Annotated in this window: 85 protein-coding genes, 3 tRNA genes, 26 pseudogenes and 2 riboswitches (1 of these 116 cut by a window edge); of the genes and pseudogenes, 77 read left to right on the top strand and 37 right to left on the bottom strand. The window is 67.3% G+C overall.

The features are described from left to right. The 3 genes and pseudogenes from gatA to ACPEE0_RS13145 form a co-directional block, all read left to right on the top strand. Positions 1-1,179: pseudogene (gatA, locus tag ACPEE0_RS13155) on the top strand (Asp-tRNA(Asn)/Glu-tRNA(Gln) amidotransferase subunit GatA) (it extends 397 nt beyond the left edge of the window). After that, a pseudogene (gatB, locus tag ACPEE0_RS13150) lies at positions 1,179-2,686 on the top strand (Asp-tRNA(Asn)/Glu-tRNA(Gln) amidotransferase subunit GatB). The pseudogenes gatA and gatB overlap by 1 nt, the downstream one beginning before the upstream one ends. A 196-nt stretch (positions 2,687-2,882) precedes the next feature. Then, positions 2,883-3,503 (top strand): hypothetical protein, encoded by a 621-nt coding sequence (locus ACPEE0_RS13145; RefSeq protein WP_424574613.1) that lies wholly within the window; start codon positions 2,883-2,885, stop codon positions 3,501-3,503. Between the two features lie 13 nt (positions 3,504-3,516). Here the strand turns inward: ACPEE0_RS13145 and ACPEE0_RS13140 are convergent, their stop codons facing one another. After that, positions 3,517-4,428 (bottom strand): LysR family transcriptional regulator, encoded by a 912-nt coding sequence (locus ACPEE0_RS13140; RefSeq protein ID WP_424574612.1) that lies wholly within the window; start codon positions 4,426-4,428, stop codon positions 3,517-3,519. 132 nt (positions 4,429-4,560) lie between these two features. On the opposite strand from ACPEE0_RS13140, the gene tdh reads away from it, so the two are divergent. The 6 genes and pseudogenes from tdh (at position 4,561) to ACPEE0_RS13110 (ending at position 10,950) form a co-directional block, all read left to right on the top strand. Continuing rightward, complete coding sequence (gene tdh / locus ACPEE0_RS13135) at positions 4,561-5,607, top strand: L-threonine 3-dehydrogenase (protein ID WP_424574611.1); 1,047 nt, start codon at positions 4,561-4,563, stop codon at positions 5,605-5,607. Positions 5,608-5,618: 11 nt separating this feature from the next. Continuing rightward, on the top strand, positions 5,619-6,815 hold the full coding sequence (locus ACPEE0_RS13130; RefSeq protein WP_424574610.1) for a glycine C-acetyltransferase: 1,197 nt from the start codon (positions 5,619-5,621) through the stop codon (positions 6,813-6,815). A gap of 55 nt (positions 6,816-6,870) precedes the next feature. Next, positions 6,871-7,976 (top strand): annotated as a pseudogene (locus ACPEE0_RS13125) (NAD(P)/FAD-dependent oxidoreductase). 11 nt (positions 7,977-7,987) lie between these two features. Further along, positions 7,988-9,200 (top strand): annotated as a pseudogene (gene hutI / locus ACPEE0_RS13120) (imidazolonepropionase). 97 nt (positions 9,201-9,297) lie between these two features. After that, positions 9,298-10,086: a DeoR/GlpR family DNA-binding transcription regulator gene (locus ACPEE0_RS13115; RefSeq protein WP_424574609.1), complete on the top strand. Its 789-nt coding sequence runs from the start codon at positions 9,298-9,300 to the stop codon at positions 10,084-10,086. 84 nt (positions 10,087-10,170) lie between these two features. Then, positions 10,171-10,950: a CPBP family intramembrane glutamic endopeptidase gene (locus ACPEE0_RS13110; RefSeq protein WP_009359557.1), complete on the top strand. Its 780-nt coding sequence runs from the start codon at positions 10,171-10,173 to the stop codon at positions 10,948-10,950. A gap of 95 nt (positions 10,951-11,045) precedes the next feature. On the opposite strand, the gene ACPEE0_RS13105 is transcribed toward ACPEE0_RS13110, so the two are convergent. Together ACPEE0_RS13105 and ACPEE0_RS13100 are read right to left on the bottom strand one after the other, a co-directional pair. Continuing rightward, positions 11,046-13,097 (bottom strand): DUF222 domain-containing protein, encoded by a 2,052-nt coding sequence (locus ACPEE0_RS13105; protein WP_424574608.1) that lies wholly within the window; start codon positions 13,095-13,097, stop codon positions 11,046-11,048. A gap of 312 nt (positions 13,098-13,409) precedes the next feature. After that, entirely contained in the window at positions 13,410-14,048 is a 639-nt protein-coding gene (locus tag ACPEE0_RS13100) for a VOC family protein (protein ID WP_009359382.1), read from the bottom strand. Positions 14,049-14,213: 165 nt separating this feature from the next. Then, positions 14,214-14,329, top strand: a riboswitch (SAM riboswitch). A 42-nt stretch (positions 14,330-14,371) separates the two neighbouring features. Between ACPEE0_RS13100 and ACPEE0_RS13095 the strand changes: the two are divergent. The 4 genes and pseudogenes from ACPEE0_RS13095 (at position 14,372) to ACPEE0_RS13080 (ending at position 19,887) form a co-directional block, all read left to right on the top strand. Then, a pseudogene (locus tag ACPEE0_RS13095) lies at positions 14,372-15,696 on the top strand (bifunctional o-acetylhomoserine/o-acetylserine sulfhydrylase). Positions 15,697-15,828: 132 nt separating this feature from the next. Continuing rightward, a riboswitch (SAM riboswitch) is annotated at positions 15,829-15,945 on the top strand. A gap of 12 nt (positions 15,946-15,957) precedes the next feature. After that, a pseudogene (gene metX, locus ACPEE0_RS13090) lies at positions 15,958-17,072 on the top strand (homoserine O-acetyltransferase MetX). Positions 17,073-17,285: 213 nt separating this feature from the next. Then, complete coding sequence (locus ACPEE0_RS13085) at positions 17,286-18,668, top strand: MFS transporter (RefSeq protein ID WP_424574607.1); 1,383 nt, start codon at positions 17,286-17,288, stop codon at positions 18,666-18,668. 100 nt (positions 18,669-18,768) lie between these two features. Beyond that, positions 18,769-19,887: an alcohol dehydrogenase catalytic domain-containing protein gene (locus tag ACPEE0_RS13080; protein ID WP_424574606.1), complete on the top strand. Its 1,119-nt coding sequence runs from the start codon at positions 18,769-18,771 to the stop codon at positions 19,885-19,887. Between the two features lie 23 nt (positions 19,888-19,910). On the opposite strand, the gene ACPEE0_RS13075 is transcribed toward ACPEE0_RS13080, so the two are convergent. Both ACPEE0_RS13075 and ACPEE0_RS13070 read right to left on the bottom strand, forming a co-directional pair. Continuing rightward, a complete protein-coding gene (locus ACPEE0_RS13075; RefSeq protein ID WP_424574605.1) occupies positions 19,911-20,234 on the bottom strand; it encodes a LysR substrate-binding domain-containing protein in 324 nt (107 codons plus the stop codon). 83 nt (positions 20,235-20,317) lie between these two features. Then, positions 20,318-20,845 (bottom strand): annotated as a pseudogene (locus ACPEE0_RS13070) (LysR family transcriptional regulator); the annotation flags it as partial. A 104-nt stretch (positions 20,846-20,949) separates the two neighbouring features. Here ACPEE0_RS13070 and mmsB point away from each other — a divergent pair. Together mmsB and ACPEE0_RS13060 are read left to right on the top strand one after the other, a co-directional pair. Continuing rightward, the gene (mmsB, locus tag ACPEE0_RS13065; protein ID WP_424574604.1) at positions 20,950-21,852 is read left to right on the top strand and encodes a 3-hydroxyisobutyrate dehydrogenase; all 903 of its coding nucleotides are present in this window, start codon (positions 20,950-20,952) and stop codon (positions 21,850-21,852) included. 34 nt (positions 21,853-21,886) lie between these two features. Beyond that, a complete protein-coding gene (locus ACPEE0_RS13060) occupies positions 21,887-23,371 on the top strand; it encodes a CoA-acylating methylmalonate-semialdehyde dehydrogenase (RefSeq protein ID WP_424574603.1) in 1,485 nt (494 codons plus the stop codon). Positions 23,372-23,374: 3 nt separating this feature from the next. Here the strand turns inward: ACPEE0_RS13060 and ACPEE0_RS13055 are convergent, their stop codons facing one another. The 3 genes and pseudogenes from ACPEE0_RS13055 to ACPEE0_RS13045 form a co-directional block, all read right to left on the bottom strand. After that, complete coding sequence (locus tag ACPEE0_RS13055; protein WP_424574602.1) at positions 23,375-23,608, bottom strand: hypothetical protein; 234 nt, start codon at positions 23,606-23,608, stop codon at positions 23,375-23,377. Positions 23,609-23,902: 294 nt separating this feature from the next. Next, a complete protein-coding gene (locus ACPEE0_RS13050; protein WP_424574601.1) occupies positions 23,903-25,081 on the bottom strand; it encodes a winged helix DNA-binding domain-containing protein in 1,179 nt (392 codons plus the stop codon). 46 nt (positions 25,082-25,127) lie between these two features. Beyond that, positions 25,128-26,001 (bottom strand): annotated as a pseudogene (locus tag ACPEE0_RS13045) (SGNH/GDSL hydrolase family protein). A gap of 78 nt (positions 26,002-26,079) precedes the next feature. Here ACPEE0_RS13045 and ACPEE0_RS13040 point away from each other — a divergent pair. Further along, a complete protein-coding gene (locus ACPEE0_RS13040) occupies positions 26,080-26,730 on the top strand; it encodes an alpha/beta hydrolase (RefSeq protein ID WP_424574600.1) in 651 nt (216 codons plus the stop codon). Between the two features lie 58 nt (positions 26,731-26,788). Here ACPEE0_RS13040 and ACPEE0_RS13035 read toward each other — a convergent pair whose 3' ends face one another. Further along, entirely contained in the window at positions 26,789-27,019 is a 231-nt protein-coding gene (locus ACPEE0_RS13035) for an RNA-binding S4 domain-containing protein (protein ID WP_424574599.1), read from the bottom strand. Between the two features lie 32 nt (positions 27,020-27,051). On the opposite strand from ACPEE0_RS13035, the gene ACPEE0_RS13030 reads away from it, so the two are divergent. The 3 genes and pseudogenes from ACPEE0_RS13030 to ACPEE0_RS13020 all read left to right on the top strand — a co-directional run bounded on the left by ACPEE0_RS13030 (position 27,052) and on the right by ACPEE0_RS13020 (position 30,598). After that, positions 27,052-28,047: a DMT family transporter gene (locus ACPEE0_RS13030; RefSeq protein ID WP_424574598.1), complete on the top strand. Its 996-nt coding sequence runs from the start codon at positions 27,052-27,054 to the stop codon at positions 28,045-28,047. A gap of 130 nt (positions 28,048-28,177) precedes the next feature. Beyond that, a pseudogene (locus tag ACPEE0_RS13025) lies at positions 28,178-29,561 on the top strand (glycine--tRNA ligase). A 2-nt stretch (positions 29,562-29,563) separates the two neighbouring features. Beyond that, positions 29,564-30,598, top strand: coding sequence for a GNAT family N-acetyltransferase (locus tag ACPEE0_RS13020; RefSeq protein ID WP_424574597.1), 1,035 nt, complete (start codon positions 29,564-29,566; stop codon positions 30,596-30,598). A gap of 66 nt (positions 30,599-30,664) precedes the next feature. Here the strand turns inward: ACPEE0_RS13020 and ACPEE0_RS13015 are convergent, their stop codons facing one another. Then, positions 30,665-31,492: a lysophospholipid acyltransferase family protein gene (locus tag ACPEE0_RS13015; protein WP_407709317.1), complete on the bottom strand. Its 828-nt coding sequence runs from the start codon at positions 31,490-31,492 to the stop codon at positions 30,665-30,667. 57 nt (positions 31,493-31,549) lie between these two features. After that, entirely contained in the window at positions 31,550-32,329 is a 780-nt protein-coding gene (locus tag ACPEE0_RS13010) for an alpha/beta hydrolase (RefSeq protein ID WP_407709318.1), read from the bottom strand. Positions 32,330-32,383: 54 nt separating this feature from the next. Between ACPEE0_RS13010 and ACPEE0_RS13005 the strand changes: the two genes are divergently transcribed. From ACPEE0_RS13005 to ACPEE0_RS12980, 6 genes and pseudogenes are all read left to right on the top strand, one after another. After that, a complete protein-coding gene (locus ACPEE0_RS13005) occupies positions 32,384-33,901 on the top strand; it encodes a YibE/F family protein (RefSeq protein ID WP_424574596.1) in 1,518 nt (505 codons plus the stop codon). Between the two features lie 65 nt (positions 33,902-33,966). Further along, the gene (gene dusB / locus ACPEE0_RS13000; RefSeq protein WP_407709320.1) at positions 33,967-35,148 is read left to right on the top strand and encodes a tRNA dihydrouridine synthase DusB; all 1,182 of its coding nucleotides are present in this window, start codon (positions 33,967-33,969) and stop codon (positions 35,146-35,148) included. 7 nt (positions 35,149-35,155) lie between these two features. Next, complete coding sequence (locus ACPEE0_RS12995; protein WP_407710512.1) at positions 35,156-36,454, top strand: deoxyguanosinetriphosphate triphosphohydrolase; 1,299 nt, start codon at positions 35,156-35,158, stop codon at positions 36,452-36,454. Positions 36,455-36,536: 82 nt separating this feature from the next. Next, positions 36,537-38,461: pseudogene (gene dnaG, locus ACPEE0_RS12990) on the top strand (DNA primase). Between the two features lie 77 nt (positions 38,462-38,538). Next, positions 38,539-38,611 (top strand) — tRNA-Asn (locus ACPEE0_RS12985). 146 nt (positions 38,612-38,757) lie between these two features. Beyond that, positions 38,758-38,830, top strand: a tRNA-Asn gene (locus ACPEE0_RS12980). Between the two features lie 52 nt (positions 38,831-38,882). Here the strand turns inward: ACPEE0_RS12980 and ACPEE0_RS12975 are convergent. From ACPEE0_RS12975 to ACPEE0_RS12965, 3 genes are all read right to left on the bottom strand, one after another. Next, positions 38,883-39,290 carry a hypothetical protein gene (locus ACPEE0_RS12975; RefSeq protein WP_133350014.1) on the bottom strand — a complete coding sequence of 136 codons (408 nt, stop codon included), beginning with the start codon at positions 39,288-39,290 and terminating at the stop codon, positions 38,883-38,885. Between the two features lie 70 nt (positions 39,291-39,360). Further along, positions 39,361-39,552 carry a hypothetical protein gene (locus ACPEE0_RS12970; RefSeq protein ID WP_009357894.1) on the bottom strand — a complete coding sequence of 64 codons (192 nt, stop codon included), beginning with the start codon at positions 39,550-39,552 and terminating at the stop codon, positions 39,361-39,363. A 55-nt stretch (positions 39,553-39,607) separates the two neighbouring features. Continuing rightward, positions 39,608-40,831, bottom strand: a complete 1,224-nt coding sequence (locus ACPEE0_RS12965) for a multidrug effflux MFS transporter (RefSeq protein WP_133350012.1) — start codon at positions 40,829-40,831, stop codon at positions 39,608-39,610. A 175-nt stretch (positions 40,832-41,006) separates the two neighbouring features. Here ACPEE0_RS12965 and ACPEE0_RS12960 point away from each other — a divergent pair, with 175 nt between their 5' ends. The 6 genes from ACPEE0_RS12960 to ACPEE0_RS12935 all read left to right on the top strand — a co-directional run bounded on the left by ACPEE0_RS12960 (position 41,007) and on the right by ACPEE0_RS12935 (position 46,251). Then, positions 41,007-41,861 (top strand): phage holin family protein, encoded by an 855-nt coding sequence (locus ACPEE0_RS12960; RefSeq protein WP_424574595.1) that lies wholly within the window; start codon positions 41,007-41,009, stop codon positions 41,859-41,861. 80 nt (positions 41,862-41,941) lie between these two features. Then, on the top strand, positions 41,942-42,565 hold the full coding sequence (locus ACPEE0_RS12955; protein ID WP_407709323.1) for a CDP-alcohol phosphatidyltransferase family protein: 624 nt from the start codon (positions 41,942-41,944) through the stop codon (positions 42,563-42,565). Beyond that, the gene (locus tag ACPEE0_RS12950; protein WP_009357891.1) at positions 42,565-43,473 is read left to right on the top strand and encodes a DMT family transporter; all 909 of its coding nucleotides are present in this window, start codon (positions 42,565-42,567) and stop codon (positions 43,471-43,473) included. The genes ACPEE0_RS12955 and ACPEE0_RS12950 overlap by 1 nt, the downstream gene beginning before the upstream one ends. 105 nt (positions 43,474-43,578) lie before the next feature. Beyond that, the gene (locus ACPEE0_RS12945) at positions 43,579-44,775 is read left to right on the top strand and encodes a glycosyltransferase (RefSeq protein WP_407709324.1); all 1,197 of its coding nucleotides are present in this window, start codon (positions 43,579-43,581) and stop codon (positions 44,773-44,775) included. A gap of 73 nt (positions 44,776-44,848) precedes the next feature. After that, positions 44,849-44,922 (top strand) — tRNA-Ile (locus tag ACPEE0_RS12940). A gap of 138 nt (positions 44,923-45,060) precedes the next feature. Further along, on the top strand, positions 45,061-46,251 hold the full coding sequence (locus ACPEE0_RS12935; RefSeq protein ID WP_407709325.1) for an acyl-CoA dehydrogenase family protein: 1,191 nt from the start codon (positions 45,061-45,063) through the stop codon (positions 46,249-46,251). Positions 46,252-46,297: 46 nt separating this feature from the next. Here the strand turns inward: ACPEE0_RS12935 and ACPEE0_RS12930 are convergent, their stop codons facing one another. Then, positions 46,298-46,876 carry a M23 family metallopeptidase gene (locus ACPEE0_RS12930; protein WP_009357888.1) on the bottom strand — a complete coding sequence of 193 codons (579 nt, stop codon included), beginning with the start codon at positions 46,874-46,876 and terminating at the stop codon, positions 46,298-46,300. 449 nt (positions 46,877-47,325) lie between these two features. Between ACPEE0_RS12930 and rpsB the strand changes: the two genes are divergently transcribed. The 6 genes and pseudogenes from rpsB (at position 47,326) to ACPEE0_RS12900 (ending at position 52,280) form a co-directional block, all read left to right on the top strand. Continuing rightward, positions 47,326-48,177: a 30S ribosomal protein S2 gene (gene rpsB / locus ACPEE0_RS12925; protein ID WP_009357887.1), complete on the top strand. Its 852-nt coding sequence runs from the start codon at positions 47,326-47,328 to the stop codon at positions 48,175-48,177. A 127-nt stretch (positions 48,178-48,304) separates the two neighbouring features. Further along, complete coding sequence (gene tsf / locus ACPEE0_RS12920; protein ID WP_133349998.1) at positions 48,305-49,141, top strand: translation elongation factor Ts; 837 nt, start codon at positions 48,305-48,307, stop codon at positions 49,139-49,141. Positions 49,142-49,276: 135 nt separating this feature from the next. Next, entirely contained in the window at positions 49,277-50,014 is a 738-nt protein-coding gene (pyrH, locus tag ACPEE0_RS12915) for a UMP kinase (protein WP_009357885.1), read from the top strand. A gap of 126 nt (positions 50,015-50,140) precedes the next feature. Further along, positions 50,141-50,698: a ribosome recycling factor gene (gene frr / locus ACPEE0_RS12910; protein WP_009357884.1), complete on the top strand. Its 558-nt coding sequence runs from the start codon at positions 50,141-50,143 to the stop codon at positions 50,696-50,698. Continuing rightward, positions 50,698-51,620: pseudogene (locus tag ACPEE0_RS12905) on the top strand (phosphatidate cytidylyltransferase). The gene frr and the pseudogene ACPEE0_RS12905 overlap by 1 nt, the downstream one beginning before the upstream one ends. A gap of 75 nt (positions 51,621-51,695) precedes the next feature. Beyond that, on the top strand, positions 51,696-52,280 hold the full coding sequence (locus tag ACPEE0_RS12900; RefSeq protein WP_035752651.1) for a DivIVA domain-containing protein: 585 nt from the start codon (positions 51,696-51,698) through the stop codon (positions 52,278-52,280). Positions 52,281-52,299: 19 nt separating this feature from the next. On the opposite strand, the gene ACPEE0_RS12895 is transcribed toward ACPEE0_RS12900, so the two are convergent. From ACPEE0_RS12895 to ACPEE0_RS12875, 5 genes and pseudogenes are all read right to left on the bottom strand, one after another. Continuing rightward, positions 52,300-52,989: a hypothetical protein gene (locus tag ACPEE0_RS12895; protein WP_035752671.1), complete on the bottom strand. Its 690-nt coding sequence runs from the start codon at positions 52,987-52,989 to the stop codon at positions 52,300-52,302. Between the two features lie 18 nt (positions 52,990-53,007). Continuing rightward, positions 53,008-54,474 (bottom strand): cation acetate symporter, encoded by a 1,467-nt coding sequence (locus ACPEE0_RS12890; RefSeq protein WP_424574594.1) that lies wholly within the window; start codon positions 54,472-54,474, stop codon positions 53,008-53,010. A 42-nt stretch (positions 54,475-54,516) separates the two neighbouring features. Then, positions 54,517-54,867, bottom strand: coding sequence for a hypothetical protein (locus ACPEE0_RS12885; protein WP_009357879.1), 351 nt, complete (start codon positions 54,865-54,867; stop codon positions 54,517-54,519). Continuing rightward, positions 54,864-55,580 (bottom strand): LytR/AlgR family response regulator transcription factor, encoded by a 717-nt coding sequence (locus ACPEE0_RS12880; RefSeq protein WP_009357878.1) that lies wholly within the window; start codon positions 55,578-55,580, stop codon positions 54,864-54,866. Before ACPEE0_RS12880 ends, ACPEE0_RS12885 begins: the two co-directional genes overlap by 4 nt. A 35-nt stretch (positions 55,581-55,615) precedes the next feature. Then, a pseudogene (locus ACPEE0_RS12875) lies at positions 55,616-56,797 on the bottom strand (sensor histidine kinase). Between the two features lie 182 nt (positions 56,798-56,979). Between ACPEE0_RS12875 and ACPEE0_RS12870 the strand changes: the two are divergent. Together ACPEE0_RS12870 and ACPEE0_RS12865 are read left to right on the top strand one after the other, a co-directional pair. Further along, on the top strand, positions 56,980-57,360 hold the full coding sequence (locus ACPEE0_RS12870; RefSeq protein WP_009357877.1) for a DUF485 domain-containing protein: 381 nt from the start codon (positions 56,980-56,982) through the stop codon (positions 57,358-57,360). Next, positions 57,357-58,972 (top strand): annotated as a pseudogene (locus ACPEE0_RS12865) (solute symporter family protein). Before ACPEE0_RS12870 ends, ACPEE0_RS12865 begins: the two are co-directional and overlap by 4 nt. A gap of 83 nt (positions 58,973-59,055) precedes the next feature. Here ACPEE0_RS12865 and ACPEE0_RS12860 read toward each other — a convergent pair. The 4 genes from ACPEE0_RS12860 to ACPEE0_RS12845 all read right to left on the bottom strand — a co-directional run bounded on the left by ACPEE0_RS12860 (position 59,056) and on the right by ACPEE0_RS12845 (position 61,461). Continuing rightward, positions 59,056-59,676: a hypothetical protein gene (locus ACPEE0_RS12860; protein ID WP_009357876.1), complete on the bottom strand. Its 621-nt coding sequence runs from the start codon at positions 59,674-59,676 to the stop codon at positions 59,056-59,058. Between the two features lie 5 nt (positions 59,677-59,681). Then, positions 59,682-60,086 (bottom strand): DUF4383 domain-containing protein, encoded by a 405-nt coding sequence (locus tag ACPEE0_RS12855; protein ID WP_009357875.1) that lies wholly within the window; start codon positions 60,084-60,086, stop codon positions 59,682-59,684. A 142-nt stretch (positions 60,087-60,228) separates the two neighbouring features. Then, entirely contained in the window at positions 60,229-60,783 is a 555-nt protein-coding gene (locus ACPEE0_RS12850) for a hypothetical protein (RefSeq protein WP_152419561.1), read from the bottom strand. A 204-nt stretch (positions 60,784-60,987) separates the two neighbouring features. Next, positions 60,988-61,461: an Lrp/AsnC family transcriptional regulator gene (locus ACPEE0_RS12845; protein ID WP_035752667.1), complete on the bottom strand. Its 474-nt coding sequence runs from the start codon at positions 61,459-61,461 to the stop codon at positions 60,988-60,990. A gap of 226 nt (positions 61,462-61,687) precedes the next feature. Between ACPEE0_RS12845 and pdhA the strand changes: the two genes are divergently transcribed. The 3 genes from pdhA to ACPEE0_RS12830 are packed head-to-tail and all read left to right on the top strand — an operon-like array spanning position 61,688 to position 65,276. Then, positions 61,688-62,824 (top strand): pyruvate dehydrogenase (acetyl-transferring) E1 component subunit alpha, encoded by a 1,137-nt coding sequence (gene pdhA / locus ACPEE0_RS12840; RefSeq protein WP_424575277.1) that lies wholly within the window; start codon positions 61,688-61,690, stop codon positions 62,822-62,824. After that, a complete protein-coding gene (locus ACPEE0_RS12835) occupies positions 62,824-63,834 on the top strand; it encodes an alpha-ketoacid dehydrogenase subunit beta (RefSeq protein ID WP_424574593.1) in 1,011 nt (336 codons plus the stop codon). Before pdhA ends, ACPEE0_RS12835 begins: the two co-directional genes overlap by 1 nt. Positions 63,835-63,842: 8 nt before the next feature. Continuing rightward, positions 63,843-65,276, top strand: a complete 1,434-nt coding sequence (locus tag ACPEE0_RS12830; protein WP_424574592.1) for a dihydrolipoamide acetyltransferase family protein — start codon at positions 63,843-63,845, stop codon at positions 65,274-65,276. A gap of 32 nt (positions 65,277-65,308) precedes the next feature. Here the strand turns inward: ACPEE0_RS12830 and ACPEE0_RS12825 are convergent, their stop codons facing one another. After that, positions 65,309-65,968, bottom strand: a complete 660-nt coding sequence (locus ACPEE0_RS12825; protein WP_009357869.1) for a TetR/AcrR family transcriptional regulator — start codon at positions 65,966-65,968, stop codon at positions 65,309-65,311. A gap of 145 nt (positions 65,969-66,113) precedes the next feature. On the opposite strand from ACPEE0_RS12825, the pseudogene ACPEE0_RS12820 reads away from it, so the two are divergent. The 7 genes and pseudogenes from ACPEE0_RS12820 (at position 66,114) to ACPEE0_RS12790 (ending at position 74,037) form a co-directional block, all read left to right on the top strand. Continuing rightward, positions 66,114-67,720 (top strand): annotated as a pseudogene (locus tag ACPEE0_RS12820) (carboxyl transferase domain-containing protein). Positions 67,721-67,728: 8 nt separating this feature from the next. Then, positions 67,729-69,859 (top strand): annotated as a pseudogene (locus ACPEE0_RS12815) (acetyl/propionyl/methylcrotonyl-CoA carboxylase subunit alpha). A gap of 3 nt (positions 69,860-69,862) precedes the next feature. Next, on the top strand, positions 69,863-71,026 hold the full coding sequence (locus tag ACPEE0_RS12810; RefSeq protein ID WP_009357867.1) for an acyl-CoA dehydrogenase family protein: 1,164 nt from the start codon (positions 69,863-69,865) through the stop codon (positions 71,024-71,026). A gap of 47 nt (positions 71,027-71,073) precedes the next feature. Then, positions 71,074-71,842, top strand: a pseudogene (locus tag ACPEE0_RS12805) (CoA transferase subunit A). 2 nt (positions 71,843-71,844) lie between these two features. Continuing rightward, positions 71,845-72,620, top strand: a pseudogene (locus ACPEE0_RS12800) (CoA transferase subunit B). Beyond that, the gene (locus ACPEE0_RS12795; RefSeq protein WP_009357866.1) at positions 72,617-73,168 is read left to right on the top strand and encodes a MaoC family dehydratase; all 552 of its coding nucleotides are present in this window, start codon (positions 72,617-72,619) and stop codon (positions 73,166-73,168) included. Before ACPEE0_RS12800 ends, ACPEE0_RS12795 begins: the two are co-directional and overlap by 4 nt. A gap of 15 nt (positions 73,169-73,183) precedes the next feature. Then, positions 73,184-74,037: pseudogene (locus tag ACPEE0_RS12790) on the top strand (HpcH/HpaI aldolase/citrate lyase family protein). 13 nt (positions 74,038-74,050) lie between these two features. Here the strand turns inward: ACPEE0_RS12790 and ACPEE0_RS12785 are convergent. Continuing rightward, positions 74,051-75,508 (bottom strand): annotated as a pseudogene (locus ACPEE0_RS12785) (lipase maturation factor family protein). Positions 75,509-75,566: 58 nt separating this feature from the next. Between ACPEE0_RS12785 and dxr the strand changes: the two are divergent. The 8 genes and pseudogenes from dxr to ACPEE0_RS12745 all read left to right on the top strand — a co-directional run bounded on the left by dxr (position 75,567) and on the right by ACPEE0_RS12745 (position 82,662). Continuing rightward, positions 75,567-76,750: pseudogene (gene dxr / locus ACPEE0_RS12780) on the top strand (1-deoxy-D-xylulose-5-phosphate reductoisomerase). An 18-nt stretch (positions 76,751-76,768) separates the two neighbouring features. Next, a pseudogene (locus tag ACPEE0_RS12775) lies at positions 76,769-78,099 on the top strand (M50 family metallopeptidase). An 81-nt stretch (positions 78,100-78,180) separates the two neighbouring features. After that, entirely contained in the window at positions 78,181-78,888 is a 708-nt protein-coding gene (locus ACPEE0_RS12770; protein WP_424574591.1) for a MarR family transcriptional regulator, read from the top strand. Then, positions 78,885-79,411, top strand: a pseudogene (locus ACPEE0_RS12765) (hypothetical protein). The gene ACPEE0_RS12770 and the pseudogene ACPEE0_RS12765 overlap by 4 nt, the downstream one beginning before the upstream one ends. A gap of 111 nt (positions 79,412-79,522) precedes the next feature. Beyond that, positions 79,523-79,816, top strand: coding sequence for a YciI family protein (locus tag ACPEE0_RS12760; RefSeq protein ID WP_009357860.1), 294 nt, complete (start codon positions 79,523-79,525; stop codon positions 79,814-79,816). Between the two features lie 33 nt (positions 79,817-79,849). Beyond that, positions 79,850-81,016: a flavodoxin-dependent (E)-4-hydroxy-3-methylbut-2-enyl-diphosphate synthase gene (ispG, locus tag ACPEE0_RS12755; protein WP_009357859.1), complete on the top strand. Its 1,167-nt coding sequence runs from the start codon at positions 79,850-79,852 to the stop codon at positions 81,014-81,016. After that, positions 80,979-81,869 (top strand): GNAT family N-acetyltransferase, encoded by an 891-nt coding sequence (locus ACPEE0_RS12750; RefSeq protein WP_407710513.1) that lies wholly within the window; start codon positions 80,979-80,981, stop codon positions 81,867-81,869. The genes ispG and ACPEE0_RS12750 overlap by 38 nt, the downstream gene beginning before the upstream one ends. Before the next feature lie 52 nt (positions 81,870-81,921). Continuing rightward, positions 81,922-82,662: a hypothetical protein gene (locus ACPEE0_RS12745; protein ID WP_424574590.1), complete on the top strand. Its 741-nt coding sequence runs from the start codon at positions 81,922-81,924 to the stop codon at positions 82,660-82,662. Here the strand turns inward: ACPEE0_RS12745 and ACPEE0_RS12740 are convergent. Genes ACPEE0_RS12740 through ACPEE0_RS12730 form a run of 3 tightly spaced genes read right to left on the bottom strand, consistent with a single transcriptional unit; the run spans position 82,639 to position 84,852 of the window. Continuing rightward, entirely contained in the window at positions 82,639-83,244 is a 606-nt protein-coding gene (locus ACPEE0_RS12740; protein ID WP_035752660.1) for a TetR/AcrR family transcriptional regulator, read from the bottom strand. The genes ACPEE0_RS12745 and ACPEE0_RS12740 overlap by 24 nt on opposite strands. A 23-nt stretch (positions 83,245-83,267) precedes the next feature. Beyond that, entirely contained in the window at positions 83,268-84,011 is a 744-nt protein-coding gene (locus tag ACPEE0_RS12735) for an ABC transporter permease (protein WP_035752658.1), read from the bottom strand. Then, positions 83,965-84,852, bottom strand: a complete 888-nt coding sequence (locus ACPEE0_RS12730; RefSeq protein ID WP_424574589.1) for an ABC transporter ATP-binding protein — start codon at positions 84,850-84,852, stop codon at positions 83,965-83,967. Before ACPEE0_RS12730 ends, ACPEE0_RS12735 begins: the two co-directional genes overlap by 47 nt. Positions 84,853-85,281: 429 nt before the next feature. On the opposite strand from ACPEE0_RS12730, the gene ACPEE0_RS12725 reads away from it, so the two are divergent. From ACPEE0_RS12725 to ACPEE0_RS12715, 3 genes and pseudogenes are all read left to right on the top strand, one after another. Continuing rightward, positions 85,282-87,093 carry a proline--tRNA ligase gene (locus tag ACPEE0_RS12725; RefSeq protein WP_133349948.1) on the top strand — a complete coding sequence of 604 codons (1,812 nt, stop codon included), beginning with the start codon at positions 85,282-85,284 and terminating at the stop codon, positions 87,091-87,093. Between the two features lie 9 nt (positions 87,094-87,102). After that, a pseudogene (locus tag ACPEE0_RS12720) lies at positions 87,103-87,896 on the top strand (sulfite exporter TauE/SafE family protein). 66 nt (positions 87,897-87,962) lie between these two features. Beyond that, entirely contained in the window at positions 87,963-89,354 is a 1,392-nt protein-coding gene (locus ACPEE0_RS12715) for a pyridoxal phosphate-dependent decarboxylase family protein (RefSeq protein ID WP_424574588.1), read from the top strand. Between the two features lie 2 nt (positions 89,355-89,356). Here the strand turns inward: ACPEE0_RS12715 and ACPEE0_RS12710 are convergent, their stop codons facing one another. The 3 genes from ACPEE0_RS12710 to ACPEE0_RS12700 form a co-directional block, all read right to left on the bottom strand. Beyond that, a complete protein-coding gene (locus ACPEE0_RS12710; RefSeq protein ID WP_424574587.1) occupies positions 89,357-90,397 on the bottom strand; it encodes an aminoglycoside phosphotransferase family protein in 1,041 nt (346 codons plus the stop codon). A gap of 70 nt (positions 90,398-90,467) precedes the next feature. After that, positions 90,468-91,382: a DUF4439 domain-containing protein gene (locus ACPEE0_RS12705; RefSeq protein WP_424574586.1), complete on the bottom strand. Its 915-nt coding sequence runs from the start codon at positions 91,380-91,382 to the stop codon at positions 90,468-90,470. Continuing rightward, on the bottom strand, positions 91,379-91,636 hold the full coding sequence (locus ACPEE0_RS12700) for a hypothetical protein (protein WP_424574585.1): 258 nt from the start codon (positions 91,634-91,636) through the stop codon (positions 91,379-91,381). Before ACPEE0_RS12700 ends, ACPEE0_RS12705 begins: the two co-directional genes overlap by 4 nt. Positions 91,637-91,742: 106 nt before the next feature. Here ACPEE0_RS12700 and rimP point away from each other — a divergent pair, with 106 nt between their 5' ends. From rimP to rbfA, 5 genes and pseudogenes are all read left to right on the top strand, one after another. Next, a complete protein-coding gene (rimP, locus tag ACPEE0_RS12695; RefSeq protein ID WP_009357848.1) occupies positions 91,743-92,360 on the top strand; it encodes a ribosome maturation factor RimP in 618 nt (205 codons plus the stop codon). Next, entirely contained in the window at positions 92,360-93,340 is a 981-nt protein-coding gene (gene nusA / locus ACPEE0_RS12690; RefSeq protein WP_009357847.1) for a transcription termination factor NusA, read from the top strand. Before rimP ends, nusA begins: the two co-directional genes overlap by 1 nt. A gap of 164 nt (positions 93,341-93,504) precedes the next feature. Further along, complete coding sequence (locus tag ACPEE0_RS12685; RefSeq protein ID WP_133349936.1) at positions 93,505-93,867, top strand: YlxR family protein; 363 nt, start codon at positions 93,505-93,507, stop codon at positions 93,865-93,867. Between the two features lie 152 nt (positions 93,868-94,019). Next, positions 94,020-96,912, top strand: a pseudogene (infB, locus tag ACPEE0_RS12680) (translation initiation factor IF-2). A gap of 238 nt (positions 96,913-97,150) precedes the next feature. Continuing rightward, on the top strand, positions 97,151-97,660 hold the full coding sequence (gene rbfA, locus ACPEE0_RS12675; RefSeq protein WP_424574584.1) for a 30S ribosome-binding factor RbfA: 510 nt from the start codon (positions 97,151-97,153) through the stop codon (positions 97,658-97,660). Between the two features lie 87 nt (positions 97,661-97,747). Here rbfA and ACPEE0_RS12670 read toward each other — a convergent pair whose 3' ends face one another. Next, positions 97,748-98,902, bottom strand: coding sequence for a ScyD/ScyE family protein (locus ACPEE0_RS12670; protein WP_424574583.1), 1,155 nt, complete (start codon positions 98,900-98,902; stop codon positions 97,748-97,750). A 181-nt stretch (positions 98,903-99,083) separates the two neighbouring features. Between ACPEE0_RS12670 and ACPEE0_RS12665 the strand changes: the two genes are divergently transcribed. Both ACPEE0_RS12665 and trxA read left to right on the top strand, forming a co-directional pair. Beyond that, complete coding sequence (locus tag ACPEE0_RS12665) at positions 99,084-99,569, top strand: nucleoside deaminase (protein WP_424574582.1); 486 nt, start codon at positions 99,084-99,086, stop codon at positions 99,567-99,569. Positions 99,570-99,571: 2 nt separating this feature from the next. Continuing rightward, on the top strand, positions 99,572-100,009 hold the full coding sequence (trxA, locus tag ACPEE0_RS12660) for a thioredoxin (protein WP_009372973.1): 438 nt from the start codon (positions 99,572-99,574) through the stop codon (positions 100,007-100,009). 100 nt (positions 100,010-100,109) lie between these two features. Here trxA and ACPEE0_RS12655 read toward each other — a convergent pair. Beyond that, positions 100,110-101,258: pseudogene (locus ACPEE0_RS12655) on the bottom strand (pyridoxal phosphate-dependent aminotransferase); the annotation flags it as partial. 65 nt (positions 101,259-101,323) lie between these two features. Between ACPEE0_RS12655 and truB the strand changes: the two are divergent. The 10 genes and pseudogenes from truB (at position 101,324) to ACPEE0_RS12605 (ending at position 111,578) form a co-directional block, all read left to right on the top strand. Beyond that, complete coding sequence (gene truB / locus ACPEE0_RS12650) at positions 101,324-102,262, top strand: tRNA pseudouridine(55) synthase TruB (protein ID WP_083875120.1); 939 nt, start codon at positions 101,324-101,326, stop codon at positions 102,260-102,262. 1 nt (position 102,263) lies between these two features. Next, a complete protein-coding gene (locus ACPEE0_RS12645; protein WP_133349922.1) occupies positions 102,264-102,617 on the top strand; it encodes a hypothetical protein in 354 nt (117 codons plus the stop codon). 19 nt (positions 102,618-102,636) lie between these two features. After that, entirely contained in the window at positions 102,637-103,110 is a 474-nt protein-coding gene (locus ACPEE0_RS12640; RefSeq protein ID WP_009372969.1) for a hypothetical protein, read from the top strand. Between the two features lie 78 nt (positions 103,111-103,188). Then, on the top strand, positions 103,189-104,172 hold the full coding sequence (locus tag ACPEE0_RS12635; RefSeq protein ID WP_424574581.1) for a bifunctional riboflavin kinase/FAD synthetase: 984 nt from the start codon (positions 103,189-103,191) through the stop codon (positions 104,170-104,172). A 110-nt stretch (positions 104,173-104,282) separates the two neighbouring features. Then, complete coding sequence (gene kynA / locus ACPEE0_RS12630) at positions 104,283-105,137, top strand: tryptophan 2,3-dioxygenase (RefSeq protein ID WP_424574580.1); 855 nt, start codon at positions 104,283-104,285, stop codon at positions 105,135-105,137. Further along, positions 105,134-106,392, top strand: a pseudogene (locus tag ACPEE0_RS12625) (kynureninase). Before kynA ends, ACPEE0_RS12625 begins: the two are co-directional and overlap by 4 nt. 182 nt (positions 106,393-106,574) lie before the next feature. After that, positions 106,575-106,844 carry a 30S ribosomal protein S15 gene (rpsO, locus tag ACPEE0_RS12620; RefSeq protein WP_009372966.1) on the top strand — a complete coding sequence of 90 codons (270 nt, stop codon included), beginning with the start codon at positions 106,575-106,577 and terminating at the stop codon, positions 106,842-106,844. Positions 106,845-107,083: 239 nt separating this feature from the next. After that, on the top strand, positions 107,084-109,342 hold the full coding sequence (locus ACPEE0_RS12615) for a polyribonucleotide nucleotidyltransferase (protein ID WP_133350171.1): 2,259 nt from the start codon (positions 107,084-107,086) through the stop codon (positions 109,340-109,342). A 112-nt stretch (positions 109,343-109,454) separates the two neighbouring features. Beyond that, on the top strand, positions 109,455-110,798 hold the full coding sequence (locus ACPEE0_RS12610) for a M16 family metallopeptidase (protein WP_407709346.1): 1,344 nt from the start codon (positions 109,455-109,457) through the stop codon (positions 110,796-110,798). 372 nt (positions 110,799-111,170) lie between these two features. Continuing rightward, positions 111,171-111,578 carry a DUF1579 domain-containing protein gene (locus tag ACPEE0_RS12605; RefSeq protein WP_424574579.1) on the top strand — a complete coding sequence of 136 codons (408 nt, stop codon included), beginning with the start codon at positions 111,171-111,173 and terminating at the stop codon, positions 111,576-111,578. A gap of 62 nt (positions 111,579-111,640) precedes the next feature. Here ACPEE0_RS12605 and ACPEE0_RS12600 read toward each other — a convergent pair whose 3' ends face one another. From ACPEE0_RS12600 to moaA, 3 genes are all read right to left on the bottom strand, one after another. Beyond that, positions 111,641-113,620 (bottom strand): HNH endonuclease signature motif containing protein, encoded by a 1,980-nt coding sequence (locus ACPEE0_RS12600; protein WP_407709348.1) that lies wholly within the window; start codon positions 113,618-113,620, stop codon positions 111,641-111,643. 285 nt (positions 113,621-113,905) lie between these two features. Beyond that, a complete protein-coding gene (locus ACPEE0_RS12595; RefSeq protein ID WP_009359691.1) occupies positions 113,906-114,172 on the bottom strand; it encodes a MoaD/ThiS family protein in 267 nt (88 codons plus the stop codon). Between the two features lie 7 nt (positions 114,173-114,179). Continuing rightward, a complete protein-coding gene (gene moaA, locus ACPEE0_RS12590) occupies positions 114,180-115,304 on the bottom strand; it encodes a GTP 3',8-cyclase MoaA (RefSeq protein ID WP_424574578.1) in 1,125 nt (374 codons plus the stop codon). Between the last annotated feature and the right edge of the window lie 39 nt (positions 115,305-115,343).

Here is a 115,343-nt window from a genome sequence, read left to right as displayed (position 1 = left end):
ATCCTGGGCAAGACCAACCTGGACGAATTCGCCATGGGCTCCTCCACGGAGCACTCGGCCTACGGCCCCACCCGCAACCCGTGGGACCTGGACCGCATCCCCGGTGGCTCCGGCGGCGGGTCCGCTGCCGCCGTCGCTGCCTTCGAGGCGCCCCTGGCCCTCGGCACGGACACCGGCGGATCCATCCGCCAGCCCGGCGCCGTCACCGGAACCGTTGGCGTCAAGCCCACCTACGGCAGCGTCTCCCGTTACGGTGCCATCGCCATGGCCTCCTCGCTGGACCAGATCGGCCCGGTCTCCCGGACTGTCCTGGACTCGGCACTCCTGCACCAGGTCATCGGCGGGCACGACGCCCGCGATTCAACCTCGCTGCCCGACCCGCTGGCCGACCTTGTTGCCGCCGCGAAGACCGGCAACGTCGAAGGCCTGCGGATCGGCATCATCAAGGAACTGCACGGCGAGGGCTACCAGGCCGGCGTTGAGAACCGCTTCAACGATTCCCTGGAGCTGCTGCGTGAAGCCGGAGCGGAAATCGTCGAGGTTTCCTGCCCCAACTTCCAGTACGCCCTGGGCGCCTACTACCTCATCATGCCGTCCGAGGCGTCCTCCAACCTCGCGAAGTTCGACGGCGTCCGCTACGGCCTCCGCGTCCTGCCCGAGGATGGTCCCATGACCATCGAACGCGTCATGGGTGCCACCCGTGCCGCAGGCTTCGGCGACGAGGTCAAGCGACGCATCATCCTGGGCACCTACGCCCTGAGCGCCGGCTACTACGACGCCTACTACGGCTCCGCGCAGAAGGTCCGCACCCTGGTGCAGCGGGACTTCGACGCCGCGTTCACCGTGGCGGACGTCCTGATTTCCCCCACGGCGCCCACCACGGCCTTCCGCCTCGGCGAGAAGCTGGACGATCCGCTGGCCATGTACCTGAACGACGTCGCCACCATCCCGGCCAACCTGGCCGGCGTGCCCGGCCTGTCGCTGCCCGGCGGCCTGGCGGACGAGGACGGGCTGCCCGTGGGCATCCAGCTGCTTGCACCCGCCCGGGAGGACGCCCGCCTGTACCGCGTGGGCGCTGTCCTGGAATCCCTGCTCGAGGCCAAGTGGGGCGGTCCGCTGCTTGCCCAGGCCCCCGACCTTGCCGGTACCGCGGCCCTCGAAACCCAGGAGGCAAAATAATGACCACCGACGCAATCCTCAGCTTCGAAGAGGCCATGGAGAAGTACGATCCCGTCCTGGGGTTCGAGGTCCACGTGGAGCTCAACACCAAGACCAAGATGTTCTCCTCCGCGCCCAACGTCTTCGGTGACGAGCCCAACACCAACGTCAATGAGGTGGACCTCGGCATGCCCGGCGTCCTGCCGGTGGTGAACAAGACGGCGGTGGAGTCCTCCATCAAGATCGGCCTGGCCCTCAACTGCAAGATTGCCGAGAGCTGCCGCTTTGCCCGGAAGAACTACTTCTACCCGGACACCCCCAAGAACTTCCAGACCTCGCAGTACGACGAACCCATCGCGTACGACGGCTACCTGGACGTCGAACTTGAGGACGGCACCGTGTTCCGCGTGGAAATCGAACGCGCGCACATGGAGGAGGATGCCGGCAAGCTGACCCACATGGGCGGGGCCACCGGCCGTATCCAGGGCGCCGACTTCTCCCTGGTGGACTACAACCGTGCCGGCGTCCCGCTGGTGGAGATCGTCACCAAGCCGATTCAGGGCGCCGGTTCCCGCGCCCCCGAACTCGCCAAGGCCTACGTCGCGGCGGTCCGCGAGATCGTGAAGAACCTCGGCGTTTCCGACGCAAAGATGGAACGCGGCAATGTCCGTTGCGACGCCAACGTTTCGCTCCGCCCGCACGGCCGCGAACGCTTCGGCATCCGGTCCGAGACGAAGAACGTGAACTCGCTGCGCGCCGTCGAACACGCCGTCCGCTACGAGATCCAGCGGCACGCGGCCGTCCTGGACTCCGGTGAGCCGGTCATCCAGGAAACCCGCCACTGGCATGAGGATACGCGCACCACCACGTCCGGCCGGGCCAAGTCCGACGCCGACGACTACCGCTACTTCCCGGAACCGGACCTGTTCCGGTGGTCGCCTCTCGCGAATGGGTGGAGGAGCTCCGCGCCACCCTGCCGGAGCCGCCGGCCGAGCGCCGCAAGCGGCTCAAGGCCAGCTGGGGCTACTCGGACCTCGAATTCCGCGACGTGGTGAACGCCGGCGTCCTGGACGAGATCGAGGAAACCATCGCCGCCGGCGCCAGCGCTTCCGTTGCGCGCAAGTGGTGGATGGGCGAAATCGTGGGCCGCGCCAAGGCCGCCGACGTGGACCCGGGCCAGCTGGGCGTCCAGCCCGCCACCATCGTGGAACTCGCCCGCATGGTTGAGGACGGCAAGATCAACAACAAGATGGCGTCCCAGGTGCTGGACGGCGTGCTCGCCGGTGAAGGTACTCCGGCGGAGATCGTCGAGAAGCGCGGCCTCGCCGTCGTGTCCGACGACGGGCCCCTGCTGGAAGCCATCGACGCCGCCCTCGCCGCGCAGCCCGACGTCGCCGACAAGATCCGCGGCGGCAAGGTCCAGGCTATCGGCGCCATCGTGGGCGGGGTCATGAAGGCCACCCGCGGCCAGGCCGACGCCGGACGCGTCCGCGAGCTGATCCTCGAGAAGCTGGGCGTCACCGTCTAACTGCCGCGCACCCCTACAACCGGGTAGTGCCCCTTGCCGTTGCATCACGGCAAGGGGCACTGCCCGGTTTTGCTTTTAAGTACTCAGGTAGTGGGCGGCGGAAGTACGCGTTCACACCCGGCGGGGCCGGTCCTACACTTGAGCGCACGGAGGCCGCCGGACGCAGGCCCCGGACAGCGACGCGAAAGGGGCCGCGATGCCACTGCAGGATCAGCCACGGATCCGGAAGGCCTTCATTGCGGGGGCGGTCGCAGTTGCCTTGAGCGGGACGGGGGCCGCCATCGCGTGGTCCGCCGACTCACCGCTCCCCGCGCCATCGCCGTCGCAGTCCGCGCCAGGTCAGTCCGCACCCGGTCAGGAGAAAAAGCAGGGCAAGCCGGACAAGTCCGCCAAACCCGGGAAGCCCGGCAAGCCGGATAAGTCCCAGCGGCCGCAGTTGCAGCACAGCGAAAGCGTGGTGAAGAACGCCGACGGCACGTTCCAGACCATTGTGGAGCAGCGCGGCACGGTGGAGGCCGTCAGCGAAACGTCCATCACCGTCAAGAGCGAGGACGGCTTCAGCCGGTCCTACGCCGTCAACGCCGAAACGCGCATCACCAAGGCGCCGGCAACAGGCGAGGACGGCAAGCTGGTCCGGCCCGGCGACGGAAGCATCGCGGACATCAGCCCCGGTGAAGCAGTCCGGATCTCCGGGGTGAAGAGCGGGGACCAGGCCACGGCCGGGCGGATCGCCGAAGGCGCCGGGGATGTGCCCGGGCTCGGGCTGGGCAGAGGGAGCGGCATGGGCCACGGGCACGCCAGAGGGCAATCACAATAGCCGGCGCGGAGGATCAGCCCTGCTCCACAAGCCCCGCCATGATCTCCTGCAGCGCCTCGCACACCATCATCACGGACCGGCGTTTGAGGTTCTCCGGACGTGCCAGCAGGTCGATCCGCCGCCGGGTGCTGATGCCCTCGAGCGGACGCAGGACGATGTCCGGATTCAGGACGGGCCGGGCCGTATACCTGGGCAGCAGCCCTACCACGCCGCCGGCGGCCACCAGGGCCGCCACGGTGGAGTAGTCATTGATGCGGTGGACGATGTTCGGTTCCCGGCTGGACACGGCGGCGACGGCGGACAGCACGTCCGCGGGGGAGTAGCCGGCATGGCTGGTCACCCACGCTTCACCGGCGACGTCGTCCGCGGCCACGGCCCGTTTCTGCGCGAGCGGATGCCCGGCCGGAAGCGCGACGTCCAGCGGCTCGTGCGCGAGCGGGATCACGGTGACCCGTTCGTCCGGCCAGCGGGGGCTGTGGTCCATCCGGTGGGCCAGTACCAGGTCGTAGCGGGCGGTCAGGGCAGGGAAGTCCTGCTGGGCCACGTCCTCGTCGGACAGTTCCACCCGCGGGCGTCCCGGCTCGTCCAGCATCCTGGCCAGGGGTGCGAAGACGGCCTGGCCTGCGCTGTGGAAGCCGCTCAGGGTCACCCGACCGGCGGGGGAGCCGTGGTAGGTGCCGATGGCGCTTTTTGCCTCGGCCATCGCGCTGACGACGGCGGCGCCCGCGTCCGCAAGGACCTGGCCCGCCTCGGTGAGCACCAGGTTCCGGCCCTCCTTCCGGGTCAGCGGAACCTCCACCGTGCGCTGGAGCAGGGCCAGTTGCTGGGAGACGGCGGACGGGGTGACCATCAAGGTGTCGGCCACGGCCTTGACGCTGCCCAGCGCGCCGAGCTCGCGAAGGATTTCAAGTTGGTGGATCTCCATGGACCCAGTCTAAGCATTAGCAAAAGCTACATCGTCGATTGAGGAAATGCCGATTGTGCTAAACGGTTTCCGGGGCTGTAATGGGGAGGGCAGCCCCTGCCAATGATGTGACAACCAAGAGTGAGGAAGCCGATGAAGGCTCTCTACAAGGCCGGCCCCCAGGCCGGCTTCGAGCTGGTGGACCGCCCGGAGCCCACGGTGGGTCCGGACGACGTGAAGATCCGCGTCATGACCACCGGGATCTGCGGCACGGACCTCCACATCCAGTCCTGGGACGCCTGGGCCCCGGGAATCATCGAAGCTCCCCTGATACCGGGCCACGAGTTCTACGGCGAGGTGGTGGAGACCGGAGGGGATGTCCGGGACGTCAAAGTGGGTGACCGGGTATCCGGTGAAGGCCACATTGTCTGCGGCATTTGCCGGAACTGCCGCGCCGGCCGCCGGCAGATGTGCATCCACACCGTCAGCGTGGGTGTGCAGCGTGACGGGGCGTTCGCCGAGTACGTGGTCATCCCGGAAACCAACGTTTGGGTCCACCATGATCCGTCGGTCACGCCAGAACTCGGCGCCATCTTCGATCCCTTCGGCAATGCTGTGCACACTGCCCTGAGTTTCCCGCTGGTGGGCGAAGATGTGCTCATCACCGGCGCCGGGCCCATCGGGCTGATGGCCATCGCCGTCGCCCGCCACGCCGGTGCCCGCAAGATCGCCATTACGGACGTCTCGCGGCCCCGGCTTGACCTGGCCCGCCGGCTCGGCGCCGACCTTGCCATCGACGTCTCCACCACCCGCGTCCGCGACGCCCAGCGTAAACTGGGCATGCGCGAAGGATTCGACATCGGCATGGAAATGTCCGGCCACCCCACCGCCCTGCCGGAGATGATCGACAACATGAACCACGGCGGCCGGATCGCCATGCTGGGCCTGCCCAGCCAGGACATCACCATCGACTGGGGCAAGGTGGTCACCCACATGCTCACACTCAAGGGCATCTACGGCCGGGAGATGTACGAAACCTGGTACGCCATGAGCGCCATGCTCTCCTCCAACCCGGTCCTCCACGCGGGGATCTCCACCGTGGTCACTGACACGCTCCCCGCTTCAGACTGGGAGAAGGGCTTCGACCTGGCCCGCAGCGGCAGCGGCGGCAAAGTTGTCCTCGACTGGACCCGACTCTAAGGATCATCATCATGTACACCTCCATCAAGGACCAGCTCAGCAGCGAGCTGGAGGACATCCGCACCGCAGGGCTCTACAAGACAGAGCGCAGCATCAGGTCACCCCAGTCAAGCCATATCACCGCCGGGCAGATCGGCTCACCGGGCGCGGACGTCCTGAACTTCTGCGCCAACAACTACCTGGGCCTGGCGGACCATCCGGACATCATCAGCGCAGCCAAGGCGGCCATGGATGAACGCGGCTTCGGCATGGCCAGCGTACGGTTCATCTGCGGCACGCAGGACCTGCACCTGGAACTCGAAGGCCGCGTCTCCCGGTTCCTCGGAACCGAGGACACCATCCTGTTCTCCAGCTGCTTCGACGCCAACGGCGGTGTTTTCGAGTCCTTGTTCGGTGCTGAGGACGCGGTCATTTCGGACGCGCTCAACCACGCCTCCATCATTGACGGCATCCGGCTGTGCAAGGCCCGGCGGTACCGCTACGCGAACCGGGACATGGAGGACCTTGAGGCGAAACTCGTGGAGGCGAAGGACGCCCGCCGGAAGATCATCGTCACCGACGGCGTGTTCTCCATGGACGGTTACCTCGCCCCGCTGGAGGCCATTTGCGACCTCGCCGAACAGCACGGCGCGCTGGTGATGGTGGACGATTCGCACGCCGTCGGCTTCATGGGCGCCACCGGCGCAGGTACGCCCGAACACGCCGGCGTTTCGCACCGGGTGGACATCTATACGGGCACCTTCGGCAAGGCGCTGGGCGGGGCCTCCGGCGGCTACGTCTCCGGGCGCGCCGAGATCGTGGCCATGCTGCGGCAGAAGGCCCGGCCGTACCTCTTTTCCAACTCGCTGGCTCCCGCCATCGTCGCCGCGACCATCAAGGCACTGGACCTGGTGGAGAACTCGGCGGACCTGCGGCGGCAGCTTTTCGATAATGCCGCGCTGTTCCGCCGCCGGATGACGGAGGAAGGCTTCGACCTGCTGGCCGGCGAGCACGCCATCGTCCCGGTCATGTTCGGCGACGCCGTCCTGGCCGCCAAGGTGGCTGACCGGATGCTGCAGCACGGCGTCTTCGTCACCGCGTTCAGCTTCCCGGTGGTGCCGCGCGGTGCCGCCCGCATCCGGGTGCAGCTTTCGGCCGCACACTCCGCGGACGACGTCGAGGCGTGCGTTCAGGCCTTCGTCGCCAGCCGTGCCGAGGTGGCAGCCTGATCCGGCCGTTGTTTCCGGCCCGCCCTTTCCGCAGCAACTCTGCAAGGATGGACGCATGGCAGCACATTACGATGTCCTGATTGTGGGCGGCGGCATTGCCGGCCTGTCCCTGGCGTCCGCGCTGGCGGGCCAATGCAGCGTGGCGCTGGTGGAGGCCGAGCAGGAGCTGGCGTACCACACGTCCTCCCGGTCGGCCCGGCAGCTTATTCCCAGCTACGGCCCGCCGGTGGTCCAGGAGCTCACCGCCAGGACGCTTGAGCTGATTGCCGCCCGGGATGCCGAGCTGCCCGAGCCTGTCCTCACGCCCCGGAGCTTCATGCTGATCGGCAGCGAGGCTGGAGTGGCGGCGGAGGCCAGCGGCTCCATGAAGCCCATCACCCATGCCGAAGCGCTGGAGCTCTGCCCGGCGCTGGTCCCGGAGTCATTTGCCGCAGCGGGCCTGGACACCGGATCGTTCGGTTCCAATGCCCCGCTGCTGCTGGACGACCACCGGCAGCGGGCAGTGGCCGCCGGGGCGGATATCTATACCGGTGCCCGGGTCCATTCCGCGCAGCGGCTCGGGTCCGGCTGGGAAATCGGCGCGGGCACGGAAGCCTTCCAGGCGGGCGTGCTGGTCAATGCCGCCGGAGCCTGGGCCGACGAGCTCGCCGTCATCAGCGGCGTGGAGAAGCTGGGCCTGCAGCCGTACCGGCGCACCGCGGCGATTGCCGCCGTCGAACGTCCCCTGCCTGACGGGTGCCCCATGGTGGCGGCCGCCGACAACACGTTCTACTTCCGGCGGGAGGGGAACGATGTCCTGATTTCGCCGTCGGAGGCGGTGCCCAGCGGGCCCGAGGATGCCCGCCCAGGCCGGGCGACGTCGAACGCCTGGTGGAGCTGCTGAACACCGTGACCACCCTCGGTATCACGGCGGTGCGCCGGGCCTGGACCGGGCTTCGCACCGAAGCAGCCGACGGGGTTCCGGTGGCGGGCTTCGACGCCGAAGCGCCCGGCTTCTACTGGCTCGCCGGGCAGGGCGGCTACGGGTTCCAAACGTCTTCGGCCATGGCCGAGCTGGCGGCGGAGCAAATCCTTGCCGGCCAGGCCGGGGCTGGTGCAGCAGGTCCGGTATCCCGGACAGCACAGGCGCTGGCAGCCACGCGCTGGTCCATCCGGCGCTGAAGAATGGTTGCATGAGCATCCTGATCACGAACATTGCCGAGCTGATGACCCAGGACCTGGAACACCGGGTCCTGAAAGACGCGGCGGTAGTGATCGAGGGGGAGCGCATTGCCTGCGATCGGGCGGGCTGCCGATGCGCCCGCAGCCGACGACGCCGTCGACGCCGGCGGCCGTGCCGTCCTCCCCGGCTGGGTGGATTCGCACACCCATCTGCTGTTTGCCGGCGACCGGACGGCCGAGTTCGAGGCGCGCATGGCGGGCGAACAGTATGCTGCGGGCGGCATCGCCGTCACCATGAACGCCACCCGCGCCACCTCTGATTTCGACCTCACCCGCCTGGCATTGGGCAGGGTGGCGGAAGCGGTCTCGCAAGGGACCACTTATCTTGAAACCAAGACCGGCTATGGGCTGGATGTGGAGCACGAGGCCCGGAGCGCCCGCATCGCCTCCACGGCCGCGGACCAGGTGACCTACCTCGGCGCGCACCTGGTTCCCGCGGGCCAGGATCCGGAAGCCTATACGGACCTGGTGTGCGGCCCCATGCTGGCTGCGGTCCGCCCTTTTGTGCAGTGGGCGGACGTGTTCTGCGAGGAGGGAGCCTTCACGGCTGAACAATCCCGCAGGGTTCTGCTGGCCTGCCGGGATGCCGGCCTGGGGCTGCGGGTGCACGGCAACCAGCTCGGCGAGGGCCCCGGAGTCCAGCTGGCGGTGGAACTCGGGGCGGCCAGCGTGGACCACGTGAACTACCTTTCCGCCGGGGACGTGGAGGCCCTGGCCGGAACCTGGTCCGGCTGGGATGCAGCCCGCGGAACAGGGGAACGGGGTACGGTGGCAACCTGCCTGCCCGCCTGTGACCTCTCCACCCGCCAGCCGCTGGCCCCGGCGCGTGCACTGCTGGATGCGGGCGTCCAGGTGGCGCTCGCCTCCAACTGCAACCCGGGCACGTCCTACACAAGTTCCATGGCGTTCTGCGTTTCCACGGCTGTCCTGCAAATGCATCTCAGCGTGCACGAAGCAGTACGGGCCGCGACTTACGGCGGTGCGCTGGCCCTGCACAGGGAAGCCGGCAGGGATGCCGACGGCGAACGCGCGGTGGGGTCCATCGCCGTCGGACATCGTGCGGACCTGCACATGCTCAACGCGCCCTCGGCCACCCACCTCGCCTACCGTCCCGGGATGCCGTTGACGTACGCTGTGTGGCGGGCCGGGGTGCGGGAACGATAGGCTACTCGACACTAAATGACGTTAGTTGATCGTTTCTCGTCTGTTATGATCAGAAAACGTCATCCGAAGCGGTGGCTGTTGTCTTGAGAGGCCCTGCATGACCCGCACCGACCGACTGACCGCCATTCTCGACCTCCTGGCCAGGACGGGCCAGGTGGAAGTCGACGAGATCGTCAGCACCCTCGGGGTATCGCCGGCAACGGCGCGGCGGGACCTGGACAGCCTGGCAAAGCGCCGGCTGCTCACCCGCACCCGCGGCGGAGCCACCACCGGTGCCCTGGCCTACGATCTTCCCGGCCGCTACAACCGCGACGACCACGCCGAGGCCAAGGAGCAGATTGCCCAGGCCGCCTCCGCCCTGATCAGGCCCGGCGCGGTGATCGGGCTCTGCGGCGGCACCACCAGCACGGCCCTCGCACAGATCCTCGCCACCCGCGAGGACCTGAACGCACCGTCGAACCAGCCCACCTTGACGGTGGTCACCAACGCCATCAACATCGCGGGCCAGCTGGCGGTGCGGCCCAACATCAAGGTGATGGTCACCGGCGGCATCCTCAATCCGCGGTCTTACGAACTGGTGGGCCCATATACGGACATCATCATGCAGAAGGTTGTGCTCGACATCGCTTTCATCGGCGTCAACGGCATCGACCCGGAAGTGGGGCCCACCAATACCGGCGAGGGTGAGGCGTCGGTCAACGCCCTGCTGGCCAGCCGCGCACGGGTGTCCTATGTCATTGCCGACTCCTCCAAGGTGGGCGTGCGTGCCTTTGCCACCATGGACGGCTATCACTTCACCCGGCTCATAACGGACGCAGGCATCTCGCCGAAGGACAAGGCTGCTTTCGAAGCCAGGGGCACGGAAGTTATCGTCGCGCCTGCGTAGCGGCCCTGGCTGACTGTGCGCAGCTGGGGCGGCCGGCGTTCAGGCAATCAGACAGGATCCAGAAACTGCAGGCAAGATGGGTACATGCTGGTTCCCTCCCGCCGTCGTCTGAAGGTCGAAGTCTGGATCGTCCTGGGCCTCTCGCTTGGGCAGTCCGCCGTGTACTCCGTGGTGCAGCTGCTGGACAAGATGACCCGTGCTCCGCTTGCCGAGGGGACCTCGACACTCAACCGTTCCCAGAGCACGCGTGAGTACTTTGACCTGACGTACCAGCTGCTGGACATCATGTTCGCCCTGGTGCCGGTGCTGCTGGTGATCTACTTCCTGACGGACCAGCGGCAGGCGGCAACGGATGACGGCGGCAATCCGGGCTCTGCCTTCCGGAAGCTCGGCTTCAATTTCGCCCGCCCCGGGAAGGACCTGCTGCAGGGGTTGGGGCTTGCGGCCCTGATTGGAATTCCCTCCCTGGGCCTTTATGCCGCGGGCAGGGCCCTAGGCATCACCACCGCCATCATCCCCAGTGCGCTGGATGCCTACTGGTGGACCGTGCCGGTGCTCATCCTGTCCGCCCTCCGGCATGCGGTGGTGGAGGAGGTCATCGTGGTGGGGTACCTGATGAACCGTTTCGGCAAGTTCGGCTGGAGCGTTCCGCTGTCGATCGCGGCGAGTTCGCTCCTTCGCGGCACCTACCACCTGTACCAGGGCTTCGGTCCCTTTATCGGCAATGTGGTGATGGGCATCGTGTTTGCCTGGCTGTACACCCGGACCAAGCGGGTTATGCCCCTTGTTATTGCCCACGCGCTTTTGGATATCGTGGCATTTGTCGGCTTCAGCCTCTTCGGCCGGGCCGTGGGGCTGGGGTAGCGGCTACGTACGGAGCAGGGCTGAGTCACTCCGGGCCGGACCGCTAAGTGCAGGGTCGCTGAGGGCCCAATCGCTAAAGGCCCAGCCGCTGAGGGTCAGGTCCTTTTCCGGGTCCGGTGGGAGGACGATGGGCATGGCGTAGAAGTCGTCCCATACGGGGTCGTAGGGTGCGATGTCGTCGGCGTCGATGAGGGTGTCGTCTTCTGGTTCTTCCCAGGGCGGTTCTTCCAGGGTGGTTCTTCCCATGGTGGTTTGGCACAGGGTGGTGCTGATTCCAGCCATTCCGGAGGGCACCATGCCTCGGCGGGGGAGTCATCTGCTCCAGTTTGTCCCTTTAGGTGCGGCACGGTGTTGATTTCCTGAACCAGGACGTTGTCCGGCCAGATGGTTGGTTTGCGGTCAGGTTGTTCGCTGGAGTATTGGCGGCCGGTGGGTGATTTCCAGCCGGGTGGTTCGTTTTTTGTTGCTTGGGTGGGTGTCCAGCCGCTGTTGTGTTTGAGCCGGTGGTGTTTTGGGCAGAGTTGTGCCAGGTTGCTGATCCCGGTGGTGCCGCCGTGTTTCCACGCTTGGAGGTGGTCGGCTTCGTTGTCGAGTGCGTTGTTGTTGCAGCCGGGGAAGGTGCATTTGCCGTCGCGGAGGGTCAGGGCTTGTCGCATGGCTTTGGTGAGCCGGTAGCTGGTGCGGCCGATTTCCAGGGGTGCTCCGTCGCGCGGGTCGATGAGGACGCGGGTGAAGGAATCTGCTCCGTCGGCGAGGAGTTTACGGGCCATGGACGCGGGGATTGGGCCGTAGCCGTCCAGGGTGGCCGGTTCGTCAGTTAGGCCGAGCAGGGCGAACACGGGGACGGTGACGATGACGTCGGTGCGGGGTGTGGGGACTTTCCCGGCTCCGGGGCTGGTTGCGCCGGGGGACGCGGTGGTGGTGCTGGTTCCCGCTTGGCTGCAGGTGTCGCCGGTGCTGTTGTCTTTGGTGCCGGGGTTACTGGTTGCGTCGATGTGATCGTTGGTTTCGAGGTGAGTGTTGTCGGGGATGCCGAGGTCCGCTGCTGGTTCGTCGGATCCGAAGAGGGTGGCGAGCCCGAGGAATTCATCAGGGAACTGGTCCTCCGCGGCGCCTTGAACCTGATCGCCGGTGCCGGGGTGGCTGTTGCCGTCGCCGGCTGCAGGCGTGCTGGTGCCGGGTTGGCTGCCGCGTTGTCCGCCGGTGCCTTCCGTGTCCCCTCCGCCGGCCGGGGCGGCCATGCTCGGCCCGGAGCCGGAGCCGGTGCCGGTGCTGGCGTCTGTGGTGGTTGTTGTGGCTTGGGCGGGGGTGAGGAGGCGTCGGGCGACTTCGTCGGCCCTGATTTGGGAAAGAGTGCGGGTTTCGTTGGGGCCTTGGAGGCCGCGGGCGATGGCTGTAGTTTTGTTCCAGGCCGCCAACGCGCAGTCTGCCCGCATATAGATCGCGAACCAGGCCATGCCGTCGCGTTCGGGGGTGAATTCGACCCGCCGGTCGGCTGCGGATTTGGTGTGGCGTTTTTCGATGGATTCGGGGTGGTGGCGTTCGCGCCAGGCGCGGACCTTGGCCCGCAGCCGGGACGGTACAAGGTTTGTGGCGGGGCAGCCGCGGGCCGGGTTCGGTGCGTCCGGGTCCAGGAAGTGGTCCGCGAGGGCCACGGCGGCGGGGTGGTCCAGGGCCTCTGTTTCGTCGGCGATGATCCTGGCGCCCTGCCACGACAATGCCCCTGAAGACAGGTTCCCGTAGACCGAGGGGAGGGCGCAGACCCGACGGGCCTGGGTGATGAATGCCCCTGCTGCTCCGTAGCTGATGGTCAGGACTCCGGCGATTTCTTCCACTGTTGATATTTCCGTGAACGTGCGGTCGTGGGCGGAGGCATCGGGCGGGGTCATGGCCTGCTGCAGGTCAAGGCACTGGGCAGCGTCCCTGGCCTTGAGTGCGGTGGTCTGTGCCTCAAGCTTGGATTCCAGGCCAAGCCGTTCCAACCGAAGTTCAAACAGTCGGCCGAGAACATCAACCCCGGATCCGTCCGCATCTCCATTGGCAAGCGCGGTCTTCAAGGCTTCTTCCTCAAGGAACAGCCCATTCAGCGCGGCCGCAGTGGCATAAAAGCCTTCCATCGCCGCTGCTGTCCCTGAGCCGTTTCCCATACCCACATCATCGCGGGAGGCACTGACAATTTGCGCTGGAGCTGTTCCGCATGCTTCTCCCTGCCCGGCGCCGGGAGCCGCGATGGCAGGAAACAGCGCCTTCCTCTTAGCTCCGCTGCCCATGCCGTTTCCCATACGCACATCATCGCGGGAGGGTGTGACATTTTGAGTGGCTGATGCCAAAAGACCTAAGCCAGGGGAAAACAACACCCGCGGGTTAAATGACTTCGGCCGCCATCAGGAAGTGACGCCGTTGTCACATCCTGATGGCGGCCGAAGCCCGCTCGGGCCAAATGCCCGGTCAGGGGAAGGTCAGATGGTGACCGCTCCGTTTTGGGTTTCGAAGGTCACCGAGAGGATGCCGGGCGTGCCGTGCGGGGCAACCCACTCAACGGCAACATCCTCCAGCGGCTTTTCCACCGGCTCGCCCAGCCATTCGGTAACCCGGGAGGCCGAGCCGGCGATGGTCAGGCAGCTCATCTTGATGTTGCTCTCGTAGGCGTTGGACGGGTGGAGCGACGGATCGCCCTCCCACTTCAGCATGTAGGGCACCTGGGGATCGGCGATGAGGCCCAGGATTCCAATCTGCTTCCACACCAGCTCGCGGCCGTCGGGGAACTTGCGGTTGCCGTTGACGGCAGCCCGTCCCAGGCGTGCCTCGAACGGAGCAAGGTCGTCAACTTCGACGCACCAACCCATCCAGCCGCCGCCCGCTGCGGAGCGGGCCCGCACGGCCTGTCCAAAGGGAGCCTTGTCCGACGCCGGGTGGTCCAGGACCTCCACGACCTCAAGGTATTTGTGTCCCGCGAGCGGGATGATCATATTCCGGGTACCGAACCGGGGGTGTACCCCGCCCTTCACTGCCTCAACGCCGAGGGCAGAAGAAATACGTTCGGTGGTGGCCGCGAGGCCATCGTGTTCACAGGCGTAAGAGACGTGATCCATGCGCATGCCATCATCTTGGCACTTTGTGATCGGGCTCTCAGCTAAGGGTACCCTTACTGGGATTTTCCGATTTCAGCAACCTCGAGACCTGCTCCACGGGAGGAAAACCCGCAGGACCATGTTCGTCACAATGGTGTCCGCCCGACCCGGAGCACTCCTACACTGGGCCCAGGTCATGAGTGCCAGCAACAGCCCCGGCTCGCTGGCCGGCAACCCTCCATCCGCGGTGGGGTGCCCCGGGTGAGGACCTGGCCGTCCGGCAAAAGGCCGGATGGCAAGCGCGGCCCGTGGTGCTTCCAGCATGCCGGGCCCAGTCAAAGGAGCCTTGAATGTCCAACGGATGGTCCTTCGAAACCCGCCAGATCCACGTCGGCCAGGAACCGGATGCTGCCACCGGCGCCCGCGCCCTGCCTATCTACCAGACCACCTCCTTCGTCTTTCCCAGCGCCGAGAGCGCCGCGAACCGCTTCGCCCTCGCCGAGCTTGCCCCGATCTATACGCGCATCGGCAACCCGACCCAGGACGCCGTGGAGCAGCGGATCGCCAGCCTTGAAGGGGGCCTCGCCGCGCTCCTCCTCAGCTCGGGGCAGGCGGCAGAGACGTTCGCCGTCCTGAACATCGCCGAGGCCGGTGACCACATCGTGGCCAGCCCCAGCCTTTACGGCGGCACCTACAACCTGTTTGCCCACACCCTGAAGAAGTTCGGCATCTCCGTCACCTTCGTGGCGGACCCGGACAACCTGGACCACTGGCGCGAGGCGGTCCAGCCCAACACCAAGCTGTTCTTTGCCGAGGTGGTGTCCAACCCACGGCAGGACGTGCTGGACATCGAAGGCGTCTCCCGGACCGCCCATGAGGCCGGCGTACCACTGATCGTGGACAACACGCTGTCCACGCCGTACCTGATCCGGCCGCTGGAATGGGGCGCCGACATCGTGGTCCACTCGGCCACCAAATACCTGGGCGGCCACGGCGCCGCAATTGCCGGCGTCATCGTCGATTCAGGCAAGTTCGACTTCAGCAAGGACCCGGAACGCTTCCCCGGCTTCAACACGCCGGACCCCACCTACAACGGCCTCGTCTACGGCCGCGACCTGGGGGAGGGCGGAGCGCTGGGAGCCAACCTGTCCTACATCCTCAAGGCCCGGGTCCAGCTCCTGCGTGACCTCGGTTCGGCCGTTTCGCCCTTCAACGCCTTCCTGATCTCGCAGGGACTGGAGACCCTGAGCCTGCGCGTGGAGCGCCATGTGGCCAACGCCCAGGAGGTTGCGCGGTGGCTGGAAGCACGGGACGACGTCGAATCCGTAGCCTACGCCGGGCTGCCCTCCAGTCCCTGGTATGAGCGCGGCCGCAAGTACGGCCCAGGGGCACCGGCGCGATCGTCGCCTTCAACCTGGCCGGCGGCGCCGAAGCGGGCAAGCGGTTCGTGGACGCCCTGGAACTGCACTCCCACGTTGCCAACATCGGCGACGTCCGCTCGCTGGTCATCCACCCGGCGTCGACCACGCACAGCCAGCTGTCCCCGGAGCAGCAGGCCGCGGCCGGCGTCGCCCCGGGACTGGTCCGCCTCTCCGTGGGCCTGGAGCACATCGACGACATCCTCGCCGACCTCGAGGCCGGCTTCCGCGCGGCAAAGGAGGCCTCAGGCGCCTGAGCGCACGGCCCGGGGAGCTGAGCCGGGAGCAACGCCCGACGGCGGGTGGCCACCCGGGTGCGCACGGCCGGGGAAGTCACAACCAGTCACACTCTTGGCCCGGGGCGGGTGGTGTTTCGTACACTCGAACCAGGTCATGAGTGCCAGTGACAGCCCCGGCTTGCTGGCCGGCAACCCTCCTTCCGCGGTGGGGTGCCCCGGGTGAAGACCTGGCCTGCCGGTCATTCCGCCGGTGGGCAAGCGCGTAGAAGAGGTCTTGCCATGACGGTTACCGTCACCCGTACCACCGTTCCCGAGCACGGAATTGTCCGTTACGCCTCCATCGGGGGCCTGGAACTGGAAGCCGGCGGCTACCTGCCGGACGTCACGCTCGCCTACGAAACGTGGGGCACGCTCAACGCGGACGGCAGCAACGCCATCCTGATCGAGCACGCCCTGACCGGCAGCACCCACGTCACCCGCGGCGACAGCGACGAACCCGGCTGGTGGGAACAGCTCGCCGGGCCCGGCGCCCCCGTGGACACTGACCGGTTCTTCGTGGTGTCCATCAACATCGTGGGCGGCTGCTACGGGTCCACCGGGCCGTCGTCGCCCGCCCCGGACGGGACGCCGTGGGGTTCCCGCTTCCCCTGGTGACGCTGCGGGACAGCACAGTGGCAGAGGCCCGGCTGGCAGACCAGCTCGGAATCGGCAGCTGGTACGCGGTCCTCGGCGGCTCCATGGGCGGTGCCCGCGCCCTGGAATGGGCCGTCACCTACCCGGAGCGGGTAAAGCGCTGCGCCGTGATTTCGGTCGGCGCCGCCAGCACGGCTGAGCAGATCGCGTTTGCCCAGGCCCAGACCCTCGCCATCCGCCAGGACCCCAACTTCAACGGCGGCGACTACTACGGCGGCCCGTTCCCCGAGGACGGCCTGGCCCTTGCGCGGCGCATTGCCCACATCACCTACCGCTCCGCCGCCGAACTGGAGGGCAGGTTCGGCCGGGAGCCGCAGGCCCCCGAATCGCCGCTGCAGGCTGACTGCTTGTCGGCCCGCGGCCGCTACCAGGTGGAGAGCTACCTGGACCACCAGGGCAACAAGCTGGTCCAGCGCTTCGACGCCAACAGCTACATCGCCATCACCGAGGCGCTGATGAGCCACGACGTCTGCAGGGGGCGCGGAACGCTGGCCGAGACGCTGGCCCGCTCCGAGGCCCGGTTCTTCATCGCGGCCGTCGACTCGGACCGGCTCTACTTCCCGTCCCAGTCGCAGGAACTGGCACGGGCATTGCCGGGGGACGTGGACGTACACCTGATCCAGGCGCCGATCGGCCACGACGGCTTCCTGACGGAAATCGGTCAGCTCGGGAACCAGCTCCGCCAGCACCTCCTGCCCTGAACCACTGCGCAGCCCGGACGCTTTCACGCCTTGGCACGCGGTGTGCCGCCGCGCCAAGTGTGCATTTTTGCAGATGCTTTCTGCAGTATTCGGCGTTGAGCTCCCGGCTGTACCAAGCAATACTCGTGTGAACCTGCGGTTTTGTTATGCAAATCACAAAGCCGCCATCCGGTCCCATTGTGGTGTCGACGGAGACGCCAAAGGAGTTCATTCATGAGTACGGAACACTCCGCCGCAGGGCGGCTCGAGGAAACCGACGTCAAGGCCTCAGGGCTGAAGAAAGTCGTCACGGCCTCCATGGCCGGCACGGTGGTGGAATGGTATGAGTTCTTCCTCTACGCATCTGCCGCCACACTGGTGTTCGGCAAAACATTCTTCCCCAATTCGGGCACGGAACTGGACGGCATTATTGCCGCGTTCGTCACCTACGCCGTGGGCTTCGTTGCCCGGCCTATCGGCGGAATTGTCTTTGGCCACTTTGGGGACAAGTTCGGCCGCAAGCAGCTCCTCCAGTTGAGCATCATCATGGTGGGCGTTGCCACGTTCCTCATGGGCTGCCTGCCCACCTTCGCCCAGATCGGCTACTGGGCACCGGCGCTGCTGGTGTTCCTGCGGTTCGTGCAGGGCTTCGCAGTCGGCGGTGAATGGGGCGGCGCCGTGCTGCTGGTGGCAGAGCACAGCCCCAGCCACTCGCGCGGCTTCTGGGCCAGCTGGCCGCAGTCCGCCGTTCCCATGGGCAACCTGCTGGCCACGGGCGTCCTGTTCACCCTGTCCTCGACCCTGTCCCAGGAAGCTTTCCTCGGCTGGGGCTGGCGCGTGGCGTTCTGGCTGTCCGCCGTCATCGTCATCATCGGCTACTACATCCGCACCAAGGTCCAGGACGCTCCGATCTTCATCGAAGCCCGGAAGGAAGTCACTGCGGAAAAGAAGGGCTACGGCGTTGCCGAAGTCTTCCGCCGCTACCCCCGCGGCGTCTTCACCGCCATGGGCCTCCGGTTCGCCGAAAATATCCTCTACTACCTGGTGGTCACGTTCTCCATCACGTACCTGAAGGTGGTCGTCCAGACGGACACCTCGCGGATCCTGCTCCTGCTGCTGGTGGCGCACTTCATCCACTTCTGCGCCGTCCCGCTGGTCGGCAAGCTCTCCGACGCCTTCGGGCGGCGGCCCGTCTACATGGCGGGTGCCATCCTCGGCGGAACCTGGGGCTTCTTCGCCTTCCCCATGATGGACACAGCCAACGACATGGTCATCCTGGCCGCCATCACCATCGGACTGCTCTTCCACGCGCTGATGTACGCCGGCCAGCCGTCCATCATGGCCGAGATGTTCCCCACCCGCATGCGCTACTCCGGGGTGTCCCTGGGCTACCAGGTGACTTCGATCGTTGCCGGCTCGCTGGCTCCGATCATCGCCACCGCCCTGCTGGGCAACTTCAAGTCGTCCCTTCCGGTAGCCCTCTACCTCCTTGGCGCCTGCGTCGTAACGGCGGTGTCCGTGCTCTTCCTCAAGGAGACCAGGGGCATTTCACTGCACGACGTCGATGCCGCGGACGCCAAGGGCACCGCAGACCTCCTGGCCGCCAGCAAGAAGTAGGACGCAGCCAGGCACTACAGGCAAGGCAGCTGCCCGGGCCCGGATTCCGGGTCCGGGCAGCCGCATGACCACCACCCCATAACCAGAGCAAGGAACCTTCATGCGAGCCGCTGTCCTTTACAACACCGTTCCTGCGGGAACCAGTTACTCCGAGGCACGCCCCCTGATGGTGGAGGAGCTGGAACGGCCCGAGCCCCGGGCGGGCGAGCTGGGAATCTCCATCACCTATTCGAGCCTGTGCCACTCCGACCTCTCCGTCGTGGACGGTTCACGCGTCCGGCCCCTGCCGATGGCGCTCGGGCATGAGGCGGTGGGCAGGGTGGTCTCGGTGGGCGACGGCGTCACGGACGTCTCCCCGGGCGACCACGTCGTGCTGGTCTTTGTTCCCAGCTGTGGTGACTGCCGTGCGTGCCGGGCAGGCCGGCCCGCCCTGTGCCACCGCGCCGCCGACGTCAACGGGTCCGGCGACCTGCTGCACGGTGAGGCTCTGCTGCGGACCCGGTCAGGGGAACGCATCAACCACCACCTTGGCGTTTCGGCCTTTGCAGACTATGCGGTGGTGGCGCGCGAATCGGTAGTGGTGGTCGACGACGACATTCCGGACACGGTTGCCGCGATGTTCGGCTGCGCGGTGCTGACGGGCATGGGAGCGGTCTTCAACACGGCACAGGTCGACGGCGGGGAGTCCGTTGCCGTTTTTGGGCTCGGCGCCGTCGGCCTTTCGGCCGTCATGGCCGCCCGCATTGCCGGCGCTGCCTCGATCATCGCCATCGATCCGAACCCCGGCAAGCATCAGCTGGCCCTCGACTGCGGTGCCAGCGCTGCCGGTACTCCGGAGGAAGCAGCCGGGCTGATTGCAGAGGCCGCCGGGGACGGGGTGGACGTTGCCGTGGAGGCAGTGGGCTCTGCCCGTGTCATCGCCTCCTGCCTGGAACTGGTGACCAGGGGCGGCGCCGTGGTTTCGGTGGGACTGCCGCATCCGTCGGCGGAACTGGTGGTTCCGGCCCTGCAGTTCGCCGGTGCGGGCAAGCGGCTGCTCGGCTCGTACATGGGCGATGCCGTCCCGGACCGGGACATCCCGCGCTACCTGGGCTACTGGCGGGACGGCCGGCTGCCGGTCGAACTGCTGCACTCGGACACGCGCCCGCTCGCCGAGATCAACGAAGGCCTGGACGCCCTGGCAGCAGGAAAGGTAGTCCGCAGGCTCTTCCGTCCCTGAAATGCTCCCGGCCGCGGCAGCACTCAGGCGGCCAGCAGGTCCTGCCGCGCCGCCACCTCTTCCTTGAGCGCGGCAATGACCGCCTGGACGCGCGCGGACCGCAGCGACTCTGGCCGCGCCACTGCCCAAATGGGAAGCTGGCGCTCGAAATCGTGCGGAAGGACGGGGACGAACCCGGAGTCGCGCGCCACCATGAAATTGGGGAGCAGCCCGATGCCGGCGCCCCTGCGTACCGCCTCCACCTGGGCGAAGATGCTCGTGGCCTGGAAGCTGGATTTCGGCGCGGGCAACTGCGAGGACCGGTGGCCGAGCTCTGCCACCTGCAAGGCGGATTCGACGTAGGACACGAAGCCGTGCTGCCCACGCCGTCGGGCGTTTCCGGCAGTCCGTGCCGGGCCGCATAGGCGGGGCTGGCGTAAAGCCTGAGGTAGTAGTTGGTGAGGAAGATCGTCTGCGCGTTGCTGACGTCGGTTCCGCCCACCACCACTTCCAGGTCCACCCCGGACCGGTTGCGGCTGACCTTGCGGGTTGCGCTGAGCATCTCGATATTCAGCAGGGGATGGCGCTGCTGGAGGCGTACCAGTGCCGGGGCCACAAATTCGGCACCAAAACCGTCCGACGTGCTGATCCGGACCATGCCGGACAGCGCATCCCGCTCCTGGCCGATGGTGCCGGCAAGTGAACCCAGTGTCTCCTCGATGGCCTCGGCGGCGGCCACTGCCGAGGCTCCCAGTTCGGTCAGTTCCCAGCCGTGCGGGCTCCGTTCCAGCGTCCTGCCGCCCAGTTGCCGGTCCAGGGCAAGGATGCGGCGCGAAATGGTGGTGTGCGTGGTTCCCAGGCTTTCGGCGACGGCGTTGAACCGTCCCAGCCGTGCCACGGTCAGGAGAATCAGCAGGTCGTCTGGGCTGGGAAGCCGGGCCACTGGTGAAACCTTCCGTCGATGTGCATCAATGCACATACCGTCTGTGATTTTTCCCCTTGATTGCACTCTAGCAGCATGTGACCGTAGTCACTGGACGTTCCGGCCATGGCGGTCGGCCACTGAGCAAAGGAGCCTGGGCGATGGCAGTAATCGGATGGATTGGACTCGGGAACATGGGCGGGTCCATGTCGGTGAACCTGGTAAAGGCCGGACATGAGGTGCGCGGCTTCGACCTCAACCAGGCAGCCCTTGCCGCCGCTGAAGCCGGCGGGGTCAAGCCTGCCGGCAGCATTGCCGAGGCAGTGGAGGGGGCCGACGCCGTCTTCACCATGCTCCCCAAGGGCGAGCACGCCAAGGCCGTCTACCTCGGCGCGGACGGCGTCCTTGCCCACGCAGACACCCGCACCCTGCTGGTGGATTCCTCCACCATCGACATCGCCTCGGCGCAGGAACTGCACGACGCCGCTGCTGCCGCCGGCTTCCGGTTCGTCGACGCGCCGGTCTCGGGCGGCATGAGCGGGGCGAAAGCCGGGACGCTGACATTCATGGTGGGCGGCGAGGACGGTGCGGTGGCGGACGCCACGGCCTACATCCGGCCGATGGCAGCCAACATCATCCCCACCGGAGGCGCCACGACAGGCCAGGCAGCCAAGATCTGCAACAACCTCATGCTGTTCATCAACCTGGCCTCGACGGCCGAGGGGGCGGTGCTGGCGGACCGGCTCGGCCTCGACAAGCAGGTCTTCTGGGACATTGCCTCTGTTTCATCCGGGGACAGCTGGGCCCTGCGCACCTGGTACCCGGTCCCGGGCGTGGTGGACACCGCCGCCTCGAACAACGGGTTCGCGCCCACGTTCACGACGGAACTGGCCAACAAGGACATTGGCCTGGCCATCAGTGCCGCCGAGGACACCGGCACCCCGCTGGAGATCGGCAGGCACGTGCAGCAGCTCTTCCAGCGCCTCGTCGATGCGGGGGAGGCCGGCAAGGACTGCTCCATGATCATCAAGCTGGTGGACGGCTCGCTCCGCACCGCTGACTGACACCCGCACGACGACCATTTCGAAAGAGGCATCCATGCAGACCATTCCCCACATCATCAACGGCCAGCGGATCACCGACGCAGAGCGCTTTGGCCCCGTCTTCAACCCCGCCACCGGCGAGCAGGAAAAGCAGGTGGTGCTCGCGTCCGGCGCCCGGGTGGAGGAAGCCATTGCGGCAGCAAAGGCGGCACTTCCGGGCTGGCGGGCCACCAGCCTGGCCCGGCGCAGCGGGATCTTCTTCAAGGTCCGCGAAATCCTGACCACGCGCAAGCCGGAGCTGGCCGCGATCCTTACCAGCGAACACGGCAAGGTGCTGTCCGACGCCGAAGGCGAGATTTCCCGCGGCCTGGAGAACATCGAGTTCGCCACCGGGCTGTCCCACATGCTCAAGGGCGAGCACTCCGAGCAGGTCTCGGGCGGGGTGGACGTGCACTCCGTCCGCCAGCCCGTCGGAGTGGTGGCGTGCATCACGCCGTTCAACTTCCCCGCGATGGTTCCCCTGTGGATGATCGGCAGCGCGCTCGCCTGCGGCAACACGGTCCTGCTCAAACCGAGCGAGAAGGATCCCTCATCAGCTGTGTTCATTGCGGAGGTCTTCGCGGAGGCAGGCCTGCCTCCCGGGGTGCTGAACGTGGTCCAGGGCGACAAGGAAGCGGTGGACGTCTTGCTGGAGCACCGTGACGTGAAGGCCGTCAGCTTCGTAGGTTCCACCCCCATTGCCCAGTCCATCTACAAGCGCGCTGCGGATCATGGCAAGCGTGTCCAGGCGCTCGGCGGCGCAAAGAACCACATGGTGGTCCTGCCCGACGCCGACCTGGACATGGCCGCCGACGCTGCGGTGTCCGCCGCGTATGGCTCGGCAGGCGAGCGGTGCATGGCGGTCAGCGTCCTGGTGGCGGTGGGCAACATCGCCGACGACCTCGTGGCAGCCATCAAGAGCCGGATGGCGGACCTGAAGATCGGTCCCGGCACGGACCCGTCCTCACAGATGGGGCCGCTGATCACCGCAGAACACCGCGACCGTGTGGCCTCCTATGTGGCCGGAGCGGAAAGCGAAGGCGCCAGCGTGGTGGTGGACGGCCGGGAGCAGCAGTTTGACTCGGACGGCTTCTTCCTCGGCGTCAGCCTGATAGACCACGTCAAGCCGGGCATGAAGGTCTACGACGACGAGATCTTCGGCCCCGTCCTGTCCGTGGTCCGGGCGGAGAGCTACAGCGACGCCGTGCGGCTGGTCAATGAAAACGAGTTCGGCAACGGTACCGCCATCTTCACGCGCGACGGCGGTGCGGCGCGGCAGTTCGAGTTCGACGTTGAGGCGGGGATGGTGGGTGTCAACGTGCCCATCCCCGTGCCGGTGGGCACCTTCTCGTTCGGCGGCTGGAAGAACTCCCTGTTCGGCGACACCCACATGTACGGTCCGGACAGCATCCGGTTCTACACGCGCGGAAAGGTGGTGACCACCAGGTGGCCCGACCCGTCCACCTCGGTGGTCGATCTCGGATTCCCGCAGGTGGACTGACTCTTAGCCGTTCATGATCTCGCCGCGGCGGGCCATGTACTCCTCCATGGACAGTTCGCCGTTGCTGTACTGCTGGTCCAGTTCCGCGAGCTTGCGGGCCCGGAACCCCTGCGGTGCCGACGGCGGCGGGGGAGTGGCGGGCGCAGCCGGCTGTTCAGGGGCGGGCTGCTGCACCGGCGGCTGGCCGTACTGGTTGGGCAGTGGTTGCTGGTTGGGGAACGGCTGCGGGTTGTCCAAGGGCTGCGGGTTGTCCAGCGGCTGCGGCCGGTCCAGTTGGCGGAAGCCGCCCGCGAAGTAGTCCTGCTGGGTGTAGCCGTCACGGGGCTGCTTGCTCTGCGGACCGGCGGAGCCGGGAAACTGCCCGGAACCCGGGAACGGCCCTGCGCCGGGGAACTGTTCGGGTGCCGGCCGGGGAAGCTTTGGTCGTAGTTCCGGCGGGCCACCGATTTCCGGTACATCCGCATGGCCACCGGGATCAGGAGTGACAGGATGATGATCCAGAAAAACATGTTGCTCACGGTGCTGCGCCTCTCATGTGTGTCCTTCAAGCTTAGTCCCGGACGGTACCCGGACGGCCGGGAGTCCGGTGAAGGCGGCGTACCGGTCCACGGCTTCCTGGACTGCGGCGGCCAGCGGTGATCCAGTGGTGGCAGCGGCGGGATCATGCAGGCGGATATCCAGTTCGCAGCGGTCCGGAAGCAGCCGGTGCCGCCACGAGCCTGCCGTCCGGCCATCCAGCAGCACCACGTGGATGGGCTCGCCGGCGAAGGGAAAGGCAGGGGCGCCGCCGCCCATATAGTGCCGGGTGGCGAAGTAGCCCATGATGTATTCGTCGTAGCACTGGACCAGGTCGATCCGCTGTCCCGGATCCGGAGTCCCGCCGGCCTGACTCCCCGGATCCGCGCCGCCGGCCGCGAAATAATGCTCGACGCCGTCAATCATCGTTGCGGCCAGCGCATCGGGCCGTGCCTCCCTGGCCAGTCGCACCCCCTTCCGGACGTCCGTCACCGTCAGTCCCGACCAGCCGGCGCAGTCCTTGGCCGTGGCAGGGCCGCGGCTGGTGAAATAGCGGAAGGCGAGTTCAGCCAGGGCTTCCTCCCGGTCCGGTGCCGGCTGCGGACCGGCCGGAACCCGTTCGTCGATGAGGGCGTAGGTCTGTTTGAGCGCCCCGCCCGGGCTGCGGACAGGTGTCCCGCTGGTCAGGATGCCGCTGACCTCGGCCTGCATGATGATGTAGGCAAGCCGCAGTCCACTGGCCTCAAAGCCGGCTGCCCGCAGCTCTTCCGCGAGTTGCTCGCGGGTCAGGTGGTGGCCGCCGGCGACAGCGCCGGCCAGCACTTCGGCTGTACGGCCGGCCGTAGCGGCATCGATCCCGGTGCGCCGGTACGTTAAGGCATTGAGCCCGTGGAGCCGCGGGGCTGAGAGGGCCGTTAGCCAGCGCAGGTCCTCGCGGTGGACGAAGTGCCAGGTGGGCCGGAGGATGTGGGTGCGCAGGACCGTCCCGTCGGCCACGGCCTGCTCGATGTCTGCGGCCGTTACAGCGGCACGTCCGGTGGACGAGACGCGCTGCGCCAGGCTCCAGCGGGCATAGGGAAACTCCTGTGCCTGCACCGCCAGGAGCCTGCGGAGGGCCGTCCCGGGGGACCCTGCGCGCGGCTCGCGGAGCATTTGGGCCTGCAGCCTCAGCCGCACCACCTCATCAGGTTCCATGCCCACCGCCTTGGACTGGCCGCCGTCGGGATCGGTCTTCCCGGCCCTATGACCGAAGGGCCGCCCCGGTGTTTCCCGGCGGGCCCTCGCCGGAGCCCAGGGGGACGCCGGGGCCGAAGACGGGACCCGGCGTCGGACGCTTGGCGGTGATGCCGTCACCGGAGGACTGCTGCCGCAGCCGGCGCAGCACCCACGGGACGAAGTATTCGCGCGCCCACACCAGGTCCCCGGACCGCGCCTCCCGCCACGACCGGGGCGGAAGCGGCTTGGGCTGGAGCGGTTCCAGGCCGTGCTCCACGTTCAGGGCGTCCAGCACCATCGCCGCAATGGTGTGGTGGCCGAGTGGTGAGAAGTGCAGGCGGTCCTGGTCCCGACATCTGGGGGTCGCTGAGCTGCCGGAGGGACCACATGTCCGCAATGATGGCGTCGTGCCGGGCCGCGACGGTGCGCAGGTTCTCGTTGTAGATGGCCACCTTGCTCCGGATCCGGCCGAGCACCGAGGAACCCGTATCAGGGCCATTAAAGAGGACCACGGTGGCGCCGCCCATGGCCAGGATCTGGACCACGGAATCGAGCTTCTCCGCCAGGGCGTCGGGATCGCCGCCGGGCCGGATCAGGTCGTTGCCGCCGGCGGACAGGGTGACGAGGTCCGGCTTCAGCGCCAGGCACGGGGCCAGCTGCTGGTCCACGATCTGCTGCAGCAGCCTGCCGCGGACAGCCAGGTTGGCGTAGGCAAAGTCCGGCTGGCTGCGCCCCAGCTCCTCCGCCACCCGGTCGGCCCAGCCGCGGTAGCCGCCGGGACTGGAGGGTTCGGGGTCGCCGATGCCCTCGGTAAAGGAATCACCCATGGCCACATACCGGGTCCAGGGGTGGGATCCGGCGTGTGCGGGCGGAGTCTGGATGGCACTTGCGTCGGTCACGGTCCTATCCTGCCTTCCGGCCTGCTGGCTACGCGAACGTAGGTTGTTACCTTGGAGTAGCTGGTAAGAATGGAAACCATGACTGAAGCCGAAGTATTTCCTGCCCCTGTTGTCCTGTGGTCCCACCCCGAGGACCAGCGAGACGGAAAGCCGTTGCTGGTGCTGCTGCACGGCTACGGCGCCAATGAGCAGGACCTGCTGAGCCTCGCGGACCTGCTGCCGGGGGACTTCGCCGTCGCCTCCGTGCGCGCGCCCATCGCCATGGGCCCCGGCTTCACCTGGTTCCCGCTCACCGCGTCCATCGACTACTCCCTGGAGCGGGTCAAGGCGGCCTCGGCCTACGTCCTGGAATGGATCGACGCCATCCGGGTGGGGCACCCGTCGGTGACGCTTCTTGGCTTCTCGATGGGCATGGCCATGGCCACCACCCTCGTGCGGCAGCGGCCCACGGACTTCGCAGCCGTCGTCGGCCTGTCAGGCTTCGTGGTGGACGCCGACGGCGACCCCACCTTCCGGGACGATGAACTGGACGGCACCGTGCCCATGTTCTGGGGCCGCGACCAGCAGGACCCGGTTATCACCCCGGACAAGATCGACTTCACCATGGCGTGGGTCCGCAAGCACGTCAAGCTGACCAAGGTGCTGTACACCGGCATGTGGCACGGCATCAACCAGCAGGAAATCGGGCACGTCGGCGAGTTCCTCACCCACGAGGTCCTGAAGAAGTAAGGCGTACGACGGCGGACGGCGGCTTTTACGCCGCCACCTCTGCTGCCGTTCCGGCGCCTCAGGCCTCCGGTGCGACGACCCGTACAGTCTGGTTGTTCACCGTGACGGTGTCGCCGTTGCGCAGCTGGCGGCCGCGCCGGTCATCGATCTCGCCGTTGACTTTGACCAGCCCGTTCCTGATCAGCTCGGTGGCCTCCACGCCGTCCTCCACGAGGTTGGCAAGCTTCAGCAGCTGGCCCAGGCGGATCATGCTGTCGCGGATGGGGACGTCCTCAACGGGGTTGCTCATAGAGCAATAATGCCTGACGTAAGGTGGATTCAATGACCTCCACCTCCCGCCTGCCTGTCCTCGCAGGCCTTCCGCTGGCGGTAGGCGCCGGCCTTGCCATCCCGGTCCAGGGCCGGATCAACGGTGCACTCGGGGCGCGCCTTGATGACGGCATTGCCGCCGCCGTAGTGAGTTTCAGCACAGGCCTGCTGGTCATGATCCTCATCTCGCTCCTCCTGCCGCGCGGCCGCGCCGGACTGGCCCGGATCCTTCCCGCGGTCCGGTCCAGGGCGTTTCCCCGCATCTACGTCCTGGCCGGGGGCATCGGCGCGCTCTTTGTCTTCGCCCAGTCCTTCACGGTGGGCCTCCTGGGCGTGGCCCTGTTCACGGTGGCCACCGTCACCGGGCAGACGGTGAGCGGGCTCCTCGTGGACCGGCTGGGCCTCGGCCCGGCCGGAAAGAAGCCGGTCACCGGCATCCGGATCATCGGCTGCGTGCTGACCATCGCCTCCGTCGCCTGGGCTGTATCGCCCCGCTTCGCCGGCTCCGGTGCAACCGGCGACGGCGGCCCGGCCGGACTTCTCCTGCCCCTCCTGCTCCCCGTGGCGGCAGGGTTCCTGATGAGTTTCCAGCAGGCCATGAACGGGACCGCCACCATGCACTACGGAACACCCATCGCGGCCACGCTGGTCAACTTCGTGGCGGGCAGCCTGGTGCTCTGGGCGGCGCTCGGCGTCAAGCTGCTGGTGGCGGGCCCGGGCAATCCGCTGCCGGGGGAGTGGTGGTACTACCTGGGCGGGCCCATGGGCTGCGTCTTCATCGGGCTGGGCGCGCTGCTGGTCAGGAGCCTGGGCGTGCTGGTGACCGGGCTGGGCATGATCGCCGGCCAGCTGCTCGGGTCCCTCGCCCTCGACGTGGTGTTGCCGGCCCCCGGCACCGTGGTGGCGCCGGCCACAGTCCTGGGCACCGTGCTGACCCTGGGCGCCATCATCCTCGCCACCCTGCCATGGCCGCGGGGCGCGCTCCGCGGGCGGCGGCCGGTAGGCTAGGACACGCAGCTTTTTCGCATCCCTTCATCCGCCCCGCCCGGCCGCCGGACGTGCCATACCTCTGGTGCTGCCCGGGGCCTGACTAACGCGGACCGCACCCAGCGGCCCGGTAGAAATTGGAGTTACCCCCATGGCAGCAAAATCCGTTCTCGACCAGGTCATCTCCCTCTCCAAGCGGAGGGGCTTCGTGTTCCAGGCCGGTGAGATCTACGGAGGTTCGCGTTCTGCCTGGGACTACGGGCCCCTCGGCGCCGAGCTGAAGGAAAACATCAAGCGCCAGTGGTGGCAGTCAGTGGTCCGCGGCCGCGAGGACGTGGTGGGCCTGGACTCCTCCGTCATCCTGCCCCGCCAGGTATGGGAAGCGTCCGGCCACGTGGAGGTCTTCTCCGACCCGCTGGTGGAGTGCCTGTCCTGCCACAAGCGCTACCGTGCGGACCACCTCGAGGAAGAGTACGAGGAAAAGAAGGGCCGTCCTGCCGAAAACGGCCTCAAGGACATTGCCTGCGCCAACTGCGGCACCCGCGGCGAATGGACCGAGCCGCAGGAATTCTCCGGCCTGCTCAAGACCTTCCTGGGCCCCGTGGCCAGCGAGGAAGGCCTGCACTACCTCCGCCCGGAAACCGCCCAGGGCATCTTCGTGAACTTCAACAACGTGCTCACCACGTCCCGCAAGAAGCCGCCGTTCGGCATCGGCCAGATCGGCAAGTCCTTCCGCAACGAGATCACCCCGGCAACTTCATCTTCCGCACCCGCGAGTTCGAGCAGATGGAAATGGAGTTCTTCGTGGAGCCCGGCACGGACGAGGAATGGCACCAGTACTGGATGAAGGAGCGCATGGCCTGGTACACCGGCCTGGGCATCCGCGAGGAGAACCTCCGCTTCTTCGAGCACCCGCAGGAGAAGCTCAGCCACTACTCCAAGGGCACCACGGACATCGAGTACCGCTTCGGCTTCCAGGGCTCCGAGTGGGGCGAGCTGGAAGGCATTGCCAACCGCACCGACTTCGACCTCTCCACCCACGCCAAGGCGTCCGGCACGGACCTGAGCTACTTCAACCAGGCCACCAACGAGCGGTACACCCCGTACGTGATCGAGCCCGCCGCCGGGCTCACCCGGTCCTTCATGGCCTTCCTGATTGACGCCTACACCGAGGACGAGGCCCCCAATGCCAAGGGCGGCGTGGACGTCCGCACCGTCCTAAGCTTGACCCGCGCCTGGCCCCGGTCAAGGCCGCCGTGCTGCCGCTGAGCCGCAACGAGGACCTGTCCCCGAAGGCCAAGGACCTCGGCGCCCAGCTGCGGAAGAACTGGAACATCGACTTCGACGACGCCGGCGCCATCGGCCGCCGCTACCGCCGCCAGGACGAGATCGGCACCCCGTTCTGCATCACCGTCGACTTCGACACCCTCGAGGACCAGGCAGTGACCATCCGCGAACGGGACACCATGAGCCAGGAACGCGTCTCCCTGGACAAGGTGGAGGGCTACCTGGCCGCACGCCTGATCGGGGCCTAGCCATGGCCATCGAATACCGCGAATGGCGCGAAGGCGACGACCTGGCGCTCCTGGAGATCTGGGGTGGCCCGGAAACCGCTCAGGCCCGCCAGTTCCGCGGCGCCCTCGCGGTCTCCTCCAACGGGGGAACCGGCACCCCATGGCGCCGCTGCATCGTGGCCGAGGACGTTCTCGACGGCGTCGGCATCCCCGTGGCGGCCGGCGTCGTCTACGAAGCCTCGCTGCACCCCGAGCGGCTGTGGACCTACATCGAGGTGGCCCGGGACCACCGGCGCGCCGGCATCGGTGCCAGCCTGCTGGCCATGCTGCGGCGGGAAGCCGAACACGCGCCGTCGGGCGTGACGAAGCTGCGCGCCAAGGTGGAGCCCGGCACCCCCGGTGCGGCCTTCGCGGAGGCGGCCGGGCTGTCGCCCATCCAGCGGTCCCGGCTGGTCATCGTGGAGCCGGGTGCCCTCCGGCTTCCCGTCTTTCCGGAGAAGGACTACGGCGGACGGCCGGTCAGCGGCGAGAACGCCGGATCCGACGTGGTGATGGACCTGGCCACCGGATCCGTGGAGCTGACGGACGTTGTGGGCAGGTACTACACCTCCATCCACGGCTGGGATTCGCCCGGCGTGCTGTCCGTGGGGCAGGTTCAGAAGCTGTTCCTGGACGAGCTCACCGGCGCCCACGGCGCCATCGTGCTGCGGGCGCAGCCGGAGTCGGCCTTCGGTGCAGGAGTCGCGCCGGGAAAGAAGGGCCGGATCCGGGCCTTCGCCGTGAGCTATGCGGCACCGGCCACGCCGGAACCCGGGCAGGAGCCGGAGCCGGCACCAGCGGAGGCTCCCACCGACGTGTTTGTCGGCCATGAGCCGGCCCTTGATGCCGGTGACGCTGCCGAGGCGGTGCGCGACATCCTTGCGCTGATCGCATACCAGCACCCGGTCATGCTGGAACTGGACGACTCCATGACGGCCCTGCGCGCCGCCGTCGAACCCCTCCTGGAGAGTGGCAAGGCGCGCCTCGCGGCAGCCGAAACGCTCGTCGTCTCGGACTGACCCCGCCAGCGCGGCTGACCCCGCAGCCAAAGCTCGCGGCGCAGTTCCGCGCTGCCGAGGTGCGGGTCAGCCGGCGCTGCGGCGCCCACGACGGCGGCCGCGGGCTGCGTCGCCGGCGTCCAGCGCCTGCCGCTCGGCTTCCGACGGCGCACCGCCGCCCAGGTGCGAGGGCATCCACCAGGCACCCGGCTCCGGTGCCAGCGGAAAGTCCGCGATGCACCGGTCCACGCCGGCCTGGAGCAGGCGCCGGAGCAGCAGGGTTTCGCGCTCTGCGTCCACGTCCGGCGGAAACCGCAGCGGCGCACCCACGTGGACCCGGACCGGTGCCCGCCAGCCCCGCCGGAGCGAAAACCCGCGCCCCCGCGTCAGCAGCCGATGCGTTCCCCACACCGAGACCGGTATGACCGGGACGCCTGCTTCCGCCGCCATCCGGACTGCGCCGGTCCTGCATTCACGGACCACGAAGCTCCGGCTCACCCCTGCCTCCGGGAACACGGCAAGGTATTCGCCGGCCCGCAGCCTGGCCACCGCATTGTCGTAGGCGCCGGAGCGTTCCGCGTAGCCCACCACCACATGCCCGGATGCTGCAATGGCCGGCCCCGCAAGCCAGTGGTCCGCGGCGCCCTGGTGGATCAGGAACCGCAGCTGGCCGCGTTCGCGTTTCCACAGCAGGAGCTCCGCCGCGGCAAAGTCCAGGTAGCCGAAATGGGTGATGGCGAAGACGGCCCCGCCTCCCGGGACCACCGCGCGGGAAGCGCCGTGATGCGGTCCGGGGCCCGGCAGATGCTCCGTTCCGGAAGTGATGATCCTGACCTGCAGGGCCCACCGGAGGAACAGGCCGGTGCGCACCAGGAAGCGGTAAAACCGGTCGCTGGGTGGGGGACGCCAGGGCATGCGGGGTTCCTTTGGAGGGGTCAGGCAAACGTCAGGCTGCTGGTACCGGGACCGGGGTCACAGGGTGACCTGGACCGACGATTCCGGCAACAGTTCGCTGAAGGCGCGGGACGGCCGGACCTCCGCGCCGGTGCCCTCGCTGAAGGACTTGATGACGAAACCGGTGGCAAGGGTCTGCCAAAGGCGGACCTTCCGGAGCATGAAGTGCCCTGCTCCCTGCAGCGCCACGTACTGCATGCTGGCCGCTTCCGCAGAGGCCCGCCGCGCAAACGCCAGCGACTGGGAAGGGCTGGTCCAGCGGTCGTTGGTGCCGTGCACAATCAGGACCTTCCTGCCCGCCACGTTGACCACGGGAGTCTGCGGGCTGAGCCACGGCGCCAGGGCCACCACGGCCTCCACCTGCGGATGGTCCGCCGCGCAGACAGCCGTCAGCCCGCCCATTGAATGGCCCAGCAGGTAGACGGGCACCCCAGGATGCTGCTCCTCGATCTGCCGCAGGGCCCAGCGGGCGTCCTGCAGCGGAGCCATGTCCGGCCCGTTCCAGCCGCGGACGCTGTTCCGCAGCGACCATACGGCCAGGCCGTGTTTCCGTCCCGCCCGGTGCAGGTGCCTGGCGAACGGCACCATCCGCGCAGGACTCAGGTGCCGGGCCTCCACCGGCTCCCGGCTGTGGGACTTGCCGCCATGCAGCACCAGGGCAACGCCCCGGGTGGGCCCGGATGCTTCCAGGACGCCCAGCACGGCCTGGTGGACGGGCTCAGGACCGCTTCCGGCCGCCTGCCCACTGGTGTCATCGGTGCTTCGGTTGGCCACTCCTGGTACCTCCCACTGATCCATTTATCAACCCTACGGTGCCGGACGTAGAGTTCAACGTATGAGGTTTCACTGCTGATGGGCGCCGGACACTCCCACGCTTCCCAAGGTCATTCGGAGCCGACGCCGGAGGCGATGGCTGCCCGGCGGAAAGCCAACAGGATCCTGGCGGCGGTCTTGATTCCCATCACCCTGCTGACACTTGCGGGCATGGCGATGCTCTGGCCTTCGGGAAGCAAGGAAGGCATTTCCCTGGCCAACCCGTACTCCGCGGCCCCGGGCGTGACGTTCGATACCGGCACCATCCAAAGCGTGGTGACCGAGAACTGCATGCAGGGGGCGGCCCAACAGGGCCCAACACAGCAGGGCCCAACACAGCAAGGCCCAACACAGCAAGGCCAAACACAGCAGAATCCGGGGCAGCAGGGCTCAGACTGCACCTTCGCCTACACTGAGCCGGACAAGGGCGGAAGCCCGGTCAAGGTGGTCATCAACCCGGATGTCGCCAAGTCGCACGGGGTCAAGGCGGGGGACCAGATCCGCTACCTGAACCTGTCCAACGCGCAGGGCGCGGCGTCCTCGCAGGGCGCCCCGGCCTACATCTTCGTGGACTTCGTCCGCACCCTGCCCATTGTCCTGCTGGCACTGCTCTACGCGGTGGTGGTCATCGCCGTCGCACGCTGGCGGGGCCTGAGGGCCCTGATCGGGCTGGTTGGCGCTTACTTCGTCCTGGCCAGCTTCATGCTTCCCGGCCTGGTTGAAGGCAAGCCGCCGCTGCTGCTGGCGCTGGTGGGGTCCACGGTGATCATGATCGGGGTCCTGGACTTTGCCCACGGATTCTCGGCCCGGACGTCCACGGCGCTGCTGGGGACCATCTTCGGCCTTGGCATTACGGCACTGCTGGCGGCCTGGGCCACGGATGCCGCCAACCTGGCCGGGGTGGGCAACCACGATGCCACCACCCTGGTGAACACGTCGTCCAACATTTCCATCACCGGTGTGATCCTGTGCGGGCTCATCATCTCCGGCCTGGGCGTGCTCAACGACGTGACCATTACCCAGTCGTCCGCGGTGTGGGAGCTCTATGAACTCGCGCCGGCCAGCAGTGCACGCAAGCTGTTCACCTCCGCCATGCGGATCGGCCGCGACCACATCGCCTCCACGGTGTACACCATCGCGTTTGCCTACGCGGGCGCGGCGCTGCCCATCCTCATCATCGTGATGCTCTACGACCGGCCGCTGGGGGAGACACTCACCAGCGCCGAACTTTCCGAGGAAGTGATCCGCACCCTGGTGGGCTCCATCGGCCTTGTCCTGGCCATCCCGGTCACCACCCTGATCGCTGTCCTGGTGGTCAAGGCGACCGGCGTCCGGCCCGCGGCGCCCGCCGCCGGAATAACCGAAACCCCGGTGCCGGGACCGGGGACAGCCGACGGCGGCCGGCAACTGGCGGACGACGTCGACGACACTGGTTCGCTCGCGGCCGCGGCACTTGAAGGGCGGACCAGGCGCGCCGCTGACGGGATGGACGGCGCCGAAGGGGATAACGGGGCGCCAACGACGCGCCGCGGCCGGCGGGCGGCGGACAGGGGCTGACCGCTGCTGGCGGCGGTTGAAGGCGTCGGGGGAGCCGATTTGCCCGCCTTTGCAACAATGGAAAGGTGACTGTTGCAGCAACTCCTCCCGCCCCCAAGCTGGAACTCCCGCCCCTGAAGCTGGGTCCCATCACCGTGGACACGCCGGTGATCCTGGCGCCCATGGCCGGCATCACCAACTCCGCGTTCCGCAGGCTCTGCCGTGAGTACGGCGGCGGCATGTACGTCGCGGAGATGGTCACCTCCCGCGCACTGGTCGAACGGACCCCCGAATCCCTCCGGATCATCTCCCACGACGACGACGAGAAGGTCCGGTCAGTCCAGCTGTACGGTGTGGACCCCGTCACCGTGGGCGCCGCGGTGCGGATGCTGGTGGAAGAGGACCGTGCCGACCACATCGACCTGAACTTCGGCTGCCCCGTCCCGAAAGTCACCAGGCGCGGCGGGGGTTCGGCCCTGCCCTGGAAGATCGACCTCTTCACCTCGATCGTGCAGACCGCTGTCAAGGAAGCCGCCAAGGGCAACGTCCCGCTGACCATCAAGATGCGCAAGGGCATCGACGACGACCACCTCACCTACCTCGACGCCGGCCGGATCGCGCGCGATTCCGGCGTCGCCGCCGTCGCGCTCCATGGCCGCACCGCCGCCCAGTTCTATTCCGGCCAGGCGGACTGGTCCGCCATCGCCCGGCTCCGCGAAGCCCTGCCGGACATCCCCGTGCTCGGCAACGGGGACATCTGGTCCGCGGAGGACGCCGTCCGGATGGTCCGCGAAACCGGCGTGGACGGCGTGGTGGTGGGCCGCGGCTGCCAGGGCCGGCCGTGGCTGTTCGGTGACCTGCAGGCCGCGTTCGAGGGCAGCGACGAGCGCCACCGGCCCAACCTGCGCCAGGTGGCCGACGGCGTATACCGCCACGCACAGCTCATGATCGAAACCTTCGGCGGCGACGAGTACAAGGCCCTCCGGGAGATCCGCAAGCATATGGCCTGGTACTTCAAGGGGTACCCGGTGGGCGGGGACCTGCGCGCCAAGCTCGCCACGGTGCCGACGCTTGAGGTCCTGCGCTCGCTCCTGGACGAGCTTGACCCTGAGGTGCCCTATCCCGGCGTCGATTCCGAGGGCCCGCGCGGCCGCGCAGGATCACCGAAGAAGCCGGCGCTGCCCAAGGACTGGCTGGACTCGCGGGCGCTCAACGACGCACAGTCGCAGGACATCGCCGCCGCGGAGCTGGACGTTTCCGGTGGCTGAAACTCCCGTGGCCGAGAGTCCCCTGCCCGTGCCTGCCGCCGTGCCGGGCGCCGCCTACGACGCCGACGATTCCGCCCGCTGGGTGGAGGAACCGCCCAAGAGCACGTACCGCTCCGACTTCGAGCGCGACCGTGCCCGCGTCCTGCATTCCTCCGCCCTGCGCCGGCTGGGGGCCAAGACGCAGGTGGTGGCACCGGACACCGACGACTTTGTCCGGACCCGCCTGACGCACAGCCTGGAAGTGGCCCAGGTGGGCCGTGAACTGGGCCGCGCCCTGGGCTGCGATCCCGATGTGGTTGACACCGCATGCCTGAGCCACGACCTGGGCCATCCGCCGTTCGGGCACAACGGCGAGTCGGCTCTCAACGAGGTGGCGCATGCCATCGGCGGCTTCGAGGGCAATGCCCAGACCCTCCGGCTCCTGACCCGCCTCGAGCCCAAGGTGCTGACCGCGGATGGACAGCCGGCCGGACTGAACCTCACCCGCGCCAGCCTGGACGCGGCCGCCAAGTACCCGTGGTCCGCGCTGGAAGCCCCGGTCATCCACGGCCAGCGCACCAGCAAGTTCGGTGCCTACGAGGATGACCTTCCCATCTTCAACTGGATCCGCCAGGGCGCACCCGAGCGCCGCTCCTGCCTGGAAGCGCAGGTCATGGACCTCGCGGACGACATCTCCTATTCCGTCCACGACGTGGAGGACGCCATCGTGGCCGGGCACTTCCAGCTCCGCTGGATGGACAACCCGGACCACCGCGCCCGGGTGGTGGGCTACGCCAAGCAGTGGTACCTGCCCCACAACGACCCCGCGGCAATTGATGCCGCCCTGGCCCGGCTCGAGGCCACGGACGTGTGGGTCCGGGAGGCTGACGGCAGCCGCAAGTCCATGGCCGCCCTGAAGAACATGACCAGCCAGCTGATTGGCCGGTTCTGCCAGAGCGCGCTGGAAACCACCCGCGCCGTGTACGGACCGGGCAGGCTCACCCGCTACGGCGCCCAGCTCATGGTCCCGGACGAAACGGTCATGGAGATCGCCGTCATGAAGGGCCTGGCCACCACGTTCGTGATGACCACCGAGCACCGGCAGCCCATCTACGAGCGGCAGCGGGAGGTGCTGCACGCCCTCGTCACCGCGCTCAGCGCCACGGGGGACCGGCACCTGGAACCGATGTTCGCCGCCGACTGGCGGGACGCAGCCGACGACGGCGCCCGGCTCCGCGTGGTCATCGACCAGGTGGCGTCGCTGACGGACGGTTCGGCCCTGGCCATGTACGAGCGCCTGGTGGGGAGCCTGCCGTCCCTGTGGTGATGAACGCTGTGGTGATGAACGCTGTGGTGACGTTCGTCTCGGCCTGCCGGCCGCCGTCGTACCCCGACACTAGGATTACCCTGTGGCCGGCCTGATCAAACGCGAAGATATTGACGAAGTACGCCAGCGCACGGACATCAAGGAAGTTGTTGACGGCTACGTCACGCTCAAGGGCGCCGGGCTGGGGACCTTCAAGGGCCTGTGCCCGTTCCATGACGAGCGCTCGCCGTCCTTCACCGTCCGGCCCAGGTGGGCCGCTACCACTGCTTCGGCTGCGGCGAGGACGGCGACGTCATCGCCTTCGTCCAGAAGCAGGACCACAGCTCGTTCCAGGAGGCCGTCGAGAAACTCGCGGCCCGCATCGGCTACGAGCTGCGGTACGAGGACGGCGGCACCGGCCCCAACCGGGAGGAAGTGGGCCGCCGGCAGCGGCTGCTGGACGCCCACAAGATCGCGGACGAATTCTTCCGCGCCCAGTTGCTGACTCCGGGGGCGGCTGAGGCCCGGACCTTCCTGCACGGCCGCGGCTTTGACCGCGCGGCGGCGGAGCACTTCGGCTGCGGCTACGCCCCGCAAGGCTGGGACGCGCTCCTCAAACACCTGCGCGGGCGCGGCTTCACCGACGCCGAGCTGAAGCTGACGGGCATGTTTTCCGAAGGGAACCGGGGGATTCACGACCGTTTCCGTGGCCGCCTGATCTGGCCCATCCGGGACATCGCCGGCGACACCATCGGCTTCGGTGCCCGCAGGCTCTACGAGGACGACCAGGGGCCCAAGTACCTCAACACCCCGGAAACGGCGCTGTACAAGAAGTCCCAGGTCCTCTACGGCATCGACCTCGGCAAACGCAGCATAGCCAAGGACCGGCAGCTGGTGGTGGTGGAGGGTTACACCGATGTCATGGCATGCCACCTGGCAGGAATCACGACGGCGGTGGCCACCTGCGGCACCGCCTTCGGCACCGAACACATCAAGATTGCCCGCCGGCTGCTGTCCGATGACGGCTCCGGGGGAGAGGTGATCTTCTGCTTCGACGGTGACGCCGCCGGCCAGAAGGCCGCACTGCGGGCCTTCGAGGAAGACCAGCGCTTCACCGCCCAGACCTACGTGGCCGTGGAGCCCAGCGGCGCCGACCCCTGCGACCTGCGCCAAAGCAAGGGTGATGAAGCGGTGCACGCGCTGGTGCAGTCCCGCCGGCCGCTGTTCGAATTCGCCATCCGCGCCACGCTGAAGCAGTTCAACCTGGACACCGTGGAAGGCCGCGTGCAGGGCCTGAAAGCCTCCGTGCCCGTGGTGGCGGCTATCCGGGACACTTCCACCCGGACCGGCTACTGCCAGGCGCTCACCGGCTGGCTGGGCATGCCGGACCCGAACGAGGTGCTGCGGCTCGTGAATGCAGCGGTCAAGCGTGGCGATGCCGGACGCCCGCCCGCACCCGGCCCGCAGCCCCAGGGCCAGCAGGCCGTGCCGGCTCCAGCCGGGGGACCAGGCGTGGCTGCCGGGCCGCCGTCGGGCGCCGTGCCGTCCTACCACCGGCCGGACCCCCGGGACCCCGTGGCCTCCATGGAGCGCCAGGCGCTCGAGGTGGCGCTCCAGATGCCGTCCCTGCTGGAAGGAGGCGTGTGGGACCGGTTCGCGGCTGCCAGGTTCGCCACCCCTGCGTTCCAGGCCGTCCACGACGCCATGCGGGCCACCGGGCCGGGCCTGGTGGTTGATCCCGTGCGGTGGGTGGAGCACGTGATGCATGAGGTGCCGGAACCGCTGCGGCCGCTGGTATCCGAGCTGGCTGTGGTGCCATTGCCCGCGAGCACGGAGGAAGCGGTGCAGAAGTACTGCCGGGACATCCTGTCCCGCCTGTTCGAGCTGCAGATCACCCGGGTCAAGGCGGACAAGATGGGCCAGCTGCAGCGGCTGGATCCGGCGTCGGATCCGGAAACCTACCAGCGGCTCAACCGGGAACTGCTGATGCTGGAAATGGAACGCCGGGCCCTGCGCGCCGAGGCGTAGCCCGCCCGCCTGGCAGAGGTCCGGTTCCCCGATTTCGTTTCCCGGCGGAGTGTTTGCTAGGCTAATACCCGCTTCATTCCTCCTTAGCTCAATTGGCAGAGCATTCGACTGTTAATCGAAGGGTTGCTGGTTCAAGTCCAGCAGGAGGAGCTTCCAATCCCCGTTCCGGTCTTCCGGAGCGGGGATTTTTGTTGCCCCGGCGGGTTGCCGTGCGTCCGGGAGCAGCCCGTTCTGCCGCGGAAATCCGCCGATTTCACTTTCGCCGGGCACCTTTGCTAATGTCATACCTGCTTCATTCCTCCTTAGCTCAATTGGCAGAGCATTCGACTGTTAATCGAAGGGTTGCTGGTTCAAGTCCAGCAGGAGGAGCTCACCAAAAAGTCCCCGTCCTTCCAGCTGGAAGGACGGGGACTTTTTTATGTCAGACGAAATCCATTTCCACCTGCAGGAACCTCTCGGCCTCGGCGATGGCGGCCTCGAAGGCTTCCTTTTCCGTGGGGGACCGGCGCGGCTGCCGCGGGCTCCATTCGTGCGGGGCCGAGTGGATCCGCACAACTCCTGCGTCCGGCGGCGCGTAGAAGATTCCGAACCGCTGCACGGGCCATTCCGGGGAGGTTTCCGGGGCCACCAGCAGGGCCGCCTTGAACGCGGGGTTGAACCATTGGGCGATCGGCCGGCGGCGGTCCTCGGTAAAGAGTCCGGCGGCGTACAGGGCGGCCGACTGCTGTCCCATCTGGGCGCACAGCCGCTCCCACCACAATGGCAGGATCCCGGCGTCGCACCGTTGCCATGTGGCCGGAAGCGGCGGTTGATCCTGCCAGCTGGGCACGGACACATTTTATCGCGGGAGGGGCGCAGCGGGGCAGATGCCGGGCAGGTGGCGCTCCGGTGGCTGCGGGCTAAGGCCGGTCACGGTCCCGGCGCCAGGGCCCCGGGTTGACGCGGTACAGCAGTGCCGCGCCGGCCACCGCGCCGAGCGCGATGCCCATGGCGGGGTTGCCGAGGGCACGCCCCGCGAAATAGCCCACGACGGCGCCCAGCACCACGCCGAGGAAGAGCCCGCGGCCGTTGCGGTGCGGTGTGCGGGTCATGGCTTCCTTCCCGGTACCTGGCCGGACTGGCCGGAGGTGCAGTCCATGGAGTGCTTCAGTGGATTGAGGGTACCGTGCGCGGGCGGACCACCAGCCAGAGGGCCGCGATGGCCAGCAGGATACAGGCGGCCTGCACAGCCCCCATGGGCGTGGCACTGGTGATGCCCAGCCAGCCCACCACCGGCGAAATGAGGCCGGCCATCATGAAGGTGGCTGCACCCAGCAGGGACGCCGCGGTGCCTGCCTGGGAGGCGTGGCCGGCAAGCGCCAGGACCTGGACGCAGGGGAACATGAATCCGGTGCCCATGATGTAGAACCACAGCGGCACCATGACGCCCCACAGGCCAAAGCCCAGCTGGTCGAACAGCACGATCAGCATGGCCATGAGGAACAGCCAGGCCGTGGCTCCGGCCAGGATCCATTGCGGGGGCACCCGGCGGATGAGGCGGGAGCTGGTTTGCACCCCGGCCACGATGCCCAGGGAGTTGATGCCGAACAGCAGGCCGTATTCCTGCGCGGAGAACCCGAACACGTCCTGGAACAGGAAGGGTGAAGCGGAGAGGTACGTGAAGAGCCCGCCGAAATTCAGCCCCGCCACCATGAGCAGGCCCACGAAGATCCGGTCGCTGAAGAGCACGCGGTAACGCTGCCGGACGGTCATGCCGCTCTGGCCGCGCTTTTCCGGGGGGAGGGTCTCGCGGACCAGGAACAGCGCGGCGATGATGACCAGGGTGCCGTAGGAGGCGAGGAAGACGAAGATCCCGGGCCACTCCATCACCAGCAGCAGCTGCGATCCGATGACCGGTGCCAGGATCGGTGCCAGGCCGTTGACCAGGCTCATCCGGGAGAACATCCGCACCATGGCATACCCGGAGAAGAGGTCACGCACCATGGCCATCGCAACCACGCCGCCGCCGGCAGCGCCGACGCCCATCAGCACCCGGAAGATGCCCAGTGTGGTGATGTCCGTGGACAGGGCCGCTCCCAGCGACGCGGCGATGTGCAGGGCCGTGGCCAGGATCAGCGGATACCTCCGGCCGAACTTGTCGCTGAACGGTCCCACCACCAGCTGCCCGAAGGCAAAGCCCACGGTCGTCCCGGCCAGGGTCAGCTGGACCTGCGCCTCGGTAACCCCCAGGCTCGCCTCCAAGGCGGGAAACGCCGGCAGGTAGAGGTCGATCGTGAACGGACCCAGGGCCGTCAGCGCACCGAGAAGGAGGATGTACAGAAGCTTCCGGCGTCGGCTCAGCAAATCGCCCGGATTGGAGGGAGTGGTCACGGATGTCAATCCTAGGCCCGGCGGGCAGTGATTTTCAGCGTTGTAGGCCGCGCCGCCCGGCAAGCCCCGAAAGTTCGCCCTGAACCTGAATGATAGTTTTGTGCCGGGGACTGTGCCGAGCACTTTCCTGCAGGACACGGAAGCCGGATCGAACAAAACCAGTAAGGCGGAACCGATGAGCGGACGTCACAGCGGGGGCACCAGCCCCGGATTGCGCATCACCGCGCTGCCCAGGACGCTAAAACTCCTCTTCCGGCTGGCCCCGCGCCAGCTGAACGACGAGATCGCCTTCGCCAAGTTCGAGCTCAAGCGCAAAGGCGTCCAGGTGGGCGTCGCTGCCGCCTTCTTCGCCGTTGCACTGGTTTTCCTGTCCTTCCTGGTGGTCGGGCTCATCGTCGCGGCCATCATGGGTTTGGCCACCATCATGCCCGCCTGGCTGGCAGCCTTGCTGGTCTCCGCGGCGTTCCTGCTCATAGCCCTCATCGGCGGCCTCATCGGGCTGCGCAAGTTCAAGAAGGCCATGCCCCTGCTTCCGGAAGAAACCATCCGGGGCATCAGGCACGACGTCGGTGTCGCCAAGGAAGGCTCCGCCTTCAACGCCGCGGTCCTCGACCCGGACAGCCCCGAGGCAAAGGCTGCCAAGGCCGCCAAGGAGCAGGCCGCCGCCAAGGCCAAGGCCGAGAAGGCGGCGAAGGCGGCAGAGCACGACAAGGAATTCCCGCACGCTTCCGAACCGGAGCTGGCGCGCCGCCTCAACCAGCGCCGCCACCACCTCACCGAGGTCCGCGACGAGCTCGGCAGCGAGCTGGACGTCAAGACGCAGGCGCAGTACCTGCTCGCCGCAGCCCAAGGCAAGGTCCGGCAGGGCCAGGTCCTCGCCCTCCGCGCGAAGGACGCCGCCGGTGCACGGCTGGCCGCGCTCTCCGGCTCCACCGGGAGACTGCAAAAACGCTGGAAGCCGCTGGCGGCCCTGGCTGCCGCCGGGACAGTGCTGCTGGTCCTGCTCCGGAAGCTGATCCGGACTTGCTAGCATTCGGCAGCCGGGCGCCGGCGTGCCCGCCGGCCACGAAAAGACCGCGCCAACCAGGCAGCAGGAAGGAAGGGGGACGGGTGAAGTTCATTGGTGCCGGCTCCCGTCCCGGCCGCCCGCAGGTGGACCACGACGTGGTCTTCACCATCCCCAACCTGCTCACCGTGGTGCGGTTCATGGGCGTTCCGCTCTTCATCTGGCTGGTCCTGGCGCAGAAGGAATACGGTGCCGGAGTGGTGGTCCTTGCCGTGATGGCAGGAACCGACTGGATAGACGGCTATGTGGCCCGCCGGTTTGACCAGGCGTCGAAATTGGGTCGCGTCCTGGACCCGATCGCCGACCGCCTCGCCATGATCGCCGTCGCCGTCACCCTGGTGATTGCCGGCGTCGTGCACTGGCTCTACCTGGCCGCGCTGGTGGTTCCGGACGCCGTCCTGCTGGTCCTGACCCTCTCCCTCTTCCACGGCCACCCGGACCTTCCCGTCAGCGTGGTGGGGAAGGTCCGCACGGGGCTGCTGCTGCTGGGGACGCCGATGCTGCTCCTCTCCCGGCTGGAGACCGGGTTCTCTGACGGGCTGTTTATTGCCGCCTGGATCGTGCTGGGCCTGGGCCTGCTGGGCCACTGGATTGCCGCCTACAACTACTTCTGGGCAATGCTCCGCAAGGGCAGGGCGCGCAGCAGCCACGACGACGGGACCGCCTGATGGTCTGGGTGGCCGTCGCCCTCGCGGTTCTCGGCGCCTTCTGCCTCGCCCTCGGTGCCCAGCGCCAGGGCAGCGCCGTCAAGGCGGACACCGGCGGCCTGGCATTGAGTTCCAACGGCTTCCTCCGCCTGCTGCGGAACCCCCGCTGGGTCTTCGGGCTCCTGCTGCTCGGGGCCGGCATGGCGATGAACGCCGTCGCCCTCGTCTCCGCCCCGCTGACCGTCGTGCAGCCCATCGGGGCCATTGCCCTGGTGATCACCACCATCGTCAACGCCCGCGACCAGGACCTCACCATCAACCGCGCCACGGTGGTGGCCATCACCGCCTGCGTCACCGGGTCCGCGCTCTTCGTCCTGCTGGCGGTCACCGTCACCCAGGAAAACCACCATGTCAGCGTGGAGGACGAGCTCACCATCGTGCTGCTGCTGGCGCTGGCCGTGGGACTGTTCGGCACCCTGGCGGTCATGTTCCGGCACCGGATGAACGCTTTCGTGTACATCCTGGGAGCCGGTGTGCTGTTCGGATTCGTGGCGGTGCTGACCCGGATCATCGGCAAGCACCTGCTGGATCCCAACGGGCTGTTCCTGCTGAACGTGCCCTGGTATTCGGTGGTCGCGATTATCGCCGCCGGCGGACTGGGGTCCTGGTTCGTCCAAAGCGCATACTCCACCGGGCCGCCGGACCTGGTGATCGCCGGGCTGACTGTGATCGACCCCATCGTGGGCATTGCCATCGGCATTGTTATCCTCGGCGAACTCCGGCCGGATGTGCACGCCGTTATGGCAATTGCCATGGGAACCGCCGCTTCCCTTGCTATCGTTGGGGTTATCGCCCTTTCCCGCCACCACCCCGAGGTCACCAAGCGCAAGAAGGACGCGCGGAAGACCGCGGGCAGGCCCTCACACTAGACCGTCCACCGATCCAGCAAGTCCACGAAGCCGGGTACAACCACGCCGGGCCAGCCGTGCTGCCAGTCATCGCTGTCCGCACCGTGACCATCAGGAGCTTTCCACGTGACCACGCCAGCCGACCAGCCGCCACTGACCATCCTGATCGCCGCGGACACCTATCCGCCCCATATCAATGGCGCAGCCCAGTTCGGCTACCGCCTGGCCAAGGGCATGACAGGCCGGGGCCACAACGTGCACGTGCTGGCCTGCCGGGACAGCAAGGGCAAGAGCTACACGGAATTCCGTGACGAGGCCACGGTGCACCGCCTGCGCTCCCACGCCGCCCCCACCCATGAATACTTCCGCATCTGCTTTCCCTGGGAAATCAAGAAGGAAATCAGCCTGCTGTTCGACCGCGTGAAGCCGGACGTGGTCCACATCCAGAGCCACTACATGATCGGTGAGCACGTCCTGTACGAGGCTGTGAAGCGCGGTGTGCGGATCGTGGCCACCAACCACTTCATGCCGGAAAACCTCAACCCCTTCCTGCCGTTCCCGCAGTGGTTCAAGGACATCATCGGCCGCATCTCCTGGAAGGACATGGGCAAGGTGATGGGCCAGGCGGATGTGATTACCACCCCCACGCCGCTGGCGGCCAAGGCCATGCACGAGCATGCGTTCCTCCGCAAAGTCCTGCCGCTGTCCAACGGCATCGACTCCGCAGCCTATGAGCTGCAGCCCGGCGAGGTGATCGAACCGCACCCGTACCCCACCGTCATGTTCGCCGGCAGGCTCGCGGAAGAGAAACACGTCGACGTCCTCATCCGGGCCATCGGCAAGACCCCGGCGGAACTGAACGTGCACCTGGAGATCGTGGGCAGCGGCGAGGTCCGGACCGCCCTGGAGGAACTCGTGCAGCGGCTGGGCCTGGGCAGCCGGGTGAAGTTCCTGGGCCTGGTCAGCGACGAGGACCTGCGGAAGGCCTACATCAAGGCAGACCTTTTCTGCATGCCGGGCACTGCCGAGCTGCAGTCGCTGGTGACCCTCGAGGCCATGTCCGCCTCCACCCCGGTTGTTCTGGCGGACGCCATGGCGCTGCCGCACCTGGTGCGCGACGGCGAGAACGGCTACCTCTTCACCCCCAACGACAGCGATGACCTGGCCAAGAAGATCACCCAGATCCTCCAGCTGCCCAAGGACCAGCAGCAGGCCATGGGCAAGGCCAGCCGGGCGATGGTGGAACCCCACAGCATCCAGGGCACCCTGCAGACCTTCGAGGACCTCTACCGTGGCGCCAGCTATGAGGACAAGGTGGTCTAAAACCGCGCCCGGGTTTTGCTAGAGTGTTTTTGCCCTGCCGCCGCAGTTCGTTTTCGCTGCGGCCGGGCAGCACGGGGCTATAGCTCAGCTGGTTAGAGCGCGGGACTCATAATCCTAAGGTCCTCGGTTCAAGTCCGAGTAGCCCTACTCCAGAAACCGCGGCCGACGATCCACGTCGGCCGCGGTTTTCTTTGTTAAGCGCCCAATGTGCGGTATGTTACTGACCAGTAACTTATCCCGCTCCGCTTCGGAGAGTACCGGCCGCTGAACACCTGGAGGGCAACCATGTCCACGCCTGCTGCAGACCCCTTTGACCTTCCCTACGCCGACGGCGACTTCTTCGCCTTTGAGCAGCTGCTCACCGCCAAGGAACAGGACCGGCTGGCCGAAGTCCGGGACTTCCTGGCCCGGGAAGTGCGGCCTATCGCCGTGGACTTCTGGAACCGGGGCGAGTTCCCGATGGACCTCATTCCCAAGCTCGCCGAGATTGACCTGGTCAGCCCGGTCCGGCGGCAGGGCTGCTCCAACCTGTTCGCCGGCCTGCTCCACGCCGAAGTAACCCGCGCCGACGCCTCCATCGCCACCTTCATGGGCGTCCACGACGGGCTCTTTACCGGGTCCATCGAAACCCTCGCCTCGCAGGAACAGAAGGACGCGTGGCTTCCCGATATCTACGCCATGAAGAAGATCGGAGCCTTCGGGCTCACCGAGCCGCTGGGCGGCAGCGACGTGGCAGGCGGTACGCGGACCACCGCGCGGCAGGACGGCGGCAGCTGGATCCTCAACGGTGCCAAGCGCTGGATCGGCAACGCCACCTTCTCCGACTGGGTGGTTCTCTACGCCCGCGACGTGGATGACAACCAGGTCAAGGGCTTCCTGGTGGACACCTCGCTCCCCGGGTTCAGCGCCGAAAAAATTGAGAACAAGATCTCCCTCCGCACCGTCCAAAACGCCGACATCACCCTGGACAACGTGGTGGTGCCCGACTTCTTCAAGCTGGAGCACGCCAACAGTTTCCGCGACGTCAACAAGGTCCTCAAGGTCACCCGCCTCGGGGTTGCCTGGCAGGCGGTGGGCCAGCAGCTGGCAGCCTTCGACGTCGCCCGGCGCTACGCGGTGGAGCGGCACCAGTTCGGCCGGCCGCTGGCATCCTTCCAGCTGGTACAGAGCCAGCTGGTCACGATCCTGGGCAACGCCGTCAGCTCCATGGGAATGATGGTCCGGCTCTCCCAGCTGGAAGACGCAGGCATGGCCAGGGACGAGCAGTCCGCGCTGGCCAAGGCCTTCACCACAGAGCGGATGCGTGACAGCGTGGCCATCGGCCGCAGCATCCTGGGAGGCAACGGGATCGTGACGGACTACGGAATGGCGAAGATCTTTGCCGACGCCGAGGCCATCTACTCCTACGAGGGAACCGCAGAAATCAACACGCTGGTCACCGGCCGGGCCGTCACCGGCATTTCCGCCATCGTCTGACCCGGCTGCTTTCCATGGCCGGTCGCCTTTGCGTGACCCGGAGGCGCTAGGGTGGGGCGCCCAGGGGCAGGAGGATGGAAGGCCTCATATCCGTGACAAACTGCAGGGGATTGACGTAGGCGTCGCCGCGGCGCACGCCCCAATGGATGCAGGCTGCAGTTCCGCAATGGCCGGGAAGCGCCGTGCCGACAACCTGGCCGGCACCCACTGCGGCCCCGGCAGCCAAGGTGCTCGCCACGGGTTCGAAGCTGCTGCGAAGCCCGTTCCCGTGGTCGATGGTGATCACCGGGCGGTCAACCACGACGCCCACGAAGCTGACCGTACCGGCCGCCGGGGAGGTGACCGCCGCGCCGTCGTGCGCTGCCCCGAGGTCCACGCCCCTGTGTCCGCTCAACCATGGCTTCGGGGGAGGATCGAAAGCCCGCAGCACACGCGGCCGGGGAGCCAGCGGCCACTGCCAGGAGGGTGCGGCGACATCGGGGCCAATGCCCCCGGCCGTCGTCGTCTCCGCAATCGTCCCCAGCGCAGTCGAGGGGGAACCGGGGCTGAACGGCGGGGGCTGTGCTGCGGACCCCACCGAAGCGGGGAGCATCAGCAGTGCGGCCAGGAGGAGCTGGGGTTTCATCTGGCCAGCATGCGCCCGGAAAAGCGGGGCGGGCAGGCGTGGCGGGACCTATGTGGATAAGCCGTTCCTGCGGGCCGCCCCTGTCCGGCGGAAGCGGGTCCCTGTAGTACACTTGGTGGAGCAGTTTGCTGCGCCCTCAACGCTTCCCGTACCAGTGGATCACCCCTGCGGTGCATTTGCCTGTCCGGATTGCGTCGGCACGCCCCATTCAGGAGTGTGGGGGAGCGGCAGCTGACTACGCGCATCCAGCCCTCCACAAGGTGAAAGCCCCGGCCCAGCCTTTGGCGGATCATGCCTCCTGCGGTCCGTGCCCTCCGGCGCGGATGGGAAGCGTGATGGATGCCAGGAGCACGGCCCGAACCGGGCCACGCTAAATCAACCGTCAACTATTGGCAGGGTAAGAAGCCTGAGGGCTCTCTCATGAATGACCTGCCGGAAGGAGCGTCGGCATGCCCGTCGTAACCATGCGCCAGCTGCTTGACAGCGGCGTCCACTTTGGACACCAGACCCGCCGTTGGAACCCGAAGATGAAGCGCTTCATCTTCACCGAGCGCAACGGCATCTACATCATCGACCTGCAGCAGTCGCTGTCCTACATCGACCGCGCCTACGAGTTCGTCAAGGCCACTGTTGCCCACGGCGGTACCGTGCTCTTCGTCGGCACCAAGAAGCAGGCCCAGGAAGCAATTGCCGAGCAGGCAACCCGCGTTGGCCAGCCCTACGTCAACCAGCGCTGGCTCGGCGGTATGCTGACCAACTTCCAGACCGTCGCCAAGCGCATCCAGCGCATGAAGGAACTCGAAGAGATCGACTTCGACGACGTCGCCGGTTCCGCGTACACCAAGAAGGAGCTGCTGCTCCTCAAGCGCGAGCTCACCAAGCTCGAGTCCAACCTCGGCGGTATCCGCAACCTGACCAAGGCACCGTCCCTGCTCTGGGTCGTGGACACCAAGAAGGAACACCTCGCCGTTGACGAGGCCAAGAAGCTGAACATCCCGGTTGTGGCCATCCTGGACACCAACTGCGATCCGGACGAAGTCGACTTCCCGATCCCGGGCAACGACGACGCCATCCGCTCCGTGAACCTCCTGACCCGCGTTGTTGCCGACGCTGTTGCCGAGGGCCTCATCGCCCGCAACAACCGCGGCTCGGGTGCTGCCGAAGCTCCGGAAGAGCCGCTGGCCGAGTGGGAGCGCGAGCTCCTCGAAGGCAGCAAGGCCGAAGAGGCTGCTGCCCCTGCCGCGGCCGAAGAAGCTGAAGCTCCGGCTGCTGCCGAGGCTCCCGCCGACGACGCCAAGTAAGACAACTAAATCCGGATTCTCCGCGCTGCCTGCAGCCGGAGCTGCTGACAGGATGGCCGCCCATGAAAATGGGCAGCCGTCCTGTCGGTCCGTACACCACAACAAATTTCTAGACAGAGGGGTTCACATGGCGAACTACACTGCCGCGGACATCAAGGCCCTGCGCGAGCGCACCGGCGCCGGCATGATGGACGTCAAGAAGGCTCTTGACGAAGCCAACGGCGACGCCGAGAAGGCCATCGAAATCATCCGCATCAAGGGCCTCAAGGGCGCCACCAAGCGTGAAGGCCGCTCCACCGCCGAAGGCCTCGTTGCTGCCAAGGTCAGCAACGGCGTCGGCGTCATGATCGAGGTCAACTGCGAGACCGACTTCGTTGCCAAGGCTGACAAGTTCATCCAGCTGGCTGACAAGGTCCTGGCCGTTGCCGTCGAGTCCGGCGCTGCCGACCTGGAGACCCTGCTCGCCACCGAGGTCGACGGCAAGCCGCTGTCCGAGGTCGTCGTCGAAGAAGGCGCCGTCCTGGGCGAGAAGGTTGTTGTCCGCCGCATCTCCCGCGTTGAGGGTGCCACGGTCGACGCTTACCTGCACAAGACCTCCAAGGACCTGCCCGCCCAGGTTGGCGTGCTGTTCGCAGTCGACGGTGAAGGCGAAGCCGCTGCCACCGCCGCCCACGACGTTGCCGTGCACATCGCCGCGATGGCCCCGAACTACCTGACCCGCGAGGACGTTCCGTCCGAGCTGGTGGAGTCCGAGCGCCGCATCGCCGAAGAAACCGCCAAGGCCGAAGGCAAGCCGGAAGCCGCCCTCACCAAGATCGTGGAAGGCCGCGTGACCGGCTTCTACAAGGGCGAGGTCCTGGTTGACCAGGCATTCGCGAAGGACGCCAAGAAGTCCGTGGCACAGGTCCTCGAAGAGGCCGGTGTCAAGGGAACCGCGTTCACGCGTTTCCGCGTCGGCTCCTAGTCGAAACTGCAAGGGGGTGGCCACTTCGGTGGCCGCCCCTTTTGCATGCACGCAATCTGTGCGAAACGCCGCCGGTACCGGCCTTCGGTGCCGGCAGGATAACCTTTTTTTCAGAGTCATCAACGGGAAGGCATCATGGAAGCCGTCAACACTGTAATCCAGCCAGAGAAAAGCAGGCGCCGGGTCCTCCTGAAGCTTTCCGGCGAGGTCTTCGGCGGCGGGAAACTGGGCGTCGACCCGGAAACCGTCCGCGACGTCGCCAAACAGATCGCGGCGGCCGTCCCCGAGGTTGAAGTGGCCATCGTGGTTGGCGGCGGCAACTTCTTCCGCGGGGCAGAGCTGTCCCAGAGCGGCATGGACCGCTCCCGCGCCGACTACATGGGCATGCTGGGAACCGTCATGAACTGCCTGGCGCTCCAGGATTTCCTCGAGCAGGCCGGCGTGGAGACGCGTGTCCAGAGCGCCATCACCATGGGCCAGGTAGCCGAGGCCTACATTCCCCGCCGCGCCATCCGGCACATGGAAAAGGGCCGCGTGGTGATCTTCGGCGCCGGAGCCGGCCTGCCCTACTTCTCCACCGATACCGTGGCCGCGCAGCGCGCGCTCGAAGTGCACGCCGACGTCGTCCTGATGGCCAAGAGCGGAGTGGACGCCGTCTACACGGCCGACCCCAAGAAGGACCCTTCTGCCGAGCGGCTCGAAACCCTCAGCTACGACGACGCGCTCCGCCGCGACATCCGCGTCATGGACCAGACGGCCATGACCATGTGCAAGGACAACAACCTCTCCATGGTGGTCTTCGGCATGGAAGGTGAAGGCAACGTCACCCGTGCCATCCTCGGCGAAAAGCTGGGCACGCTGGTCACTGCCTAGCTGCGGCTAGGATGTTTTCAGGACAGTTCCGCCCCCTGCCTTTCCGGGCGGGGACGGAAACAGCAACCGAGAACCACGTGCACGGAGCCGGCGCCCCGGACTGCACCACAACCGTCAGGAGAGACCGTGATAGAAGAAACCTTGCTCGAAGCCGAAGAGAAGATGGACAAGGCTGTAGAAGTGGCCAAGGAAGACTTCGCCGCTGTCCGCACCGGCCGGGCCAACCCGGGCCTCTACAACAAGGTCCTGGTGGACTACTACGGTTCCCCCACGCCGCTGCAGCAGCTGGCTTCGTTCGCCATCCCGGATGCACGGACCATCCTGATCACCCCGTTCGACAAGACCGCGATGCGCGATATCGAACGCGCGCTCAGCGATTCGGAGGTCGGCGCCAACCCGTCCAACGACGGCAACGTCATCCGGATCACCATTCCGGAACTGACCAAGGAACGCCGCAAGGAATACGTCAAGATCGTCAAGACCAAGGGCGAAGACGCAAAGATCTCCATCCGCAACATCCGCCGCAAGGCCAAGGAAACCCTGGACCGGCTGGTCAAGGACGGCGAGGCCGGCGAGGACGAAGGCACCCGCGCCGAGAAGGAACTGGACAGCATCACCAAGGCCCACGTGGATGGCATCGACGAGCTGCTGAAGCGCAAGGAAGCAGAGCTGCTCGAAGTCTGATGGGCCAGGCAGATCAGGCCCCCGCACCACGGGCACGCACACGGGGGAAGCAGCCCAGGAGCAATCCGACGCCGAAGGCCGGCCGCAACCTGCCGGCCGCCGTCGTGGTGGGCCTTGCCATGCTCTTTGCGGTGCTGGGCGGACTGCTGTTCCTCCCGCTCGCCTTCGTTGCCGTCACCACGGCCTTCGCCGTCTTCGGCGTCTGGGAAATCTACCGGGCGCTTGAAGCCAACGGAACAAGGATGCCCATCGTCCCGGTGATGACCGGCACGGTGGCCATGCCGTTCGTGGCCTACTTCGGCGGCATCGAAAGCCTGCTGTTCGGCATGCTGCTCAGTTCCGTGGCCGTGCTCCTGTGGCGGTCCATCGAAAGCGCCGCAGGCTCGGCCAACAGTATTTTCGCCGGCGTCTTCACCCTGGGCTGGGTCCCGTTCTTCATCAGCTTTGCCGCGCTGCCGCTGCACGCCACCGGCGGGGCCTCCCCGCTGGGGCTCTGGCCGGGGGGACCATTCCCGAAGGCGCCTGGCAGATTGCGGTGATGCTCCTGCTGGTCGTGTCCAACGACACCTTCGGCTACCTCGTGGGCGCATCCCTGGGAAAGCATCCCATGGCGCCCAAGATCAGCCCGAAGAAGTCCTGGGAGGGGTTCGCCGGCTCCGTGGGCGGCGCCATGCTCATCGGCATCCTGGCCTGCCTGTTCATCCTCGACAAGCCCTGGTGGGTGGGGGTGGTGCTGGCAGTCGGTACCGTGGCCGCATCCACCGCCGGCGACCTCGCCGAATCCATGGTCAAGCGCGAACTGGGCGTCAAGGACATGAGCAGCATCCTGCCCGGCCATGGTGGAGTCATGGACAGGCTCGACTCCATCGTGTTTGCATCGCCGGTGGTCTTTGTCCTCTACGGACTGGTCGCCGGAGCCTGACACACACCCCGGCCGGACCGGCACCCCTAAACTGGTGCAGCGGCGCTCCGGCCGAAGAGCATTGAAGGAATCACAGTGGCATTGGACATTCATCGGCAGATCCCCGGGTCCTTTGAGCGCGTGCAGCGCGGCGAGTACGGATACAACGCCCGGCAGGTGGACCAGTTCCTGCAGCGCGCGCGGGTATCCCTGGAAACCCCCGAAGCCGCAACCCATCCGGTCAACAGCGCCGACGTCCGCGCCGTCTCCTTTGACCCGGTCAAGGGCGGCTACTCGGCCGCCGTGGTGGATGCTGCCCTGGACCGGCTCGAGGACGCCTTCGCCCGGCGGGAACGGGACGAACTGATTGCAGCCCAGGGCGAGGAAGCCTGGCTGCGGGAGATCGGGAACCTCTCCGGAATCCTCCGCGGGCGGCTGCACCGGCCCGACGGCGAGCGTTTCCGGCGCCCCGCCAAAAAGAAGGCGCGCAGCTACAACACTGCAGACGTGGACCGCCTTTGCCGGGAACTCGTGGCGTACCTGGAGCAGGACAAGCCGCTGAGCGTGGACAGTGTCCGCCGCGCGGTATTCCGGCCCGCCGTCGGCCGCGAAGGCTACGAGGAAGCCCAGGTGGATGCGTTCCTGGACCGCGTTGTGGAACTGATGGCCGCCATCGACTGACCGGCCGGGCCACCAGGGCTCAGCTTTCGCCCGGCGGGGTGGGGGACAGCGGCGCGAACCTGCGCCAGATTCCGGCGTAGCTGCGGTAGCCGTAGACGGACCAGGCAGCCACGAACGCGACGCCACACACTGCTCCCACGATGATCGCCGCGGTCATCCCCGCCCCGAACAACGTAAGCAGCAGGCCGGACAGGATGGCGATCAGGGCCGCGTTGGCGGTGGTCATGAAGATCATGCTGCTCCCGGCCACGTGGCTGAGCGCACTGCGGTTTCCGAAGAAGAAGTACGTGCGCGCCGAGCCTGCCTCGTCGTCGTGGTGTGCCGCCAGGAGGTACGGCGCCACGCCGGGGTCGAGGTCAACGTAGGCAGCCCGCAGCCTGTTCATCGCGGTCACGTACATGAGGTCTTCGTTGCCGACGTTCATCACCCGCACCTGGGTGAGCAGGCCCATCGCCACGTCAATGAAGAGGACAACCACGGCCAGCAGGACGAACGCCTCCGAAAACCTGGTGGCCTGGCCCACGAGGGCCACACTGACGATGCTGGCCGAGGTAAAGGTGAGGAACATGCTGATCCGGGTCAGCACCTCGCTCTGGGTGGTGCTGCGGGATGCCAGCAGCCCCCAGTGCTCAGTGGCGAGCAGTTGCGCCCGCACAGCCGGAGGCACCGGCTCCTGCCGGCCTAACGGACTTCCGCCGTCGGTGGACATGGCGTCATTGTCCACCCATCAGCGTTCCGTGGCCAGCGGCCGCTCCGGGGTGTGGAGGCGGGTCATGACCCGTGCCATGGTCTGCGGCACCCGCCCGGCCGTGGCGAGTGAAACCACCACCATCACGGCGAAGGCTGCGGGAACGCTCCACGCCGCCGGCTGCGCCAGCCATCCCGGGGTATTCCCGGCCCCTGCCACCGCGCTGGTGATCATGGCCCCGCCGCACAGGAGCCCGCCGGTCACCATCCCGGCGATGGCACCGGCGTCGGTCAGGCCCCGCCACCAGATCCCCAGGAGCAGGACGGGACACACGGTGGAGGCGGTAAAGGCGAAGACCAGGCCGACGCTGCCGGCGAGGGTGAAGGAATCGGTCAGAAAGGCAAATCCCAGCGGCACGACGGCGGACACCACCGCCGCGAGCCGGAATCCGTTGACGCCGGCGCCCAGGACGTCCTGGCTGATGACGCCGGCGAGGGAGACCACCAGGCCCGATGTGGTGGACAGGAACGCGGCGAACGCGCCTGCCACCACCAGCGCCGAGAGCAGCTCGCCGGCCGTCCCGCCCACCAGTTTCCCCGGGAGCAGGAGCACCACTGCGTCGGCCTGGCCGGAACGTGCCAGGTCCGGGGCGAACATCCGCGCCACCAGGCCGCAGGCGGTGGGAAACAGGTAGAAGACGGACAGCAGCCCCAGGACGATCAGGGTGGTCCGCCGTGCGGACTGCCCGTCCGGGTTGGTGTAGAACCGGACCAGCACGTGCGGCAGCCCCAGCGTGCCGAACAGCAGCGCCACCATCAGGGACACACCCTGGTAGAGCCCGGCGGGAGGCGCACCGGTGGGATTCACAGCCGGCGGCGACAGTTCGGGGGTGCCGCTGCCGGCCAGCATGAACACGATGAACAGCACGGGCACCGCCAGGGCTGTCAGCTTCAGCCAGTACTGGAAAGCCTGGACGAAGGTGATGGACCGCATTCCGCCCGCCACCACGGTGAGGCAGACGACCACCACCACGGCCACGGAGCCAACCCACGACGGCAGGCCGGTGGTGATCCGGATGGTCAGGGCGGCGCCCTGCAGCTGCGGGACGATGTACAGCCAGCCCACAAGCACCACCACCAGGCTGGTGACCTTCCGGACGGCCCGGGAGTCCAGCCTGGCCTCGGTGAAATCGGGGATCGTATACGCGCCGGAGCGCCGCAGCGGCGCCGCGACGAACAGCAGCAGCATCAGGTACCCCGCCGTGTATCCCACCGGAAACCACAACGCGTCGGTGCCGGACAGCAGGATGAGGCCGGCCACACCAAGGAAACTCGCTGCGGACAGGTATTCGCCGCCGATGGCCGAGGCGTTCCACCAAGGGCGCACCGTCCGCGACGCCACATCGAAGTCCCCCGTGGTGCGGGAAATCCGCAGGCCGTAGAAGCCGATCACAGCTGTGGCCACGGAAACCACGGCCAGTGCGGTGATTGCCACGCCGGGGTTCACTGCCGCGTCACCTGTCCCCGCCCGCCGGCACGATGACCGCGCTCACTGGTCACCGGCCAGGTCCCGGTAGCGGGCCTCGTTGCGGGCGGCCGTCCGGATGTACAGCCACGCACTGAGCCCGATCACCGGGTAGATGCCGGCCCCCAGCAGGAGCCAGGCGAACGGGATGCCCGCGATGCGGGCTTCGGCCAGGCCCGGAACTGTTGCCAGGAGCAGCGGAAATGCGGCAAGGATCAGCAGGAAGCCGAAGGCCACCACCAGCGCCAGCCGCAGCTGCGACCTGATCAGGGACCGGACGAAGACCTGGCCAACGTCCGATTCCAGGGCGGCTTCGCGGCTCTCCTGGGTGGCCCGGGCGGCGGTGGCGGGAGCTGTCACGCGGACCCTGGTCATGCGCTGGGCCTGATCCGGGTGGCCTCCAGCTTTTCCCGCACCAGGGGCAGGTGGCGCCTGCTGATGGGAAGGCTGGCACCTGCCACCATGACGCAGGGACCGTCGGCCGCGAGCTTCATGGAGGCGACGTGCTTGAGCGATACCAGGTAGGAACGGTGCGTGCGGATGAAACCGGCTTCCGCCCACTGCTGCTCAAGATCGGCCAGCGGAACCCGGATGAGGTAGCTGGCGTCGGCTGTGTGGAGCCGGGCGTAGTCTCCCTGCGCCTGCACGTACGTGACGTCGTCGCGCCTGATCATTTTGGTGGATCCGCCCTGGTCCACGGTGATCATCTCCGGCGAGCCGCCGCCGTCGCGCAGCTCTGCGATCCGGCCCACCGAACGGGCCAGGCGCTCCGCCCGGATGGGCTTGAGGAGATAGTCGACTGCGGCGAGTTCGAAGGCCGCGAGGGCATGTTCCTCGTCAGCGGTGACAAACACCACCGCCGGCGGGTTGCTGCTCCTGGAAATGGCGCGGGCGATGTCCAGCCCGGAGACCGCCGGCATGTGGATGTCCAGGAAGACGGCGTCCACTGACCCGGTGGACAGGGCCCGGAGGGCTTCGGTCCCGGATGTCGCGCGGAGGATTTTGCCGATCCGGCCGTCCCTGCCCAGCAGGAACGCGAGTTCTTCCAAGGCGGGCAGCTCATCATCAACGACGAGGACGTTAATCATCTTCCTAGGGTAGCTTTCCGGCGGCGGGCGCCGGATCAGGCATCATGGCCGGGCTGGGACTTGGGCACCCGCATGGTGATCAGGGTGCCTTCGCCGGGGGCTGTTTCGATGACCAGGCCGTGGTCGTTGCCGTAGACCTGGCGCAGCCGGGCGTCGACGTTCCGCAGCCCCACGTGTTCGCCGTCGGTGTGCCCGGCGAGCATTGACTGGAGCTGCGCGGGGTCCATGCCCACGCCGTCGTCCTCGATGGTCACCTCGGCGAACGCTCCGGCGTCTTCCGCGGTGATGCTGATGTGCCCCGGCCCCTCCTTGGCTTCCAGGCCGTGCCGCACGGCATTCTCCACCAGGGGCTGCAGGCTCAGGAAGGGGATCACCGTGCTCAGCACCTCGGGCGCCACCCGCAGGCTGACCTGCACCCGCTCGCCGAACCGGGCCCGCTCCAGCAGCAGGTAGCGGTCGATGCAGCGCAGTTCCTCGGCGAGCGTGGTGAAGTCCCCGTGCCGGCGGAACGAATAGCGCGTGAAGTCCGCGAACTCGACCACCAGTTCCCGCGCGCGCTGGGGGTCTGTGTTGATGAAGGAGGCGATGGCGTTGAGGGAGTTGTAGATGAAGTGCGGGCTGATCTGGGCCCGCAGGGCGCGCACCTCGGCTTCCATCAGCAGCGTCCGGGACGCGTCCAGCTCCGCCAGCTCCACCTGGACAGCCACCCAGTCCGCCACCTCGCCGGTGGCCCGCACCAGTCCGGCGCCGGCCGACGGCGCGAACGCCGCGACGGCGCCCACCACGCGGGAGTCTGCCCGTACGGGCGCGATCACGGCCGCAAGGCTGCCGCCGGTACCTTCCGCACCGGCCGGAAGCACGGCGGTCCGGCCGCCCGCCAGGACGGGGGCCGCAAGGTCCATCAGCCGGGGCTTCAGGTCATCGCCGGCGCCGTCCAGGCCAGGACTCCGGACGTGTCCGTGATGGCCAGTGCTTCCGAGCCCAGCAGGGTGCGCAGCTGCCGGCTGGCTTTCGCCGCGCCGGCCGGATTCAGGCCGCGCCGCAGGTGCTGGCCCGCCTGGGACGCCGCGTGCAGCGTATGGTAGGTGGCCCGTTCGGCGTCCGTGCCCAGGTCACGGAAGGACCGGAGCACTTTCGAGTCCCACGCCGACGACGACGGCAATGGCCATGGCGATGACGGCCACGGCTGCGGCGGTCAGGAGGGGGGAGTCCGGCATGGAGCCCAGCGTAGCGGCGGGTGCCGCTTGCCGCAGCATCCCGACCGCTGAGCGACCACGGCGGCGGTTCCACTGGAAACCTGCCGCGGGCACGCCGCACAGTGATTGGAGTCACACCAATGGTGTCCCTGACCAGGGCCGGCCGGCCGGTGTGTCCCGGCAAGTCTCAACGAGGAGGAATCATGGGTAACGATGCCCATACTCCGGACGCAGCGGCGTCCGTGGACTTTGAACAGGTCCAGTCGACCGGCCAGTTCCAGGAACTGCGCAGGCGTCACCGCAGCTTTGTCTTCCCCATGGCAGTGGCCTTCCTGCTGTGGTACTTCGCCTACGTCCTGCTCGCCGACTACGCCGTGGGATTCATGTCCACGAAGGTCTGGGGCAACATCAACATCGGCCTGATCCTGGGCCTGCTGCAGTTCGTCTCCACCTTCGCCATCACCGGGTGGTACGTCAGCTACTCCAACAAGCGCCTGGACCCCATTGCCTCGGAGATCCGGGACGAGATTGAAGGGCACGAATTCGACAAGCACGGCAACCGGGTGGGAGGAGCCAGCAAATGATCACCATTGCCGCGGCGGTGGACGTCGCCGCCCTCAAGGACACCACGCTGCTCAACATGGGCATCTTCGGACTCTTCGTCGCCGTCACCATGGTGATCGTGTTCCGTGCCAGCCGCAACAACAAAACCGCTGCCGACTACTACGCGGCCGGACGTTCCTTCACCGGCTCCCAGAACGGCACGGCCATCGCCGGCGACTACCTCTCCGCGGCGTCGTTCCTGGGAATCACGGGCGCCATCGCCATCAACGGATACGACGGCTTCATGTACTCCATCGGCTTCCTGGTGGCCTGGCTGGTGGCACTGCTCCTGGTGGCTGAACTGCTCCGCAACACGGGCAAGTTCACCATGGCGGACGTGCTGTCCTTCCGGCTCAAGCAGCGGCCCGTCCGGATCGCGGCCGCCATCTCCACCCTCGCCGTCTGCTTCTTCTACCTCCTCGCCCAAATGGCCGGCGCCGGCAGCCTCATTTCCCTGCTGCTGGGCATCAGCGACTGGGGCGGACAGGCCCTGGTGATCATCGTCGTCGGCGCCCTCATGATCATGTATGTGCTGATCGGCGGCATGAAAGGCACCACCTGGGTCCAGATCATCAAAGCAATCCTGCTGATCGCCGGCGCGGCCGTCATGACGCTCTGGGTCCTGGCCATCTACGGCTTCAACCTTTCCAGCCTGCTCGGCGCCGCGGTGGAAACCGCCAACAACCCGGCAGTCCTGAACCCCGGCCTGCAGTACGGCAAGACCGAAACGTCCAAGCTGGACTTCATGTCCCTGGCCTGGCCCTGGTCCTGGGCACGGCCGCCCTGCCCCACGTCCTGATGCGCTTCTACACGGTCCCGACCGCCAAGGAAGCCCGCAAGTCCGTGGTGTGGTCCATCTGGCTGATCGGCCTCTTCTACCTCTTCACCCTGGTGCTCGGCTACGGTGCAGCAGCACTGGTTGGTGCCGAGACCATCAAGAGCGCCCCGGGCGGCGTCAATTCGGCAGCACCGCTGCTGGCGTTCTTCCTGGGCGGGCCGCTGCTGCTGGGCTTCATCTCGGCTGTGGCCTTCGCAACCATCCTGGCCGTGGTGGCGGGCCTGACCATCACCGCCGCTGCATCCTTCGCCCATGACATCTACGCCAGCGTCATTGCCAAGGGCAAGGCCGACGCCGACACGGAGGTGAAGGTTGCCCGCCGGACCGTGGTGGTCATCGGCGTCCTGGCCATCCTGGGCGGCATCCTCGCCAACGGGCAGAACGTGGCCTTCCTGGTGGCCCTCGCGTTCGCCGTCGCGGCATCCGCCAACCTGCCCACCATCATCTACTCGCTGTTCTGGCGGAAGTTCACCACGCAGGGTGCCATCTGGAGCATGTACGGCGGCCTCGGCGCGGCCATCGTGCTGATCATCTTCTCCCCGGTGGTCTCCGGCGGCGCAACGTCCATGATCAAGGACGTGAACTTTGCCTTCTTCCCGCTGAGCAACCCCGGCATCGTCTCCATCCCGCTGGCCTTCTTCCTGGGCTGGCTCGGCACGGTGCTGGACAAGAAGCGCGAGGACACCGCCAAGCAGGCGGAGATGGAAGTCCGGTCCCTCACGGGAGTAGGCGCCGAGAAAGCCGTCGACCACTGACCATCCGCCCGCGGTTGCGCTGAACCCGCGGCCGCCCCGCAACGGAAAAGCCTCCGTGCCGAATCACTGGCACGGAGGCTTTTTCACCGCTGGTGGTGTCCGCCGGGCGGGGGAGTGGGTCCGTGTTCGCCGTGCGGCACTGCGAACTGGCCTGCCGTCGAGGCGGCGAGACCCGGCGTCGCGATGCCTGCCACCAGGACCGCGCCGGCGAAGGCCGCCAGCAGCAGCCGGCCGGGATGTGCGCCGGACGTCCCGGCTGCGGACGCCTGGCTCCCGTGCCGGCGCAGCCACGCCAGCGCCGCGATGATCATCAGCGTGAGCAGCAGGGCAGCCAGATGGCTCAGGTTGAGCCCCGCCGCGGCCGGTGCGCTGAAGAGCGCGGCGGCGGCATGGACAGCGGCGGCCGCCAGGAGGGTGGCCCGGGCCGCCCGGTTGTCCGGGAAGGTCCCCCGGGCCAGGTGGATTACAGCGGCCGCCAGCAGGCCGGCGCCCCAGAGCCCGGCGAGTCCGCCCGCGGCGAGCTGCCCCGGCCCTGCGGCTCCCACTGTCCCGGCGAAGAGGCTTGAGGAAATGGCCAGGTTGACGGTGCCGGCACCGAAGCCCGCGAAACCGGCGAAGAGCCGGACGGCGGCGGGTACCGGGCCCTCAGCGGCTTCCGGCGCTGCCCCCGGCTCCAGCGTCCGGGCGGGTGCGGTCCGGTTCATGATGACTAGGCCCGGGCGGTTGCCGGGGACTTGTCCAGCGAGAGGCCCACGCCCAGCAGCAGCACGGCGCTGGCAAGGTGCAGCACGTTGTCGGCGCCGTTCAGGGCGATGATGTTCAGCGGGGAGTTCAGCAGGAACAGCCCAAGCACGCCCACCAGCAGGTAGACGGCGCCGACGGTGGCGTTGACGGAACGGGCGATCGCGGTGCCCCTCAGCCCGGCGAAAAGGAGCGCCGCGCCGATGGCGAGGTGGATGACGTTGTGCAGTGGGTTGACTTCAAAAATGATGAGGTTGGCGCCCTCGGTGGCGGCGAAGCCGACGCCGGACGTGACGGCGAAGCCGAGGAGGCCCACCAGCAGGTAGACGGCTCCGAAGACGGTGGCGACGAGGCGGTTGGGTGAAGTGCGCATGGCCCGAATCCTTCCGGTAGGGCGGGGGAGGTGTTCCCCGCCGGACTGCGGGTCCCCGGCCGGGACCCTCGGAAGCGATTCGGACCACCCGGAAGTGCGGATGGGTAAAAGATCAGCAAACTTCCTAATGCGGATTCCCTGGTCAGGCTGCCGGCCTGAGCTTGATGTTGGTCATCTTCAGCTCGTCCGTGCCCTCGAACCGGTACGCCAGGTCAACGTTCCTGCCCTCGCACGTGATCAGGCCCACGATATCGGCAGACTTCACGCCGTTCTCCGTGGCCACCTGGAGGTCGTTGTACTCCGGCTCGCAGGTGTCGTCCATGTTGAGGCTGGCGATGCCGGAAATGAAGGACTCCTTGGACAGCTGCTCCTGCAGCGCGGGGTCAAGGTAGTCATCGTAGGCCTTGGAGCTGTCCCCGGCGATGACCAGCCTGGTGAAGCCGTCCGCAAGGCCTTTGGCCTGGTTCGTGGCGCTGCCCGCCACGTTGACCAGGATGACGATGCCCAGGCCCACCAGGAGCAGGACGCCGCCAATGGCCGTCAAGACGACCCACAGCCTGGGCCGCCTCCGTGCCGGCGGTTCCTCGCCGGGAAGGCCAAACGGGCCCGCCGCCGCGTACTGGCCCGGCTGCTGGGGGAGCTGCTGCTGGCCCGGGCCGGGATGGCCCGGCTGGTACGGTTCCTGGGGACTGCTCAAGGTGGAGCCTTTCCAAAAGTGGTGCTGCGATGCAGAGGTCCGGTTCCGGTCCCCGGCGGATTTCTGGGACAAGCCTATAACCCTGGCGCGCAGGCCCCCTTGCCGGCCCGCGTTCGCCGTCGTAATGCCCGCTCACTTATGGCGTACTTTCGGCAGACGCCTGCTCACTTGTGGCGCGAAGCAACCCTCCCGGCGGCAGCTGCCTTAACCGCGCGCGGACCCCCGTTCCAGCAGCGGCTGCACCCGGAACGGGATGAGCTCACCCATCGCAAGGGCAGTGTCAGCCCGCTCCACACCGTCACAGGCCAGGATCTTGCCGTTGATCCGGAAGAGGTCCTCGGCGTCCACTGCCACGACGCGCAGCAGCAGGTCTGCTGAGCCGGTGAGTCCATAGCCTTCCAGGATCTCGGGGATTTCCGCCAGCTGCCCTGCCAGCCGGGTGAGCTTCTGCTGCTGGACGTGAACGGAGATGAAGGCCATCAGCGGGTATCCCAGCGAGGCGGGATTGATACGCCGTTCGAAGGACAGGAAGACGTGTTTCTTCTCCAGCTGCGCCAGCCTCGCCTGCACGGTGTTCCGGGAGAGGCCAAGCTGCTGGGCGAGCGCCACCACCGTTTTCCGCGGGTCCTCCGCGAGGGCCGATAACAGCCGGGTGTCCGTGCCATCCAAAGCTTGCATAATGCGCAAAGCTAGCACGGTCCCGGCGCCCCGGACAGGGCATTTTGCTCAAGGATCGGTGTGGCAGTTGTACCTCCTGAGCATTGTGAGTAGGGTCACAATTATCCGGGGCAACGGCGCCCGGGAGGCCGGCAGGCCAGGAGCCATAAGTTCCAAAGCTGCTGGTCAACGACGTGAGAAGGTTGCGGGCTATCGTGTCTACAGACGAAACGGGCCAGGGCGGCGCATCCGCCCCACCAGTGCCCAGGGCACCTCCGGGCCGGCCGCCAGGCTGGTCCAGCTGATAACTCCTGCAGGGGAGCGGGTCAGCCACCCCGAGTTCGATTTCTGGGTCCGGGACATCACCGACGAGCAGCTCTGCTCCCTGTATGAGGACATGAGTGTCGTCCGGCGCATCGACCTCGAAGCCACGGCGCTGCAGCGGCAGGGCGAGCTGGGTCTGTGGCCGCCGCTGCTGGGCCAGGAGGCCGCGCAAGTCGGGTCAGCCCGGACCCTCCGCAGCGACGACTTCGTGTTTTCCAGTTACCGGGAAAACGGGGTGGCGTACTGCCGGGGCGTCGACCTGGTGGACCTGCTCCGGATGTGGCGCGGCAATGCCCCCTCCGGCTGGGACCCCTACACCGTCAACATGGCCACGCCCCAGATCATCATCGGTGCCCAGACCCTGCACGCGACCGGCTACGCCATGGGCATCCAGAACGACGGCGCCGGTTCCGTGGCCATCACCTACTTCGGCGACGGTGCCACCAGCGAAGGCGACGTCAACGAGGCCATGGTGTTCGCGGCCAGTTTCCAGGTCCCCGTGGTGTTCTTCTGCACCAACAACCATTGGGCCATCTCGGAACCTGTCAGGCTCCAGTCGCATATCCAGTTGGCGGACCGGGCTGCGGGCTTCGGAATACCCAGCCTGCGCGTGGACGGGAACGATGTCCTGGCCGTGATGGCCGCCACCCGCGTAGCGCTGGACCGGGCACGGCGCGGAGGCGGGCCCACCTTCATCGAAGCCGTCAGCTACCGGATGGGTCCACACACCACCGCGGACGATCCCACCCGTTACCGGGACCCCAACGAGCTCGAGGACTGGGCCGCCAAGGATCCCATCAGCCGGGTGGCGGCCCTCCTGGACCGCAAGGGACTGCTGACCGAAGGCCTGCAGCAACAGGTTAAGGACAAGGCTGACGCCGTTGCCCGCGAGATGCGCGACGGCTGCACCCGCATGCCGGATCCGGAGCCGCTGGACGTTTTCAAGCACGTGTACAGCACCCCCAATTCCTGGCTGGACCGGCAGCAGGACCACTACTCCCGTTACCTGGCTTCCTTCGGCGATCCCGACGCGGCCACTCTTGAAGAAGGTGCACGCTGATGACCCAGATGACCTTTGCCCGCGCCATCAACGCGGGCCTGCGGAAATCCCTTGAGAACGATCCGAAGGTGGTCCTCCTGGGTGAGGACATCGGCACGCTCGGCGGCGTGTTCCGGGTGACGGACGGGCTGCAGAAGGACTTCGGGAAGCACCGGGTGGTGGACACTCCGCTCGCAGAATCCGCCATTGTGGGCACCGCCGTCGGCCTCGCCTACCGGGGCTACCGGCCGGTGGTGGAGATCCAGTTCGACGGGTTCGTCTACCCGGCCTTCGACCAGATCGTCAGCCAGGTGGCAAAGCTGCACTACCGGACGCGCGGAGCAGTGAAGATGCCCATCACCATCCGGATCCCGTTCGGCGGCGGCATCGGCTCGCCCGAGCACCACTCGGAATCCCCGGAGGCCTACTTCACGCACACCGCCGGCCTCCGGGTGGTCTCGGTGGCCAACCCGCAGGACGCCTACACCGTCATCCAGCAGGCCATTTCCTGCGATGACCCCGTCCTCTTCTTTGAGCCCAAGCGGCGCTACCACGACAAAGCCGACGTGGACGAGTCGGCCGGTCCCGGTACGGCCCTGCCCATGGACAGGGCGCGGGTCCTCACCGAGGGCTCGGACGTCACGCTGGTTGCCTATGGTCCGCTGGTGAAGACCGCGCTGGATGCCGCCACCGCTGCCGCCGACGAGGGCATTTCCATCGAGGTGATCGACCTTCGCTCGCTGGCACCCGTGGACTACGAAACGGTCGTGGCCTCGGTCAAACACACCGGGCGGCTCGTGGTCACGCACGAAGCCGGCCAGTCGGGCGGGCTGGGCGCCGAAGTGGCCGCCAGCATCACTGAACGCTGCTTCTACCACCTCGAGGCGGCCCCGGTGCGGGTCACCGGCTTCGACATCCCGTACCCCTCCTCAAAGCTTGAGATGCACCACCTACCCGGCCTGGACCGCATCCTGGACGGCGTGGACCGCGCGCTGGGCCGCCCCAACTCCCTCAGCGGGCTGGAAGGATGAGCAGCACCATGATCAAGGAATTCCGGCTCCCGGACCTGGGTGAGGGACTCACCGAGTCAGAAATCCTCAGCTGGAAGGTGGATGTAGGCGATACCGTGAGCCTGAACCAGGTGATTGCCGAGGTGGAAACGGCCAAGGCGGTGGTGGAGCTGCCGTCGCCGTTCGCCGGCGTTATCAAGGAACTGCATGAACAGCCGGGCACCATCGTGGAGGTTGGCAAGCCCATCGTGTCCTTCGAAGTGCCGGACGACGCCGGGACGCAGCCTTCAGTGCCTGCCGACGCTTCCCCGGGCGGTGGGGAAGCGACGGCCGAGACTCCCAAGAGGCAGCCGAACCTGGTGGGGTACGGCGCCGTCGTCGAAAGCTCCGGACGTCCGGTGCGCCGCCCCCGGAACCTTCAGGCGCCGGAGAGCGCCCTGCCCACATCCGCAACGGCAGAGCCCAATGCCCCAACCGTTGAGCCCGTCGAAGCCGGCCCGGCGGACTCCATGCCCGCGGAAACCCGGCGTGCGGAAGCCGAAACCCCTGCGCCGGAGCGCGGGCACCAGGGCGAGCGGCCCCGGTCGACGCCCCCGGTGCGGAAGCTGGCAAAAGATCTCGGGGTGGACCTGGCGCAGGTGGCCGGAACCGGGCCCAACGGTCTTATCACCCGGGAGGACGTCCAGGCTTTCCTTGACGGCACATCCGCGGAGGGACCGGACACTGCCCCGGCGGCCGCGGCCACCCGGATCCAGCAGGAAGCGCGGGAGACCCGGACTCCCATCAAGGGTGTCCGGAAGTTCATGGCAGCGGCCATGGTGGACAGTGCCTTCACGGCGCCGCATGTCAGCGAGTTCCTGACGGTGGATGTCACTCCCGCCATGGAGCTGCTGGCCAAGCTCAAAGCCGGCAGTGCGTTTTCCGGGGTAAAGCTCACGCCGCTGACCCTGGCCGCCAAGGCGGTGCTCATCGCCCTGCGGCGCAACCCCGCCCTGAACGCGAGGTGGGACGAGGCCAGCCAGGAGATCGTCACCTTCAACTACGTGAACCTGGGAATCGCCGCAGCCACGCCCCGCGGCCTGACGGTGCCCAACATCAAGGACGCTGATGCGCTGTCCCTGCACCAGCTGGCGGAAGCCCTGACAGACCTTACCGAGACTGCCCGGGCCGGAAAGACCGCGCCCGGAGACCTGTCCGGCGGCACTATCTCCATCACCAACATCGGCGTTTTCGGCATTGATGCCGGCACGCCCATCCTCAATCCCGGCGAAGCGGCCATCCTGGCTATGGGGGCTGTGCGGACCATGCCCTGGGAGTACCGCGGCGAGGTGGCACTGCGGCAGGTCCTGACGCTCAGCCTGTCCTTCGACCACCGCCTGGTGGACGGCGAGCAGGGCTCCCGCTTCCTTGCCGACGTCGGCGCGATCCTGGCCGAACCCGGCATGGTCCTGACCATGGTGTAGTGCAAAGGCGGACCCCTCGTCAGGCCCCTGGGCTAGGGGGCCTGCGGAATGCGGACAAGGAGGGCGGCCAGGGCCATCCCCTCCAGCAGCGGGCGGGCTGCAGCGGTGCTAATCCTGCGGCCGTGGCTGCGCACCGAGTGCGGGGTGGAGTTGATGAGGCCGAACGTGGCGTGCGCCCGCATCCGAAGTTCCGGGATGTCGACGTCCGGGTGGACGCCGGCGAGGACCTCCACCCACACCTCCACATAGCTCCGCTGGAGGGCGCGGACCGCCGCCTGGTCCTGCTCCGACAGGTTGCTGAAATCGCGGTCCTGCACCCGGATCACGTCCGGCTTGCCCAGGGCGAAGTCCACTTGGAATGCCACCAGCCGCTGCAGCGCGGCCAGGGGATCGGGACTGGCCTCCACCACCTGGCGGCCACCGTCCAGCAGTTCCTGGCTGACCGTCAGCAGCAGGTCGGCCAGGACTGCCTGCTTGCCGGGGAAGTGGCGGTACACGGCCGGGCCGCTGACTCCCGCCGCCGCCCCCAGGTCCTCCAGCGATACCTTGTTGAACCCGTTCACCGCGAACAGCGACGCGGCGGCAGCGAGCAGGGCCTGGCGGCGGTTCTCCTTCGCCTTGCTGCGCTGGGTCGATGGGCCGCGGCCGGCTGGTCTGCGCTCGCCGGTCTGCGTGGCTTCGGTGCTGGGCACTTTTCCTCCTCAGGACCCGCAGATTCTAGCAAGCCGGCCCATGTGTTGGACATCACAGTTACGAGAGACTAACCTGAATTTCAGTTATTCGGCACTAACCGAGTTGGATGAATCCGGCTTGGTTCATCGAGGAACGGACCCGTCAATGGAGACCCTTGTCAGCAGGATCAACCCGGCCAGCGAGGCGTTCGGTGCCAACAGCCGGGCCCAGAGGGAGCTGGCCGGGAGCTTCGGAAACGGCTGGCCGAGGCAGCGCTGGGCGGGCCGGAGAAGTCCCGGCAACGCCATGCAGCCAGGGGCAAGCTGCTGCCCCGGGAGCGCATCGACCAGTTGCTGGATGACGGCAGCCCCTTCCTTGAAATCGCGCCGCTGGCGGCAAACGGCATGTACAACGACGAAGCCCCCGGGGCGGGCGTGATCGCCGGGATCGGCCTGGTACATGGCCGCCAGGTGCTGGTGATCTCCAACGACGCGACGGTCAAGGGCGGCACGTACTATCCGATGACGGTCAAGAAGCACCTGCGGGCCCAGGAGATCGCCCTCGAAAACCGGCTTCCCTGCATCTACCTTGTGGACTCCGGCGGGGCGTTCCTGCCCAAGCAGGACGAAGTTTTTCCGGACCGGGACCACTTCGGCCGCATCTTCTACAACCAGGCGCGCCTGTCTGCGGCCAAGGTCCCGCAGATCGCGGCGGTCATGGGTTCCTGCACGGCCGGCGGAGCCTACGTTCCCGCAATGAGTGACGAGACCGTCATCGTCCGCAACCAGGGCACCATCTTCCTGGGCGGCCCGCCGCTGGTGAAGGCGGCCATCGGCGAAATCGTCAGCCCGGAGGAACTCGGCGGCGGGGAGGTCCACTCCAGGATTTCCGGTGTGACGGACCACCTGGCCGAGAACGACCACCACGCCCTTCAGATCATCCGGGACATCGTGGCCACGCTGCCGCCCCCGGCCCCGCCCGCGTGGCAGGTGGAACCCGCCGTCGAACCTGTTGCCGGCGTGGAAGAGCTGTACGGCGCCGTACCCACGGACGTGAACGCCCCCTACGACGTGCACGAAGTCATCGCACGGCTGGTGGACGGCAGCACCTTCCACGAATTCAAGAAGGACTACGGCACCACGCTGGTCACCGGCTTCGCCCGTCTGCACGGACACCCCGTGGGCATCGTGGCCAACAACGGCGTGCTGTTCAGCGAGTCCTCCCTCAAGGGCGCACACTTCATCGAACTCTGCGACCAGCGCGGCATTCCGCTGCTCTTCCTTCAAAACATCTCCGGCTTCATGGTGGGCCGGGACGCGGAGCAGGGCGGCATCGCCAAGAACGGGGCCAAAATGGTCACCGCCGTGGCCACTGCCCGGGTCCCCAAGCTCACGGTGGTGATCGGCGGCTCCTTCGGCGCAGGGAACTATTCTATGTGCGGCCGCGCCTATTCACCGCGGTTCCTGTGGATGTGGCCCGCGGCCCGGATCTCCGTGATGGGCGGCAACCAGGCCGCCAGCGTGCTGGCCACCGTCAAGCGGGACCAGTACGAGGCTGCCGGGGAGGAATGGCCGGAACAGGCCGAGGAGGAGTTCAAGGCCCCCATCCGGCGGCAGTACGAGGACCAGGGCAGCCCCTACTACTCCACCGCCCGCCTGTGGGATGACGGCGTGATCGACCCCGCAGACACCCGCACTGTCCTGGGACTGGCGCTCGACGTCGTCTCCCGCACCCCGCTGCCGGACACCTCCTTCGGCCTCTTCCGGATGTGAGCACGAACATGACCGCACCCACCGACGTCTCAACACCGGCCGCACCCGTCGCCGGAACCCCACTGTTCGGCACCGTCCTGGTGGCCAACCGCGGCGAAATCGCCTGCCGGGTAATCCGGACGCTGCGCGCGCTCGGCATCCGGTCCGTCGCCGTGTACAGCGATGCCGACGCCGGCGCCCGCCACGTGCGGGAAGCCGACACTTCCGTGCGCATCGGCCCGGCCCCTGCCGCCGACAGCTACCTCAACATCGGGGCGGTGCTCGCAGCCTGCCGCGAAACAGAGGCCCAAGCGGTGCACCCCGGCTACGGCTTCCTCAGCGAGAACGCCGATTTCGCCCGGGCACTGGAAGACGCCGGGATCACCTTCATCGGTCCCGGCGTGGAGGCCCTGAACGTCATGGGGGACAAGATCCGGTCGAAGAACCACGTGGCCGGCTACGGGGTCCCCGTGGTCCCGGGCGTGGCCCGCCCCGGAATGACGGATGCCGAGCTCGCGGAGGCCGCGGCCGGCGTCGGATTTCCGCTCCTCATCAAGCCCTCCGCCGGCGGCGGCGGGAAGGGGATGCACGCAGTGGACAACGCGGAGGACCTTCCCGCGGCCCTGGCCACGGCCCGGCGAGTGGCGGCCAGCGCCTTCGGTGACGACACCCTGTTCCTGGAGCGCCTGGTGACCACCCCGCGGCACATCGAGGTGCAGGTGCTGGCGGACCACCACGGCAACGTCATCCACCTCGGCGAGCGCGAGTGTTCGCTGCAGCGGCGCCACCAGAAGGTCATAGAGGAGGCACCGTCCCCCCTGCTGGAAAACCTGCCCAACGGCGCCGCCATCCGGGCCCGGATCGGCGAGGCCGCCTGCAACGCCGCCCGCAGCGTGAACTACACCGGGGCCGGAACTGTGGAGTTCCTGCGTCTCCGACGAGCACCCGGACGAGTTCTACTTCATGGAAATGAACACCCGCCTCCAGGTGGAGCACCCGGTCACGGAGATGGTGGCAGGCCTGGACCTCGTGGAATGGCAGGTGCGGATCGCCGCTGGAGGGGAACTCACCATCCGGCAGTCCGACGTCGCGCTGACCGGCCATGCGGTGGAAGCCCGCGTGTATGCCGAGGTGCCGGAAAAGAACTTCCTGCCCTCCACCGGCAGGGTGCACCTGCTGGACGAGCTGCCCGCAGGCACGCAGGGCAGGGTCCGCGTGGATTCTTCCCTGCTGGAGGGGCTGGAACTGTCTTCGAACTACGACCCCATGATGTCCAAGGTCATTGCCTGGGGAGGGGACCGGGCCGCCGCACTCGATGCCCTGGACACGGCGCTCGCCGGCTACACCGCCCTTGGCCTGGAGACCAACGTCGAGTACCTGCGGCTGCTGGTCAACGACCCCGACGTGCGGGCGGGCCGCCTGGACACCGGCCTGATCGGGCGGAAGCTGCCCGGCCTTGCCTTCCGGCGGGTGGGTGCTGCGGAGTTGGTGGCTGCGGCGCTGCATGTCCTGGCCGGCCGGGATCATGGGATGACTGCCGCCGGGCCCTGGCAGATGCGTAACGGCTGGCGGCTGGGCAAGCCTGCACCGCGCCGCATCCACCTGGGGACCCCCGACGGCGGGATGGCCACCGTGGAGGTCACCGGCGAGGTTGCGTCCGGCCCGGTAACGGTGGCGGTGGACGGCGGCGGCGGCCGTACCGCCTCCCTGCACGTCCAGGGGCCGGGCCAGGTGGAATTGATGCTCGACGGCGCCACCCACCACTATGCGCTGGCGGAAGACGGCACGGGGCAGGTCTTCCTCGGCAGCCAGGGCTGGTCCTGCCGCCTGGACGTCCTGACCCGGGAAGCCCGGCTGGAACGGATCCTCGCCGCCGTCCAACGGGAGGAGGGGGCAGCTGACCCGGCGGTCCGTTCGCCCATGCCCGGCACGGTGGTGTCCGTCCCGGTCAATGACGGAGACGCTGTGGCAGCGGGCCAGGTGCTGGTCTCGGTGGAGGCCATGAAGATGGAACACCAGCTCGTGGCACCCCTGGCCGGAACGGTGCACCTCACCGCACAGCCCGGAGACCTGGTGAAGGCTGACCAGGTCCTCGCCACCGTCCACCCGCATGCTGCGGAACAGGACCACCACAATCCCACAACGGGCGAAGGAGCCTAACAAATGCCAGGCGTAGAACTGACCGAGGAGTACCAGGACCTCAGCGACACGGTGCGCGACTTCGCGGACAATGTGGTGGCGCCGGTCTCGGCCAAGCACGATGAAGAACACAGCTTTCCCTACGAGGTAGTGAAGCAGATGGCGGAGATGGGGCTGTTCGGGCTGCCCTTTCCCGAGGAGTACGGCGGCATGGACGGCGACTACTTTGCCCTCGCCCTGGCGCTTGAACAGCTGGGACGGGTGGACCAGTCCGTGGCCATCACGCTGGAGGCAGGGGTGTCCCTGGGCGCCATGCCTGTCTACCGCTTCGGAACCGACGAGCAGAAACAGCAGTGGCTGCCCATGCTCGCGTCGGGGCAGGCGCTCGCCGGTTTCGGCCTGACCGAGCCGGAGGCCGGCTCGGACGCGGGCGGCACCAAGACCACGGCCCGGCGGGAAGGCGGGGAATGGGTGATCAACGGCAACAAGGAGTTCATCACCAACTCCGGGACGGACATCACCCGGCTGGTGACCGTCACCGCCGTCACGGGTCGGAAGGAACGCGGCGACGGGTCCGTGCAGAAGGAAATCTCCACCATCCTGGTGCCCACCGACACGCCCGGCTTCAAGGCGGAAAAGCCCTACAACAAGGTGGGCTGGAACGCCTCGGACACGCACCCGCTCACCCTCAAGGACGTCCGCGTTCCCGAAGCGAACCTGCTCGGAGCCGAGGGCCGAGGCTATGCCAACTTCCTGTCCATCCTGGATGAAGGGCGCATCGCCATCGCAGCCCTGGCCACCGGCGCGGCGCAGGGATGCGTGGACCTGTCGGTCCGGTACGCCAAGGAACGCCGGGCGTTCGGCAGCGAGATTGGCAAGTACCAGGCCATCTCGTTCAAGATCGCGCGCATGGAAGCCAGGGCCCACACCGCCCGCCTGGCCTACTACGATGCGGCTGCCCGCATGCTTGCCGGCAAGCCGTTCAAGACGCAGGCGGCCATCGCTAAGATGGTCGCAGGCGAGGCGGCCATGGACAATGCGCGGGATGCCACCCAGGTATTCGGCGGCTATGGCTTCATCAACGAGTTCACCGTGGCACGCCACTACCGCGACTCCAAGATCCTTGAAGTGGGGGAGGGCACCACGGAGGTGCAGCTGATGCTTATCGCCCGCGAACTGGGTCTGTAGCACCCGGCGTTGCCGCATGGAACGTAGCCTGCCTGAAAGGATCGATGATGATTGACAAGGTTGTTGCAAGCGCCGACCTGGCAGTGGCGGACATTCCCGACGGCGCCTCGCTGGCTGTGGGCGGGTTCGGGCTCTGCGGAATACCGGTCACCCTGATCGACGCCCTGCATAGGGCCGGCACCTCGGACCTGGAAACCGTCAGCAACAACTGCGGCGTGGACGACTGGGGGTTGGGCATCCTGCTCCGGGACGGCCGCATCCGCCGCACCATCAGCTCCTACGTCGGCGAGAACAAGGAGTTCGCACGCCAGTACCTGGCCGGCGAGCTGGAGGTGGTCCTCACTCCGCAGGGCACCCTCGCGGAGAAGCTGCGTGCAGGCGGCGCCGGGATCCCGGCGTTCTACACCAAGGCGGGCGTGGGTACCCAGGTTCTCCGACGGCGGCCTGCCGCAGAAGTACGACGCCCACGGCGGCATCGCGGTGGCCTCCGAACCGAAGGAGGTGCGGTCCTTCGGCGGCGTGGACTACGTCCTGGAGGAATCCCTCACCCCCGACTTCGGGCTGGTCCACGCCTGGAAGGGCGACCGGCACGGCAACCTTGTCTTCCATGCCACTGCCATGAACTTCAATCCACTATGCGCCATGGCGGGCCGGATCACCATCGCCGAGGTCGAGGAACTCGTGGAGCCCGGCGAGCTTGATCCGGAGCACATCCATACGCCGGGCATCTTCGTCCAGCGGGTGGTGGTGGCGCCCGGCGGCGAGAAACGGATCGAAAAGCGGACGGTGTCCCTCACCCGGCAGTCAGGAGCATAACCATGGACCCGAACAGCCCCGAAGCACCCCGGCCCGAAGCGGTCCGGCCCGAATACCGGCGGGCAGCATCCCAGCAGCATGCCGGACCCGGCGAGTCGACTGCCGGAGCAGACACCAAGGGCTGGACGCGCAACGAGCTCGCGGCCCGGGTGGCCAAGGAACTCAGCAATGGCCAGTACGTGAACCTCGGCATCGGGATGCCCACGCTGATCCCCAACTACATCCCGGAAGGGGTGGAGGTGGTGCTCCACTCCGAAAACGGGATCCTGGGCGTTGGCCCCTACCCGGCGGAGGACGCCGTTGACCCGGACCTGATCAACGCCGGCAAGGAAACCGTCACAGTCAACAAGGGTGCCGCGTTCTTCGATTCCGCCGCGTCCTTCGGCATGATCCGCGGCGGGCACGTGGACGTTGCCGTCCTCGGGGCCATGGAAGTGGCGGAAAACGGCGACCTCGCCAACTGGATGATTCCGGCAAGATGGTCAAGGGCATGGGCGGCGCAATGGATCTTGTCTTCGGGGCCAAAAAGGTCATCGTGATGATGGAGCACGTGGACCGGAACGGGAACCCAAAGATCGTCCGGCAGTGCTCGCTTCCGCTGACCGGCAAAGGCTGCGTTGACCGGATCATCACGGACCTCGCGGTCATCGACGTCGTGACGGACGGCTCCGGATCACGGCTGGTCCTTCGCGAGCTGGCCCCGAATGTCTCGGTGGAGGATGTTGCGGCCGCCACCGGTGCCGAACTGTTCGAGGAAGATATGGAACTGACCGTATGACTGACGGGGTTTCGACGGGCTCAACCACCGGGCCGGCAGGCTCAGCCTCCGCCGGGCTGAAGGTGGTTGAGCAGCGGGGGCTGTACTTCGACGAGCTGGAGGAGGGCGTGCTGTACGCCCACCGTCCGGGCAGGACCGTGACGGAGGCGGACAACGTCCTGTTCACCACCCTCACCATGAACACCCAGGCCCTGCACCTGGACGCCGCGTGGAGCGCGGGCCAGCCCTTCGGCCAGCGGCTCGTGAATTCGATGTTCACGCTCGCCACCATGGTGGGCCAGTCGGTGGGCCAGCTGACCCAGGGCACCATCATCGCGCAGCTGGGCCTCACCGATGTGTCCTTTCCGCACCCGCTCCACCACGGGGACACGCTGTACACGGAAACGCTGGTCACCGGAAAGCGGCTGTCCGGTTCACGGCCGGGCCAGGGGATCGTCACCATGCAGCACACCGGCAGGAACCAGGACGGCACAGTAGTGGCGCTGGCTACCCGGAGCTGCCTGATGTGGACCCTCGAGGCGCACAGGGAAGCGCAGCGGCGCAAATAATCGGAGAATGTCTCTATGACCTTTGTGATGGGACCCGCCCTGCTCTTCTGCCCCGCTGACCGGCCCGAACGCTACCAGAAGGCCGCCACCCGGGCCGACGCCGTCATCCTGGACCTCGAGGATGCCGTGGCCCCGGCAGACAAGCAGCGGGCCCGCGGCGCCATCCTCGCCCAGGTGGGGCCACCGGCGACGAACCGGAACTGGATCCGAGCCGGACGATCGTCCGCGTGAACCCCGCAGGGACCGAGGAATTCGAAAAGGACCTCCACTGCCTGGCCCACACCCCGTACCGGACCGTCATGCTGGCCAAGGCCGAAAGCGCCGGACAGCTGGAGGCGCTGGGCGACTACCAGGTCATCGCGCTGTGCGAGACAGCCGCGGGCGTCCTGAACGCCCCCGCCATTGCCGCCGCGCCCAATGTGGTGGCACTGATGTGGGGGGCCGAGGACCTGCTGGCAACCCTGGGCGGAACCTCCAGCAGGAAGGACGACGGCGGCTACCGGGCAGTGGCGCTGCACGCACGGTCATCGGTGCTGCTGGCCGCCCGGGCGTTCGGCAAGGAAGCCGTGGATGCGGTCTACGTGAACATCCCGGACCTGGCCGGGCTGGCCGCGGAAGCCGCCGACGCCGTGGCGTCGGGTTTCAGTTCGAAGGCCTGCATCCATCCCAGCCAGGCCGCCGTGGTCCGCGGTGCGTATGCCCCCTCCGAAGCTGAGGTCACAGAAGCCGCAGCCCTGCTGCAGGCCGCCCGTGCCGCCGGCTCCGGGGTCTTCCAATACAACGGAAAGATGATCGACGGCCCCATCCTCAAACACGCCGAAGCAGTTATCCGCCGCGCCGGGCGGCACCCGGCGCAGCCCGGCGCATAACTGCCGCGCATCCTTATCGCTGCCGTCCCGGCGTGTGCCGCAGCGATACGGGCCCGATCGGTTCGTACAGCAGCGTCCGCACCCAGCGGTTCCCGGTCTCGCGGAACTCCCGCCGGGTGGCGAAACGGTAGTGGTAGCTGCGGACGCGCACCCAGCGCGGCGCCCCGCCGTCGAACGGATCATGGCGCAGGAGCCGCAGCGTCCGCCGGTCCGCCTCCAGCAGCTTGCCAAGGAACGCGTAGAACCACTCCTCATGCACGGTGCGCAGCGGCAGGAACCACATCAGCCAGTCCAGCCGGAGGTGGTAGGGCGCCCACTGCCGCGGTATCCGCCGCAGGTCCCCGGGCTTGCCCTTGAACCCGTACTCGCGCCAGGAGGAATCGTCCGGCTCCTCGTCCAGGGTCCCCTCCACCACGATTTCGATCCGCTTCTTGGTGACAGAGCCGAACGCGCCGTAGGTGTTAACCCAGCTGCCACCGGTTGAAGCTGGCATTCATCAGCTGCCGGCTGGAGAACAGGTTCCGCAGCGGCCAGTAACTGAGCACCACGAGCAGCGCCGTCGCCGCGAGGGTGATGGCCAGCCACCAGGGCGGTGTCTCCTGCGTCCCGCCATGCCAGTCCAGGGAATTGCGGGGATGACGGCGTGCGCCACGGGGTCGCTCACCGCTGCGAAGGCAAGGATGATCGCAATCCAGTTCAGCCAGGCGAAGTTTCCGCTGGCCACCAGCCACAGCTGGGTGGCAATGATGATGCCCGCCGCCACGCTGGCCACGGGCTGCGGCGCGAACAGGAAGAACGGGACCACCAGCTGGGCGAAGTGGTTGCCCAGCACTTCCACCCTGTGCAGGGGCTTGGGCAACAGGTGCGCCTGCCGGCTGAGCGGGCCGGGCATGGGCTGCGTCTCGTGGTGGTAGTACAGCGCCGTCAGGTCCCGCCACTCCCGGCCGCCCCTGATCTTGATCATCCCGGCGCCGAACTCCAGCCGGAACACCAGCCAGGCAACCAGGATCAGGATGGTGCGGGGAGGGTCCGTCTGGTTGGAACCCAGGAATGCCACGGTGAAGCCGGCTTCCAGGAGCAGCATTTCCCAGCCGAAGCCGTAGAACGTCTGGCCGACGTTGACGATCGACATGTACAGCAGCCAGAGGGCCAGGAAGGCAATGAGCGGCACCCACGGCGGTCCGAGCTGCGGAATCCCCGCCACCAGCAGTGCGGATACCACCAGCCCCGCGGCGCAGACGGCCCGCAACAGCCGGTCGGAATACCGCCAGCGGAACAGCGTGGGCCGGCGCATCCTGCTGAACGCGCCGACGTATTCCGGGACCGGCAGGAGCCCGCGTTCGCCCAGCAGCGCAGGGAACTGGTTGAGCGAGGACAGGAACGCCACGAAGAAGAGCGCGGCGACGCCCCGCTGCAGCACCTGCCGGGCGAACTCGTATTCCGGCGCATCGAACCATGACAGCCAGTCCACGGGATCCACGTTACGCCGGGCCGTCAGCAGGTCAAGGATGGTGCGGGATACTTAAGCAATGCAGCCACGCAGAGTCGTCCTCCTCGGATCCACCGGTTCCATCGGCACCCAGGCGATTGACGTCGTCGACGGCGCCCCGCATCTTTTCGAGGTCGTGGCACTCAGCGCCGGCGGCGGCAACCTTGAACTCCTGGCCAGGCAGGCGGTGCACACCGGTGCTTCCGCGGTTGGCATCGCCGGGGGTGATCCCCGGCACCTGGAATCACTGATCGCCGGTGCCGCGGCCGCCGCCGGAAAACCCGGCTACCGGCCGGAAATCGTTGCCGGCCCCGATGCCTCCACCCGGATCGCCGAAATCGAGGCGGACGTGGTGCTCAACGGCATCACCGGGTCCATCGGGCTGGCCCCCACCCTGGCGGCACTGAAATCAGGTGCCACCCTGGCGCTTGCCAACAAGGAATCGCTCATCGTGGGCGGAGAACTCGTCAAGGCGGCGGCGCGGGAAGGCCAGATCGTGCCCGTCGACTCAGAGCACTCCGCCATCGCCCAGTGCCTGCGCTCCGGATCCGCCGGGGAAGTGGAGAAACTGATCCTCACCGCCTCGGCGGGCCTTTCCGGGGCAGGAGCCGCGAAGACCTTCACGGTGTCACCCCGCAGGAAGCCCTGGCACACCCCACCTGGGACATGGGCGTCATGGTCACCACCAACTCGGCCACGCTGGTGAACAAGGGCCTGGAGGTCATCGAGGCGCACCTGCTGTTTGATGTTCCGCTGGACCGGATCGACGTGGTGGTCCACCCGCAGTCCGTGGTGCACTCCATGGTCCAGTTCATTGACGGCTCCGTCATCGCGCAGGCGTCACCGCCGGACATGCGCCTGCCCATCGCGCTCGGGCTGGGCTGGCCGGACAGGGTGCCCAAGGCCGCCGCCGCCTGTGACTGGACCAACCCTGTCACCTGGACCTTCGAGCCCCTCGACGCAGCGGCGTTCCCGGCCGTCAACCTCGCCAAGGACGCCGCCCGGCAGGGGAGCACCTACCCTGCGGTCTTCAATGCCGCGAACGAGGAAGCCGTGACGGCCTTCCACGCCGGCCGCATCCGCTTCACGGACATCGTGGATACGGTGGAGAGTGTCCTCAGCGAACATTCAGGTTCTTCCCGGCTGACGCTGGAATCAGTGCTGGATGCTGAAGGGTGGGCACGGTCCCGTGCGCACGAACGTTTAGCAGTCAGCAGTCTCTAGGAAGCAGCAGCACCCTCCATGACCCCCGTTCTCCTTTTCGTCCTCGGCGTTGTCTTCGTGGCGATCGGCATCGCTGCCTCCATCGCGCTTCATGAAGTGGGCCACCTGGTACCGGCCAAGCTCTTCAAGGTGCGGGTCACCAAGTACATGATCGGCTTCGGCCCCACGCTGTGGTCCCGGCGGAAAGGCGAGACGGAGTACGGGATCAAGGCCATCCCGCTGGGCGGCTACGTGTCCATGATCGGCATGTACCCGCCCAATAAAGAGGATGGCTCCGTCCGCCCCTCCAGCACCGGAATGTTCCAGACGCTCGCAACGGAAGCACGCTCCCTGGCGCACGAGGAAGTTGGCCCGGGCGACGGGAACCGGGTCTTCTACCGGCTTCCGGTGTGGAAGAAGATCATCGTCATGCTTGGCGGGCCGGCCATGAACATGGTCCTTGGCCTGATCCTCACCGCTGTCCTGCTCATGGGCTTCGGCATGGCGACGGCCACCACCACCATCTCGGACGTATCCAAATGCCAGGTGGCAGAGGGCGAAACGGTGGACCCGGATTCTGCTGACTGCCGGCTGACACCGGCCGCCGCGGCTGGCCTGCAGCCCAACGACACCGTCACCTCCTTCGACGGCAAGGCGGTCACCAGCTGGGACCAGTTGACTGAATGGATCCGCGCCTCCGCCGGCCGGGAAGTGGACATCACCGTGGAGCGGGACGGCGCCTCCGTTTCCACCACCGTGACGCCGGTCCTGTCCGCCCGGCCCATCATCGGCGCCGACGGCCGGCAGGCAACGGACGACGCCGGCACCCTCCTCTACCAGGACGTAGGCTTCCTGGGCATTGGCGCGCAGACGGAACTGGTGCCGCAGCCGGCGTCGTCCGTCCTTCCGATGGCGGGGAGAACATCCGCCAGGTGGCCGGCGTCATCTTCAACCTGCCGGCCCGGGTGGTGGGCGTGGCGAAGGCGGCGTTCAGCGAGGAACCGCGGGACCCCAATGGGCCCATCAGCGTGGTGGGCGTGGGCAGGGTTGCCGGCGAAGTGGCCGCGATGGAAGAGATACCCGTTCAGTCGCGGGTGGCCACCCTGATCGGCCTGCTGGCCGGACTCAACTTCGCGCTGGCCGTTTTCAACCTGGTCCCGCTCCTGCCGCTCGATGGCGGCCATGTTGCAGGAGCGCTCTATGAAGGTGCCCGGCGCCAAGTGGCAAGACTGTTTGGCCGGCCGGATCCGGGGGCATTCGATATCGCGAAACTGCTTCCCGTCACGTACGTGGTCGCCGCCCTGCTCATGGGAATGAGCGCACTGCTGATCTACGCCGACATCGTCAAGCCCGTGAACCTCTTCGGCTGACCTATCAGCCGTTTCCGGCTGATTTCAGATAATCAGCTAATTTCGATTGATTGGCAGCGATCAGCCGTTTACGGTTGAACCATGTACGTCCTCACGATTGACCAGCGTGGCAGCACCTCGGACGTGGACCGTGTGCCGGAGCTCATCTCCGACCTGGCAAGGCTCACGTCCGCCACCTTTGAACGCTCCGTAGGTGACGAACTCCAGGGCGTGCTGGACTCCGCCGGGCAGGTGGTGGATGCAGCACTGCACGCGCTGCGCGGCGGGCACTGGTACGTGGGGATCGGACTGGGAGTTGTGCAGCTTGCCCCTGGCGCCAGTCCGCGCGAGGGCTCTGGCAGCGCCTTTGTGGCGGCGCGCAAAGCTGTGGAACTGGCAAAGGGCGCGGCCGGCCAGGTTCCGCTGTCAGTGGTGGCCGGCACGATGGGCGGTGATACCCGGACCCCGGCCCAGGAAGGGGACATGGCCAGCGCACATGCCCAGGCGGTGCTTCGCCTGATTGGACGCCTCGTGCAGCAGCGGACCCCGGCCCAGTGGCGCGTCGTAGACCGGCTGCGCGCCCTGGAGGGCGGGGCCGGCCGGCATGGGGGCCAGAAACAAGTCGCAGGGGAGCTGGGAATTACGGAGCAATCGGTGAGCCGTGCCGTGCTGAGGTCCGGCTGGCAGGAAGAACGGGCTGCCAGGCCGGCAGCAGCCATGCTCCTTGACCATGCCCACGCCCTGGTGGCTGCCGGCGCCCGTGCCCAAGGCACCCGCACTGAACGTGCCCAGACCGAAGGAGACCGGTGACCGCATTCTGGATAGCTGCCGCCCTGCTGCTGGCCGGGTTTGGCGGGTGGCCTGTCACGGCGCTCGTCTTCAAGCTCGCCCGCACCATCGACGACAAGGCCGATGCCGCGAAGGCGGCGGAACAGGCGCGCAGGACGGCCGAGGATCCCGCCGCGGATGTCACGGTGGACCCTGCCGCCGGCCACCGGCCGGACACGGCCCACCAGAATGTGGACGGTGAACTCACCGCGGACCCGGCCGGCCGGCGTCGGGCGCTTCGCCTGCCGAACCGGCGGTCCCCAGCCAGCGGATCCTGCGCGGCGGGGCCATCATCGGCATCCTGGAGCGGCTGGGCGTCTGCCTTGCGATCCTCACCGGCCAGCCGGTCGCCATTGCCTACATCGTGGCCATCAAGGGCCTTGGCAGGTTTGCCGAGCTGAAGGAGACGCCGGTAGCGGCCGAGCGCTTCATCATAGGCACCCTGGCATCCATGCTCTGGGCCGCAGGCATCGCCGCTGTCACCAAGGTCCTGTTCCTTACCTAGCATCCCGCTGCCTTGGCGTCCCGCCGCCCGTCCGCCGTCCACCCGTCCTCCCGCAGGGCCGGACAGCTTCCGGGATGGGTGGTAGGGCAGGCATGGCGATAGGGTAGCGGTATGACAGTTTTTGCCGTTGAGTACGTTTACGCCGCCGATTCCACCGAAGCCCGGAACGAGGCACGGCCCGCCCACCGCGAATGGACCGGCACCCTTGCCCAGGACGGAGCAATCCTGGCCAGCGGACCCTACGGTGACGGCGCAGGCGCGCTCCTGATCTTCAAGGCAACGGACGAAGCCGCGCTCAACTCGATCCTGAAGCAGGACCCGTTCGCTGCTGCCGGAGTCATCGCCGGAATCCGCATCACTGAATGGTCTCCCGTCACCGGCATGCTCGCCGGGCTCACTGCCTAAGCCGTTTCCACTTTTCACCTTTTAGGAGTCCACGTGACCTCGGTCAGCCTGGGAATGCCGTCCGCCCCGCCACCCGTCCTTGCCCCCCGCCGCAAGACGCGCCAGATCAAAGTCGGTTCCGTCGGAGTTGGCTCCGACTATCCCATCAGCGTGCAGTCCATGACCACCACGCCCACCACTGACATCAACGCAACCCTGCAGCAGATCGCTGAGCTGACCGCATCAGGGTGCGACATTGTGCGTGTTGCCTGCCCCTCCGCAGACGACGCCGAGGCGCTGCCGATCATCGCCCGGAAGTCCCAGATCCCGGTCATTGCAGACATCCACTTCCAGCCGAAATACGTGTTTGCCGCCATTGAGGCCGGCTGCGCCGCCGTCCGCGTGAACCCCGGCAATATCCGGAAGTTCGATGACCAGGTCAAGGAAATCGCCGCTGCCGCGCGGGACCACGGCACGTCCATCCGCATCGGCGTGAACGCCGGTTCGCTGGAGCCCGGGATCCTCAAGAAGTACGGCAAGGCCACCCCCGAGGCCCTGGTGGAGTCCGCCGTCTGGGAGGCGTCCCTGTTCGAGGAGCATGGTTTCCACGACTTCAAGATCTCGGTCAAGCACAATGACCCCGTCATCATGGTGGCGGCCTACGAGATGCTGGCGGAGAAAGGCGACTGGCCCCTGCACCTCGGCGTCACCGAGGCCGGCCCGGCGTTCCAGGGAACCATCAAGTCGGCCACGGCCTTCGGCGCGCTCCTGTCCAGGGGCATCGGCGACACCATCCGGGTTTCCCTTTCGGCCCCGCCGGTGGAGGAAATCAAGGTTGGAAACCAGATCCTGCAGTCCCTCAACCTGCGTCCCCGCAAGCTCGAAATCGTCTCCTGCCCCTCCTGCGGCCGCGCCCAGGTGGATGTGTACACCCTTGCCGAGCAGGTCACTGCCGGGCTGGAAGGAATGGAGATCCCGCTCCGGGTGGCCGTGATGGGCTGCGTGGTGAACGGGCCGGGCGAGGCGCGCGAAGCCGACCTGGGTGTTGCATCCGGCAACGGCAAGGGCCAGATTTTTGTGAAGGGCGAAGTCATCAAGACTGTCCCCGAGAGCGCGATTGTTGAGACACTGATCGAAGAGGCCATGCGTATCGCGGAAGAGATGGGGGAGGCCGATGGCGAAGATGCTGTCAAGGGTAGCCCCGTGGTTAGCGTCTCGTAGGGACATTCCTGATCCGCCCGGGCTCTCCGTCCGTACATTGGACGGCCAGGACACGGCGGCGCTGAAGTCGCTTGCGCAGCAGGACCCGGTGGCCAATGTGTTCATCCTTGCCCATTTGCGGGCTGTCGGCACAGCGGCGCCCACCAGCGGGGGCGCCGGGATTATCGGAGTTTTCGACGACGGCGTGCTGGTGGGTGCCTGCTGGGCGGGCGCCAATTTGGTGCCGGTCCAGCTGGACCCCGCATTGGCCGGGGCAGTCGCCGGCGCAGCAAACAGGTCCGGGCGCCGCTACGCCTCCGCTTTCGGGCCGGCACCTGCCGTGCTGGCCATCTACGCCGAGCTCCTGGAGCTGGGGCACCGGGCCCACGAGGTCCGTGAGGACCAGCCCCTGATGATCATCGACGGGCCGCCGTCCGTGGAACCAAACCCCGGGCTCGGGCTGGGGAGCCTCGCGGACTTCGACCGGATCCTTCCTGCCTGCGCCGCCATGTTCGAGGAGGAGGTGGGGTACTCGCCCTACCTCGGCGGCCGGGAGTTCTACAGCCGCCGCGTGGAGGGCCTCATCCGGCAGGGCCATTCCCTGGTACACCTCAACGAGGCCCAGGAGGTGGTGTTCAAGGCCGAACTCGGGGCGGTCACCTCCGAGGTCACCCAGGTTCAGGGTGTCTGGATGAATCCGCTCTTCCGCGGGAAGGGGCTCAGTTCCGGCTACATGTCTGCGGTGGTGGAGCATGCCCAAAAGGTGGCACCCATCACCAGCCTGTACGTCAACGGCTTCAACGTCCGGGCGCGCTCAACCTACGAACGCGTCGGTTTCCGGCAGGTAGGAACGTTCGCTACAGTTCTCTTTTAGCTGGCCATCGCCTGCTTGAATCTGAATATTGGGGGAAAAATTGAAGACGTCCGTGCTGGGAACCCTCGCGGCCACCGCGTTGCTCGCCATGACAATCACTGCCTGCGGCGGTACGTCCGCCCCGGCCACCGGCTCCCAAGCCGCCACGGGCGCCCCGGCGGCAACCACAGCCTCCGCCCCCACCCCAACACCAACCCCCACCCCGAAGGCCTACACGGCTGAGGAACTGTCCGCGGTCCTGGCACAGTTGCAGGACTCCAGCGGCCGGAAACTGTCCGTCATGGCCAGCTCCGACCTCGCCGGGAGCATCGAACAAGGCAAAGCCCTCATCGCATCCATGGACGTCCAGCCCGCGGAGTGCAAGGAAATGGCCGCCTCCACCGGAGTACCCGCCCTGGACGGCGTCGTCATGGCAGCGGGCCAGAGCCTGGACGCCGCGGCCGGCTCAATGACCATGCTGACACTCGCGACGGGCCTTGACGAAGCGTTCGTCGCCGGAACCGCCGCGCAGGAGCAGCAGCTCGCGGCCTGTTCCGCCATGACCATGACCGTGTCCGGCGTTACGGCGGACGTCACGCTGACGCCGCTGGACGCAGTGGGCACCATTCCGGGCACTCTGGCCTTCCGCACGGACACATTCCTGCCGGACGGCCAGGTGCAGTCCGTGATCACCGCCCAGGCACTGCAGCAGGGCGTGCTGTTCACAGCTGTCGCCGCCGGCGGCGAGAGCGAGGCGGAAGCTGTAGCCCGCACCGGTGCGCTCCTGGACTCAGCGGCGGCCCTGCTCAAATAGGTCGCCGGTGAGATACCGCTGCACGTTCGGGGCGGCCAGCCGGACCACCTCGTCCTGCCCGGCAGACGCCAGAGGCTCCAGCCGGACCACGTAGCGGACCATCATCAGTCCCACCATCTGGCTTGCCACCAGGTCTCCGCGCAGTGCCACCTCCGCAGGCTGCCCCGGTACGCCGGCCATGATGCGGCTGATGATGGTCCGGCCCACCATCTCCCGCAGGAGTGCCGTCTTCGCACGGGATCCGAGTGTCCCGCGCAGGAACGCCACCAGGCTCGCCTGTGCGGGGCTTTCCCACAGGTGCAGGACGGTACGCACGAGCAGCTCGGCCCGCTGGCCAGGGTCCGTATCCGCCACTCCGCGAAGCACCTCCTCCGGATCGGCCGGCAGCTCCACGCTCAGGGCAAAAAGTTCGTCCTTGCCCTTGAAGAAGTGGTGGATCATGGCCGGGTCGACACCTGCCGCACGGGCAACCTGGCGGAGGCTTGTCCCCTCGAAGCCATGTTCGGCGAACAACCGCCGGGCGGCGTCGAGAATGTTCTCACGGGATACGGCGGCGCCGCGCCGACGTCCCCGCCTGGCCATGGCGCCGCCTTGTCCGGGGGACGTCACGCGCTGCGCCTTCGCAGGGTCAATGCTGCGAGCACCAGCACCGCCAGGACAATGGCGGCCATGATGCCGGCATCCTGCCAGAGTTGTTCGGTGGCCTCCGGATGGGCCGCGATTTCCTGCAGGGCGTCTACCGAGAACGTCAGGGGAAGAACATTGGACACTGATTCCAGGACGTCATTCATCCGGTCCCGGGGCACGAACAGTCCGCAAAGCAGGATCTGGGGGACCACGACCACCGGCATGAACTGCACTGCCTGGAACTCGGTCCTGGCGAAGGCCGAACACAGTAGCCCCAGCGCCACGCCCAGCACGGCGTTGATCACGGCGATCATGACCACGTAGCCCGTCGGGCCTTCGATGTCCAGGTTGAAAATCCAGTAGGCCACGGCGGTCGCCACCATTGATTGCAGGGCCGCCATGATGGAAAACGCCAGGCCGTAGCCGAAGAGCAGGTCGGCTTTGTGCACCGGTGTTGTGAGCAGCCGTTCAAGCGTTCCGGAAGTCCGTTCCCGGAGCATCGTGATGGAGGTGACCAGGAACATCACCACGAATGGGAAGATCGCCAGCATCATGAGGCCCACCCGGTCGAAGGTGCGCGGCATTCCCGGCGGAAGCACCTCATTTTCGAAAAGGTAGTAGACCGCCGTGAGCAGAAGCGCCGGAACCACCAGAATGAGGGCGATGCTCCGCCGGTCATGGCGCAGCTGGTCCAAAACGCGGCCCGCGGTGGCCAACATCATCCTGGCATCCATTACCGTGCACTCCTGTCATTTCCAGCGCCGCGGAGCCCTTGGTGCCTGCCCGGTCCCCAGGCGGCGGCTGGTCCCCGTTGCCGCCACCTGATTCGCGAATGATGGACAGGAATGCCTGCTCCAGGTCACTGCTGTGTCCGCGCCTGCCCAGCTCCTCCGGAGTCAGCTGCGCCAACAGCAGGCCCTCGCGAAGAAGCAGCAGCATGTGGCAGTGGCTGGCCTCCTCCATGACGTGGCTTGACACCAGGAGGGTGGTTCCCGCCTCCGCCATGGACCGGAACCTGCTCCAGAGGTCCGCACGGAGCACCGGGTCCAGTCCCACGGTGGGCTCGTCCAGCACCAGCAGCCTGGGCCGCGCCACCAGGGCGCACGCCAGTGAGGCGCGGCTGAGCTGGCCTCCGGAGAGGCTAGCCGTCTTCTGGCGGGCCTCCCGTTCAAGTCCGACGGCGGCGATTGCCTCGGCCGCGTCGGCCTTGCCTTTCCTGTGCATGGCACCGAAGTACCGGACGTTGGCTTCCACCGTAAGGTCCGGATACACGCTCGGCGACTGGGTCACGTAACCCACCCGGTGCCGCAGTATGGGATTGCCCGCTGGCATCCCCAGGACCTGCACTGTCCCGGAAGCGACAATCTGGGCCCCCACAATGGCGCGCATAAGAGTTGTCTTGCCGCTGCCGGATGGTCCCAGCAGCCCAGTGATCCGGCCTGCAGGCACGGTGAAATCCAATCCCCGGAGGACCTGCAGCCGGCCCCGTGAGACCATCAGCCCTGAGGCGGCCACGGCCGCGGAAGAGTCCGGAAGTTGTGGTCGGGTTGCCGCGTGGGACATGGCCGCCTCCGCCGTCGTACGGGCTGCCCGGACCTTGCTGGACCGGGGAATTCACCACCTGATGAATTAAAGCCAGGTACCGCAGCGCTGCCGGTCAATGGGGTCGGTGCCGAAAAAATACTTGTCAACGTGCGCGCCATCACATAGGTTCGATCTAGCTGCGCTGGAGTGGTTTGGGCGGTCTCACCAGTCCTCACCAGTACTTGGGCGATAACGGCGTTGAGCCACGCCCGGATGCGATGACCAGCCTCAACTGGGGGGCCAGGGGCTTTGTTATTCCGGGCGTGGCTCTACTGTGTCCGGTGCCGGACGTGTCCCGCCGGTGCCGGCCGCAGTCGGGACCGGGCGCCGGGTGCCGGTAGATCAGTACCCAGACGAAAATTGTCCGGCCCTGCTGATCCAGCACTTCTCCAGAAACGGATACCACCCGTGGTCCTGAGACTGTCCCAGCTTTTCCTGCGCACCCTGCGTGAAGATCCCGTCGACGCCGAGGTCGCCAGCCACAAGCTCCTGGTCCGCGCCGGGTACATCCGCCGCGCAGCCCCGGGCATCTACACCTGGCTTCCGCTGGGTCTCAGCGTCCTGCGCAAGGTCGAGGACATCATCCGCGAAGAAATGGCGGCCATTGGAGCCCAGGAAGTCCACTTCCCGGCGCTGCTGCCCCGTGAGCCCTATGAGGCAACCAACCGCTGGACCGAATACGGCGAGGGCCTGTTCCGCCTCCAGGACCGCAAGGGCGCTGACTACCTCCTGGCCCCCACGCACGAGGAAATGTTCACGCTGCTGGTCAAGGACCTGTACTCCTCGTACAAGGACCTGCCGCTGAGCCTCTACCAGATCCAGAACAAGTACCGTGACGAGGCCCGTCCCCGGGCGGGCCTGCTGCGCGGGCGCGAGTTCATCATGAAGGACTCCTATTCCTTCGACGTGGACGACGCCGGCCTGGACGCCAGCTACGCCGCGCACCGCTCCGCCTACCTGAAGATCTTTGCCCGGCTTGGCCTGGAGGTTGTCCCCGTCGCGGCCACCGCCGGCGCCATGGGCGGTTCCAAGAGCGAGGAATTCCTGTACCCCACGGAGATCGGCGAGGACACCTTCGTCCGCTCGGCATCCGGGTACGCAGCCAACGTCGAGGCCGTGACCACCGTGGTCCCCGACGAGATCGACTTCAGCGACGCTCCCGCGGCCCAGGTGCTCGACACCCCGGACACCCCCACCATCGAAACCCTGGTGGCGGCATCCAACGAATTGGCCCCTCGCAGCGAGGCCGACGGCGGCGCCTGGACTGCCGCCGACACCCTCAAGAACGTGGTTCTCGCCGTCACGCTGCCCACCGGTGAACGCCAGCTTGTGGTCATCGGCCTGCCGGGTGACCGCGGCGTTGACCTCAAGCGCGTGGAGGCCAACATCGGTTCCTTCCTGCCCATCGCAGGGGAGATCGGACTGGAAGCAGCCAACGACGACGACCTCAAGAAGCAGCCCCTTATCGTGAAGGGCTACCTCGGCCCTGGCCTGACCTTGGACGAACCCCTGCTGGGCAGCGAAAGCTCCACCAAGCTCCTCTACCTGGTGGACCCCCGCGTCGTCAGCGGCACCACCTGGATCACCGGCGCCAATGAAGCCGGCAAGCACGTCTATGGCCTGGTGGCCGGACGCGACTTCACCTGGGACGGAGTCATCGAGTGCACCGAGGTGCGCGCCGGCGATCCCGCGCCTGACGGCTCCGGCCCCCTGGAAACGGCCCGCGGCATCGAAATGGGCCACATCTTCCAGCTGGGCAGGAAGTACGCCGAGGCCCTGGACCTCAAGGTCCTGGACCAGAACGGCAAGCAGGTCACGGTGACCATGGGCTCCTACGGCGTGGGTGTTACCCGGGCGGTGGCAGCGCTGGCCGAATCCAACCACGACGCCAAGGGCCTGGTCTGGCCCCGTGCCGTTGCGCCTGCGGACATCCACGTGGTGGCCGTCGGCAAGGGTGAGGACATCTTCGCCACTGCTGAACAGCTGTCACTGGACCTTGAGGCAGCAGGCCTGCAGGTCATCTTCGACGACCGCCCCAAGGTATCGCCGGGCGTGAAGTTCGGTGACGCGGAACTGGTGGGCGTCCCCACCATCCTGGCGGTCGGCCGCGGACTGGTGGACGGCGTGGTGGAGATCAAGGACCGCCGCACGGGTGAAGCGGAAAACGTGGCGGTTGATAAGGCCGTTGACTACGTGGTCAACGCCGTCCGCAACAGCTGAACCGCGGCAGTGGAATTTGGGCTTGAATCCCTCCAACTGACAACGCTGCTCCTGCTGGTGCTGGCCGGCTTCGCGGCCGGCTGGGTGGATGCCGTGGTGGGCGGGGCGGGCTGATCCAGCTCCCCGCCCTCCTGCTGGTTCCCGGCATCACGCCGGTGCAGGCGCTGGCGACCAACAAGCTGGGGTCGATCTTCGGAACGGCCACCAGTGCCACCACGTACTACCGCCGGGTGGGGCCGGACTTGAAGACGGCCCTTCCCATGGCGGTGATCGCGCTGGCGGGAAGTTTCGGCGGGGCAGTGCTCGCGGCCACCTTGCCGGCCAACGTCTTCAAACCCATCATTGTCGCGGCCCTGGTCGCCGTCGCCCTCTTCACGGCGCTTAAGCCCGACGTCGGCGACATCACCGCGCTGCGCCACGACGGCCACAAGCACTATGTGGTGGCCTGCCTGATCGGCGCGGTCATCGGCTTCTACGACGGCCTGATCGGACCGGGCACGGGGTCTTTCCTGGTCATCGCGCTGGTCTCGGCCATGGGCTACGCCTTCCTCGAGGCCAGCGCCAAGGCCAAGATCGTCAACATGGCTACCAACGCCGGCGCGCTGTTGTTCTTCATGCCGCACGGTTCCATCCTGTGGGGGCTTGGCCTGCTGCTGGGCGTATCCAACATGGCCGGCGGCTATCTCGGTGCCAGGACCGCCGTCAAGCAGGGGAGCCGGTTTGTGCGCATTGTCTTCCTGGTGGTGGTGGCCGCCCTCATCATCAAACTCGGCTACGACATCTGGCAGGAAAACTTCGCCTGACCCGGCTCGCCCAGGAGTGGTTCCGGGCCCCTCGTGGCAGGGTGTTGCCGGGCGTAGCATGCAGGTATGCCCCGGGGTGATGCTGACTACTCCCGTGCACTGGCAAGGGCCGTGCACCACTCCACCGCCTGGCTGCACAGCCTTGCCGACCGCCCGGTGGGCCCCAGCCGCACGGCGCACGACCTTGGTGCCGCCTTCGGGGGCCCCTTGCCGCGGCAGGGAATGCCGGCCGAAGAAGTGATTGATTTCCTTGCCCGGAACGCAGAACCGGGGCTGATGGCCATGCCGTCCGGCCGGTTCTTCGGCTGGGTCATCGGCGGCACGCTGCCGGCAGCACTTGCCTCGGACTGGCTTGTCAGCGCCTGGGACCAGAACGCCTGCTTCCGCTACGCCACCCCCGCCGCCGCGGCAATCGAGGAAAGCGCGGGCGCCTGGCTGCTGGAGTTGCTGGGCCTGCCCCGTGAGTCCGACGTCGGATTCGTCACCGGCGCCACGATGGCGAACTTCACAGGGATGGCGGCCGCCCGGTGGCGGCTCCTCACCGACGCCGGCTGGGATCTGGACCGCGACGGGCTGGCCGGGGCTCCGCGCATCCGCTGCTACGTGGGCCGGGAACGGCATGAAACCGTAGATCTCGGGTTGCGCTACCTGGGGCTGGGGCAGCCGACGGCAGTAGCGGCCGACCGCGAGGGACGCCTGATTCCTGCGGCGCTGGATGCGGCGCTGGCTGAAGGCGGGGGACCGGCGCTGGTCTGCCTGCAGGCCGGCAATGTGCACTCCGGCGCCTTCGATCCGTTTCCCGAGGCGATCGCCGTCGCAAGGAAGCACGGAGCCTGGGTCCATGTCGATGGTGCGTTCGGGCTGTGGGCGGCAGCAGCACCCGGACTGCGGCACCTGACCAGCGGATACGGGGAAGCGGACTCCTGGGCGACGGACGCGCACAAGACGTTGAACGTGCCCTACGATTGCGGGATCGCCATCGTCCGGGACGCAGCCGCGCTGCGCTCCGCCATGGGCCTGCACGCGAGCTACCTGGTGCATGACGCTGAAGGGCCCGGCGATCCGTTCGAGAAAGTGCCTGAGCTTTCCCGGCGGGCACGGGGCGTGCCGGTCTGGGCTGCGCTGAAAAGCCTCGGCGGGGATGGTGTGGCAGCGCAGGTTCACGGGTTGGCAGCGGCTGCCTCCGACATCGCGGCCGGGCTGGCCGTGCTTGATGGCGTCGAGGTGCTGAACGACGTCGGCTACACCCAGGTGTGCGTGGCCTTCGGCGACGACCACACCACCCGCGCGGTCACGGCCCGCATCATCGATGACGGCAGGGTGTGGATGTCAGGGTCCCGCTGGCACGGCCGGGACATCCTGCGGATCTCGGTCAGCAACTGGCAGACGGCCGGAGAAGACGTCGGCACCGCCGTGGCGGCCGTCGGCTCAGCTCTTGCCGCAGTCCGCAGCGGCTGAGCTCACCTGTTGCCGAATGCCTCGCCCGGTTCCGGGAGTTCCTGCGCCGGCGGCAGGTCCGGCAAAGTCCGGCCAGCCAGCGTACTGGCCACCCAGAGCGAACGGGACAGATCGCCCCGGTGCCCTGGCTTCCCGGCATACTCCAGCGCGTTGGCAACCTCCCGCGCGACGGCCCACTGCCTTGCCACCTCGCCGTCCAATGCCGCCGCAGCGCTGAAATCGCTGCACCGGCGCCGCAGTGCTTCGGCCGCCCCACCGGCCGGCAGTTCGCTGATCCGGTTCCACAGCAGCGGTGCCACGGCATATTCGGGTTCGCCGATCATGGGCTGGGGGTCGATGGCTGCGTAGCCTGCCGCCGTCGGCCGTTCGTCCGTCCTGCCCGGCCTGGCCAGGACGTTGAGGAAATGCAGGTCAGTATGAACCAGGGCATCCCGTCCGGACCGCCGTCCCACCGCACCCCGGGTCTGGCAGACCTCCAGCGCGGCTTCCAGCAGCCAGCGGGGGAACGGGCGGCCCAGCTGCTCCCAGTCGGCAGGCAGGTCATCGCTCCACTGCTCGGCGCGGGCGGCAATGTGGTCGAACTCCCGCCACTGCGGCCGCTGGTCCGGGCTGAGGCTCAGCTGCCGCACCAGCCCGCCCCACACCTCGGCCGCCGCATCAAAGGGCACGGTGGCAAGCGAGCTGCCGGCCTCCAGCCGCTCCAGGAGCATGGCGCACGTGCCCGCATCCGCTTCGAGGAGGGCTACTGCCCCCTGCCCCTGCCACAGCTCCAGCGCGTGCCGTTCGACCCTGGCTTCATCGTGCGGGAAGGCAATCTTGAGGGCCGCCGGGGAGCCATCTGCCTGCCGTACCGGTACCACCACGCCGCCGTGCCCGTTCCAGGGGACGCTGCCGGCGGGGAGGTCCGCTTCGAGGCACCATTGCTCCAGCCGGCCCTGGATCAGGTCCGGCAGCGAGGCAAGCCAGGCGCGTCCGGAACTGCTGCGGCTGTATCGGGCGGTCAGGTCCGGCGGGATGGGTACTACGGCTGCTGGCGGATTCATCAGGTCCAGCCTAGGCGCCCGGGGCGGGACTTCCGGCCCGGACAGGGCGGGGCAGCCGGAAATCCTGTTTCTACTCCGGCAACAGAGGCAGCCGGGCCTCGTCCAGGAGTGTTCCGGGAACAGCGCCAGGGTCCCCGCCCCAGTGAACTGTCCGCTCCGCGGCCGCCTGCAGCCCCGCTATAGCCCAGGTGCGGGCGGAGCCGTCCGTCAGTGCCACCACGTCTCCATAGGCGGGAAGGGTTGCAGCCTCCAGTTGCGCCAGTCCGGCGGCGGGGGCAGCGAGAAACCCGGGCTCCAGGACGTAGCCCGGCTCCTGCGGCGGCGGAACGGCGCAGTGCAGGCGGCTGGCGGCTTCGGCATCCTCCACCAGGTCCTGGTGCCGGCGCAGGAATTCCGACGCCGGCCCGGCGGCATCCTCGGGCAGTCGCGCCAGAGCCGCCTGGTAGCCGTAGACCGCCTCCAGCTCAGCGGCGGCCAGGGCCGCCAGGGCGCTGCCCGGCGCCGCCGGCCCAGGAGGTGGAACCTGCTCCCCGGACTGTGCCTTTTCACTGACTGCAGCCTGCCTTGAAGGGACCAAGGGGCAGGCCGCAGGTGATCCTGGTGTTGCAGGTGCAGTGGCGCCCGGATCCGCGGCCGGTGCCGTTGACGCTGCTTCAGAGACATTGGGGGTGCCACCTGGCACAGCCCGGCCTGCAGCGGCGACGGCATCGGGGCTGCCGGCTGCCGCGGCGAGCTCTTGGGCGGCCAGGACCTGGGCTGTGCCTGCCCCTGCCAGCAGGCGGGCCATCCCGCCGTCGGCCGCTGCCGCGTCCCGGAGCCGCTCCGTACCGCTGGCGGCCAGGGCTGTGGCCAATCCGGCCGCTGTCATCGAGGCAGGAGCAGGAGCAGGGGTCGTGGGGGTGGCGGTGGCTGGCGACGGGGCGGTCGACGCCGCAGCGGCCTCCGGCAGCAGGAGGGCGCGCGCCTGGATGGTCAGCAAGGTCACAACCCGGTCCAGGCCGGCGGCAGCACCGCCGTCGGCTGTCCCGCCGGCAAGCTGAAGTCCCGCGGCTCGGAGTTCAAGGGTGTCCGCAAGGGCGGCCGCGCGGGCCTGCTCGGTGAACGGGGAGCGGGCGGTTCCGGCGGATCCGCGGGAATCAGGGCGAATCCCAGGCTCAGGACGAGTAATGCTGCCAGGGAGAGGACGGCGTACCGGAAATAGCGCATCCGCGGGCGGTTTTCCTGGTTGTCGTCGTTCACAACAGACCATGGTGCCACGGCTGAGGGGGATCGCCGTGCACCGTTCTGCCGGTAAAATAGCTACGCTAGTACACACCACATCATCTATAGGGAGGCGGCCGGCATCGTGAGCAATGCAGAAGCCACGGCTTCACCAGACCACACCGGAACGGGCAGGACTGGGACCGCAGCGGCACACAATCCGGAAGCTGCCCGGCTGAGAGCCCTCCTCGAACCCTCGGTCCTGGCCAACAGGCTGTACCTCGAGGACGTGGAAATCAACGTTGCCGGGTCCCACCGGGTGGTCCACGTTGTGGTGGACCTGCCGCAGGAGGAATCGGGCGGCGTAAGCCTCGACGTCATCGCGGACATTTCCAGGGTTCTCTCCGATGTCCTGGACAACGACCCCGCCACGGACAGCCGCCCCTATGACCTCGAAGTATCCTCGCCCGGCGTCGGACGTCCCCTGACCGAACCCCGCCACTGGCACCGGGCCAGGGGCCGGATGGTCACGGTGAACGTCATCCAGGGCGACAACGTCACCGGCCGTATCCAGTCGGTGGACGACGCCGGCGTGACACTCGTGCCGGAGATCGCCGTCAAGAAGGGCATGAAGCCCAAGCAGGGCGACCCCATCAAACTTCCTTTCGACAGGATCCGCAGCGGAAAAGTCGAGATCGAATTCAGCCACCTCAATGAGGGCGGTCTGGAACCTGAACACAATGGACCTTCTGAGGAGGCCTGATGGATATTGACATGAGCGCACTGAGACTTCTGGAGCGTGAGCGTGAAATCCCGCTGGACCTCCTGATCCCCACCATCGAGCAGGCGCTCCTGGTGGCCTACCACAAGTCTCCCGGCGCCTTTGAAAAGGCCCGTGCCGAGCTGGACCGGAAGAGCGGCCACGTGACCATCTGGGCCGTGGAGATTGACGACGACGGCGCGCCCATCGGCGAGTTCGAGCACACGCCGGAGGGTTTCGGGCGCATCGCCGCCAGCACCGCCCGGCAGATCATCCTCCAGCGCCTGCGCGACGTTGAGGACGACAACGTGCTGGGCGAATTCAAGGGCCGCGAGGGCGAGCTGGTTGCCGGCACCATCCAGCAGGGCAACAACCCGCACATGATCCAGGTCAACCTGGGTTCGGTGGAAGCACTGCTTCCGCCGCCCGAGCAGGTTCCGGGGGAGAAGTACATCCACGGCAACCGGCTCCGCGCCTTGGTTATCGACGTCCACCGCGGCTCCAAGGGCCCGTCCGTCACGCTGTCCCGCTCCCACCCGGGGCTTGTCCGGAAGCTCTTCGAACTGGAAGTTCCGGAGATCGCCGACCGTTCCGTGGAGATCGTGGCACTCGCCCGCGAAGCCGGCCACCGCACCAAGATTGCGGTGAAGGCGAACGCTCCCGGGATCAACGCCAAGGGCGCCTGCATTGGTGAAATGGGTTCCCGGGTCCGCGCCGTCATGAACGAACTCAACGACGAAAAGATCGACATCGTCGACTTCAGCGAGAACCCCGCCACCTTCATCGCCAGCGCCCTGTCGCCGTCGCGTGTGAATTCTGTCACCATCACGGATGAGGCCACCCGGTCGGCACGCGTGGTGGTCCCCGACTACCAGCTGTCGCTCGCCATCGGCAAGGAGGGCCAGAACGCCCGCCTGGCTGCGAAGCTCACCGGCTGGCGGATCGATATCGTCTCCGACGCCGCAACGGCCAAGGAAAGCTGACCCGCTGCCCGGCCGGATCCTCCCACGCCGGAGCCGGCCCGCAGTTCGGGCGGAAGGCCCCGGAGGGGCTAGAATAGATCAGGACCGCGCCTTACGGCCGGTAACCGTGTGCCTTGTGTGTGCCCTTCCCCGGATGGGGAGGTGCCCGCGCGTGGCCTGCAGATATGAACGTCAGGACGATTGCCGTGGCAGAAGTACGTACCAGCGGGAGTCAACCGGAACGCACCTGCATCGGTTGCCGGAAGAAGGGGCCGCGGTCTGAGTTACTCCGGCTCGTCGCCGAAGGCAGCGGATCAACCGCTGTCCTGGTGGATGAACGACGCCGGATGGCTGGCCGGGGTGCATGGCTGCATCCCAGCGAATCGTGCCTGGCTCTGGCAGTAAAGCGGCGAGCGTTCGGACGCGCCCTTCGGGGAGCAACCGGAACCGAAGCCGTGGAACGCCGGATCACGTCAGGTCCGATCGTCACAGGCGCCACGGCGGCTGCGACACCAACCGTCCAACCTGAAAGCGGGTCAGAAATCTGATGGAAACCCGATGAGTTCCCAGCGATGAGTGCGTAACGATGACAACTTTGTTGCGCTCTGCAATGGGCCCTTCTGCAGCATTCGCGGCTGGGGCCCGCAGTAAGAAGTAGACGGTTCGTGCCTGGCTCGGTGCGGACCGAGACAGGAGAAATGTGGCCAAGGTCCGCGTACACGAGCTCGCGAAAGAGCTCGGTATTACTTCCAAAGATGCAGTGACAAAACTGCAGGAACTGGGCGAATTCGTTCGCTCCGCCTCATCCACCATTGAGGCCCCCGTCGTGCGCAAGCTGCGCAACGCCTTCCCCGATGCTGCCGCCAAGAGCGCAGCACCCGCAGCTGCCCCCAAGGCACCTGCTCCCGCCGCGGAAGCACGTCCGTCAACCCCGGCTCCGGGCCCGGCAGCTCCCAAAGCTCCCGCACCCAAGGCTCCGGCACCCGCAGCCCCCGTCCAGGCAGCTGCCCCGTCGGCTCCGGCTCCCAGCGCGCCGCCGGCACCTGCCGCCAGCGCTCCGGCTGCTCCCGCGGCACCCTCCACCGGCGCCAAGCCCGGTGCCCGTCCGGCCCCCAAGGCTGACACCCCCGCCGCCCGCCCGGGTGGCTCCGCTCCCGGCTCGAACGCGCCGCGCCCGGGCGGTCCCGTCCCGGCAACAACCCGTTCGCCACCTCGCAGGGCATGCCCCGCGGCCGTGGCGGCGACGGTGACCGCGCTCCCCGTCCGGGCAACAACCCGTTTGCCACGTCCCAGGGCATGCCCCGCCCGGGTGGCGGCCGCACCGACGGCGACCGTCCCGGTGGTCCGCGTCCCGCGGCCGGTGCCGGTGGTCCCCGTCCCGGTGGTCCGCGTCCAGCGGCCGGTGCAGGTGGGCCCCGTCCCGCAGCCGGTGCCGGCGGTCCCGTCCCGGTGCACCCCGCCCCGGTGGTCCGCGGCCTACTCCCGGCATGATGCCCAACCGCACTGAGCGTCCCGCCCCCGCAGGTGCAGGCCGTCCCGGCGGCGGCGGCCGCGGTCCCGGTCGCCCGGGCGGCGCACCCGGAACCGGTGGTCCCGGTGGCGGCGGCGGTGCTCCCGCCGGCGGTGGCTTCGGCAAGGGCGGTCGCGGCCGCGGCGGCACCCAGGGTGCCTTCGGCAAGGGCGGCGCAGGCCGTGGCAAGCAGCGCAAGTCGAAGCGCGCAAAGCGCCAGGAACTTGAGCAGATGAGCGCACCGTCGCTGGGTGGCGTGAGCGTACCCCGCGGCGACGGCAACACCGTCATCCGCCTGCGCCGCGGCTCGTCCATCACGGACTTCGCCGACAAGATCGAGGCAAACCCCGCCGCGCTGGTGACCGTGCTGTTCCACCTCGGTGAAATGGCAACCGCCACCCAGTCGCTGGACGAGGACACCTTCGCACTGCTGGGCGAGGAACTGGGCTACAAGCTGCAGGTCGTGTCGCCGGAGGACGAGGAGCGCGAGCTGCTCTCCACCTTCGACATCGACGTGGAAGCCGAACTCGAAGCCGAAGGCGACGACGAACTCGAGCCGCGCGCTCCGGTCGTCACCGTCATGGGCCACGTTGACCACGGTAAGACCCGGTTGCTGGATGCCATCCGCAACTCGGACGTCGTGGCCGGCGAGCACGGCGGCATCACCCAGCACATCGGTGCCTACCAGATCAGCCATGAGCATGAGGGCACGCTGCGCGACATCACCTTCATTGACACCCCCGGTCACGAGGCGTTCACCGCCATGCGTGCCCGTGGTGCCAAGGTCACCGACATCGCCATCCTGGTGGTGGCAGCGGACGACGGCGTTATGCCGCAGACCGTTGAAGCACTCGACCACGCCCAGGCGGCCAACGTGCCGATCGTCGTGGCCGTGAACAAGATCGACAAGGAAGGCGCCAACCCTGACAAGGTCAAGGGCCAGCTGACCGAGTACGGCCTGGTTCCGGAAGAATACGGTGGCGACACCATGTTCGTTGAGGTCTCTGCCCGCCAGAACCTGAACATCGACGAACTGATCGACGCTGTGCTGCTGACGGCCGACGCCGCGCTGGACCTCCGGGCCAACCCGGACAAGGCCGCCCGCGGTATCGCCATCGAAGCCAACCTGGACAAGGGCCGGGGTGCTGTGGCCACCGTGCTGGTGCAGTCCGGTACCCTGGCGGTCGGCGACACGATCGTGGCCGGTACGGCCCACGGCCGCGTCCGCGCCATGTTCGACGAAGACGGCGAAGCCCTCGACGTCGCGCTGCCGTCACGTCCGGTCCAGGTCCTCGGCCTGTCCAACGTGCCGCGCGCCGGTGACAGCTTCCTGGTCACCACCGACGAACGGACCGCCCGCCAGATCGCCGAAAAGCGTGAAGCCGCTGAGCGCAATGCCCAGCTCGCCAAGCGCCGCAAGCGCATCAGCCTGGAAGACTTCGACCAGGCAGTGGCCGACGGCAAGATCGACACCCTCAACCTCATCCTCAAGGGTGACGTGTCCGGTGCCGTGGAAGCCCTCGAAGACGCCCTGCTCAAGATCGACGTCGGCGAAGGCGTGCAGCTGCGCGTCATCCACCGCGGTGTGGGTGCCATCACGCAGAACGACGTCAACCTGGCAACGGTCGACTCCGCCGTCATCATCGGCTTCAACGTCAAGCCGGCCGAGCGGGTTGCCGAACTGGCAGACCGCGAAGGCGTGGACATGCGCTTCTACTCGGTCATCTACGCAGCAATCGATGACATCGAGATGGCGCTCAAGGGCATGCTCAAGCCGGAATACGAAGAATTCCAGCTGGGCACCGCCGAAGTCCGCGAAGTCTTCCGCTCCTCCAAGTTCGGAAACATCGCAGGCTCGATCGTCCGCAGCGGCATCATCCGCCGTAACACCAAGGCACGCATCAGCCGCGACGGCAAGGTCATCGGTGACAACCTCACCATTGAGACGCTCAAGCGCTTCAAGGATGACGCCACCGAGGTCCGCACCGACTTCGAGTGTGGTATCGGCCTTGGCTCGTACAACGACATCGTTGAAGGCGACATCATCGAGACCTTCGAGATGCGCGAAAAGCCGCGCGTCTAGTCTGTCCCGCGGCGGGACGCCTCCGAGTTTTGGGGGCGCCCCGCCGCGCTGGGCGGCAAAGGATCTTGCGATCCTTTGCCGCCCAGCTCCGGTAGGCCCGATGCCACTCCCGGGCGCCCCCAAAATTCTCCGGCATCGTCGTTGGCCCGTCTGGGTGCGTGGTGCAGAACTGAAACGTGCGCTGGCAGCCTCCGCGCCGCCGTCGTACGACCCAAATTTTCTTTTATAGGAGTTGAACATGGCTGATCCGGCACGTGCTGCCAAGATGGCGCAGCGGATTAAGGTTGTTGTTGCTGAGGCCCTGAGCCGGAAGGTTAAGGATCCTCGGCTTGAGGGGATTACTGTTACCGATGCCCGCGTGACCAATGATCTGCAGCATGCCACCGTCTACTACACCGTCTTTGGGGACCAGGCTCTGCAGTCTGATGCTGCCAAGGGGCTGGAGAAGGCCAAGGGTGTGCTGCGGCAGGAGGTGGGCCGCAACATCACTGCGCGGCTGACTCCCACGCTCGAATTCGTGGCCGACCAGATTCCCGTGAACGCCTCCAACCTTGAGGAACTGCTGCGGGAAGCGAAGAAGCGCGACGCCGAGGTGGCCGCCCTGGCTGCCAAGGCCAAGCACGCCGGCGACGCCGATCCCTACAAGAGCGATGCGACACCTGACGTGGAGATCGACGAAGACGATTTCGACGAAGAGGACCTCGACCTCAACGACACCGACGAGTTCGACGAAGACGGCAACAAGTAGCCCAGAAGGTCAGCAGAAGGCCCGGACCGCGAATGCAGTCCGGGCCTTCTGCTTCCCAGAAACCTGTGTTCGCCTCCTGTGCGGTGCCTACCTGATATCGGCCTTGATGACCTTTCCGGCCGGAGGCCCCGCAGGGGGTGCCGCACCTGGTCCTGCTGGAGGCCCTGGCAGTGCATCAATCGTGGCGTAGAGCGTCCGGCCCTGGATTTCGACGTCGGCGGGCTGGTTCACTTTCAGGAATTGGGTGCGGTGTCCCTTCCAGGCGTGGAACTTCAGGATCTCGTTGCCGAACAATGATGCAACATAAACGTCGCCCGTGTTGGCAACAGCCAGTCCGGTGGGGCTGAGGATGTAGTCCACCCAGAGCCTGGTTGCTCCGGTCCACGGGTTGACCTTGAAGATCGCGCCGCGGTGGCCGAGGGCTTCGCTTTCAGGTCCACCGGGCAGGGACGTCACGTACAGCCAGCCGTCGGGGCCTATCTCGACGTCAGTCGGGACGAACTCGAAGGCGTAGGTGAAGCCGGCGCAGCTGGGCGCCATCAATTCCTTGGCGGCCTCGGCAGGAATCGTGAAAGGCCGGGGCGGCAGGACGGCCAGCGTCGAGATCTCGCCGGTACGGATGTTGACCCTGAGGATGGCATTCATCCCGGCGTCCGCCACGTAGGCCGTATTGCCCTGGACTGCGGTGGCGTACGGATGGGAGTCCACCACTCCCTTGTACTGGGGCGGCGGGCCGCCCTCACCGTCGGGCGGCGTGGTTTCGGCAAGGCAGGCAGCGCCCGTGCCAGACGCGAACCCGTACTTTTGGTTGCCGTCCGGGTTGTACTTGCGTTCATACTCCGCGAGGTCCGCGATGGTCCGCACGTCTCCTCCCGGACCAATGGCCTTCAGGTAGCCCTCCAGCTTGGCGGGCTCACCGAGGCCCGCGCCGGTGCTTTCCAGGAAGAACGTGGTGGCGCCCCGCGTTTCGACGCCTGCGACGTCCCAGCCTTCAACGCCCTTGGCGTAGATGTCCTCGACGTCGCCGTCCCTGCCGATCCGGCTAAGTGTCGCTGCAAAGTCCTGGGTCACATACAGCGATTTACCGGTGCCGACGGCCAGGTGCAGGGGAGAGACCAGGCCGCCGGCCACTTCCTCGTACGGCCAGCCGTGGTGGTCCCCGCCGGACGCTGAAGATGCGGCGGCCGGGATGATGACGGCCGCCACCGCCAGGGATGCGATCAAAGCGAGTTTTCTCTTCATTGGGTACTCCGGGACTGGTGGCTTGCGGCGGGCCGGGATGAGGGTGCCCCGCAGGGAGGCAGTACAGCTGACGCCCAGGGCGCCAGACTATTCCTGTGCTGCGCAGATGTCGTCGGGACTTTCCCCCTAATGCGCCCCCTATTTCATCCCCTAACCGGGATGCGGTGGCTAGGATCGAGCTATGACCCAGGCAACTGAGCACCTTGAGGCCGCGCGCTACCTTGAGCAGGCCGTCGAATTGGCCGTCCGGAACGTTGCCGAGGGCGGCGGACCGTTCGGCGCGCTGGTGGTGACGGCGGACGGGCGCGTGCATGAAGGCGTCAACCGGGTCACCCGGGACAACGATCCCACCGCCCATGCGGAGGTGGTGGCCATCCGCGCCGCCGCTACGGCAACTGCCAACTTCGACCTCCACGGCGCGGTGCTCTACGCCAGCTGCGAGCCGTGCCCGCTCTGCCTCGCCTCTGCATTGTGGGCGCGGATTGACCGGGTCCACTTTGCCGCGGACCGGCATGGAGCCGCCGCCGCCGGCTTCGACGATGCCTTGTTCTACGACTACTTCAGCGGCACCCGCCCCGAACTGTTGCCGGTCACCCGCGACGACATTCCGACGTCGGCCGCCCCCTTCAAGGCGTGGGACGCCTTCGAGGGCAAGACGGAGTATTAGGCATGGAGCCAACGCTCATCGCCTGCCCCTCCTGTGGCAAGACCAACCGGATTCCGGCGCAGGCAGCCGGGACGCCGCGCTGCGGCAACTGCAAGGCCGGGCTGCCCTGGATCGTCAACGCCGGGGACGCTGACTTCGCCGCCGTGGCTGAACGGTCACCCGTACCCGTGCTGGTTGACTTCTGGGCGGACTGGTGCGGGCCCTGCCGCATGGTGAGTCCGGTCCTGGACAAACTGGCCCGCGAACGGCCCGGCCGGATCAAGCTGGTCAAAGTCGATGTGGACAAGGCGCCCGGCCTGTCGCGGCGGTTCGACGTGCAGGCGATCCCCACCCTGATGGTGCTGGTGGACGGAAAGGTGGCCGCCCGGCAGGCGGGGGCGGCGCCCGCACAGGTGCTGCGCTCCTGGCTGGACGGGGCCCTGGGCGGCGCAGCCCGGTAATCAGCGCAGCCCAGTAAGCGGACGCGGCCCTGGAAGCGGATGTGGCCCGGTAGGCGGGCCCGCGGCCAGGTAAGCGGTCGGAGACGTTATTCAGGCCGGTCCTTGCCGGCAGGCGTGACAGTCCCTCCAGCAGGTCCTGTTTCTGCCCGCACAGCGCGATGCGGACCCAGCCTTCGCCGATCGACCCAAAGGCAGTGCCGGGGGCCAGGGCAACACCGGCGTCCGCCAGGAACCGGCGAACCCATCCGCGCACGTCGCCGCCACTGGCGTGCGACAGATCCGCCCACAGGTAGAAGGCGCCCTGGGCCTGGAGGTACGGGATGCCCTTGGCGTCAAGGACTGCGGAGGCGGCGTCGCGGTTCTCCCGGTAGTGCCGGGAGGCGTGCTGCACATAGTCCTGCGGGCCGGTCAGGGCAGCGAGTGCGGCGTACTGGGGCGGTGCCGCCACGCAGGAGACGATGGATTCCATCACATTGTCCATCTGCTGCTTCAACTCCGGCGGACACACCAGCGCCCCGATCCGGAGGCCCGTGAGCCCGTAGGTCTTGGACAGTGTCAGGGAGGTGAACACCCGCGCTTCGCCGCGCGTCCCGCCGTCGAACCTTGCCGGGCTGATGTGCGGCACGTCGTAGGTGAACGCCTCGTAGCATTCGTCCGAGATGACCCAGAGGTCGTGCCTGCGGGCGAGCTCCATGAGCTCGCGGGTAAGGTCCCGGCCCAGGACGGCACCGAGCGGGTTGGACGGTGAGTTCAGCACCAGCACCCGCGTCCGGTCCGTGATGAGCGCCTCGATATCCTCCGTCCGGGGCTGGAAGCCATGCCCGGGGTACAGCGGATACCCCACGGGTTCGGCGTTCAGGAGCCGGGCGGTCATCGCGAAGGTGGGGTAGCCCGGGTTGGGGATCAGGATCTCATCGCCGGGGGAGAGCAGCAGGCTCATGGCCAGGTGCAGGCCCTGCTGTGCCCCGGCCACGACGTACACCCGGTCGGCTCCCACATCCACGCCCTGCTGTTCCCGGAACCTGGCGGCGAAGGCCTCCCGCAGCCCGGGAATGCCTGCATTGGGGGTGTAGTTCGTTTCATCGCGGTCCAGGCACGCCATGCCCGCATCCAGCACGTGGCGGGGGAGCGGGAAGCCAGGCTCCCCGATGCTCAGGACCAGTGCTCCCGGGGTGCGCCACGCCGCCTCGGTGATCTCGCGGATCTGGTTGACGGGCACGTCGCGGACATGGGCGGCAAGCTCGGGCATGCCTGCCATCCTAGCCGCCGCCGCCCTGCACCGGGGCCCCAACCTGCGCCGATATACTGGTAGGCGTGCTTTCTGGACTGGTGATAGTGGACAAGCCGCAGGGATGGACCAGCCATGATGTGGTTGGCCGGATGCGGCGCCTCGCAGGGACCCGGAAAGTGGGGCACGCGGGAACCCTTGATCCGATGGCCACCGGCGTCCTGGTGGTCGGCATCAACAAGGCCACGCGCCTGCTGACCTACATTGTGGGCACGTCCAAGACCTACACCGCCACCATCCGCCTGGGCCAGTCGACAGTGACGGACGACGCCGAGGGCGAGGTTACCGCCACCGCCGGCACCGAGGGTGTCAGCGACCAGGCAATCCACGACGGCGTCGCCGCACTGACGGGCGACATCCTGCAGGTGCCCAGCAGCGTCAGCGCCATCAAGGTCAATGGCGAGCGCGCGTACGCCCGGGTCCGCTCCGGCGAGGACGTGAAGCTCGCGGCCCGGCCCGTCACCATCCACCGCTTCGAGGTCCACGGCATCCGCCGTGATGCCGGAGCCGGCGCGCTGGACCTTGACGTGACCGTGGAGTGCTCGTCCGGAACCTACATCCGTGCCCTGGCACGGGACCTGGGGAATGCCTTGGGCGTGGGCGGGCACCTCACCGCCCTCCGCCGGACCCATGTGGGCCCGTACTCACTGGACCAGGCCCGCACGCTCGACCAGCTCGCCGAGGAGCTCAACGTCCTGGAAATGTCCCAGGCGGCCCGCGCGCTCATGCCCAACCGCGAGCTGAGTGCCGAGGAAACCACGGAAATCTCGTTCGGCCGCCGCATTGCGGCCGGGGCGGAACCGGGAAGCCCCTCGGCCGCCACCCCGGACCATCCCGCCGCCGCTTTCGCCCCCGACGGAAGTCTGGTGGCACTGCTCGCTGACGCCGGCAGTTACGCAAAACCGGTCCTGGTGTTCGCACCGGGCAACGGCGCACCCGCCGCCGCGGCAGCCGGGGAGGCCTAGGGTGGACGCGTATTTCTGGATCATCCTGGCAGTCGGCCTGCTGTCCACCGCCATCTGCCTGGTGGCGGGCATCATGAAGAAGGCACCCAACGACGTCACCATTCTCTCGGTGGCCGCCGTGGAACTGGCCCTGGTGGTCTACCTTGTGGGTTCGATCGTCCGGGTCATCGCAGGGGAACCCATCGCGGGCGAGGCGTGGGAATTCTGGGGCTACCTTGCCACGGCCATGCTCCTGCCCCCGGCAGCCGTCTACTGGTCCATCCTGGAACGGACGCGGTGGAGCAACTTCGTCCTTGCCGCCGTCGGCGTGACGGCCCTGGTGATGGCCGCCCGCATGAACCAGATCTGGTACTGAAGTGGAAGAAGCACGCAACGTGAATGACCAGCACACACCGGCCGCGGTGGGCAGCGCACCCGCCGGCACCCCCCGCAATACCCGGAACACGGGCCCGGGACGCCTCCTCATCGCTGTCTACGCCGTCTTTGCCATTTCGGCCTCGGCCCGCGCCGGCTACCAGATCCTCACCAAGTTCTCCGAGGCCCCGCTCGCCTACCTGCTGTCCGCCTTCGCCGCCTTGGTCTACGTGATAGCCACGATCTCCTTGGCCAAGGCCGGCAGCACCTGGTTCAAAGTGTCCGTCGCCGCCGTGCTGGTGGAGCTCGTGGGCGTCCTGGTGGTGGGGGCGCTGAGCATCTTCGACGCCGTGGCGTTCCCCCATGAGACCGTGTGGTCCCTGTTCGGCCGCGGTTACGGCTTCATCCCGCTCCTGCTGCCGATCCTGGGGCTGGTGTGGCTGTACCGGCGCCGGCCGTCGCAGGGAAAGTCGCTGGGAAAAGGGGCACGGTGAATACGGGTAACCTTGAAGAGTTCCGCGGCCGGTCCGGCTGCGGAATGTTGATGCTGCAGGCAGTCTAAGGCGAGGGTGATGGTCTACATCTGGAACGATCCGTCCGAGGTCCCGGCGGACTTCGGACCCTCTGTTGTCACCTTCGGGAACTTCGATGGTGTCCACCGGGGGCACCAGCAGGTGTTGTCCCAGCTGATCCGCTCGGCGCGGCTCACCCGGTCCAAGGCCGTGGCGGTCACCTTCGACCCGCATCCTGCGTTCGTACACCGCCCGGAGTCCGCCCCCGAGATGATCATGGGCCTGGACGACAAACTGGAGGCACTGGGCGAACTGGGCCTGGACGCCATCCTGGTGGTCAAGTCTTCACTGGACCTGGCAAGCCTCACTGCCGAGGAATTCGTGGAGCAGTACCTGGTGGACTGCCTGCACGCCAGCCACGTCGTGATCGGTCACGACGCCCGCTTCGGCCGCGGCAATTCCGGGGACCTGGACACCATGAAGGCCCTGGGTGAAAAGTTCGGCTTCGAGGTCCAGGTGATCAGCGAGTTCGGCTCCGAGGGCTACCCCCTGCATGACGACGACGGCGCGGACCGCCGCTGCTCGTCCACCTGGGTGCGTGAAGCGCTCCAGGAGGGCGACGTCGCCACGGCGGCTGCCGTGCTGGGCCGGTGGCACCGGATGCGCGGCGAAGTGGTGCATGGTGCCGCCCGCGGGCGGGCCCTGGGTTTCCCCACCGCCAACCTCGCCTCCAACGCCAGCGGCCTCATTCCTGCCGACGGCATCTACGCGGGCTGGCTTGTGGACCAGGCCGGCAAGCGCTGGCCGGCTGCCATCTCGGTGGGTTCCAATCCAACGTTCGACGGCGTCAGCCGCCAGGTGGAGGCCCACGTCATCGACAGGCCCAAGGAGGCCGTTGAGGACTTCGATCTGTACGGCCAGACAGTAGTCGTGGAATTCGTGGCGCGCCTTCGCGGCATGGTGGCCTATCGTGGGCCTGAAGCACTGGTGGACCAGATGAAGCTGGACGTGGTCCAGGCCCACGACCTCCTGGTCAAACGCTGACCAGACCCTGACCAGACGCTGGCCAGGCGCTGGCCAGAACGGGGCGCTGCAGCCGATCCGATCCACCAGCCCCGGCGGGACGCTGCCGGGTCAGCAAGGAAAGGCAGTACGTGTCCGTCGAAAAGAACACCCGCAAGCTGGATAAAGGCATCGTCCGCGACTTCAGTTCCCGGATGAGCTACGCCTCCTACCTCCAGCTGCCCACCCTGCTCAGTGCCCAGCAGCCGGTGAGCAAGCCCGAGCACCATGACGAAATGCTGTTCATCATCCAGCACCAGACCACGGAGCTGTGGCTGAAGCTGGTGTTGCATGAGTTGCGGAGTGCCGCCGCCTGGCTCCGTAACGATGACCTGGGTTCGGCGCTCAAGGGCATCGCCCGGGTCAAACATATCCAGAAGACCCTCACCGAACAGTGGTCCGTGCTGGCCACCCTGACACCCACCGAGTACTCCCAGTTCCGCGGATTCCTGGGCAACTCCTCCGGCTTCCAGTCCGCCCAGTACCGTGCCGTGGAATTCGTCCTGGGCAACAAGAACCGCAAGATGCTTCCGGTGTTCGAATCCGATCCCGAGGCGCACGCCATGCTGTCCGAACTCCTCGCGGCGCCCAGCATCTACGACGAATTCCTCGCCTACCTGTCCAGGCACGGCTTCGACGTCCCTGCCTCGGTCCTGGACCGCGACGTCAGCCGCGCCCACGAGTTCACCCCGGAACTGGTGCCGCTGTTCAAGCACATCTACGAACACGCGGCAGACAACTGGAGCGCGTACGAGGCGTGCGAGGAACTGGTTGACCTGGAAGACAATTTCCAGCTGTGGCGGTTCCGCCACCTGCGGACGGTGCAGCGGACCATCGGCATGAAGGCCGGAACGGGTGGGTCCAGCGGCGCCGCCTTCCTGCAAAAAGCCCTCGAGCTCACTTTCTTCCCGGAGTTATTCGCAGTCAGGACGGAGATCGGCCAATGACCACACAGCAGCAGCCCCTGGTGGAAGAGGAAGGCGTGGCCCTGCAGCAGCGCGCCGAAGAACTTGACCGCCAGGACCCGCTGGCCCACTACCGTGACCACTTCATCGGCACCGATACCCCGCTGTCCTACCTGGACGGCAACTCCCTGGGCCGCCCGCTGAAGAGGACGCCCGAGGACATTGCAGCCTTCATCCGCGAGGGCTGGGGCGGGCGCCTGATCCGCGCATGGGATGAGGAATGGCTGGACTTGCCACAGGCCATCGGTGACCAGCTGGGCCGGGCCGTCCTGGGTGCTGCGCCGGGACAAACGATCATCGCGGACTCCACCACGGTGGTCCTCTACAAACTGATCCGGGCCGCCCTGGCCGCGGTGGCTGACCCGGACCGGAACGAACTGGTCCTGGACACCGAGAACTTCCCCACGGACCGCTACCTCGTGGAAGGCATCGCGCTTGAAGAGGGCCTGACGCTCCGCTGGATCGAGGCCGATCCCGCCGCCGGGGTGACCGCTGACCAGGTGCGCGAAGCGACCGGCCCGCGCACCGCCGTCGTCCTTCTCAGCCAGATCGCCTACCGCTCGGGCCACCTTGCCGACCTGCCTGCCATTACCGCCGCCGTGCACGACGCCGGCGCCCTGGTGGTGTGGGATCTTTGCCACTCCGCGGGTCGGTGGAGATCGACCTCGACGGCGCCGGCGTGGACTTCGCCGCGGGCTGCACGTACAAGTACCTGAACGGCGGCCCGGGGTCGCCGGCGTTCGCCTACGTCAACCAGCGGCACCTGGCCTCGCTGAACCAGCCCATCTGGGGCTGGATGGGCCGGAAGGACGCGTTCGAGATGGCCAAGGGGTATGAGCCGGCGGCAGGCATCCGGGGCTTCCTGAGCGGCACCCCCGCCATCCTCGGGATGCTTGCCATGCGGGGAACGCTGGACCTGATCGAGGAAGCGTCCATGGCTGCCATCCGGGCGAAGTCGGAGAAGCTGACGGCGTTCGCCGTCGAAATCTTCGACGCGTGGCTGGCACCGCTGGGCGCCGAACTGGCCACCCCGCGCAGTCCGGGGGAGCGGGGCAGCCACATTACCGTGGACCACCCCGGGTTCACCAAGGCCACCGTGGCGTCGCTGTGGGATGACGACGTGATCCCCGACTTTCGCTCGCCCCGCGGCATCCGCGTAGGCCTCTCACCCCTGAGCACCAGCTTCCAGGAGGTGCTGCAGGGAATGAGGGCCATCCGGGACCGGCTGCGGGATTAACACCGACTGTTTCGACAGGTTAGGCCCGGGCCGGTAAACTTGACGATGGATCCGGCTGCAGTCCGTGGCGGCTGGTTCCTGTCGTGTTCGGACCTTCCCGGTTTTCCGGGGCCAGGCCGCAGCGGCAGACCCGGCAGTGATTTTCTGACCGGGCCCTCACGGCACATTTCATAGGAGTTAATGTGGCACTTGACGCCGCTGTAAAGCAGTCCATCATCAAGGAATACGCAACCGCAGAAGGCGACACCGGTTCACCGGAGGTCCAGGTTGCTGTCCTGACCCAGCGGATCAAGGATCTGACTGAGCACATGAAGGAGCACAAGCACGACTTCCACACCCAGCGCGGCCTGCTGGCCATGGTGGGTCGCCGCAAGCGCATGCTGAGCTACCTCAAGAAGACCGACATCGCCCGCTACCGTTCGCTCATCGAGCGCCTCGGCCTGCGCCGCTAGTCAGACTTCGGGGGCGGCCCTTTCCAGGACGGGACGGGCCGCCTTCTTCAATCAAAACTAAACAGGAGGATCAACCGCATCACGCATTCGCGGTCCTCGGTAGTGATCCCCGGGAAGGCTTCAGCGACTGAAGTCCCGGCCCGTGGGTCTCGATCGATGACCGGGTGCAGGGCCAGTAGACAGATGCTGGCCAGGTTGATGCGGCTGGACTTCCGTAAACAGAAACGGAGGTGACTCTCTTGGAGGGTCCCGAAATCCAGTTCTCAGAAGCAATCATCGACAACGGCCGCTTCGGCAAGCGCGTGGTCCGGTTCGAAACCGGCCGCCTCGCCAAGCAGGCAGCCGGCGCAGCCATGGTGTACATCGACGAGGACACCGCCCTGCTGTCCGCCACCACCGCCGGCAAGCACCCGCGCGAAGGCTTTGACTTCTTCCCGCTGACGGTTGACGTCGAAGAGCGCATGTACGCCGCCGGACGCATCCCTGGCTCGTTCTTCCGCCGTGAAGGCCGCCCGTCCACCGAGGCCATCCTGGCCTGCCGCCTGATGGACCGCCCGCTGCGCCCCGCCTTCATCAAGGGCCTGCGCAACGAGGTCCAGATCGTGGTCACCGTCCTGGCAATCAACCCCGACGAGCTGTACGACGTGGTGGCCATCAACGCCTCCTCGATGTCCACCCAGCTGTCCGGCCTGCCCTTCTCCGGCCCCATCGGCGGCGTCCGCGTTGCCCTGGTCGCCGACGAAAACGGCTCCCAGTGGGTTGCCTTCCCGAAGCACTCACAGCTGGAAAACTCCGTGTTCAACATGGTGGTTGCCGGCCGCGTTGCCGGTGACGACGTCGCCATCATGATGGTCGAAGCCGAAGCCACGGACAACTCCTGGACCCTCATCAAGGAACAGGGCGCCACCGCCCCCACCGAAGAGGTTGTTTCCGAGGGCCTCGAGGCTGCCAAGCCGTTCATCAAGGCTCTCTGCGACGCCCAGGCCGACCTCGCCGCCCGTGCTGCCAAGCCAACGGTCGAATTCCCTGTCTTCCTCGACTACGAGGACGACGCCTACGCCGCCGTGGAGTCCGCAGCCAGCGAGAAGCTGACCGCTGTCTTCCAGATCGCTGACAAGCAGGAGCGCGAGAACGCCGCCGACGCCCTCAAGGACGAAGTGCTGGCCAACCTTGCCGGCCAGTTCGAGGGCCGCGAGAAGGAACTGTCCGCAGCATTCCGCTCGGTCACCAAGCACGTGGTGCGCCAGCGCATCCTCAAGGACCAGATCCGCATCGACGGCCGCGGCCTGACCGACATCCGCCAGCTCACCGCTGAGGTTGAGGTCCTGCCCCGCGTCCACGGCTCTGCTATCTTCGAGCGCGGCGAAACCCAGATCATGGGTGTCACCACGCTGAACATGCTCAAGATGGAGCAGCAGATCGACTCGCTGTCGCCGGTGAAGACCAAGCGCTACATGCACAACTACAACTTCCCGCCGTACTCCACCGGTGAAACCGGCCGCGTGGGCTCGCCCAAGCGCCGCGAAATCGGCCACGGTGCCCTGGCGGAACGCGCCCTGGTGCCGGTCCTGCCGTCGCGCGAGGAGTTCCCGTACGCCATCCGCCAGGTATCCGAGGCCCTCGGTTCCAACGGTTCGACGTCGATGGGTTCCGTCTGCGCCTCCACCCTGTCCATGCTGAACGCCGGTGTGCCCCTGAAGGCCGCCGTCGCAGGTATCGCCATGGGCCTGGTTTCCGACCAGGTGGACGGCCAGACCCGCTACGCAGCCCTGACAGACATCCTCGGCGCCGAAGATGCCTTCGGTGACATGGACTTCAAGGTCGCCGGTACCGCAGAGTTCGTCACGGCCATCCAGCTGGACACCAAGCTCGACGGCATCCCCGCTTCGGTGCTGGCAGCAGCCCTGAAGCAGGCCCGCGAAGCACGCCTGCACATCCTCGAGGTCATCAACTCGGCGATCGACACCCCGGACGAGCTCTCCGAGTTCGCACCGCGCGTCATCGCCGTGAAGATCCCCGTGGACAAGATCGGTGAGGTCATTGGCCCCAAGGGCAAGATGATCAACCAGATCCAGGAAGACACCGGCGCCGACATCTCCATCGAGGACGACGGCACGGTCTACATCGGCGCCACCGACGGCCCGTCTGCCGAGGCAGCACGTTCCGCCATCAACGCCATCGCCAACCCGCAGGTCCCCGAGATCGGTGAGCGCTACCTGGGTACGGTCGTCAAGACCACCACCTTCGGCGCGTTCGTTTCGCTGACCCCGGGCAAGGACGGCCTCCTGCACATCTCCGAACTCCGCAAGCTGGCCAACGGCAAGCGCGTGGACAACGTGGATGACGTCGTGTCCGTCGGCCAGAAGGTCCAGGTGGAAATCACGAAGATCGACGACCGCGGAAAGCTGTCGCTCGCCCCCGTGGTGGCCGAGGAAGAAGGTGCGGCTGAGACCGAGCGCGCCCACACCACCGAACCTGCTGAAGGCGCTGACGTCTAACAGCTCCGGTTTCCGGCAGAAGCAATGAATCGGCGGGGCCGGTGGATGATCCACCGGCCCCGCCGCTGTTACGATGGCAGCCAGATCCGGCTGCCCGTCTTGAAAGGCCTCAATGACTGTTGTACCCCTGCCTCTTGAGCAGAACCACCCCGGCAATACCCTGGTCCACGGTTCCGACGGCGGCTCCGAAGTCCGGCGTTCCGTGCTGCCCGGTGGAGTGCGGGTGCTGACGGAGGCCATGCCGGGGCAGCGGTCAGCCACGATCGGTTTCTGGGTGGGCGTCGGTTCCCGGGACGAGGCCCCGGGCCAGCACGGGTCCACCCACTTCCTTGAGCACCTGCTGTTCAAGGGAACCAAACGCCGCACTGCCCTGGAGATCGCGTCAGCATTTGACGAGGTGGGCGGGGAATCAAACGCCGCCACCGCCAAGGAAAGCACCTGCTACTTTGCCCGGGTGCTCGATACGGACCTGCCTATGGCCATCGACGTGATCGCGGACATGATCACCGGTGCGGTCATCGATCCCACCGAGATGGAGCAGGAACGGGACGTCATCCTCGAAGAGATCGCGATGGACAGCGACGATCCCACGGACGTGGCCCACGAGCACTTTGTGGCCGCCGTTCTCGGCAGCCACCCCTTGGGCCGTCCCATCGGCGGAACGCCTGCCGCGATCAAGGCTGTGGCCCGTGACTCTGTGTGGGAGCACTACCGACGCTACTACCGGCCGGACGAACTGGTGATCACGGCTGCGGGTGGCCTGGAGCATGACGTGGTGTGCGACCTCGTCATCAGCGCACTGGAATCGGCCGGGTGGTCCCTGGAGTCCAACGCTTCACCGGTCAAGCGGCGCTCCACGGAGCCCTCGCTCATCACAGGCACCGCGGGGCTGCATGTGGTCAAGCGCGCCGTAGAGCAGGCCAACATCATCATGGGCTGCCCCACCATTGTTGCCACGGACGAGCGCCGCTACGTCATGAGCGTCCTCAACGCTGTGCTGGGCGGGGGCATGTCCTCCCGGCTCTTCCAGGAGATCCGGGAGAAGAGGGGACTGGTGTACTCCACGTACTCCTTCGCTTCCTCCTACGCCGATGCCGGCTATTTCGGCATGTACGCCGGGTGCACCCCGTCGAAGGTCCGGCAGGTGCTGGACCTGCTGGGTGTCGAGCTGGACAAGCTCGCCGAACACGGCATCTCCGACGAGGAGCTCCGCAAGGCGGTAGGACAGCTGGGCGGCGGCATTGTCCTGGCCCTGGAGGACACCGGTTCACGGATGTCCCGGCTGGGCCGCGCCGAACTGGTTTCCGGGGAATACCAGGACATTGACGAAACCCTTCGCCTCATCAAGGCCGTCACCGCCGAGCAGGTCCAGGACCTTGCAGCCGAACTTGCCGCCGCACCGCGGACCGTGACAGTTGTCGGCCCCTTCGAGGAGACGGAAACCTTCGGGCTCTGACCCCTGCCGCCACATTCGGGCCCGGGCATAGGATGGGCGCATTCGACGTCGGCAGAGGGCTGACGCCTTGCGGTGAGGGGTGAGGGGCGTGGACGGACCCCTGCCGGGTACGGACAACATCGGCCGTGACGATTCCGGCGGCTTCAACCCTGCCGGCATCAACCCTGCCGAGATCAATCCTGCCGAGATCAACGCTGCTGGCATCAACCCTGCTGACATCAGTGCCGCCGGCAGCTATGCCGATGCCCGGGAGGCCGTCGGGGTCCCTCCTTCTGGTGTCCATCCCGCTGACCACCCTGCCCTGCGCGGTCTCCTCGGCCACTGGCGGGGGAGCACGCGCCTGGCTGCCGGCCCCTGGGGCCGGAGCGTACCGTGGAGGCTGAAGTCACCTACCGGCGGGTGGCCAGTGGCTTCGGCGTTGTGCAAACCTACAGCCACCGTGAGCCGGACGGGACGCACTTCGAAGGCCACGGAATGTTCACGGTTGATCCCGACCACCCCGATGTTCTCTGGTACCACGCCGACACCACGGACCCGGTGCCGGGGGTTCCAGACCGCTGCACCTGGCGAGGTGGCGTCCTTCGGGTCGAGCGCCATGGCAGTGCCGGCTGGACCCGCCACTCCGTGCGCCTCGACGGCGATGTGCTGATCCATGTGACGGAGCTTCGGTCGCGTGCGCCTTCCAGGACGCAGTCCGGCGGGAGCGCCGAAAATGCCGGCGCTGATGGCACAGGATCGGCTTACACCCCGTTCATGACCTCAGCGTTCATGCGGGCCTGACGGCCGCAAGTCGCCAGGACGCTCGTGATTAGCGAGGGGCCCTGGTTCACGCCCGTACGGGATCACATCACGACCGGAACACGGGTTTTCAAGTCCCAGTTTTCCAGGGCCATGTCCTTTTCTGGGTCCGGTGGGAGGACGATGGGCATGGCGTAGAAGTCGTCCCATGCGGGGTCGTAGGGTGCGATGTCGTCGGCGTCGATGAGGTTGTCGTCCCCCGGTTCTTCACAGGGCGGTTCTTCCCATGGTGGTTTGGCACAGGGTGGTGCTGATTCCAGCCATTCCGGAGGGCACCATGCCTCGGCGGGGGAGTCATCTGCTCCAGTTTGTCCCTTTAGGTGCGGCACGGTGTTCAGTTCCTGGACCAGGACGTTGCCTGGCCAGATGGTTGGTCCCCGGTCGGGTTGTTCGGCGGGGTAAGTGCGGCCGGTGGGTGAGGTCCAGCCGGGTGGTGCCGTTTTCGTTGCTGGGGTGGGTTTCCAGCCGCTGTTGTGCTTCAGACGGTGGTGCTTTGGGCAGAGTTGTGCCAGGTTGCTGATGCCGGTGGTGCCGCCGTGTTGCCAGGCTGTGAGGTGGTCGGCTTCGTTGTCGAGTGCGTTGTTGTTGCAGCTGGGGAAGGTGCATTTGCCGTCCCGAAGGGTGAGTGCTTGTCGCATGGCTTTGGTGAGCCGGTAGCTGGTGCGGCCGATTTCGAGTGGGGTGCCGTCGCGGGGGTCGATGAGGACTCGGGTGAAGGACTCTGCTCCGTCGGTGAGGAGTTTGCGGGCCATGGACGCGGGGATGGGGCCGTAGCCGTCGAGGGTGGCCGGTTCGTCGGTCAGGCCGAGCAGGGCGAACACGGGGACAGTGACCAGCACGTCGGTGCGGGGTGTGGGGACTTTCCCGGCTTCGGGGCTGGTTGCGCCAGAGAACGCGGTGGTGGTGCTGGTTCCCGCTTCGCGTGTGCTGGTGTCTTTGGTTCCTGGGCTGTTGGTTGCGCCGATGTGATCGTTGGTTCCGAAGGGAGTGTTGTGGGGGATGCCGAGGTCCGCTGCTGGTTCGTCGGATCCGACGAGGGTGGCAAGCCCGAGGAATTCAGCAGGGAACTGGTGCTCCGCAACACCTTGAACCTCATCGCCTTCCGTGTCCCCGCTGCGTGCGGGGGTGCTGCTGTTGGGCCTGCTGCCGGTGACGGCGTCTGTGGTGGTAGTTGTGGCTTGGGCGGGGGCGAGGAGGCGTCGGGCGACTTCGTCGGCCCTGATTTGGGAAAGAGTGCGGGTTTCGTTGGGGCCCTGGAGGCCGCGGGCGATGGCTGTAGTTTTGTTCCAGGCCGCCAACGCGCAGTCTGCCCGCATATAGATCGCGAACCAGGCCATGCCGTCGCGGTCGGGGGTGAATTCGACCCGCCGGTCGGCTGCGGATTTGGTGTGGCGTTTTTCGATGGATTCGGGGTGGTGGCGTTCGCGCCAGGCGCGGACCTTGGCCCGCAGCCGGGACGGTACAAGGTTTGTGGCGGGGCAGCCGCGGGCAGGGTTCGGCGCGTCCGGGTCCAGGAAGTGGTCCGCGAGGGCCACGGCGGCGGGATGGTCCAGGGCCTCGGTTTCGTCGGCGATGATCCTGGCGCCCTGCCAGGACAACGACCCGGTGGACAGGGCCTCGTACACGGATGGGAGGGAACAGACTTGCCGGGCCTGGGTGATGAACGCCCCTGCTGCTCCGGAGCTGATGGTGAGGACCCCGGCGATTTCTTCCACTGTTGATATTTCCGCATACGTGCGGTCCTGGGTGGAGGCGTCGGGTGGGGTCATGGCCTGCTGCAGGTCAAGGCACTGGGTAGCGTCCCTGGCCTTGAGCGCGGTGGTCTGTGCCTCAAGCTTGGATTCCAAGCCCAGCCGCTCCAACCGGACCCGGTAGAGCCGGTCCAGAAGATCAACGCCGGCGCCGCCATCGGCTCCCGCCGAAGCAGCCGCGAGTGCTTCCTCTTCAAGGAACAGCGCATTCAGGGCAGCCATGGTGGCAAAAACACCCTCCATCGGTGCTGCTATGACCGTGCTGTTTCCCATGCCTAAATCATCGTGGGAGGGTCTGACATTTCCTGCTGTAGAAGAAGTTCCGGAAGCCTCTGCCTGCCCAGTGCCGGCAGCCGCGACGGCAGGAAACAGCGCTGTCCCGTCAACTCCGGTGCCTCCGCCGTTTCCCATACAGGAATCACCGCCGGAGGCACTGACATTCTGGCCGCCGGCACTCCATGGGGCTTATGCCTCGAGTCGCCAGGAGAATCGCGCCGCCACAGAAAATCGTGCCGTTGCGCAAACCGGCAGCTACGGTAATACGGCGCGGTGAGGGCTTTACCCGCCAGCGAACGGAGGGAGCACGTCAACCACATCATCGGGTCCCACAATGGTTGACTGGTCGCGCACCGCCACCTCATTGAGCAGGAAGCTGCTCCGCGAGAGGACGCGGGGGAGGGGAGGAGTGCCGGCAGGAGGCTCGGGTCGTTCCACGCCCAGCACGGCGTCCAGGAGCCCGGCCACCGTGGTGCCCTCTGGAAGGTCGAACTTCTCTTCCTCGAGGCCTGCGGCTGCACGTGCGGCAGCGAAGTAGCGTACTTTCATGAAAGTGTCAGCCCCCGATGGCGCTCATGCTGCGTTCCGGCTGGACGAAGTCCGGAGCGTCCAGTCCCACGTGGTCCATGCCGTGGGCCTTTGGCTTGAGCCACATGGCGTCCTGCCAGCGGCGTGCGAGGTCGTCGTCGCTGGCGCCGGACCGCAGGAGGCCCAGGAGGTCGAATTCCTCGCGTGAGAACAGGCAGCTCATGATCTTGCCTTCGGCCGTGATGCGGGTCCTGCGGCAGTCCGAGCAGAAGGGCTCCGTCACCGAAGCGATGATGCCGACTGTCCCCAGCACGGGCCCGTCCGCAGGAGCGGCATCAGACCCGGCCACCCGGCGTCGTACTTCAAAGCGTTCGGCGGGGGCACCGTCACGGGCCCGCGGATCGGGGGTGAGGACGAAATCGGTGGACAGCAGCTCCCGGATCTCGGCCGCGGTGATCATGTTGCGGCGGGTCCAGCCGTGGTCGGCGTCCAGCGGCATCTGCTCAATGAACCGCAGCTCGTAACCGCGCCCCAGCGCCCACGCGAGCAGCGACGGGGCTTCGGCGTCGTTGATGCCGCGCATGAGGACCGCGTTGAGTTTGACCGGACCAAGTCCGGCCGCCCACGCCGCGTCCACACCGGCCAGGACCTGGTCCAGGAACGGGCGGCGGGTCAGCTTGGTGAATGTTTCCTCGTGCAGCGAGTCCAGGGACACGTTGATCCGGGTCAGTCCGGCGGCCTTGAGGGGCGCTGCCTTCCTGGCGAGCCCCACTCCGTTGGTGGTCATGGAAATCGGCAGGTCGGGATGGTTCCGCCGCAGCTCCGCGATGATGTCCACCAGGTCGTGCCGCACCAGCGGCTCACCGCCGGTCAGCCGGAGTTCGCGGACGCCCAACTGCTCCACGCCAATCCGGACAATCCGGACAATTTCCTCCGCAGACATGACCGCCTGTTTCGCGAGCCATTCGAGGCCCTCTGCAGGCATGCAGTACGTGCAGCGCAGGTTGCACTTGTCTGTCAGGGACAGCCGCATATCTGTGGCACGGCGGCCGTAGCGGTCCACCAGCCCGGCACCCGCGCCGGCAGGACGGGCTGCCGGTACGGACAGCCCGGCATCCTCCCGCGGCTGCGGCATTCCTAGCTGGACACTCATGAAATCAGGCTACGCCACGATGGGCTGTAGATCACATTC

Origin of the sequence: Arthrobacter sp. SD76 (assembly GCF_049726125.1) — a bacterium.
In the GTDB taxonomy this organism is placed as follows: Bacteria; Actinomycetota; Actinomycetes; order Actinomycetales; family Micrococcaceae; genus Arthrobacter; species Arthrobacter nitrophenolicus.
The sequence above is the reverse complement of the archived record's forward strand: the minus strand, read 5'-3'. Positions and strand labels throughout refer to the sequence as shown.

What these genes read in the sequence shown, in the direction of transcription:
- ACPEE0_RS13030 (WP_424574598.1), top strand. Translation starts at nt 27,052, where the DNA reads ATGACCTCCACCTCCCGCCTGCCTGTCCTCGCAGGCCTTCCGCTGGCG.
- ACPEE0_RS13115 (WP_424574609.1), top strand. Translation starts at nt 9,298, where the DNA reads ATGACCCGCACCGACCGACTGACCGCCATTCTCGACCTCCTGGCCAGG.
- ACPEE0_RS12735 (WP_035752658.1), bottom strand. Translation starts at nt 84,011, where the DNA reads ATGATGTTGGCCACCGCGGGCCGCGTTTTGGACCAGCTGCGCCATGAC.
- ACPEE0_RS13145 (WP_424574613.1), top strand. Translation starts at nt 2,883, where the DNA reads ATGCCACTGCAGGATCAGCCACGGATCCGGAAGGCCTTCATTGCGGGG.
- ACPEE0_RS12960 (WP_424574595.1), top strand. Translation starts at nt 41,007, where the DNA reads ATGAGCGGACGTCACAGCGGGGGCACCAGCCCCGGATTGCGCATCACC.
- ACPEE0_RS12885 (WP_009357879.1), bottom strand. Translation starts at nt 54,867, where the DNA reads ATGACCAGGGTCCGCGTGACAGCTCCCGCCACCGCCGCCCGGGCCACC.
- ACPEE0_RS13100 (WP_009359382.1), bottom strand. Translation starts at nt 14,048, where the DNA reads ATGCGCATGGATCACGTCTCTTACGCCTGTGAACACGATGGCCTCGCG.
- ACPEE0_RS12750 (WP_407710513.1), top strand. Translation starts at nt 80,979, where the DNA reads ATGCTGTCAAGGGTAGCCCCGTGGTTAGCGTCTCGTAGGGACATTCCT.
- mmsB (WP_424574604.1), top strand. Translation starts at nt 20,950, where the DNA reads ATGGCAGTAATCGGATGGATTGGACTCGGGAACATGGGCGGGTCCATG.
- ACPEE0_RS13110 (WP_009359557.1), top strand. Translation starts at nt 10,171, where the DNA reads ATGCTGGTTCCCTCCCGCCGTCGTCTGAAGGTCGAAGTCTGGATCGTC.
- ACPEE0_RS12600 (WP_407709348.1), bottom strand. Translation starts at nt 113,620, where the DNA reads ATGGGAAACAGCACGGTCATAGCAGCACCGATGGAGGGTGTTTTTGCC.
- ACPEE0_RS13005 (WP_424574596.1), top strand. Translation starts at nt 32,384, where the DNA reads ATGGGCGCCGGACACTCCCACGCTTCCCAAGGTCATTCGGAGCCGACG.
- nusA (WP_009357847.1), top strand. Translation starts at nt 92,360, where the DNA reads ATGGATATTGACATGAGCGCACTGAGACTTCTGGAGCGTGAGCGTGAA.
- rpsB (WP_009357887.1), top strand. Translation starts at nt 47,326, where the DNA reads ATGCCCGTCGTAACCATGCGCCAGCTGCTTGACAGCGGCGTCCACTTT.
- ACPEE0_RS12670 (WP_424574583.1), bottom strand. Translation starts at nt 98,902, where the DNA reads ATGAAGAGAAAACTCGCTTTGATCGCATCCCTGGCGGTGGCGGCCGTC.
- ACPEE0_RS12935 (WP_407709325.1), top strand. Translation starts at nt 45,061, where the DNA reads ATGTCCACGCCTGCTGCAGACCCCTTTGACCTTCCCTACGCCGACGGC.
- ACPEE0_RS12760 (WP_009357860.1), top strand. Translation starts at nt 79,523, where the DNA reads ATGACAGTTTTTGCCGTTGAGTACGTTTACGCCGCCGATTCCACCGAA.
- rbfA (WP_424574584.1), top strand. Translation starts at nt 97,151, where the DNA reads ATGGCTGATCCGGCACGTGCTGCCAAGATGGCGCAGCGGATTAAGGTT.
- ACPEE0_RS13060 (WP_424574603.1), top strand. Translation starts at nt 21,887, where the DNA reads ATGCAGACCATTCCCCACATCATCAACGGCCAGCGGATCACCGACGCA.
- ACPEE0_RS12830 (WP_424574592.1), top strand. Translation starts at nt 63,843, where the DNA reads ATGATCAAGGAATTCCGGCTCCCGGACCTGGGTGAGGGACTCACCGAG.
- trxA (WP_009372973.1), top strand. Translation starts at nt 99,572, where the DNA reads ATGGAGCCAACGCTCATCGCCTGCCCCTCCTGTGGCAAGACCAACCGG.
- ACPEE0_RS13015 (WP_407709317.1), bottom strand. Translation starts at nt 31,492, where the DNA reads ATGCCCTGGCGTCCCCCACCCAGCGACCGGTTTTACCGCTTCCTGGTG.
- ACPEE0_RS13035 (WP_424574599.1), bottom strand. Translation starts at nt 27,019, where the DNA reads ATGAGCAACCCCGTTGAGGACGTCCCCATCCGCGACAGCATGATCCGC.
- ACPEE0_RS13085 (WP_424574607.1), top strand. Translation starts at nt 17,286, where the DNA reads ATGAGTACGGAACACTCCGCCGCAGGGCGGCTCGAGGAAACCGACGTC.
- ACPEE0_RS13105 (WP_424574608.1), bottom strand. Translation starts at nt 13,097, where the DNA reads ATGGGAAACGGCTCAGGGACAGCAGCGGCGATGGAAGGCTTTTATGCC.
- ACPEE0_RS12855 (WP_009357875.1), bottom strand. Translation starts at nt 60,086, where the DNA reads ATGCGCACTTCACCCAACCGCCTCGTCGCCACCGTCTTCGGAGCCGTC.
- ACPEE0_RS12970 (WP_009357894.1), bottom strand. Translation starts at nt 39,552, where the DNA reads ATGACCCGCACACCGCACCGCAACGGCCGCGGGCTCTTCCTCGGCGTG.
- ACPEE0_RS12710 (WP_424574587.1), bottom strand. Translation starts at nt 90,397, where the DNA reads ATGAATCCGCCAGCAGCCGTAGTACCCATCCCGCCGGACCTGACCGCC.
- ACPEE0_RS13010 (WP_407709318.1), bottom strand. Translation starts at nt 32,329, where the DNA reads ATGGATCAGTGGGAGGTACCAGGAGTGGCCAACCGAAGCACCGATGAC.
- ACPEE0_RS12845 (WP_035752667.1), bottom strand. Translation starts at nt 61,461, where the DNA reads ATGCAAGCTTTGGATGGCACGGACACCCGGCTGTTATCGGCCCTCGCG.
- pyrH (WP_009357885.1), top strand. Translation starts at nt 49,277, where the DNA reads ATGGAAGCCGTCAACACTGTAATCCAGCCAGAGAAAAGCAGGCGCCGG.
- ACPEE0_RS12950 (WP_009357891.1), top strand. Translation starts at nt 42,565, where the DNA reads ATGGTCTGGGTGGCCGTCGCCCTCGCGGTTCTCGGCGCCTTCTGCCTC.
- ACPEE0_RS12880 (WP_009357878.1), bottom strand. Translation starts at nt 55,580, where the DNA reads ATGATTAACGTCCTCGTCGTTGATGATGAGCTGCCCGCCTTGGAAGAA.
- ACPEE0_RS13050 (WP_424574601.1), bottom strand. Translation starts at nt 25,081, where the DNA reads ATGGAACCTGATGAGGTGGTGCGGCTGAGGCTGCAGGCCCAAATGCTC.
- ACPEE0_RS13020 (WP_424574597.1), top strand. Translation starts at nt 29,564, where the DNA reads ATGGCCATCGAATACCGCGAATGGCGCGAAGGCGACGACCTGGCGCTC.
- ACPEE0_RS13140 (WP_424574612.1), bottom strand. Translation starts at nt 4,428, where the DNA reads ATGGAGATCCACCAACTTGAAATCCTTCGCGAGCTCGGCGCGCTGGGC.
- ACPEE0_RS12715 (WP_424574588.1), top strand. Translation starts at nt 87,963, where the DNA reads ATGCCCCGGGGTGATGCTGACTACTCCCGTGCACTGGCAAGGGCCGTG.
- ACPEE0_RS12635 (WP_424574581.1), top strand. Translation starts at nt 103,189, where the DNA reads ATGGTCTACATCTGGAACGATCCGTCCGAGGTCCCGGCGGACTTCGGA.
- ACPEE0_RS13040 (WP_424574600.1), top strand. Translation starts at nt 26,080, where the DNA reads ATGACTGAAGCCGAAGTATTTCCTGCCCCTGTTGTCCTGTGGTCCCAC.
- ACPEE0_RS13080 (WP_424574606.1), top strand. Translation starts at nt 18,769, where the DNA reads ATGCGAGCCGCTGTCCTTTACAACACCGTTCCTGCGGGAACCAGTTAC.
- ACPEE0_RS12610 (WP_407709346.1), top strand. Translation starts at nt 109,455, where the DNA reads ATGACTGTTGTACCCCTGCCTCTTGAGCAGAACCACCCCGGCAATACC.
- tdh (WP_424574611.1), top strand. Translation starts at nt 4,561, where the DNA reads ATGAAGGCTCTCTACAAGGCCGGCCCCCAGGCCGGCTTCGAGCTGGTG.
- ACPEE0_RS12895 (WP_035752671.1), bottom strand. Translation starts at nt 52,989, where the DNA reads ATGTCCACCGACGGCGGAAGTCCGTTAGGCCGGCAGGAGCCGGTGCCT.
- ACPEE0_RS12770 (WP_424574591.1), top strand. Translation starts at nt 78,181, where the DNA reads ATGTACGTCCTCACGATTGACCAGCGTGGCAGCACCTCGGACGTGGAC.
- ACPEE0_RS12810 (WP_009357867.1), top strand. Translation starts at nt 69,863, where the DNA reads ATGCCAGGCGTAGAACTGACCGAGGAGTACCAGGACCTCAGCGACACG.
- ACPEE0_RS12860 (WP_009357876.1), bottom strand. Translation starts at nt 59,676, where the DNA reads ATGAACCGGACCGCACCCGCCCGGACGCTGGAGCCGGGGGCAGCGCCG.
- ACPEE0_RS12730 (WP_424574589.1), bottom strand. Translation starts at nt 84,852, where the DNA reads ATGTCCCACGCGGCAACCCGACCACAACTTCCGGACTCTTCCGCGGCC.
- ACPEE0_RS12665 (WP_424574582.1), top strand. Translation starts at nt 99,084, where the DNA reads ATGACCCAGGCAACTGAGCACCTTGAGGCCGCGCGCTACCTTGAGCAG.
- ACPEE0_RS13130 (WP_424574610.1), top strand. Translation starts at nt 5,619, where the DNA reads ATGTACACCTCCATCAAGGACCAGCTCAGCAGCGAGCTGGAGGACATC.
- ACPEE0_RS12685 (WP_133349936.1), top strand. Translation starts at nt 93,505, where the DNA reads ATGAACGTCAGGACGATTGCCGTGGCAGAAGTACGTACCAGCGGGAGT.
- ACPEE0_RS12930 (WP_009357888.1), bottom strand. Translation starts at nt 46,876, where the DNA reads ATGAAACCCCAGCTCCTCCTGGCCGCACTGCTGATGCTCCCCGCTTCG.
- tsf (WP_133349998.1), top strand. Translation starts at nt 48,305, where the DNA reads ATGGCGAACTACACTGCCGCGGACATCAAGGCCCTGCGCGAGCGCACC.
- ACPEE0_RS12595 (WP_009359691.1), bottom strand. Translation starts at nt 114,172, where the DNA reads ATGAAAGTACGCTACTTCGCTGCCGCACGTGCAGCCGCAGGCCTCGAG.
- ACPEE0_RS12740 (WP_035752660.1), bottom strand. Translation starts at nt 83,244, where the DNA reads ATGGCCAGGCGGGGACGTCGGCGCGGCGCCGCCGTATCCCGTGAGAAC.
- ACPEE0_RS12870 (WP_009357877.1), top strand. Translation starts at nt 56,980, where the DNA reads ATGGGTAACGATGCCCATACTCCGGACGCAGCGGCGTCCGTGGACTTT.
- ACPEE0_RS12795 (WP_009357866.1), top strand. Translation starts at nt 72,617, where the DNA reads ATGACTGACGGGGTTTCGACGGGCTCAACCACCGGGCCGGCAGGCTCA.
- ACPEE0_RS12835 (WP_424574593.1), top strand. Translation starts at nt 62,824, where the DNA reads ATGACCCAGATGACCTTTGCCCGCGCCATCAACGCGGGCCTGCGGAAA.
- moaA (WP_424574578.1), bottom strand. Translation starts at nt 115,304, where the DNA reads ATGAGTGTCCAGCTAGGAATGCCGCAGCCGCGGGAGGATGCCGGGCTG.